Below are 115343 nucleotides of genomic sequence, written 5' to 3'. Positions count from 1 at the left end.
TCCTGAAGCAACTGGGTGAAAAATAGGTCATGAGGTGCTTGCTGACGCACGTCACTTTTAAAGAGAGGAAAATCATGAAATATCCGGTCTATCTCCATCAGGCAGAAAGCGGCACCTGGTCCGGCTTTGTCCCAGATTTATCAGGATGTTACTTTGCGGGTGAAACTATTGATGATGCGATTGCTGATGCGCATGCATCCATGACGACCTACCTGGATTATCGCAATGAACAGGGCAAAGACGTGCCTGCCGCCCGGACGATCAACAATCTTAAAGATGATGAAGATTGTCAGGGGGGCATCTGGGGGTTTGTTGATATCGATACGTCCAGATATGAAGGAAAAGCGATAAAGCTAAATATTACGCTGCCGCAGAATTTATTAATCAGAATAGACAGTTATGTCAGTCATCATGGTGATTTTTCCAGCCGTAGCGGTTTTTTTGCCGAGTTGGCCCGAAGGGAATTACTCAGGCATTCTTAATATCGCTGCCATTTATAAGACGGGGCTATACGTTGTGTTTCCGGGTGGACCGAAAAAAGGCCTGCCCCTGCCTAACCCGGCCCCTGAAAGGCGGCGTATTCAGCACCCCTTGCATCTTCCCGGCACTGGCCTAAAATTTCCCTCTCTTTAGCGCAAGGAACATCGGATGTCACAGCACTGGTGGAAGGATCTGCACGACCGCAATCAGGCCTGGCTGGGGCTGGCATTACACAGCCAGAGGCCGCTGACGTCGCCCATTCTGGAAATGCACAGCGGGCATCATGGCCGCATGGCGCTGTCGCTGCGCGGTGTGCCGCTGTTCTGGGCCTCAATGCTGAAGGATCACTCCGGCCTGTGGCTGGTGTTCAACACTGAACATCCCGATCCGCAGGCCGTCTTCCCACCCATTACCTCACCGGCGCTGGAGTCCATTCGGCGTACCGGGCCGGAGGCGTGGATCGGCGAATGGTGCCGTTACTTTGCCCGCTATCTGCTGACGGCGGATGTTCCGCTGCTGCCGGCGGGCCGCTGGCTGCTGCGCCCGATGCTGCCCGCTGTTCCCACTGCGCCTTACGCGCTGCAGCGACAGCCCGCGCTGAAGGACTGGCGTTTTCACGCGCCAGCGCAGAGCGGCAATATCGGTTTTAGCTGGTCACTGTTTGGCAACGACATTCCGGATATGACAGCCCCGGTTCGCGTTTCACAGGTGGACTGGTGGTGGAACGGTACCCCGCTGCTGGCGCGCTATGCCATTCAGCCCGACGCCGGGCGTCTGAAGTGGTGGCGCAAAAAAGTCCGGGAAGGGACGCTGCCGCCGGTGCTGGTACGCTTTTTTGCCGGGCTGGGTTCGTTCGTGATTCTGGACGGGCATTACCGCTTACAGGCTGCTATCGAAGAGGGCATTCCGCCATTGTTCCTGGTGCTCAGTGAGCTGGGGGAAAGAACCTTCCCGTCCAACCCGGAACATCAGGCGAAGATCGAAGCAGCGCTGGCAGCACAGCAGCAAAAGAACTCCGCCAGCAGTATCGACGGCATGAATCAGACGCTGATCGATCTGTATGACAATACGGAGATTTACGCCCCGGGCCAGAGCCGGGCCGTGCTGGGTGAGGGGGAACGCTGGGCGCGGGAGGTGACGGCATATCTGCGCAGGTATGGGGAAGACGCCGTGCTGGAGAAAATGCTAAAGCGCATATCGTCCGTAGCCTGACAACGGGAGAAAGTCGATCCATATGCGCTATGAGATCCCGGCGGGAGCTCTGGCATACTGTACAGATCATAACGTACTTAGTCCGATCAACGTGGAGGCATGATGACAAAGGAAAATTTAACGCTATCGCCAGCAGGCGAGTTTGTTATGTTTGCCAGCGGCGATGGAAATGTGCGTGTTGAATGTCGCTTTGAGAGCGAAACACTGTGGCTTTCTCAGGCCGCTATTTGTGATCTATATGGAAAAGCCAAAGCGACAATCAGTGAACATATAAAAAATATTTTTGAAGAGGGTGAAATGGTTGAAAATGCAGTTGTTCGGTTTTACCGAACAACTGCCAGTGATGGAAAAAATTACCGGGTTCAATACTTTAGTCTGCCGGTGATCCTCGCTGTTGGTTATCGCGTCCGTTCCCCCCGTGGTAGGCAGTTCCGTCAGTGGGCGACGCAAACACTCCAGGAATACCTGATAAAAGGTTTCGTGATGGACGACCAGCGGCTGAAAAATCCCCCTGTTGGTTCATCTGCTGTGCCTGACTATTTCGACGAGATGCTGGAACGCATCCGCGATATTCGTGCGAGCAAGCGTCGCGTCTATCTGCGGGTTAGAGAGATCTTTGTGTTAGCCGCCGATTATCAACCTTCGCTCAAAGAGACAACGCAGTTCTTTCAAACAATCCAGAATAAATTGCATTTCGCTTGTACTGGCCGCACCGCTGCTGAATTGATCCATTATCGTGCGGATGCCAGCCAGCCCCATATGGGACTGACCAGCTATAAAGGTGAGGAAGTCATCAAAAGTGATGTGACAGTGGCTAAAAATTATCTTATTCAAGATGAAGTTAGTGAACTGAACCGTGTGGTCAGCATGTGGCTGGATTTTGCGGAAGATCAGGCCCGGCGGCGTCAGCAGGTGTTCCTGCGTGACTGGCAGGAAAAGCTGGATCAGTTCCTGCAATTCAACGATCGCGATGTTCTTCAGGGCGCAGGTACGGTCAGTAAGAAAATGGCAGATGAAAAAGCACAGGCTGAATACGCTCAGTTTGCCGAACAGCAGCGACGTCTGAAAGAAACAGAAGGAGGAAAGGACATTGCCCGTTTGCTTAAGTGGGAAAAAGACGACGGGAAGTCATCCTGAGTTTTGCCTTAATCCCATCGGCATGCCGATCCGCATCAGTGAATAAGGCTCCCACAAGGGAGCCTGTTCTTTAATCAAATACCCCGTTAATCACCGCCGTCACTAAGGCGGTACTCAGCGCAATCAGCACCAGATTGTCACCGACAATCTTCCACTCATAGCCCGGATAATAGGGCAGCTGGTCGAGCATTGAGGCGGGAACGGCTTTTTTCGCAATGCCCGGCGGCAGCGGCTTGCCGCGCGCCAGGTTTTTTGCAATGCCGGGGGGCAGGGACCGGTAGCCGGTCAGGCCATAGTTCAGCGCCAGGTGGCGTGCGGCATCAAAGCTGATATCGTCACTGACCCGATCCGGCTTACCGTGATTTTTACGGTGTGAGGGGCCGCCCTCTTTTTTGCCCTGCTTGTCTTTCTGGCTGTGGCCGTGCTTGCCATTGCCTCCGCCATTTCCGTTGCCATTCCCGTTGCCGTTGCCCGGATTCGCCAGCGCTGGTGCGGCCAGCAGAGAACAAGAGATAATGGCGGCTAAAACTGCCGTTAAACTGTGGTGTCTGGACATGATCGTTTCCCCAGTGGTTTTATCCTAATAAGATTAGGATAAGCGCGCGAACATTACCCTATCCTGTCGTCTGATTTTAACGGGCAGCGGTGCCTTTCTTATCCTCTCCCCTCAGACTTTGATCATGTTGACCAGCATGGCCACCCACAGCAGAAAGCCTGACAGGAAGTAGCCATAGAGAAACTTATTGCCCGCCGGGAACTGATAAGGCCCCTCAATGCCCGCCTTTCTTGCTTTTAACAGCAGCAGAGGAGGAAGAAGCACGCTCCAGATCACCAGCGCAATCCCGGCATAGGCCAGCGCCGGGATAAAGCCATCAGGGGTAATGATGCACAACAGTGCAGGGGGCAGATAGGTCATCGCTGCGGCAGGAAAGGACGATGTTATCCCTAAAAAGGAGCCCAACAGGTCATGAAGATAGTCAAAAAGACCGAGGGAGGCGGACAGTAAAGATGAGGTCACGGCAAAAAAAGCAAAGAACAACAGAATGCCGTTAATGTAATGGCTCAGTTCATTTTGGCTCAGGGCGGTCATAAAGACATTGATATTGCCCCCCTGGTCTTTGATGGCGGCAAAGGCCCCGCGATCGAGGATGCCCATCGTCATGCCCAGCCAGTAGATATAAATGAGTGCGGAAATCCCCACGCCGAAGCACAGGGACTTAACCACGAATTTGTGTTCCTTCCCGCCATACATTTTGATTAATGAGGGGATGCTGCCATGAAATCCGAATGAAATGATACAGACAGGGAGCGTTAACAATAGTGCGGAAAAGCTGCCGAACGCCGGGCTGGTTAATACCAGCTCCGGGGAGATGCGATGCAAATGTCCTGCCGTTGCCATAAAAAAGGCGGTGAATTTAGCGGCAATAAAAAAGGAGATGATGTGGGCAGAGAACCGCCCGCCCTTGCAAACCACGGCGGAGACAAGCAGGGTGATCAGCATGACGGAAAGCACCGGATAGCGTTTCCCCGTCAGGTCAGATTGCAGGGTGGAAAAGACCGCAGAGGCCCCGGAAAGATACGCATAGGTCACCAGGTAGAGCACAAACACCAGGCTCAGTCCAACGATGAAATTGACCTTTCTGCCGAGCAGTTTTTTTGTAAACGTATGGAAGCTCGAACCCTGCGGAAATCTCATGTTCACATCGACCAGCATCAAACCCGACGCGAGCATAAATAATGCGGAGAGCAGGAGAAAAACAACGCCTTTGGTAAACCACAGTGCTTCTAACGCGATCGGCAGCGCAAACATTCCGCCTCCGACAATGGTTGCAACGACCAGGACGGTGCCGTGAAACGCGCTGTTACTGTACTTCTGCATCGCTATACACCATAAAAAATCCCGGCAGGCCCGGGTTAACATTGCCTCTCAGCGTCAGGCTTTGGAGAAACCGTAAAACCTGTCGCGCCCCTCCTGTACGGATGGGGCCGACAGGGCACGCCGTAGAATAGCATGGCTTTCTCACATAATTGAAAGGCAGCCAGTGGGGATAATGAGAAGCCCGGCATCACAGCAGGGTGCTCAACTCATCCCGCAGATCGCCCTGGCGGAGCCAGTTCAGCAGCTCTGTGTTGCGTTTAAACCCTAATTTTTTCATGGCTGACCCTTTGTGGGCGCTGATGGTTTTGACACTCAACTTGAGCTCGGTGGCAATCTGGCCCGGAGACTGGGCCCGACGTATCGCCAGCAGAACTTGCTTTTCCCGTAGCGTCAGCGTCAGAGCACAGCGCGGACACGCCAAGGGCTGGGCAGCAGGCGTGTCATGCTTCATGATACGTTCAACCTCGTTTAACAGCGTCCCGGTGCTTATCAGGCGATTAATCACACTTTTTTCGCTCAGGCAGGGGGCAAGCCGCTGGCGGTAGCCCGGCGGAACGGGCTCCTGGATGGTGATCAGAGACTGGTAGTGAGCGGGTTGTCTGTGGCAGTACTGCGCAGTCTGGTTCAGATTTTGTTGCTGGAACACGAGGTCGGCTTTCCAGTAATGCCGGGCGGGTAAAAACGTCGTCGTACAGCCCATTCTGATGAAGTAGGATGCCAGAAGGGCTTCCAGCCCCTGGGAAAAATACTGGTCGTTATCCAGAATGACGATATCAATATGTGATTTCATAGCGTGACCTGCCCATCACTGCTGGCGGGGGCAAACCGTGCGTCGCGCGGGAACAGGCGTTCTGCCTCCTGACGATAGCGCTCCGCCAGCGCAGGTTTTTCCTCGTGGCGAAAAATGAGCAGCAGGTTGGCATAGACATTTTTATCAATGCGATGGCTCAGATAGCCCTGAGCCCAGTCGGCGTACTGATGCAGTTGCTGTTCATCGCGAGTGTGATTAAACGCCAGCAGCCCGGCCAGCTGGCGATCAAAACTCAGACGGTCGCGATGTATCCAGCTTGTCCAGGCGGGCAGCGCCTCAACCGGTTGCATATCCTGCAACCCGCCGCGCTCCGCCTGGGTCAATACCTGCCCGCTGTAAAAACCGGTCACCATCACGAACAGCGCCACCAGCGACAGGGCCAGCATCGGCAGTCGCCATCGTTTTAACCCACAGCCGGTGGCAAGGCGCGGACTGACCAGCCGATCGAGCATTGCCAGCAACAACAGGAACACCAGCCAGTGCAGTGCCGACAGGTAAAACGGGTATTCAGTTTGGCTGTGCAGCGCAATCGGCAGTAGCGCCACGCATAGAGCCAGTGCCTCACCCGCCGATGATTTACCGCAGGCAACAGCACGCCTGTCGCGCCAGTGGGCGTGGGTCAGCAGTTTGATGCCCGCACTCAACAGAAGCAACATACCCAGCAGCGCGACCACGCCCCCTTCCACCCACCACAGCAGCAATTCGTTATGCGGATGACGGGCGATTTCAGTCACCACCGTGGGTGGCGTCTGGTTTATACGAAAATGCTGAAAACTGTACTCAAAACCGCCGTAACCCCAGCCAAAAAGCGGCTTTTCGGCGATCATCGCCAGCGTATCGCGCAGCATGGTGTAGCGCGCATGGTTGGAACTGGTATGGCTGGCGTAGCGCAACGCACCGCCGAGCTCACTCCCCCACCACAGTACCAGCGCCGCCGCCACGGTGCCGCCGGCAACCAGCAGCGAGGCAATGGCCACAGCCTGCGGATAACGGCGGCAAAAACACAGGATAAACAACCCCAGCACCAGAGCACCCGCCAGCCAGCCGGTGCGGGATTGCACCCACACCAACACCATCGGCAGCAGCAGCAGCACCGCGGCCAGAGCGCGGCGACGCCAGCGTTCTGCACGCGGATCCAGCCGCTGGAACCCAGGCAGCACATACGCCGCCAACGCCAGCGCCAGCCCGGTGGCGATAAAGCTCGCCAGCACGTTAGGTTGCTGGAAAATGCCGAAGGCGCGCGAGCTGCCGGATGGGATCCAGGATTGTGCCATTGCTGGCGCAAACAGCTGCAGCAGCACGAGTGACGCCTGAACCACCGCCGCCGATAAAATCAAATACAGCACCGCATGGCGCTGACGCGCGGTCATACGCACCTGCAGCCAGGTGAAATAGAACGCCGCCCCGGCAAATAAACCAGCCAGCCGCCAAACGGCGGCGCTTTGCCATTCAGGCCGGGTAAATATAGCCGGCAGCGCCATCAGCAAACAGGCGGCGATTATTGTGCGACAGGTCGGCGTTATCACCGTTCTGCACAGCGGTGATGCCCGCCAGCAAGCCCCCATGAATAGAGCCGCACCGCCGTAGACCAGCAAATTAAACGGCAGCGACAATCCAGTCCCTCCGGGGTTGGGGATATATATCGCCAGCGGAATGAACAGCAAAAATATAAATAAGAAAAGAATACGATCGAATGTCATAAAAAACCTGGAAATATTAGAAAAATGACGTTAAAAAATAACGGCATTTAGATTATGAAAACATCAGTTCGGCGTGAAACACTTAAAAATAATTAGCGTACAGCACGATACTTTTCCCGACTGTCCCCATCGTTAATACACCCTTCGTGCTAAGCTCGGTTTGATAAGTGACAGTCTGCTGATTGCCGCTTTGCACGTTATCCCAAAACTTGACCAGCGTTTCGAAGTGCACTTTTCCTTCCTTGTCCTTAATATTAAAATAAGCACCGTTACCCAGCTCCAGAGCGGTATTATTCTCCACCAATCCGCCTCCGGGCGAAGAGAAGATCATTGCAACGCCTCATTTGCTACCGGTATGGCACGCCAGGCTATTAACTGCCGTCACAATCAAGGGATTGGTGGCGATCAATCCCGGTACCGTAACCGAGGAGATAACGCCAAAATCAATTTTGCTCGGCGCATTGATCGTAACAGAACAGTCCGAGATCTTTACTCCCGCTATACCTTGCAAGATATAGCGATATTTTTTCACGTTTGCAGGATTAATACCCCCTTCGCCATCCAGTTGGAACACAGCCAGCGTATCAATGCCCCCTCTTTTATTTCTCCGGTTTTCTCCAAATAAATTTGGTATTTGACCTGCCCCTTCTCAATGACTAAGTCAAGTCGACAGTAAGAACGTACGATACTGAATAACCGCCTGCCGCCCCAAGATTGTTTTCCACGTCGACATGTAGATCGATAGGGAAGGACGATCCGCCCCTCACAGAAATTGATTCGTCGAGTTGTCCATTTAGCACAACAGATACACCTTCCGTCACTACCACAGACCGGGGGGATGTCGTACGAACGACAGCGGATGCCAGCCCTTCCCCGGTGCAGACGACTGCGGCGGCGACGGGGCGCCGCGTGTGCCCGCTTGGGGCGACGATATCGATCGCCGGGGCAGCGTCCAGACGGCACGATAGGGGTGCCGGGGGTTTCTGCGGTTTCGGTTTGACATCGAAGTGTATAAACATGCGGTTGCGCGGTTTATCGCATTCTACGATGTGCCCACCGCCACCTACGTTTACAACCCCGGGTTTGGTTGATGGGCGCGACGAGTGGGTGGCTTTACTGATGATGAACTCGATGCTGGAAGTCGGGTCAGATAACTCATAGGCATACAAGCAGCTACGGCCCTGGTAGGTCCATACGTGCTGGATCGTGCCGTTGTCGGTCCAAAAGCTAAATTCGCTATCCGTCAACGGGGCAAAGTAACCAGACCCCATCCGGGGATTTGCAGCGCTGATCGATAGCACGCTGGGCCGGGAGGTGGGATATTTATCCCACCATTCGTTTGTAGTTATGGTCACATCTACGTCGGGATACGCGTGACCACACACAACCAACACTAGAAGGGGGAGGTATCGATACATATGAGGGTTCCCAGTTGTTCAGGTTTAACGTGGTCGGAGCATGGCCGCGTTTGCGTGTCGCATAACACAATTATTCAGGCATCCAAGTGTCTCCCTCAGCGTTGCGCGCTGGTTTCAACATACTATCTGCCCATATTCTCCACCGTGCCTCGTACGTTCGCACCCGCAACTCAGTCTCTGTCGATGACAGCCCCTGTCGGCGAGCCTGCTCATAAAGCCGCGCGCGTCGTGCACGATGATTTTCCAGCGCTCTGGGCGCTATGGCGGTCCCCGTGGGGGTAAACCATACCCCCAGCCAGTCAAAACCCTGTGCAATTCTGCCCAGTTGGGTTTTGTCCTGATGGGTTTCAAACCCACCCAGGTCAAAAAATTCATGCAGCCGCTTAACGCTGCGCCGCAGTTGCCAGCGGGTGCGGGTAAGCAGCAAAAAGTCATCCCTGTCTCGCGCATACCACTGGCCCTCCTGGGCGTTAAAAAGTAACCTACGTGGTGCAACAAGCTGCCGCCAGGCAGCGGGCTCAGCGCGCAACCCCGGCAGATGCGGCTTGCCATGCCGCCGTGTGGTTATTCATATTCCAGACTAAAGGTCACCACCGCGCTGAACGGCCCGCGTTCAATGGTTTTATGCTTCAGCGCGTCCGGTTCACCCTGAATATACGCCTGAACCGTTAGTGAGCTGTCACCGCTTGCTAATACCAGGGCGTTGCCTTGCCGGTTAACGGGGATTTTTTCACCCTGCGGGGTTTCCATACCGATGGCGATACCGCTGGCCTGGCTGGCGCTGTTCAGTGCCAGCAGCCCCGGCAGCGCCGTGCTTTCATTGCCGCTGAACGTCACCTTCACCGTTTTGCCCAGGCTGAGATCGCACTGTGTCAGATGCAGTTTGAACGGCTGAGCATGGGTACGAACGTTCATATACAGGTATTTGTCGATCACCGTATTAAAGTCCAGCACGATGGTTTCATCCCCGGGTGAGATCACGCAGGGCTCGGCCACCAGCGCACCGTGCAGACGCATATTTTCTACTGCCAGACACGAATGACAGCACAGCAGCAACGCCAGCGCTGCACGCTTAATCAGCACTTTATACCCGCTCATTGGTACACCGTCAGCAGGGTGGCCGTCGCCACAAACGCCCCTTCTTTCAGGGTAGAGCCCGGCCGTTTTACCGGCACCGCTTCCAGCACCGGAAGGGCATTCAGATTGACGGGAATTGACGTATTGATAATAAATCGCTTGCCGTTTTGCAGTAGACGGATAGCCAGGTCATCCATATTGCTCTTTATCGCTGCTTCATCGTAATCCGCCGGGATGCCGATCACCGCCAGCGCCATACTTCCTTTTCCTGATCCCGGATCGCAGGTGATACGGTAAGTGACCGGCTGTAGGTATTGAGTGCCATCAACTTTGGTGACCCCCACGCGTTTGCCGAAATCGACCCCCACTTCGCCACCGTCATTGATGGTGCATGGCGGCGCTTCAATCAGTGTTCCGCGAAAAAGCATATTTTCCGCTGCTGTTACAGGGCTGCCGGGGAAGATGAACAAAAGAATGCTAAATTGCACCACTGCCGCTGTCTTTTTCACTGATATTCCACCTTCATGGTTGCCCCGGCGGAGAAGTCTCCCCCGTCCAGCGTGGCCCCGGCCTGCCTGACCAGTACGGCTTCAAGCGTCGGCAGATTGGGATAGGTAAACGCGATCCAGCTGTTGACAGGCTGTGGATTGCCGTTACGTAACAGGGCGATCCCCATCGTGTTTTTATTGGTTTTTAAAATGCTGGCGTTAAAGCCAGCAGCGGTGCCCTGAACCTGCAATTTCATCGCATTTTTCGGCATGTTTTTACACACCACCGAATACGGTACAGGCTGTTTTTTGTAACTCCCGTCGATGTGACTGATTATCACGTCATTGCCGAAGGTCACGTCGAGCGTGCTGTTGGCGTTGATGGTACAGGGGGGGGGTGAGACGATGGTCACCTTCACCGTTATCGTGGTATTCGCCTGGACCTGTGCAACAAATACGGTTAAGACTGCAAACACGCAGTAGGGCCAATAGTGGTTCAAGCTTGCTTTCATCCTGATTCTCTTCGTCATCGCTGAGCTGCACATCCATGGCTGCTGCACAGGCGGCGGGTTGCCACGGTCCACTCTGCTGTCACACGGCCCTTCAGCGCATGCCATCCCAAATTTGTGTTAGCGCTGGCGTGTCCTGCAACTGAAGGGGTCTGTAATCTGCTTCTGTCAACGTCGGGGGCAGCCACAGCAGTAGCCAGAGGCAAAGCGGGGTGATAATTAATGCGACCAGCAATAGCAAAATTTTCAGCCCGGCGTAGAGGGTGCAGCCATCGATGACACACCATGAGGTCGCTTTACGTATCATTGTGTTCGCCCTGTTATTTACTGCTCGCAACAAACTGACAGCGTGCCCCGTTACAGCTGAACGTCATCTGCGGACGGCCGCCGTAATCGTTTACGTAGGTCAGAACCGGTGTGTTGCCCAGCGATGAGGCGGACGCCTTCAGCGGGGCACTGCTTTTGGGCGCGACCATCATCGGTTCAAATCCCGCAGCGGTAGTGCCATTTTTTTTGCTGCTGGCATCGACCAGCGTGATGTAATACGGCGTTGGGTTATCGACCTGATAGCCATTGCCCTGTTGGATAAGGGTCAGTTTTTCCTGCCACGGCTTAATTGATTCAGGATTAGGGACGGTAATCGCTTTTGGCCGGTAGAACAGCTTGATACGAGTTTGGAGTGCCAACTGTAAGGTATTGGGCTTGTCGCTCTTCGGTGGGATCTCACGCAGGTTAAAGTAGAACAGCGTTTCGCGATCCTGAGCCAGCATCTGAGTCGCGGGCAGGCCCTGAACTTTTATCTGGCTTTTGGTACCCGGTTCCAGACGCTGTACGGGCGGTAAGACGGTTAATGGACTGCTGATTTTTTTGCCGTCAGCATCTTCAATCCAGCCCTGGGCCAGATAGGGTAGCTGTTTATTTTCATTACTGATGCTCATGCTGGTGGACTTCTCCCCGCCGCTGAACACAATCCGGGTGCGATCCAGCGCGATTGCGGCGGTCGCCTGTTGGGCACACATCAGGCCTGTCAGGGCGCTGGCAATAAGGGGGACGATAAAATGGATTTTCATTTCTCTCTTCTCTCAAAAGATGTTTAAGCCTTGTCGATGCCCACCGGGCTGCAAGGCAGTAACAGATAGGTGATTTGATCCGGTAACAGCGCCTGCGGCAGCGTAAACCGGCACTGCTCCACGCCCCCCCATTTCACGTTCATTCCCTCACCAGGGTTGATGCCGCTGAGGTACACTTCGCCGTTATCGTTGATGATGCCCACCTCCTGATGCTTAATGTTGTGGACAGTGGCACCAAACGGCGGGACGGAACCGTCGGCCAGGCGAATAACTGCCATCGCCTTCTCGCCGGCAATGACTTCGAAATGGCGATAACCGATGGCCCCTTCCGTCAGCGTGGCCTGAGCCACCGACTGGCTGACTTCGGCGTTGTCCGGCAGCGTATTCAGGTCGATGCTGAACTGGTTGCGATAGTAGTTGCCGATATCCACGATCACGGCTTTACCAAAGGCGTTACTCAGAGTGGGGGCCCCGTAGCTACGGATGGGGATCCCCGGAACGCCATCGGTATCCAGCAGCATGCGGGTGCCGCCAGGAATACTGTTACGGTGCAACGCTACGCCATTCAGGGTGGCTGTCCCGCCGCCCTGCAGGGAAACCCCGACTGAACTGTATTCTCCGGCCTGATAGCTGGTGCTGGCGTTTATCTGGGCCATATCCCCACGGTGGCTGTAATAGCCGCTGGCGGTAGCGCCACTGCGCGCGCTTCCTGCACTGATCTGATAGGTGTCGCGATCGTTCAGGCGGTCGTAATACCCGACCTGATTCGTCGTTTCATTTTTGCTGATGCTGCCGCTGTAACTGACCGTACCGCTGCCACCCCACGGCATTGACAGCGAGAGATACATCCCGTCGTCATTAGTGCCGTTATATTTATTGCGGTAACCGGTCAGTGACAGGCTGACATTTCTCAGGCGACCCAGGTCGAAATAGCGCGACAGGGTCAGGTTGTAGCGATCGTTTGCCGGGCGGTCCCAATAGGTCTGATGGCTGTAATTCAGATACGCACTCAGGCCTAAATCATGGAACTGCTGATTAAAGGTGATGGTGTACATCTCCTTGCTGCTGTTAGCGCGCCTGCCGTTGTTAAGAGCATCGAGATACTCGCCCATCGCCATGAAGTTACGTTCGGAGAAGCGATAGCCCGCGAAGGTTACCTGGCTGTCGTAGTCATCAAAACGCTTGGAATAGCTCAGACGGTACGATCCTCCGCTTAATGCCCCCTGTTGGGGCAGCGTTGCGCGAGACTGCGTGACATCGAACGACAGCGCGCCGAACATCATCAGATCGCGGCCCATGCCCAACGCCAGTGCGTTGTAGTTTCCACCAACTATCCCGCCGCCATACAGTGACCAGCCGTTGCTGACGCCCCAGGAAAATTCACCGGTGCTGAATAAGGGGCCGTTACTGTTGTGCTGCCAGTCAGCAGGTCGCCCTGCGGCCATTTTGTAACGCACCGATCCGGGTCGCGTCAGGTACGGGATGCTGGACGTATCTATCCGGAACGCCTGTACGCTGCCGTCCTGCTCTTCAACGCGGACGTCCAGCTGGCCGTTTACCGCATCGTTTATATCCTGAATACGGAACGGACCTGCGGCGACCTGTGTTTCATACAACACGCGACCCTGCTGGCGAATAATCACTTTTGCATTGCTGCGCGCCACCCCGGTGACTTCCGGCGCATAGCCGCGCAGATTAGGGGGCAACATGTTGTCATCGGTGACCAGGCTGGCACCGATAAAGCGGACGCTGTCGAAGATATTTGAATTTAAATAGTCTTCACCCATCGTCATCCGGGCACCCAGTGAGGTCAGGGCACGCCAGGCGTAGTAACGGCTCCATTCCCAGCGGGTCTGGCTGGACGAGTTTGCGTTCCCCTGATGTTCTACTCGCGTTTGCCAGTCCGCGCGGAATCGCCATGCTCCAAGGTTACCGCCCATCGTACCGTTGCCGCTGAGGTTGTACCCCTGTGTCCCCTGCCTTTGCTGACGCTGGCTTTGAGCGTTGAGGTTATAATCCAGCAGCAGGCCGGGGATCCCATCATCCCAGCGTGAGGGGGGATCCCAGTTTTCTGCGGTGTAATCCAGGTAAGCCTGGGGAATATTCAGGTAGAGCGCGGAAGCGCCTAAATCGGAGCGTAATTCCATCCCCTCGAGGCTACGAGGATCCAGGCACTGGTTTTGGTGCCACCAGGCCAGCTTAACGAATGCAGATTTTTTTAATCCCAGCAGTTCAACCTGCTGCGGTGTAATACAGGCCTCACTACCTTTTTCATCGTTATCCGGTGGGTAAAAGGTTACCGGTTGCTCCGGTAACGTGTTTTTATTAATGTGGAGAGTGAATATATACTCTCCAGGCATAATAAAGTTCCCACGGGAAAATTGTCCAAGATCGATGTTGGCACGGTCTGAGACATCCAGCACATCGGTATTAAATTCAATATCAGCGGCCTGGGTAAACGAGCCTGTGCCTGCCAGAAAAGAGGAGATAAATAGTGCTAAAGTTCGGGGTCGTGTTTTCCCTGTATAGTTACATGACGGAGTAATCGACATCCATAGACCCTTATTAATAATTATTAAATCTTTTTACTACGATGGATAGTTAATCATTGTTTTATAAACGTGATAGAGTGATTTTTTGGGTTCACATTCCTTGTTTTCCCATTGTTTGCCGTTCAGGATGGTTTTTTTGATCTGATTATTTGAACTGGTTAAATATTATTTTTACTACGGGATTTTTTGGTGTGGAATATTCCCTGTTTAACGTTAACAGGGAATGAATAACATGCGGGTTACCCCGCATGAAACTGTCTATATGCAACGTTCAGTCGGGCTTACTGATAAGCCAGGGTAAAGTCTGCAACAGAGTTGAACTCACCCGGGGTGATGGCAGCTGAAGCGCCGTCACCCTGAAGGTGTGCACTAAAGCGCAGCGTAGCCTGACCATCCTCGATTTTCAGCGATTTACTGGCGGTGCTCAGCGGTAACAGTTTACCGTCAAGGTCGTTAATCGCGATGCTGGCACCGCGTGCGGAACCTTTCATTGCCAGCAGGCCCGGCACTGCCTCAGATTCGGTGCCGGTAAAGGTCGTGGTGACATTTTTTGCTGTGGTGACGTCGCAGCCGATCAGTTTGATCAGGATATCTTGCGGCGTAGATTTACCGCCATTTTTCAACTGGCCGGAAGCGATATCACCCAGTTTAATGGTTTGATCTATCGTGCCTGGATCGATAGAGCATGGGGCATCAATGATTGAACCTTTAAAGGTGACGGTACCCGCTCCCTGGTTCGCTGCGTGAGCCATTGAGATAGTACTTAGCGTCATTGCCGCAGCCAGCATCATTTTATTAAGTTTCATTGAGTTAATTCCATCTATACAATAAATTTAATTAGGAAATAATTTGGTATCAAGTCCCAATTTCTTCCCTTCTCTTGTCCGCCTGAACACTGTATTGCCGGTATCAAGCGAGGTGAAATGATAGTCGCCTTGAGTTATATTCAGCAATATAAACTAAATAAAGCACTTTATACGACATTAAAAACTATTAATTACAAATTTATTACATGTAAATTCTTTTTTTTTAGGCGTATTAGTTAACTGGCAGGTGTAAATCGCTTGGCTAAAAAAGATAAATTTTTCGATATGGGATTTATTTTTCACAGAGGGAACTTTTTGCTTTGAAAATGGCACGGTTTTACATAGGATAATGCTTGCCTGCTTTACAATATTTTTATAAGAACCGACAAGAAGATCTAAGATGAAATATATTATAAATAATAAATTTGTTTTTAATGCCAATGACCTTACATTATTTATTGGTGATCATCCTGAGATAACGACAAAACTTAAAAAACCGGTCGCGCGGTTATTGCTGGAACTTTTACATAGCAGTAATGTTAATGTATCCAGAGAAGATTTGCTGGTAAAAGTGTGGACGAAGAATGGGTTTACCGCCTCTAATGCGGGGCTGAATAACTATATTAGTGAGCTTCGTAAGGCATTCAGCCTTGTTGGCTGCGATTATGATATTATTATCACGGTACCGAAATTTGGATTTCGCTTTGAAGCAGAGGTTATCTCTCGTGATGTTTCAGGCGAGTTTTCAGTCAATAGTCTTTCAGAGGAAGAACCTGTATCTGGAGGGGACGATAATAAAAAAGCGACTATAAAAAAACCTTCCATTTTTTCATTGCCAGTGAAAATCAGCGTCTTAATTCTTAGCCTGACGATCATTTTATTTAGTGCATGGGTGATGTTAAAAAAAGAAGCCAGTCATCCGCTTGAAGAGATTGCCAGCATTGAGAAATGTGATATTTACTCGATGAGTAAGCTTTATGATAATGATGAAACAGTGGCGGATGTTACTAACATATTAAAGCGAGAAGGCGTTGACTGTAGCAGCCATCCACTCGACGTTTTTTATATGGAAGACAGGATTAACCGGAAAACGGTACGTGCTGACCTGGTCTCCGTATGTAACAGAAATGACAATCACCAGTATGACATTTGTTTCAATATTAAAAGTCAGAGAGATACTTCAAAATGACAAAAAAAATTATCCTGTTCAAGGTTTTCATTATTTTATTATTATCTTTTGGCGCCCGCGCGGAACAGCCGTTTAAGTGCACATCGCAGTACAAAACCTATGTTCAGGGCGATACCGAGTCTGTCGGTTTTGAGGGGCGCATCACACTCTTTCTCAAAAGCGATACGGAAGGTTTTTTCAGTCTCTCCGGGCGCGTCAAAACCAGTGAGAATACCTATCTGCTCTCCCGGCACAGCTATTTCACGCTGGCGCCTCAGGAGATTAACCAGGTGAAGCAGGCCAGTATTACGAAAGTGGTGAAGCATCCGAGTGATACGACCCCAGACATCGTCTGGCTGGACTATATTTTACCCGAGTTGCCCGGTATTGATTTCCATATTGAAATCTGGCCACTGAAAGACAATCTGGTGCTGATCAAATCAATCAACACCGGTTATCTGGTCTGCGCCAAGATCTGATTACCACAGGCATTCTTCTTTCTTTGTTTCTTCCTTTCACTTCTCCGCTCCCTCACGGTTGATCCTGCTCTGGCATGGTGCTGAGGGGGCGGGCGTTCCTGCTGTTCTGACCGCACATACTTTCTGCCAGGACGTGATCCCCGCAACAAAAAACAGCATCAAGGTTCATATAAAATGAAATGCTGTTTCATTTTGTTGAGTTTATCCCGTTTTGCCGCTAAGCTGCTTTTATCAGTTTTGGCATCGGGCACGCTCCGCCACCTGTCAGGGTCACGGAAAGCGCCTGAATATGTGGGTTAACTCAAGGAAACACCATGATTTTGGATAATTTCTCCCTGGCGGGAAAAGTGGCGGTGGTGACCGGGTGTGATACCGGTCTGGGGCAGGGGATGGCGCTGGGTCTGGCGGAAGCGGGCTGCGATATTGTCGGCATTAATATTGTTGAGCCGGTGGAAACCATTGAGCGCATCGCGGCCACCGGGCGTCGTTTTCTCAGCCTGACCGCTGACCTTAGCGATACCCAAGTCATTCCGGGTCTGCTGGAACGTGCGGTCGCCGAGATGGGCCACCTGGATATCCTGGTCAATAACGCCGGGATCATCCGTCGGGAAGACGCCATCGACTTTAGCGAAAAGAACTGGGACGACGTGATGAACCTGAACATCAAGTCGGTGTTCTTTATGTCACAGGCGGTGGCGAAGCAGTTTATCGCGCAGGGAACGGGCGGGAAAATTATCAATATTGCGTCGATGCTCTCTTATCAGGGCGGCATCCGCGTTCCCTCGTATACCGCATCGAAAAGTGCGGTGATGGGCGTAACCCGTCTGCTGGCTAATGAATGGGCGCAGCACAAGATCAACGTTAACGCGATAGCGCCCGGTTATATGGCCACCAACAACACTCAGCAGCTGCGGGCGGATGAAGCGCGCAGTGAAGAGATCCTTGGCCGCATTCCGGCCGGGCGCTGGGGCCTGCCAGCCGACCTGATGGGGCCGGTGGTGTTTCTCTCTTCCCCGGCATCTGACTATGTTAATGGCTACACCCTTGCCGTCGACGGCGGCTGGCTGGCCCGTTAATTTCCCTGTTTACTGACCTGCGGCAGGTAAGCCTGCCGCACACAAGAGGATGACGAATATGAAAATTGCACTGATGATGGAAAACAGCCAGGCGGCAAAAAACGCGATTATCCTGAAAGAACTGAACGCGGTCGCCGGGGAGAAAGAGTACCCGGTGTATAACGTCGGCATGTCTGACGAGCAGGATCACCACCTGACCTATATCCATCTGGGGATCATGGCCAGCATTCTGCTGAACTCGAAGGCAGTGGATTTTGTGGTCGCTGGCTGCGGCACCGGTCAGGGTGCGCTGATGTCGCTCAACCTGCACCCGGGTGTGATCTGTGGTTACTGCATTGATCCGGCAGATGCGTTCCTGTTTGCCCAGATCAACAACGGCAATGCGCTGTCGCTGCCGTTCGCTAAAGGCTTTGGCTGGGGTGCCGAGCTGAACGTGCGCTTTATCTTCGAAAAGGCCTTTGCGGGTGAGAAAGGTCAGGGCTACCCGGCGGAGCGTAAAGAGCCGCAGGTACGCAATGCGGGCATTCTCAATCAGGTGAAGGCGGCGATCGTCAAAGAAAACTACCTGGATACGCTACGCGCCATTGATAAAGAGCTGGTGAAAACCGCGGTTTCGGGCGAACGCTTCCAGAAATGCTTCTTCGAAAACAGTCAGAACAAAGAGATCGAAAACTTTGTGCGTGAAATCCTCGCGTAATTTTTTCCTTTTCGCCCAATAAAAAACCGGTGCTCTGTGAGCACCGGTTTTTTTATGCCGGATAAATTACAAAAAATCCTGGCGCTGTGGGGTGAACGTATCCAGCAGCACACCTTTCTCCAGGCAGACGCAGCCGTGAATGATGTCCGGCTTTTTGTACAGCGTGTCGCCGGCGGTCACCTCGTGGGTTTCGTCACCGATGGTAAAGCGAAAGCGGCCGGACAGCACATAGGTCAGCTGTTCGTGGACGTGATGGTGCAGCGGGCCGACGGCTCCGGTCTCAAAGCTGACCTCTACCGCCATCATGCTGCCGCCGTGTGCCAGTACGCGACGGCTGACGCCGTCGCCTAAATCCTGCAGGGGTCTGTCCTGTCTGTAAATAAACACGGGTTAATCCTTCTGTAATGAGTGGCGAAGCGCGTCCGGGATCTCGGCAAGATAGAGCGCGGGCTGTCCTTCATAATCGGTGGTGAACAGCACGTGACGATCGTCTGGCGAGAAAGAGGGGTGCGGATGGGTCACCTGCCGGTCACCGTCCAGCACCTGCCAGGAACTGTTATGTGCAGCCAGCGGCGCGTATTTCCGCGTGCGCGCGTCGAACAGGTACAGCCACGGGTCATTCTCAATCGTGTGGCTGGCGGTGTCTTTCACGTCCACCGGGGTTCCGGATCCGTCACCGACCAGCAGCGTGCCGTTATCATTGCTCATCAAATGTGAGCAGGCAGGCATGGTCATCAGGCTGACGTCTTCACCTGTCTGTGGGTCAAAGCGGCGGATATGGCGGTCGTGCTGACCCTTCAGGTAGGAAACATAAATGAGCGCGGAGCCGTCCGGCACCCAGAACTCGTGGGTGCAACTTTCCCCCGGGGCGTGTTCCTTCACTTTCCGCACGTTGCTGCCGTCTTCATTCACCAGCCACATTCTGGCGTCCACCAGATCGTGCGGGCCTTCGTGGCAGAACGCCACGGTACTGTCGTCAAACGGCCGGTAGATCGGGTGGCCCAGCCATTCGTTTTTCTCGTGGATAACGTGTGACTGGCCGCTGTGCAGGTCGATGCGCAGCAGGCGGCAGCGCGGGTTACTGTGGTAGAACGTCTGGAAAATTTTCCAGTCAGAGAGCGGCGTCCAGTCCCTGCGGTCGATCTCAATCCCCACCAGGCTTGAGCATTCGCTGTTGGCGACCCAGGTACCATAGCCGACCCAGGCTTCCGGCACCTGATAAACCGTTTTTTCGCTGAAGTCGGCCAGCGTGACGCGCTGCAGCAGGCGTTCATTTTTTACGTAATACAGGTACTGGTCATCCGGGGAAAGGAAACCGCCAAAGGTGTTATCCCCAGGGCCTTCGGTAAGCTGCACGGCCTGCTGTGTGCCCAGGTCGAGCAGATAATAGTTGCGGTGACCGTCAAACTCCCCGGCAAACAGCAGCTGGCTGCCGTCGCGCGTAAAGCATTTCTGATAGAAGTAGTTGCGGTGGCACAGCACGTCAGGCGGCGTTAAGCGCGTGACACGTGCGCCGGTCTGCGCATCCTGAACGGTGTGGAAGTTGAATGAGATCTGAGAGCCTTTAGCCATGATTCACTCCATCGGTAGCAAGGGGTATTACCCCTGAAGGATAAATTTATTAAAATGAAATGCTGTTTCATAAATATGAAAACAGATTATCACTGTGATGAGTGAAACAGCGGGAGTGGCTGACAGAAATGCTATGCGGATCACAAAACAGCGCCTTATTCTTCAGGAACGCAGGCTTAACTGCCCCATAGAAAGTGTTTTTTGTCCTTTGTGCCTGTTGCTTACACTGACTTACGCTGCACGGCTTGTTGCTTTTAAGTGTCTGTATTGTGGCAAAAAATAGTACGGTATTTGCCGTTTTTTATCAGGCGATAAGGAATAAAGAGGGGGTAAAAGGGACGCTTTACTATTAAGAATGCTACACGTATCGCAAATCTGTCTGAGAAATCACCGGCTGCTGTTTTAACTGTGAGTTAATTCACATCTATTCCGCCGGGAGATCTATATAAAACACCGTATCTATAAAAATAAAACAACGGTTCATTTTTATAAAATCTCTCTGGGCGGGGCTCACATGAACGCAGAAAAACCAATTCTCTTCAGACATCAGCTGGCATACGGCGGTGGTAATTTACTCGGTAGCGGGGCGCTGGCGATAGCCGGTATCTGGTTACTCTATTTCTATACTACCTTTTGTGGGCTGACGCTGTTACAGGCTTCGGCGATCTTTTCCGTTGCCAGCATCATCGATGCCATCAGCAACCCGCTGATGGGCTATCTCTCGGATAACTTTGGCAAAACGCGGCTCGGCAAACGCTTTGGCCGCCGCCGTTTCTTTATCTTACTCGGCATCCCGCTGATGATGGTCTACCCGCTGCTGTGGGTGGAGGGCTTCGGCTTCTGGTACTACCTTTCAACCTATGTGCTGTTTGAACTGATCTACACCTCGGTGATGGTCCCTTACGAAACCCTCGCCACCGAGATGACCACCGACTTCTCAGCCCGATCGAAGCTGACCGGGTACAAGGCGATTTTCGGTAAAGTGGCGAACTTCCTCGCGGCATTTATCCCCGGCCAGTTCATCCTGATCTACGGTAAAGAGTCGGCAGAGCCGTTCTTCTTTACCGCGCTGACTTACGGGGTGATTTTATGCGTGGCGATGATCATGCTGTATATCTCCTCCTGGGAACGCCCGGTGGAAGAGACCACCCCGGTTGATGAGAAGAAAATGACGCTGGCGAAAACCATGGTGACGCTGGTGCGCGATATGAAGTCGACCTTCCATCTGCGCGTGTTCCGCAAGCACCTGGGCATGTACCTGTGCGGGTTTGGCGCGGAGTGGCTGTTTGCTTCAGTCTTCACCTACTTCATTATCTTTGTGCTGCAGTACGATCCGGCCATGGTGGCGGGATTAAGCAGTCTTAACTCCCTGTTACAGCTCTTCTCCACCGCCATCTTTATCGGTATCTGCGTGAAGCACGGCTTCAGCAAGCCGTACATTCTGGCACTGAGTATCGTGGTGTTCTCGGTGGTGTGTTACAGCCTGCTGCACTTCCTGCACCTGCCGCAGCAGTACGCGACGGCGGCGATGCTGGCCATCACCGTGGTATTCGGCATCGGTACGGGCGGCGTGTACTACATCCCGTGGACGGTCTACACCTTCCTGGCGGATATCGATGAAGCCTTTACCGGCCGTCGTCGTGAAGGCATCTACGCCGGGGCGATGACTTTCTCCGGCAAACTGATGCGCTCGGTGATTGTTTTCGCCATGGGTGCCATCCTCAGCTTCTATGGCTTCCAGTCTAAATCGCAGACGCAGCCGGAAAGCGCCGTTACGGCGATCGCTCTGGTGTTCTGCGTGGGCGTGATTGCACTGGCGCTGATGGCCATGGTCTTCAGCCATCAGATGAAGCTGAACCGCAAAACGCACCTGGTCGTGCTGGGTGAAGTCGCCAGGATCAAGGCCGGTGGCCTGATTGGCCACGTGCAGCCCGAGGTGCGTGCGGTGATGGAAGAGCTGATCGGCTACCCGTATGAAGAGTGCTGGGGTAACAGTAAAGTGTGCCGCAAAATCTTTGATACGCCCGCCGTTGAGGTGCTCCCCGTGGCAAAACCTGAATCGCTGGTGAGCCGCACGCAGCACCCGTAATCTTTCGTTTTTACCAACCCTTTACTGACTCTCCGACTGGCCGGGAAACCGGCCAGCGGCCCCCTGCGCATTGAGGATGGGAACCATGAACTGGGAACGTCAACTGTGTATCGTCACGTTAACCCTCGGGCTGAGTACGCTCGCCGCCGCTGCCCTGCCGGACAGCAGCCGGCTGGTCTGGCACAGCATCACCTTCGGTCAGTCGACCGACGTCAATTTCGCCACCAACGTGCTGGCGGAAAAAATTGGCCGCAATGAAACCCGTCTGGCTGGTGGCGATCCCGTCCCGCCGGCAGGCAGTGCGCTGAGTGTCCCCTTTACGCTGGAAAGCCGGGGTGGCAAGGTCGGCAACAGCCATGACGGGCTGACGTATTACTACACGCGCCTGCCGGCGGATGCCAACTTCCAGCTGGACGCGGACGTGACGCTTAACCAGTTTGGCCCGGAAAACGGTGCCAGACCGGCCGGACAGGAGGGCGCTGGCCTGCTGGTGCGCGATATCCTCGGGCCGGCACGCTCCCCGGAGGTTATACCCGGTAATGAAGAGCTTCCGGCCGCGTCGAATATGGTGATGAACACGGTGATGGCCGTCGGTGATAAGCCGCCAGTGGTGGCGCTGGTGGCCCGGCAGGGCGTGCAGCAGCCCTGGGGCAATACCGGCATTGGCATCGTGCGTGAGCCGTATCAGCCGCTGGCCAGCCCGCAACATTTTTCACTGCGCCTGAGCCGCACGGATGCCGGCTTTGAGGTGGCGTATGCCCCGCAGGGCAGCAGCGCATGGATCCGTAAAACGGTGGCAGGTGCAGACCGCATCACGCAGCTGGATAAAGCCGGTTACTACGTCGGCTTTTTCGCCGCGCGCAATGCCCGTCTTACGGTCAATCAGGCCTCGCTGACCCTCAGTGAAGCACACCCGCAGCCCGGCATCCCCTATGTGCCACCGGCTCTGCAGCCGCGCATTGAAGTGATGTCATCACCGGTGCTCACCCGGTCCCCCAGCCTTTTCCAGCTGCGCACCAACGGTAACGGCCAGATTGCGGTTGCACAGGGCGGTAACGCGCTGCTCAGCCAGACGGTACACGGCGGGCAGGTGGTGACGGTGCCGGTACAGGCCACGGTGGGCGGCAGCGAGCTGACGGTGACGTTCACTCCGGACAGCGGCCCGGTCCTGACGCAGATCCTGCCGGTTCGCCTGGCGAAGGTGAGCAATCCGCTGGTGCTGTACGCTTCAGCGCAGGGCGTGGCGGGCAATGACGGCTCACCGCAGCACCCGCTGGACGTTGCCAGCGCGGTGAATCTGTTAGCCCCGGGGGGCACCCTGTGGCTGGCGGACGGTGACTACCCGGCCAGCGTGATACCGGCCACCGCCAGCGGCACCGAAAAACAGCCGAAAACCCTGCGTCCACAGGGCGGCAGTGTGGTGTTTCACGGGCTGAAGCTCGACGGCAGCTACTGGCAGGTACAGGACATCACCGTGACGGAGAAAAGTTTTCATATTGCCGGCAGTTATAACCATATCGATCGCGTTCGCGCCCATCACGCCGACGATACCGGCATCTGGGTCGCCTCGCCGGAGGGGATTGGCCGTGCCCTGTGGGCCAGCCATAACCTGATTAGTCATTCGGAATCCTGGGGCAATCAGGATCCGGGGCGGAAAAATGCCGACGGCTTTGCGGTGAAAATGCGCGTGGGCGAAGGCAACCGGCTGGTGAACTGTTACGCGCACGACAACATCGACGACGGTTTCGACCTGTTCAATAAGATCGAAGACGGCCCGAACGGTAGCGTCACCATCGAAAACAGCCGCTCCGCGCATAACGGCAGCAACGGTTTCAAGCTGGGGGGCGAAGGCCTGCCGGTGGCGCATACGGTACGCAACAGCCTGGCAGAAGAAAACGGCATGGACGGCTTCAGCGATAACTTTAACCCCGGCGCGCTGGTGGTTGAGGGGAACCGCGCGCGGGATAACCGGCGCTTTAACTTCCTGTTCCGCCCGTCACCTTATGTCACGCCGGATCAGCAGGGGCACTTTCGCGGCAATATCTCGCAGCGGACGACACCGGGAAAATATCCGGATGTGGTCAGCGGCAATATCGCTGCCGGCAATGATTTTTATATGAGTAATTAACACGAAGTTCTAAAAAAATATCAATATTCTCTGGGATGACATAATGAAAAATAACAGACTGCTGCTCTGCGGTCTGCTGCTGGCCAGCGCCGGCAGTCAGGCTGTGACAATCGATCTTCGCCACGAGTGGCTGGATGACAGTAAACAACATAAAGACCGCGCCATGGTGTCGCACCGTTTTGCTAACGGCCTGGGTTTCTCGCTGGAGGCAAAGTGGAAATCAGGCGGAGATAATTCGAATAAAGCCTTTAATAATCTGGTGGATAACGGAACGGAAAGTACCGTCAGTTATCAGTACAAAGTGACGCCCGCCTGGTTTCTGCAGCCAGGGTTTACGCTGGAATCCAGCTCTGACAGCAGCATCTATAAGCCGTTTTTAACCACCGGTTACCAGTTTGATAGCGGGATTTATTTTAACGTGCGCTATCGCTATGAATATACGCGCTACACCAAAGAAAATACCGACGATAAGAAAACCAACCGGGGTGAGTTCTGGCTGGGCTATCGTCTGGCCGACTGGCGCTTTGAATATAACTATATTTATAAGCACAGCGATCAGGTGTTGTATGACAACGACAAATGGGATTACGAGCAGGATTTGAAAGTCGCCTATAACATTAACAAGCAGTGGACGCCGTATGTGCAGGTGGGCGATGTCTCCGTCAGGAAAACGGCAGATGACCGGCAGACGCGGCTGCGCGTGGGCATTCAGTATAACTTTTAAGGCGGCTTAACCTGCGCCATATACCGCCCGCCGGACGACCCTGCGGGCGGTTTTGTCATGTGCCGATCAGCGCCCGGCGCGGCAGACCGATGGGATAAGACCGGTTAGTCCGCCGGACTTGATGAGAAAGCGTCAGATTCGTGAGTGTCTGCAGTCAGTATCCGGCTGATTTCGCTGCCATATCCCCGCACCGTCAGCACCCCATCCAGCAGCTCCACCACCGCAAACGGCACGTCTTCCGCGCCGTCGAGCATCCCTTTCATGGTGATAAAGTCGGTATTCTCACGCCGCACGTAGCCGCCGCGATGGTCGTGCCCGGTAAAGCAGGCACGTACCTGATAGCGGCACAGCAGCTCGGCCAGCTCGCCGCCGTTCCACAGAATATGCCCGGTGTGCGGGGCCAGCGGATAGTGGCCGAACACCACCACCGTTTCTCCCAGCAGCCGGGCCTGTTTCAGCTGCTCTTCAATCCAGGCAAACTGGGCGCTGCCTACGGCACCATTCCACAGCTGGCCCTGCGGCTGCTGACGTGCGATCAGATCGGCCAGCATGGCCTTCGCCTGCAGACGGTCGCCGCCGTTACCCTGATTGCAGTACAGGCTGATGTCGTTACCGTCGAAAATAATAAAGCGGTAGCCCGCCAGGCGAAACTGATAATAGCTTTTGGGTAAACCGGCGGGGGGCGTGTGTGCCGACGTCAGGCGGTCGGAAATGACCTGTGCGTCATGGTTGCCGATCACCATCGCATGGGGGTGATGCAGCGTTTCATACAGCGGCAGCAGCGCCTGATAGCTTGGCCAGTGGCGATCCACCATGTCGCCCAGGGTGACGACAAAATCGAGTGGCTGTCGGTTAAGGGCGGCGATCGCCTTCGGCAGCTTGTGCAGGGCGTGGCGGTAGTAGAGATTTTTCGGCACGTCGGCATCAACGTCGGCGTACTGCGGGTCGGCCATCAGCCCAAAGCGCAGCGTGCGATCGGCCGGATGCGTGGCGCGCATCCGGGGCGGCTGGTACATCATGGCGGCTGCGCCCAGCGCCTGGCGTTGCAGGTCAGAAAGGGGGTGAGGCAGGGTGTCAAAGGACATGATGAAACTCCGTTAGCGGATACCGGCACGCATAAAAGACTGAACAAACTGACGCTGGAAGACCAGAAACAGCACCAGCAGCGGTAACGAGGTCATCAGCGTTGCTGCACCCACCAGCGCCCACTGCACGCCCTGCTCCGGCGCAGAGAAAAGCTGAAGCCCGACGGTAATCGGCCGCACGCTGACCGAGTCGGTGATCACCAGCGGCCAGAGGAAATCATTCCAGTGGAAGCTGATCGACACCAGGGCAAAGGCGATGTACACCGGCTTTGCCAGCGGCACATAAATACGACGCAAGATAGTCCAGCGGCTGGCACCTTCAACAATGGCCGCCTCTTCCAGCACCAGCGGGATGCTTTTAAAGGTCTGGCGCAGCAGAAAGATGGCAAATGCCGAGGCGAGGTAAGGCAGCGCAATTCCCCACAGGCTGTCGCGCAGGCCCAGTGCGCCCACGGTTTTGTAGTTACTGAGGATCAGGACATCGGGGCTGATCATCAGCTGCAGCAGGATCAATGCAAACAGCAGCCCGGAAAATTTCAGCCGGAACCTCACCAGCGCATAGGCCGCCATGGTGGCCAGCACCAGCTGACAGATAACAATCATCAGCACCAGCAGCGTGGTGTTGAGGAAGTAGCGGGCAAACGGGGCGGCATGCCAGGCGTCAATAAAGTTCTGCGCCGTCAGCGGTGAAAACAGGATAAAGGTGCCCTGGTCGGACGCCGGGTGAACCGCCACCCAGATAGCCACCAGAATGGGTAAAAACCACAGCAGCGCCGCCAGCCAGATCGCCAGGTTCAGGCACAGGCGGCCCACGGAAAACGGGCGTGCAGGACGTATCATCGTCAGGCTCATTGGTAGTGGGCTCGCTTATCCAGCAGGTGGAATTTGATGAGAGCCACCGCGCCGAGGATAACCAGCAATACCACGGTCATCGCGGAGGCGGCCGGTAAATCCCAAAAGCTAAAGGCGGTGCGGTAGATGTAAAACAGCAGCAGGCTGCTGCTGTTATTGGGCCCGCCGTTGGTCATGGCGATCACCTGATCGACGATGCGGAAGGCGTTCATCGAGGCATTGATCAGAATAAACAGCGTAGTCGGCATCAGCAGTGGCCACTGCACGCGGCGGAAGAAGTAGCGGCGGGACGCCCCCTCAATCTCTGCCGCCTCGCTCAGACGCGGGTCAATCTGCTGCAGCGCCGCCAGATAGAAGATCATAAAGAATCCGGCCTCACGCCAGACGGACACCGCCATCAGGCTCCAGAGTGCGCTGTCAGGATCGCCCAGCCAGTTGACGGGCGGCAGCGAAAACAGCGCCAGCAGCTGATTCAGCAGGCCGAGCTGCGGCGTGTAGAAAAACAGCCACAGATTGGCGATGGCAATCATCGGCAGCAGCGACGGAATGAAAAAGGCGGCGCGGGTCAGCGCACTGCCGCGCAGGCGGCGATTAACCGCCAGCGCCATCAGCAGCGCCAGCCCCACCGCCAGCGGAATGGTGACTGCTGCGTACAGCAGGTTATTGCGCAGTGACAGCATAAAGATGTCGTCATCCAGCAGCGCGGCATAGTTATCCAGCCCGACAAAATGGGCCGGATGACCGTTGCGTGCGGCAGAAAACAGGCTCTCCCACATCGTCGCCACGGCCGGGTAATGGGTAAACGTCAGGAGAAAACCCAGCGCCGGTAGCAGCAGCAGATAACCGTAAATCTGCAGCGACAGGCCGCGCTGACGTGCGGCAGGGGCGGCGATATGAAACGTGCTCATCTTGTGCCCGTTACTGGTAAGGTTTCAGCAGGCGGTCGGCCTGCTTCTGCGCCGATTTCAGTGCCTGCTCAGGGGTTTTCTCCTGGGTGACGGCCGCTTCGATCGCATGGTTCAGGGCTTCCTGAATCTGTACGCTGTTATAGGTCGACAGCTCGGGCTGGGAGTATTTGAGCTGCTCACGTGCTACCAGGGCCTGCGGTACCTGCTTCACGTAATCCTGCATCACGGCGGTATCCCATGCTGCCGGGGAGGTGGCTACGTAACCCGTTGCGATACTCCAGCGTGCTGCCTGTTCCGGTGCGGACACCCAGCGGATAAAGGCCATGGCGGCTTTCTGCTGTTCCGGGCTGGCGTTTTTAAACACGTAAAGGTTGCCGCCGCCGGTCGGGCTGCCGCGCTGCGTTTTCTCTGGCAGCATGGCGACGCCAAACGGGAACTTCGCATTTTCACGTACGGTGGTCAGATTACCGGTGGTGGTAACCATCATGGCCGTTTTGCCGCTGATAAAGTCCTGTGGGGTGGTGCTCCAGGCGATAGCACCTTTAGGGGATACGCCCTCTTTCTGCCCCAGGTCGGTCAGCCACTGCAGGGTTTCAATGTTAGCTGGCGTGTCGAAGGTCACGGCGGTGCCTTTGCCATTATCCAGACGGCCACCGTTGGTGGCCGCCAGTCCCTGGAAGTTCCAGTAGCCGTTCGGCGTGGACGGGATCTCAATACCCCACTGGCTCACGCCTTTCTCGTCTTTCACCACCAGTTTTTTCCCGAAGTCGACCACCTGCTGCCAGCTGGCAGGCGGCGTATTGCCGTCGAGGCCCGCTTTTTCAAATGCCTGTTTGTTCCAGTACATCACCACCGTGGAACGCTGAAAAGGGATGCCCCACACCTTACCGTCGATATGACGGAGGAAGGCCGGATAAAAGCTGTCGATCCACTTTTTACCCTCATCATCATTCGCCAGATCGCTGGCGGCACTGATGGCACCGGCGTCAATCAGAGAATAGGCTTCAATGTCACCGATCACCGCCATCTGCGGGGCGTTGCCGCCGCGAAACGCAGTCAGGGCTTTGGTTACCGTGGTGGCATAATCCCCGGTATACACCGGCTGGATGCTGACGTCCGGGTGCAGTTTTTCAAAATCGGCGACCAGGGTATCGACGGTATGGCTGACTTTGCCGCCTACGGCGATCGGGTAGTACATCTGCAGTTTCACCGGATCGGCGGCGAAGGCTGATGAAGCAGCGCACAGCAGCAGGGCAGAGGTCAGGCGTGAGACATGGCGAACTGGAGACATGATTTTCCCTTAGGCGATAAAATAATGATTAAACAGCATATTTTTGTTCTGACGGTAAAGCGGTGTGTTCCGCACCGTAGCAGCGTTTGCCGCTGGCGGTGACGAAGAAATAGTGTCGGGAGGCTGACCACTGCAGCCCGACCAGGCTGTGTTCACTGAAGCGCCTCATGCCGGCGACTTTGACGGTGATTGGCTCGCGGCAGGCGGCGATCTGACATACCAGCAGGGTGTCGGCCCCCATATATTCATAGCTGATGACCCGGGCGGTGAGCGCCGCACGGTCGGCAGCGGTCAGCTGAATATCTTCCGCGCGCAGCCCCAGGCTCAGGGCGGCTTCATGGCGGTGTTCCACCACCGGGATCGGCATCTCTCCCAGGTAATGGTGCTGGCCCTCGCGCCGCAGCGGAATGATATTCATCGGCGGTGCGCCAATAAACTGTGCGGCAAAAATGCTGGCGGGGTTGTTGTAAAGATTATCCGGGGTGTCGTGCTGTTCGATAGCGCCGTCGTTCAGCAAAATAATCTTATCGGCCATGCTCATGGCCTCGGTTTGATCGTGAGTGACGTACAGCATCGTCAGGCCGAGCTTCTTCTGTATGGCGCGAATTTCGCGGCGCATGCTCTGGCGCAGCTTGGCGTCGAGGTTAGAGAGCGGCTCATCCATCAGACACAGTTTATTATTGGCGATCACCGCACGGCCCAGCGCCACGCGCTGCTGCTGTCCGCCGGACAGCTGGGACGGCAGCCGGTCAAGCAGGGGTTCCAGCTCCATCAGGCGGCTGACTTCCTCCAGACGCGCGGGGAAATGACGCTTGTCTTCGCCACGGGCGCGCAGGCCAAACAGCAGATTTTCCCGCACGCTGAGGTGGGGGAAGAGCGCATAAGACTGGAACACCATCGACAGCTTACGCTGCGATGGCGGCAGGGCGGTGACATCGGTCTGCTGAAAGCAGATAGCGCCACTGTCGGCAGACTCCAGTCCGGCGATGGTACGCAACAGGGTCGACTTGCCACAGCCGGAAGGCCCGAGGAGTGCGATAAAATCGCCTTCTGCCACCTCGAAGCTGATGTCGTTGAGCGCGGTTTTGCTGCCCCAGGCTTTGTAAATGTGGTGAAGAGAGAGATAGCTCATACCCGCTGTGCATCTTTGCAATAATAAGTGGCCTTACGCTAGCGGGGCGGAATGACGTTTTTATTAACGACGGATGACGCTTGTAAGACAGGGGGCGTCAGGCCTGACCGGATGGCGGGTCAGACGGCGGGAAACGGCCGGATTTTCTATTTTTTATTACTGGTATGAATAAATAATCATTTTTTACCTGGTGCGGTAAAAATATAATTACCATATTTTTTTTAGTGCGTTAAATAGATCTTTAAACGTTAAGGATGCGTGGAGATTATTCCATCTCAAAAGGGGGGTTTAGGGTAAATAGCGCGTTTTATTACTTATTCTGATAATAAATATGACTGTTGTGCATATTTTTTCATGCTTTTGCCATTAGTGCTGAATAAGCCGGAAAGCTCAGGTTATACTAATGTTGAAATTAGCGGAGATAACTAAAAAAGCATATTTTTTTCGACTATTTTATCATTTTTATGTGTTTTTCGATACTTTTTCCTGCCCTTGTTAGGGTGGTTAATTTTTTTTACTTATTTTTAATCATGGACTTAGTGTGGTTTTATGCGACTGTTTCTTCTGTTAGTGAATAGTCTTATCGATTAATAAAATTTATCGATATGATAATTTATTGTTACTTTACATTAATTACCTGCAATCCACAGACTTCTTCGCACTCTATCTCATTTAAAGAGGCCATTAAGACTCAGTGTAACGATTCCCGTAAATTATATTGCGTCATTTCCTGTCACTGAAATAACAATTATTTCTGGTGTGGAAGGCTTTGCTTTAAATAAATGGATGAGCAAAAGCAGCTGCCAGTGAGGTGACTGCTTAATTGTTTTTTATAAAAAGGAATTGCAGTGATGAAAAAAAACAGTTTCAGGCTGAGTGCACTGACGGTCTCCGTTGTCGTTGGTATGAGTAGTGCTGCTTTCGCCGCCGGCGTAACGCCCGCCGTAAAAGATATCACCGCACTGAGCCATAATGGCCAGGGTCAGTACACTGGCGGAGGTTCAGTCTTTATTGGTGGCGATAACCTGACCGTGGTTAACGACACGCTTACCGGGTCCCGCTGGGTGAATATCAACCCTCGCACACCGGGATTTGAAGCCCTGCTGAACAGCAGCGGTTATAAAGGTTACATGGACGCCAGCGCGGCCAGTCTCGAGGGCGACGTACATTATCTGATCAATGAAGACTATCAGCGTGCACTGCACGGTGAGCGCCAGGCCCATGCCGTCAGCCAGAACGGCTATTCGGTGCCGGTTGGCGTTGTTAACGGTCTGAAAATGGGCACGGCCGATCAGCGATATCAGAAAACGCAGTCCGTTACGCTGTACCAGCGTGATGCGGCGGGGGTTATCCAGTATAAGAAAAATGCAGATGACACCTTTGTGCTGGATCAGAGTGGCAATAAAATCCCTCTTACCGTGACCTCCTCCCTGGTGCTTGACCGCAATGCGGATATATATCTCAAGCCGGTAACCAGCGTGGGCGGTGAGTTTGGCCTGCTGAATGCGGCGATCTATTCGAAAGTGGTTAGCCTGCAGAATGATGTTACCGCGGCCGTTGCCGTGAACGGTAATCTGCAGGAGAACACCGGCAATCAGCGTGCCCGCGATGTGCTGGTCATGAAAAATACCACCATCGACAACACGCTGGATAAAGACGCCGTGCGCGTGGGCGCTTCCGGAACTAATGGTGACCAGCACGGTGATGAGCACAATTACAGTGAGCGTCCGTTTGCCACTGGCCTGAGCATCAACAGCAGCAGCGTCGACCATCAGTTTGATAAAGACGGACAGATTGTCTCGTCCGGCGTGTTGACCCATCAGGTCGCCAGCTCGGCCAACGTGGTGCTGGATAATGCCCAGATTACGGCCAAAAACATCGCCGCCGTGCGCCATGATGATAACAACAACGGTGGTCATCATTATGATGCCTACGACCGTTATGCCGATAAGCGTTCTACGGCAGTGGCGATCACCGGTTCTGGCCTGTTTGTCTCTATTGCCAACCAGTCTACCCTCTCCGGTGGGGTAAACCACGCCGGCAATGCCCTGAGCCTGTCCGGCCATGCCAACCGTGTTGATGTGAATCAGTCAACGCTCAACGGTAACGTCCAGTTGGATCATGACGGCTATCGCCCGACCGTCACCGTGACCGTAGTGCGGGACAGCAAGACCGGCCATTACATCGCCAATGGTGCGGCCGTGGCTAACAACAGCCTGCTTAACCGTGAGCATAACGGCACCACCCTGAATATCGCCAATAACAGTGTGGTTAATGGGGATATTACGGCTTCTGGGCAGACGGGATATTACGTTCAACTGGTTGACGTGACGGCGTCGGATGCGCCGGTGACGCTGACCGATGACGTGATCATTGGTTCAAGCTCGGCGACGGCGATTTATAAAAATGCCGTCAGCAGCGCTAATCAGACGCTGCTGGCTAACGCCGGTGCCGCCTGGACGCCAGCGACCGTTAACCTCAACCACAGCACCCTGAATGGTCGCGTGGCGGGCATTACCTCTGTCTCGCAGCCTGATTTCATTGTGGGGGGGACGGATGTGCTGTCCCGTCATCCGGATTTCAACGTCACTAACGGTTCCGTATGGAATGCCGCAGCGACGGCAGATGGCGGCCTGGCAATCAGCGACGTGCACGATCTGAATCTCTCCGCTTCCACGCTGAACATGATCAACATGGAAACCGACAATGCGACACTGGGTGGCCGGGGCCGCTATGAAGATGTTGGCGCAGCGCGCGTTGTGGTACACGGTAACCTGACGCAGGATAAAGACAGTAAGGGCAACAACCTGACGTCACTGATTAACATCGGCAAGGCTGTGGCCGATCCGCTGCTGAACCTGGGCGGTGAGTACACCTACGGATCGATGCAGGTGAAAGGATCTGCGCAGGGCACCTACAAGCTGGCTATCGCTAACTCGGGTGTGGAACCCTATGTGAAACAGGGCTACATTGCCGATCGCGGTGACAAAAATGCGGCCAGCAAGTACAACCCGCACAGCTTTGTTAACTATCAGGCCAGCGGCAGCAATGCACACTTCTACGGACGCACAGAAATGGGTGTCTGGCAGTATGATGCAGTCGACCAGTTAAATGACAAAGTGCACAACGAACATAACGTGTACTTCAAAAATAACGGTCATCTGTCAAACAGCGCCGCGACGGCGTTAAGTATGGCGGCATCTCAGGTGAATGTGGCCAGCCTGGAAAATGAAGCGTTATCCCAACATATGAAAGCCTCGCGTCACGCGATGGACGATGGTGGCGTCTGGCTCTCTTACTTTGGCGGTAAGAGCAAAAATACCACCAGCGCAGGCGCAGGCTACTCTCTGGATACCAACGGCGTGATGCTGGGTGTGGATAACCTGTTTGATGCCAAAAATGGCGGCAGCTGGTTAGCAGGTCTGGCGTTCTCTTCTGCACGTTCAGATATGAGCGTAATGAACAGCAGCGGCGACCTGGACAGCTACGGTGCGCAGTTCTATCTGTCCCGTCATTTTGACAACGGTCTCTTTGTTGATACCACCGCGCAGTTTGACCACTTCAGCAACAGCGGCGACGCCCGCACGCTCGATGGCCAGCGTTCACGCTCTGATTTCTCGGGCAACGGCTACGGTCTGGGTATGACCGTGGGCTACACCTGGGCTGATAACGGTTACTTCGCAGAACCCTATATCAAAGCCACCGGTCGGACAATTGATGGCGCCCACTACACCATGAACAACGGTATGGTGGTCAACAGTGATGACTACAAATCGCTGCAGGGTGAGATTGGTGCCGACGTGGGTTACACCTTTGATATTAATCAGGGCTACATCAAGCCTTATTTCCACCTGGCGGGTCTGAACGAATTTGCTGACAGCAATGAAGTGAAGCTGAATAACGTCACCATGAACAACAGCATTGATGGTGCGGCGGTTCAGGTGGGGGCAGGTGCCGAGGTGAAACTGATGAAGGATGTCGGTGGTTTCGCCAGCTTCAATTATACCAAAGGCGATGACATTGAGCGCCCGTGGCAGGCAAACGTAGGGGTCAGTTACTCCTGGTGATTGTCTGTTAATTTCCCCCCGCCTTTGGTCTGAGGCGGGGGTTTTTCCGGCTATGGATAGCAACTATATGATGAAAAAGATCGTAGCGTCGGCACAGAAGCAGCAAGTGAAATTCGTTAAAACCGTCTCACAAAGTAACCATGATGGCGGGCTCATTCCTGAAGAGCTGAGTGAATATGCCGACAGGCCGCTTTATATCCTGATCGCGCTGTGGTGCCGCTGTCAGCATAAATGGATAGACCGCAAACAAATCTCTGCCGCGTTTGCGATCACCGAACGCCGTGCTTCCTTCCTGATGTCCTACATTATCCGTAAAAATGAGATTATTCATTGCCAGACGCGTAAAATTAAAGCGCAGGGTTCACGTCATCTGTGTCATGAGATCCTTATTGAACAGGTCTTTTTAACGCCTGAAAACGGAAAAAAGACCCCTCAAAATCAAGCCAGTGCTAAGCGCCGTCCGCGTGAAAATACCTGTCGTCACGACATGCGCTGGCTGCTCAGCCGCGCAATATCCGGTAAATCATAACGTAGTGTCAGGTGCGGTCCGTGAGCGCCTGACGTTGCGCTTTCCCTGCCACAGGTAACTGAGGGTGGCAAACAGGCACAGTGAGTACCCCAGCAGTTCACTCCCTTCTTCAGCCATGTTTTTCACCGTGCGGTTATAGCCCTCCAGCATCAGATGTTCCCAGAGTTGGTGCATACCGAACAGGCGGGAGAAAACCAGAATCGTCAGCATTCCCGCCGTCATCAGACCCCACGCCGGGTGAGTCATAAAGGCTGCCAGACCCGGGACGATGCCGCGCGCATCCCGCAGTGCCAGCGCAAGGCAGGCCAGCGCTAAGGCCAGAGCAAACCAGAACCAGCTACCGTGCGTGATCTTATCAAACAAAAAATCCAGCTCGCGGATCAACATGCAGCTGAAGAAACCGCCGACCAGCACCATCACCGGGCGCTGTAGCGGGGAACGCCAGGCACGGTGAAAGAACATCAGTGCAATAGCCGCCAGCATGGCTTCCTGAGCGATTTCCGTGAATGAGGTTTCGTGGACGGCATTGTTCATCCACACCACATCAATAAATACCAGCCCCATCATCATACTGAGGAACAGGGCAGACCCTAAAAATGCGAATGTTTTATTTTTTATTATGGTTAAGTCAGTAGACATATTGCCTCCCAGTGATCAATTGGGGGGCAATGATAGGGATGTTAACTGACAGAACTAGCCATTTTATGCGGTTGTCGTGGCCACCGCACATAATGTCATGTATCGCACGATTTTTTAATTTAACTCATTGTTATAGTTGGTATTTATTTTCCTGTTTTTCAAACCACTCGGGGGTGACATGCCAGGGTGCCTGGTGGAGCTGCGCGATCCCCTGTTCAATGACCTGGTCTGCCATCTGGTGCAGGGTTGCATTGCCATCGGTCAGCAGGCGAATTTGTATTCGTTTTTCTATCAGATACACCCGTGCAAAATGGGGATCGAAATGAATGATGGATCGCGTGTTGTCGATGATGTCTGCCAGCTTAATAGTCTGCGCATCGGCTGAGGCCTGCTGGGTGTGGCGGAAATGCGCCACCTTGCGTGCCGTACGGTTCTGCCCGGCGCTGGCACCTTTGTTGGTCAGCATTTCTACCAGCGAAGCAACCCGGTCGCCGAAGTGGGTACGGATATCCTCCAGCGTGCTGGGGGTGTCTTCCACGGTGTCGTGCAGCCACGCGGCGGCCAGCATCTCTTCATCGTCACTGACGCTGCGCACCAGTTCAGCCACGGCGGCCGGATGCACTATATAGGGTTCATCGGTATACTTTCGTCGCTGCCCGGCTTCTGCATGGGCTTTGCTGGCGTAGCGCTGTGCCTGTTCTTCCAGTGTCTGCATATTACACTCCCTGATAATAAAGTTGCTTGCAAATATATAGCGCACTATTTATATTGTTGTCATGACTAAAGATAAAGATGACAAAAAAGCAGCGGATGCGCCACTGTTGCTCGATCAGCAGATGTGCTTCGCTCTTTACTCCGCCAACCTGGCGCTGCATAAGCTCTACCGGCAGCTGCTGGCCCCGCTGGAGATCACCTATCCTCAGTACCTGGTGATGATGGTACTGTGGGAGCGCGATGACGTAACCGTATCGGAAATCGGCGAGCGGCTGTTTCTTGACTCCGCTACCCTGACTCCGCTGCTGAAGCGCCTGGAGACGGCGGGCCTGTTACACCGCCTCCGCTCGCGTAAAGATGAACGCCAGGTGGTGGTCACCCTGACCGATGCCGGGCGTGAACTGCGCATGAAGGCGCTGGATATTCCCGAGTCAGTCCGCTGTGCTTCGGCCTGTGAGCTGGAGACACTTCAGTCACTGAAGGGCGAACTGGAAATACTCCGCGATAACCTTAACCGCTGACGGCGGTGAAGGTTGCGCATAACGCTATGCTGTAACAATATATATAGTGCGCGATTTAATCGCTCGTAAAATAAACCAACAGGAAGCTCACCATGTCTTTAGAAAAAGTTGTATACCGTGCAAAAGCAAAAGCCACCGGTGGCCGTGAAGGCCGTGCGACCTCCTCCGACGGCGTGCTGGATCTCCAGCTTGGCCTGCCAAAAGAGATGGGCGGGGCGGGCGGTAACGTCACTAACCCGGAACAGCTGTTTGCTGCTGGCTACTCGGCCTGTTTCCTCGGGGCGATGAAGTTTGTCGCCGGGCGTGACAAACTGGCCATGCCAAAAGAGGCGTTCGTGGAAGGCGAAGTGGGTATCGGCCCGTTGCCGACCGGTTTTGGCATTGAGGCGACACTGAACATCCACCTGCCGGGCATGGACAGCGCTGATGCACAGAAACTGGTTGATGCTGCCCATATCGTTTGTCCTTACTCGAATGCCACCCAGGGCAATATCGACGTGACGTTGACGATCATTAACTAAGTCCCTGACCGGGGCTGAGGCCCCGGTGATGTTCCTGCCTTGTGTGCCATCCTTCCGCTGTTACCCCTTCTGCGGGTTTAAACGTAAAAATGCCAAAATTTTCGTTGTTCACAGACTAACGTCCCTGAGTGTGTTTAACTACGCCCCCTACTTTTCTTATCAGATTCCTCTGGTTATGGGCGGCCTTAAGGTTTATCGGTGTTATTACCGAACTCTGGGGCAGTGCCAGGGTCTGATTAGCGTTCAGATCGTTTTAGCACTCGTTTAGGTTACGCCAGGATTAAAGGTCCAATGAATTCTATTAAAATGTATTCCCAGCAAAAGTTGTCGCTGTTGCTGGCCTTCTACGTCGGACTGTGTTTGAACCTTCCGGTGTTTTATCGTCGGTTTAGTCCCTTTCTCGATAAATTTAACATCATGCAGTGGCTGTCCGCGCTGGCAGAAGGGACAGCAGCCGTACTGCTGACCTTCTTCCTGTTTCGTCTGCTGTCGCTGGGTGGAAAATGGTTCTGGCGGATAACCGCCACGCTGCTGGTAGTGATTTCCGTTTCGGCCAGTTACTACATGGCCTTCTTTAACGTGGTGATTGGCTACGGCATCGTCGCCTCGGTGATGACCACGGACACCGACCTGTCGAAAGAGGTAGTGGGTTACCACTTTATTCTCTGGATGGTGCTGGTCAGCCTGCCGCCGCTGGTGCTGATCTGGTGGAGCAGCCTGCGTCTGACGCTGCTGGAACAGCTTAAAACGCCGGGGCAGCGCATGATGCCGTTGCTGACGCTACTGCTGGCTCTGTTACTGACCTGGGGTCCTATCCGCTATTTCGATAAAATCCAGAGCGCTAATGAGAAAGTCACCAACATTGATCTGCCGAGCTATGGCGGCGTGGTGGCACACTCTTATCTGCCGTCTAACTGGCTGAGTGCCGTCGGGCTGTTTGCCTACACCACCTATGACGAACGAATGGACAGCGGAAACCTGCTCGATCCGGCGAAGAAGTTCACCTATAACGCGCCAGAAGGGCTGGATGATACCTACGTGGTCTTCGTGATTGGCGAAACCACGCGCTGGGATCATATGGGACTGCTGGGCTACGAGCGTGATAACACGCCGAAGCTGTCGAAAGAGAAAAACCTGGTGGCGTTCCGTGGGGAGTCCTGCGATACCTCGACCAAGCTCTCCCTGCGCTGCATGTTCGTGCGCGAGGGCGGGACCATGGATAACCCTGGCCGCACGCTGAAAGAGCAGAACGTCTTTGCCGTCCTGAAGGAACTGGGCTTCAGCTCCGATCTCTTTGCGATGCAGAGTGAGGTGTGGTTCTATAACAACACCGACGCTGACAGCTACGCCTTCCGCGAGCAGATTGGCTCAGAGAAGCGTAACCAGGGGAAATCAGTGGACGATATGCTGCTGATCCCGGAGCTGAAGGCCTCTATTGACGATCACCCTAAGGGTAAACACCTGGTGATCCTGCACACCAAAGGCTCTCATTACTTATACTCTCAGCGTTATCCGCGCGAGTTCGCCCGCTACCAGCCGGAGTGCCTGGGCGTGGACGATACCTGCAGTAAAGAGATGCTGATCAACGCCTACGACAACTCGATTCTGTATGTCGACACCATGCTGGACAGCGTCTATGACCAGCTGCGTGATAAGAAAGCGATTGTGTTCTACGCTGCCGATCACGGTGAGTCCATCAGCGAAAATATGCACCTGCACGGTACGCCACGTAATATGGCCCCGCCGGAGCAGTTCCGCGTACCCATGATTGTCTGGGCGTCGGATAAATATCTGGAAGACCCGGCAAATAAAAGTGCTTTTGAGCGGTTACAGGCAGAGCAGAAGGCAGGGAAAACCCATCGCCACGTTGAGCTGTTTGACACCATCCTGGGATGCCTGGGCTATACCTCGCCGGACGGCGGGATTAAGCAGGCTAATAACTGGTGTGCCGACCCGAAAAAACCGTAACCGTAACTGTCACGGGGACGACCGGAAAAGGGTCGTCCCCCTGGCGCGTGCTTCCCGGGGGCCTGACGTGCGGCTTATCTCAAACCGGTTCCATCCCTTCAAATATTCGAACCCGCCGTGGGTGTCAAAACCCGCCACGCTGTGACCGCCTCCTGCCGAATAATCTGCTACCGCTCAACCCTGGGGTACGTCCGTTTATCGCAAAACCCGTCCTGTAAAACTGCATAAAAGCCTTATCGCACCTGCGATGAATCACTTAATTTGCGTCGCGTTTTTCTTATGACCGATTCCGACTTGTTGCTCATTTCTTATCTCTGCGTTGCAGCATTTTTATCTATAAGTTAGCCATATAGCCCACTTTATCGGGTGATAATCGACTTTTTGTGGATTATTTTTTGGGTTTTTTCCCGACGCGATATGCTACTTCACTGGCATTAAGCCAGGGTTTAATGTGGTTAATATCACATTAAATAACGTTTAACGCTGGAAATGTTATTGATTTGTTTTTTTTATATTTGCTTGCTGTTTCTCACAGAAAGAGCAAATACCCGACACTTGTATTGACGTTCCCTGAAACTATTGACAAATTGAACCCTCAGTACAAAAGGTAAGGGGATTTGTCTGATAGTTTCATTTCGTCAGCGCCTCTCTGATCCCGCCTGTTTTACTGATGCCGCAAGGCACCACGCACAGACCACTCACAAAAATTATCGGTCGGCGTGAATACCCAGCAATACAGCGCCGGGTAACGCACACAACATCACATCACTACTGGAGCATAAGCATGAGTATTTCCCTGGCTAAATCCGGGATGCTGAAGGTCGGTCTCAGCGCTATCGCGTTGTTAATGGCTACAGGTGTTCAGGCGAAGACCCTGGTTTACTGTTCTGAAGGTTCGCCTGAAGGTTTTAACCCACAGTTATTTACCTCTGGCACCACTTATGACGCCAGTTCGCGTCAGATTTATAACCGTCTGGTGGAGTTCACCATCGGGACCACGGAATTGCACCCCGGGCTGGCCGAAAAATGGGATGTGAGTGCAGACGGAAAAACGTACACCTTCCACCTGCGCAAAGGCGTGAAGTGGCAGACCACCAAAGACTTTAAACCGACGCGCGATTTCAACGCCGACGATGTGGTGTTCACTTTTGAACGCCAGCTGGACAAAAACAACAAATATCACGGTGTTTCCGGTGGCAGCTACGAATATTTCGAAGGCATGGATATGCCGAAGCTGATCAGCAAAATCGTCAAAGTTGATGACAACACGGTGCGTTTCGAACTCTCGCGTCCAGAGTCGCCGTTCCTTGCCGACCTGGGAATGGACTTTGCGTCGATCCTGTCAGCGGAATACGCCGACAATATGCTGAAAGCGGGTACCCCGGAAAAAGTGGATCTGAACCCGGTCGGTACCGGTCCGTTCCAGCTGCTGCAGTACCAGAAAGATTCCCGCATCCTGTATAAAGCGAACGCAGAGTACTGGGGGACCAAGCCGAAGATTGACCGTCTGGTGTTCTCTATCACCCCGGATGCCTCCGTGCGCTACGCCAAAATGCAAAAAGGCGAATGCCAGGTGATGCCGTACCCGAACCCGGCAGATATCGCGCGTATGAAGCAGGACAAAAACATCAACCTGCTGGAGCAGCCGGGTCTGAACGTCGGCTATCTGTCATTTAACGTTGAGAAAAAACCGCTGGATAACCTGAAAGTTCGTCAGGCGCTGACCATGTCAGTGAACAAGAAAGCGATTATCGAGGCGGTTTACCAGGGCGCAGGCCAGGAAGCAAAAAACCTGATCCCACCAACCATGTGGGGCTATAACGACGCCGTACAGGATTACCCGTACGATCCGGTGAAAGCTAAAGCGCTGCTGAAAGAAGCCGGTATGGCAGACGGCTTCGCCATTGACCTGTGGGCTATGCCGGTACAACGTCCGTACAACCCGAACGCACGCCGTATGGCAGAGATGATCCAGAGCGACTGGGCGAAGATTGGCGTGAAAGCCAAAATCGTCACCTACGAGTGGGGCGAGTACCTGAAGCGGGCGAAAGCGGGTGAACACCAGACCGTGATGATGGGCTGGACCGGCGACAACGGGGACCCGGATAACTTCTTCGCGACCCTGTTCAGCTGCGCGGCGGCGAAAGACGGTTCGAACTATTCACGCTGGTGCGACAAGTCGTTTGAAGACCTGATCCAGCCTGCGCGTGCGACCGACGATCACAACAAGCGTATCGAACTGTACAAGCAGGCTCAGGTGGTCATGCACGATCAGGCACCTGCGCTGATTGTTGCCCACTCTACGGTGTACGAGCCGGTGAGCAAAAAAGTTTCCGGCTATGTTGTCGATCCGCTGGGTGGTCACTACTTCGCTCAGGTCGATATCAAGGAATAATGTCTCGGGCCGGGACTCCCGGCGCTGAGAACTGTCCCCAGGGCCGGGTTTCTCCGGCCCTTTTGCCAGGAAGCAAACAGGTCGTCAAGGCGCAGTTCGCTGCGTCGCGGAGGGATGTCCCCTGAAGGTATCCCCCCGCAAGATGTGAGCAATAATAATCCTGTCGGTTACGGCTGGCAGGAACTAAAAGAGAATGCGGAATATGTTGCAGTTCATACTCCGACGCTTGGGTCTTGTTATCCCAACGTTTATCGGTATCACCCTGTTAACCTTTGCGTTTGTTCATATGATCCCCGGCGATCCGGTGATGATTATGGTGGGCGAGCGCGGTATTTCCCCTGAACGTCACGCCCAGTTAATGGCCCAGCTCGGTCTGGATCAGCCTCTCTGGCAGCAGTACCTCACCTATATCAAAGGTGTCCTGCACGGCGACCTCGGTATGTCGCTGAAAAGTCGCGTACCGGTGTGGGACGAATTTGTTCCGCGCTTTAAGGCTACGCTTGAGCTGGGCATTTGCGCCATGCTGTTCGCCGTTGCCGTCGGTATCCCGGTCGGCGTGCTGGCTGCCGTTAAACGCGGTTCCATCTTTGACCATACGGCCGTTGGCATCTCCCTGACCGGTTACTCCATGCCGATTTTCTGGTGGGGAATGATGCTGATCATGCTGGTGTCGGTGCAGCTTAATCTGACCCCGGTTTCCGGGCGCATCGGAGACACGGTATTCCTGGATGACACCATGCCGCTGACCGGCTTTATGCTGATCGATACCCTGTTCTGGGGTGAACCCGGCGATTTCAAAGATGCCGTGATGCATATGATCCTGCCTGCCATCGTGCTGGGCACCATCCCGCTGGCGGTGATTGTGCGTATGACGCGCTCGGCGATGCTGGAAGTGCTGGGTGAGGACTATATCCGTACCGCACGCGCTAAGGGGCTGACCCCGATGCGGGTGATCGTGGTTCACGCGCTGCGCAACGCCATGCTGCCGGTGGTCACGGTGATTGGTCTTCAGGTTGGTACGCTGCTGGCAGGCGCCATCCTGACGGAAACCATCTTCTCCTGGCCAGGCCTGGGGCGCTGGTTAATCGACGCCCTGCAGCGCCGCGACTACCCGGTTGTACAGGGTGGGGTGCTGATGGTGGCTACGTTGATTATCGTCGTCAACCTGCTGGTCGACGTGCTTTACGGCGTGGTTAATCCGCGCATTCGTCATAAGAAATAAGGGGCCAACATGTCTGTTGTGGATCCAGGCAGCGTTAACGCTGCACCCAAGCCGATGACCCCGTTACAGGAATTCTGGCACTACTTTAAGCGTAACAAAGGCGCGGTGATCGGCCTGGTGTACGTGGTTGTAATGATTTTCATCGCGGTCTTTGCCAACGTGCTGGCACCTCATGCCCCGGCGGAACAGTTCCGCGATGCGCTGCTGAAGCCACCGGCCTGGCAGGAAGGCGGCAGCTGGCAGTATGTATTCGGCACGGATGACGTCGGCCGTGATGTGCTGTCGCGCCTGATGTACGGTGCCCGCCTGTCGCTGCTGGTCGGCTGTCTGGTGGTGGTGCTGTCGCTGATCTTTGGCGTGATTTTTGGCCTGATTGCCGGCTACGTCGGCGGGACGGTAGACGCAGCGATCATGCGTCTGGTCGATATTATGCTGGCGCTGCCAAGCCTGCTGCTGGCGCTGGTGCTGGTGGCGATCTTCGGCCCGTCGATTGTCAACGCCTCGATAGCGCTGACCTTTGTCGCCCTGCCGCACTACATTCGACTGACCCGTGCGGCGGTCCTGGTGGAAGTCACCCGCGACTACGTCACGGCCTCCCGCGTGGCCGGAGCGGGTGCCGTGCGTCAGATGTTCGTCAATATCTTACCAAACTGCCTGGCACCGCTGATCGTGCAGGCGTCTCTCGGTTTTTCCAACGCGATCCTCGATATGGCCGCGCTGGGTTTCCTGGGTATGGGTGCACAACCGCCTACGCCGGAGTGGGGCACCATGCTCTCCGACGTGTTGCAGTTTGCGCAGAGTGCCTGGTGGGTGGTCACCTTCCCGGGTGTTGCCATTCTGCTGACGGTACTGGCATTTAACCTGATGGGCGACGGTTTACGCGACGCTCTCGACCCGAAACTCAAACAGTAGGCAACGAGATGGCACTATTAACGGTAGATAAACTCTCGGTGCATTTCGGCGACGAAAAAGCACCGTTCCGCGCCGTCGACCGCATCAGCTATCAGGTTGAGCAGGGTCAGGTGGTGGGTATCGTCGGCGAGTCCGGCTCCGGTAAATCGGTCAGCTCGCTGGCAATTATGGGGCTGATTGATTACCCCGGCAAAGTGATGGCGGATAATCTGGTATTTAACCAGCGCGACCTGAAACGCATTTCGGAAAAAGAGCGCCGCCAGCTGGTGGGCTCGGACGTCGCAATGATTTTCCAGGATCCGATGACCAGCCTCAACCCCTGCTACACCGTGGGCTTCCAGATTATGGAAGCCATCAAGGTGCATCAGGGGGGGAATAAGCGTACCCGCCGTCAGCGCGCCATTGACCTGCTGAACCAGGTGGGCATTCCCGATCCGGCATCACGTCTGGATGTCTATCCGCATCAGCTGTCCGGCGGCATGAGCCAGCGCGTGATGATCGCCATGGCAATTGCCTGCCGTCCCAAGCTGCTGATCGCTGACGAACCCACTACGGCGCTCGACGTGACGATCCAGGCGCAGATCATTGAGCTCCTGCTCGATCTGCAACGCCAGGAAAATATGGCGCTGATCCTGATCACCCACGATCTGGCGCTGGTGGCGGAAGCCGCACAGCACATTATCGTGATGTACGCCGGTCAGGTGGTGGAAACGGGTAAGGCGGTGGATATCTTTAAAGCCCCGCGCCATCCTTACACCCAGGCGCTGCTGCGTGCGCTGCCGGAATTTGCCGCAGACAAAGCCCGCCTGGCGTCCCTGCCGGGCGTGGTACCGGGCAAGTACGACCGCCCGAACGGCTGCCTGCTCAACCCGCGCTGCCCGTATGCGCAGGACCGCTGCCGCAGCGAAGAGCCGCCTTTACGTGATATTGCCGGGCGTCAGTCCAAATGTCATTTCCCACTGGATGATGCCGGGAGACCTGCTTATGAAGCCTGAACACGACAAATCGACCCTGCTGATGCAGGCCATCGACCTGAAGAAGCACTACCCGGTTAAAAAAGGCCTGTTTGGTCAGGAGCGGCTGGTTAAAGCGCTGGATGGCGTGTCGTTTGACCTGGAGCGCGGTAAAACACTGGCCGTGGTGGGCGAGTCCGGCTGCGGTAAATCGACCCTGGGCCGCTTGCTGACCATGATCGAAACGCCAACCGAAGGTCAGCTGTTCTATCAGGGGCAGGATTTGCTGAAGCACGATCCGGAAGCGGAGAAGCTGCGCCGTCAGAAAATTCAGATCGTTTTCCAGAACCCGTACGGTTCCCTGAACCCGCGTAAAAAGGTCAGCCAGATCCTGGAAGAGCCGCTGCTGATTAATACCCGACTGAGCAAAGCCGAGCGCCGGGAAAAAACGCTGGAGATGATGGCTAAGGTCGGGCTGAAGACCGAGCACTACGACCGCTACCCGCATATGTTCTCCGGCGGCCAGCGTCAGCGTATTGCCATTGCTCGCGGGCTGATGCTGGATCCGGACGTGCTGATCGCCGATGAGCCGGTCTCCGCGCTTGACGTATCGGTGCGTGCGCAGGTGCTGAATCTGATGATGGATCTGCAGCAGGACCTCGGCCTCTCCTACGTGTTTATCTCCCATGACCTGTCGGTAGTGGAGCATATTGCGGACGAAGTGATGGTAATGTACCTCGGCCGCTGCGTGGAGAAGGGGAGCAAGGAGCAGATCTTCGCCAACCCGCTGCATCCTTATACTCAGGCGCTGCTGTCGGCCACGCCACGGCTTAACCCGGATGAGCGCCGCGAGCGCATCAAGCTGACCGGCGAGCTACCCAGCCCGCTGAATCCACCACCGGGCTGCGCCTTTAACGCGCGCTGCCGCCGCCAGTTTGGCACCTGCGTGCAGCTTCAGCCGCAGCTGAAGACCTGGGGCGGACAGCAGGTCGCCTGCTTCGCTGTTGATCAGGATGAAAACCCGGGCGCTTAACCCCTGAGTGTAGGCCGGAAGGAAGGGGCGACCCCGACGGCTTAGCGTATGATCCTGGCCCGCCCTCTGCCGTTCGTCGTATCGCGCAGGGGCCGGGCCTCTTTTCCGGCCCGCCTTCTGTTACACATCGCATAAAATCCTTAAGCAAAATGCACCATTCCCTAACCGCTGCTATGCTGTATAAAAAGTCTCCTTATCTGTCGTACTTAAGTCGAATCCGCGCCTGGTGAAGTAAGCGGTTGTTGTACAGGCTTTGCACAGTGGCTTATGTCAAAATTTCTTAACACGGGAGAGGATCATGGGATAACCACAACGTGCAGGTGGGTAATTCCGCGTTAAGAATGCGTAAGTTCTGGTGAGGTATTTCTATTACAGAAAATAGCCTCTCTTTAACCTGTGGAAAATAATTAACTAAGCCAAATAATCACCCTGCTGATATATAACCCGTGCAATGAATTATTTAATGAATTGCCGTTAATTAATCACTCATAACCATTTATCTGTGATATGAGAATAGTCTGAGTAAATTAAAATTTATATGTTATATTGCCGCGAAATCCTCCACCTTGCGCGATCATACTCATGAATAGCTATGATGACCTGCAGCGTTTTAAAGAAAAAACGCAAACAAACCACATTGAATTCAAAGACATGTCTGAGCAGGTGTTAAGCGCTGACACCACCAACTGGGCGGTGATTAAACAGTTGCTGAATGATGGCGCAGGGTCGGTACTGGATAAGAGTCAGCGTATTGACCGGGCAGCGCCACAGCCTGCCGATCCTGCCGCTTTTACGCCGCCCCCGGCCGTGGCTGAACCGGCTTCATCAACTCTGCGGGTGCAGTCTTTTGTCGCCACCACGCCAGCTTCCTCTGATCGGGTAGGGGCCTCGCTGCTGGACAGTATCTCCGCCTCGCTGCCGACAGACGCTGCGGCGGTGAGCGTGGCGCAGCCCGCGCCGGTTCAGGCTGGCAGCCCGGCTGACGTGGCTCCGCTGCGTGCCCTGCCGGTTGCCCGGCAAACCGCATTATCCGGCAGCACGCTGCTGGCCCAGCTGGCGGCCCGCTCTGCCCCTGAGTTACCGCCCGCTGCCGTTTCCGCATCGCCGGTCCCTCAGGCACCGACAGCCGCGCCCGTTGAAGCCCCGGCACCCCCGGCGAACGTCAGTTATAAACAGCTGTTTAGCACCGGAACCACACCGTCTTCCGCGTCGCTGCCGAAAGATATGTTGTTACATCCCCTGCTGGAGAAAATTGCCTCATGCCGTTAGTTTGTGTCTGCTCCCCTAAAGGCGGCGTGGGTAAAACCACCATGGCGGCCAACCTCGCTCATGCCCTCGCGCGCGGCGGCAGCAAGGTGTTGGCGATCGATTTTGACGTGCAGAACGCCCTGCGCCTGCACTTTGGCGTCCCGCTGGCCGACAGTCGCGGCTTTGTGGCGAAATCCGCTGAATCGTCTGACTGGAGCCAGTCTATTCTCACCACCGGTGGCAATATTTTTGTCCTGCCTTACGGGGAGGTAACCGAAGATCAGCGCGTGGCGTTTGAAGAGAATTTAACCCGGGACCCGAATTTCCTCGCGCGCGGCCTGCACTCGGTGCTCAACTATCCGGGGCTGGTGATTATCGCTGATTTTCCTCCCGGTCCCGGTCCGGCGCTGAAAGCCATGACGGCGCTGGCCGATATGCATTTAGTGGTCATGCTGGCAGACACGGCATCGCTGTCGCTGCTGCCGCAGATTGAAAATGAAAAAATGATTGGTGGTGCGCTGAATCACCGGGGGGGGCACTATTTTGTCCTCAATCAGAGCGACAGCCGCCGCAATATCAGCCGCGACGTCACCGCGTTTATGCAGCAGCGCCTGGGCGACAGGTTGATGGGCGTGGTGAATCGTGACGAGAGCGTGGCAGAAGCCAATGCGTCTCAGCAATCGATTTTCGATTTTAGCCCGGTCTCCGCGGCGGCCTTTGATATTGAGCTGATCGGTAAGCGTCTTGCGGCGTTGCTCAATATTAAAGTCGGTGATGGCGAAATGCATGCCCCGCTAAAGTCCCGTTAACGGCTTAATTGCCCCAGGCAGGGACGCCTGAAGACGCGTGGTCCGGTTATTTTGGGATTACCACGAATTATAACAATACGTATTCAGGATGACTTATGAATAAAGTCATGTTTTATCTTCTGCTGCTGATATTATCCCCCGTCGCAGCCGTCATCGTTATTACCCCGATGGATAGCTCAAAACAATATATTTTTGGCTTGATCTCGATTGCTATTCTGTTTTTATTAGGCATCAGCAAAAGTAAAAAAATCTCTCTGGTAATGGTGGTCCTCTCTGCCATGATGTCCACGCGCTATATTTACTGGCGGGCGACGGAGACACTGCATTTTAATTCTGAAGTAGAGGCGATTCTCGGTATCGGATTATTTTTGGCCGAGCTGTATGTCTGGCTGATATTAATCCTCGGCTATCTGCAAACGTCATGGCCGCTGAAGCGCACCATTGAACCGCTGCCTGACGATGTCAGCCTGTGGCCCACCGTGGATGTTTACGTGCCCAGCTATAACGAAAGCCTGGACGTGGTCCGTGATACCGTGCTCGCCGCCCAGTGCATCGACTATCCGCGCGACAAGATAAAAATCTATCTGCTGGATGACGGCAAGCGCAGCGAGTTCGCCCGTTTTGCCGCTGACGTCGGTGTGGGCTACATCACCCGCGATGACAACCGTCATGCCAAGGCCGGTAACCTCAACCACGCGATGAAAATCACCAAAGGTGAGCTGATCTGCGTGTTTGACTGCGATCACGTTGCTACCCGCACCTTCCTGCAGGCTACCGTGGGCGCGTTCCTGAAGGATGAGAAGCTGGCCCTGCTGCAGACGCCGCACTACTTCTATTCACCGGACCCGTTTGAGCGCAACCTGAAGGCCGCGCGTGAAATACCGAACGAAGGCGCCCTGTTCTACGGCCCGGTGCAGCAGGGAAATGATAACTGGAATGCCACCTTCTTCTGCGGTTCTTGTGCGGTGATCCGCCGTTCAGCCCTGGAAGAGATCGGCGGGTTTGCGGTGGAAACCGTAACCGAAGATGCCCACACCGCGCTGAAAATGCAGCGTCTGGGCTGGGGCTCTGCCTTCCTTGCTATCCCACTGGCGGCGGGCCTGGCGACGGAACGCCTGGGTCTGCATATTGTACAGCGTACCCGCTGGGCGCGCGGAATGACCCAGATTTTCCGCGTCGATAACCCGCTGTTGGGTCGTGGCCTGAAATGGCAGCAGCGCCTCTGCTACCTGAATGCCATGCTGCACTTCCAGTTTGGCCTGCCGCGCGTCGTCTTCCTGACCGCACCGCTGGCGTACCTGCTGTTTAACCTCAATATCATTCACTCGTCGGCCAGCCTGATCTTTGCCTACGTCCTGCCGCACCTGGTGATGTCCCTGTACGTCAACTCGCGAATGAATGGCCGCTTCCGCGCTACTTTCTGGGGAGAGATCTACGAAACCGTGATGGCCTTCCACCTGGTGATCCCGACCCTCCTGACGATGATTTCACCGAAGCACGGTAAATTTAACGTAACGGATAAAGGGGGCCTGCTGGACGTCGGCTTCTTTGACTTTAACATTGTGCGCCCGCACGTGATCTGCGCCCTGCTGTTACTGGTGGGGGTGGTCAGCGGGATTGTGCGGGCCACGGCACACGACTACTTCGGCGTGGATCCCTATGTGATTGCGCTGAACGTTGGCTGGGCCACCTTCAGCCTGATTATCCTGATGGCGGCCATCGCCGTGGCGCGTGAAACCAAACAGGTACGTAAAACCATTCGTATTGATGTCAATCTGCCAGTGGTGGTGCACTACGCCAGCGGGATCTCATCACGCTCCAATACCGTCAACCTGTCGATGGGCGGGGCGCAGATCCAGGCACCGGACCAGCGTCATGAAAACGATGAGATTGAAGCGATAGATCTTATCCTGCGGTCCGGGGCGATCTCCATTCCGGTGCAGATGATTGGTGCTGAAGATGGCGTTATCCGCCTGCAGTTTGATGAGATGCCACTGTCCCGCCGTCGTGAGCTGGTGCGCGTGGTACTGTCACGTGCCGATGCCTGGATCCAGCCGGAAGGGCCAAAAGATAAACCCCTGCGTTCGCTACTGAACATTATCCGTACCGTTTTTGAGCTGTTCTGGCTGACATTCCAGGATCGGCGGGCAAGAAAAAAACAGCGCGCACGCGTGGAAGAGGACAGCGCAGTATGAAGCCATTACTCCTCCGGGCATTGTGCCTGAGTACCTTGCTCACGCTGGGCAGCGTGCAGGCCGATCCGGCCAGCGTCACCCGCGACAGCAGCGCATTATCGGATATTCCGCCGCCGGCGGATACGGGTGCAGAAGTGACGTCGCCAGCGGCAGACGCCGCTGCTCCGGTGCAGACCGACGCTCCGGCCATGGCGACGGAAGCCCCGGACACTCCGGCGCAGGAGCCCGCTGTTTCCCAGCCGGCCAGTCCGGCACAGGAGCCTGCTGTCTCTCCGCCGGTGGAAACCTCTCAGCCGGCAGAAGGGCAGGCCGTAGCAAACGATCTGCCTGCCGGTGCGGTGGAAAACAGCCTGCCAGCGGGGGATGAAGCCGCGCTGCCGCCGGGCACCAACGAAGGCCTGCCTGCGGGTCTGCCGCCGCTGCCGGCCCCGGTCATGGACGAGGCCGCGCCTCAGCCTGCCGTATCGCTAAATCAGCCGCTTTCCAGCACGGTCAGCGTAGCGCAGATGGGGCAGAAGCAGGGGATCACCCTGACCGGCGGCCAGCTGCAGTCCGGCATCGTCTTCACCCTGCCAACCGATGAAGTGGTCACCAATGCCCGCCTGAACCTGTCGCTGAAAGTGTCCCAGGCGCTGGCGGCGCGGAATACGTCACTGCAGCTGATGCTGAACGGCCAGCCGCTGGGGACCCTGCCGCTGAGTGCCTCCGATCGCGCCAGCGAAGATTACCAGCTGGATATCCCGGCGGCGATGGTGGTGTCCAGCAATAACCTGAGCTTTAAAATCAACGATGCCGACCAGCTGCTGTGTGAGCGCGACAGTGCCCAGCAGTATCAGGTCACTATCCTGCCGAAGACCACGCTGGCGCTGGAGGGCCAGCAGCTGAACATGGGGACCAGCCTGCGCAACTTCCCGCGCCCGTTTATCGATCCACTGCGCATGAGTCCGGCCAGCGTAGCCATGACGTTCGGCGACAATATTACGCCGGGTGAAGTGAGCGCCGCGGCGATCCTCGCTTCCTGGATGGGGATTCAGGCAGACTATCGCGGCATCAGTTTCCCGGTATTACGTGGCGCGCTGCCCGAGAAGAACGGCGTGGTATTGGGCCATCCCGGTGAAAAAATCGGCAGCCTGACCCTGCCGGACAGCGACGGCCCCTCCCTGCAAATCGTTAATAACCCGGACAATCCGGTGTATAAGCTGCTGCTGGTGGTCGGGAAAACCGACGACGAGCTGCGTCAGGCCACCTGGCGTCTGCTGCAGCCGCTGGCGGTGGATGCGCCGTCGCTGGCCGTTGCCCCGCAGAGTATGCCGCTGCGCAAGCCGTACGATGCACCGCGCTGGATCAATACCGAGCGACCGGTGCGTCTCAGCGAGCTGCTGCGTAAGGATCAGAACCTGACTACCACGGGCCTCTGGCATGATGCGCTGCGCGTCAATTTCCGTGCGGCCCCCGACCTGTTCCTCTGGGACGGGGACAGCATTCCGGTACAGCTGAACTACCGCTTCCCATCTGAAAGCTGGATTGATGAAGATAGCTCCCTGCTTAACGTCACGCTGAACGGGACTTTCCTGCGGAACCTGACGGTGAACAAGATCGGGCTGCTGGAAAATATCTGGCACCGCCTGGGCGGCGATGCGCGTCAGGAGAAATACACCCTGAAGCTGGATCCGTATCTGATTTACGGGGACAACCAGATGCAGCTCTACTTCAACATCAAGCCGAAGGCCAGCGCACCGTGCAGCGTGCTGACCAACAACAACATCAAGAGCCGGATTGAGGAGGATTCGTTTATCGACCTCAGCCATACCCGTCACTTTACGCTGCTGCCCAACCTCTCGTACTTTGTCGGGGCTTCTTTCCCGTTCTCGCGTCTGGCTGACTATTCGCAAACCCTGCTGATGCTGCCCCCGGTCCCGAGTAACGCGGAGATCAGCACCCTGCTGGATATGGCAGGCCGGTCGGGTAACGCCACCGGCGTTGCGCTGAGTCAGAACAGCGTGGTGTTTGGCATCCCGGCCGCCGGTACGCTGCGCGGTCGCCTGGAAAACAGCGATATCCTCTCGGTGTCGACGCTGGCACAGGCCGGTTTCAACCGCGAGATGCTGTCCGATTCCCCCTATGAGCTGAACAACCATACGCTGGGCGTCAAAGTGCCGAACATGCTGGATAACCTGCGTGGCTGGCTGACCGGTGACTGGTATCGCCAGACGCTGGATGCGGACCGCTACTTCTCATCCAATGAAGACTGGCGCGGTTTTATCAGCTACCGCTCGCCGTGGAACAGCAGCCGTCTGGTGGTGATGACCGTCGCGACCGATGATAACCAGCTGGCGCGCCTGCATAACGACATGACCTCATCGCGGATTAACGCCGGTATCCGGGGCGATACGGCGATCATTACCGATGAAAACGGTATCCGCAGTTTCACCGTCGGGGCGCAGTTCCCCAGCGGCCAAATGCCGTGGTACATGATGGTCGTATGGTATGCCAATCAGCATGCGGTACTGCTGGCGCTGCTTGCCCTGTGCTGCTCCGCACTGGTCGGTCTGAGCGTTTATGTCCTGCTGAAACGTCATTCATGGCGTCGTCTGCATCCGCAGAATCACTCCCGTACCTCTGGCGAGAAGAAAGAATAATGAAAACAAAACTCACCCCTTTAACCGCCAGAATTCGTCACCGCTGGATGGCTGGCAGCGGCCTGGTGCTGTCGGTGATGGCCTTCCCGATGTGGGCAGCAGAGAACAATCCGGCCATTCAGGCGCTGTTTGATCAGGCCAACTACTGGCATCAGAAAGCCCACGATGAGCTGGCGCGTGATGCACTGAATAAAGTGCTGATGGTGGACGGGAACAACGCCCAGGCGCTGTACCTGATGGCGCTGTGGTCTCAGCAGGGCGGGGACGGTGCCGACGCGGCCAGATGGCGCGCGCGCCTGAGCCAGGTTTCTCCGCAGGACCCGCGCCTGTCGGAGCTGGACAAAGCCCGTCAGCTGCAAACCATCCCGGCGGCACAGCTGGCTCTGGCCCGTCAGCAGGCGCGCAGCGGCAATACGGCGGCCGCCCTGCAGACCTGGCGCAACACCTTCAGCGGCAATACGCCACCGGCCAGCGTGGCGGCGGAGTATTACCTGACCATGGCCGGTGACCGCACTCTGCTGCCGCAGGCGGTGGACAACCTGCGGCAGTTCGCGGCGCAGCATCCACAGGATACCGGCGCGAAGCTGGCGCTGGGCAAAGCCCTGACCTGGCAGGAAGCGACCCGACGTGAGGGGCTGCAAACGCTGGAGGGACTGGCGGGCGGTAATGCCGATGCTGACCGTTCCCTGCGTCAGGCGCTGCTGTGGCTGGGGCCGCAGCCGGGCGATGCACCGCTGTATCAGAACTATCAGCAGCGTCATCCGCAGGATACGGCGGTGATGGATCACTTCCGTAAAAACGTCGGCGGCGCGGCCAAAGGTAAGGGCTTTAACGCCCTGAACAGCGGCGATGTCAGCGGCGCACAGACCGCCTTCGATCAGGTGCTGCAAACCAACCCGGAGGATGCCGACGCGCTGGCCGGCCTGGGCTATGTGGCACAGCGCAGCGGCGACTATGCCAGAGCGGCAGACTATCTGGAGCGAGCAGCGAAGCTCGGCGGCAGCAACAGCGAACAGCGCCAGCAGCAGGCAACCGATGCCCGCTTCTACGGTCAGTTAGCCGCCGCCCAGCAGGCGATGAAATCCGGAGACAGCGCACAGGCCTTAAGCCTCAGCGCACCGTTAACCCAGGCGGCGGGCGAGAAAGGCGTGGCGGCGAAGCTGTTCCGTGCCGACGTGCTGCGCCGTAACAATCAGCTGGATCAGGCCGCGCAGACCTACCGTGACGTGCTGTCCAGCGATGCCGCTAACCGTCCGGCGAAAGAGGGGTTGTTCTACGTGCTGCGACAGCAGGGCAATACTGCCGAAGCCAATACGCTACTGGCCTCCCTGCCCTCCAGCGTGCGAGAGGCGGTGACGCCGCGTCCGGTGGCGACCAGTGAACCGGTGCGCCGTGACGCGAAGCAGGCGCTGGCGGCCGGCAACCCGCAGCGGGCCATTACGATCCTGCAGCAGGGTATGCAGCGTTTCCCGGCCGACGGCTGGCTGCGCCTTGACCTTGCCCGGATCTATCAGCAGCAGGGCAATACCGCAGCGGCGGCAGGCGTGATGCAGCCTGCTTTCCGCAACGGTGCCAGCAGTAATGAAGTGTATGCGGCCGCGCTGTTTGCCAGCGAAAGCGGGGCCTGGGGCCAGGCGCAGAGCCTGCTGTCACGCATTCCGGCCCGGAGTCAAAACGCAGAGATGCGCGCGCTGATCCAGCGTGTGAACTTCAACCAGCAGATGTCCGTGGCGCAGCAGTATCTGACCCAGGGCTCCAGTGCGGCGGCGGCCAACACGCTGAAAGCGCTGGCGGCGAACCCGCCGCAGAACCCGGCGGATGCGGGTAACCTGGCGAAAGGCCTGGCGCAGGCGGGCGATATGACCACCGCGGTGGCGGTGGTGCGCGGCAATATGCAGCGCGGGGTACAGGGTAATGCCGGTGACTACGCGGCACAGGTGGCGGTACTGAATCAGGCGGGACTGGGCGGTGAAGCGCAGGCCTTCCTCAATAACCCGGAACTGCAGTCACGCAGCACCCGCGCCCAGCTGGCGGGGATCCGTAACGGCGGGGTAATTAATGAAGTGGATGACCTGCGTGAACGCAAACAGTACGCGGCGGCTTACGATAAGCTGATCGGCGCCCTGCAGAAAGATCCGCAGAATACCGACCTGATGTTTGCCATGGCCCGCCTGTACCAGTCCGGCAAGATGAACAAAGAAGCCGCGGTGGTGTACGACTACCTGATGACGCGCGATACCGAGACTCAGGACGCGCGCGAAGGGGCAATCAACACCGCGCTGGCGCTAAACGATGTGCCCAAAGCGCGCGCACTGGCCAGCGGCCTGCGCGGGGAACCGTCGCCGGAGCGCCTGCTGTTGCTGGCGCGGGTTTCCGAAGCGGAGGGGGACCATAATCAGGCCCTGAGCTACCTGCGCACCGCCAAAGGGAAGATGATCGGGCTGGACGGCAGTAGTGTCGGCAGCACCGCCGGCATTGGTGGGCTGACGCTGTCTGATAATCCGTTTATCAACCGCACCACCATGACGGTCCGCAAATCCCCGTCGGTGTATGGCAATACCATGCCGTGGCAGCAGGCGCCGGATGCGCGTGACTACCGCGAGATCGGGGGGGCCAGCGGGGGCCTGACGGTGGTTGGCGGTGGCTCAGAGGCCGCCCTCCAGCAGAATCAGACGCTACATCAGATTGACACCATGATGGACGAGCTGGAGAAAGATACGGGCACCTGGATGCAGGGCGGTATTCAGATCCGTGGCCGCGACGGCGAGAACGGCCTGAGCAAACTGACCGAAGCCAAAGCGCCGCTGGTGTGGTCCAGCTCTCCGCTGGGCGATGCCCGCTTTGACTTCACCGTGACGCCAATGACCCTGAGCGCCGGCAGCGCCAGCGGTGATGCTTATCGCCGCCTTGGCACCGGAGCGGCCGGAGTCGCGGTCGCTAACCTCATCCAGAACATCAAAAATGAACAGACCAGCTACAGCGGACTGACCGCTGCCGAGAAAACGGTATTCGATGCGGCTAATCCGGGGGTGGGGGCTGCCCTGACCAACCTCACCGGTATTGATAGCGCCGACTACAATCCGTTCACCAACAGCGGCCTGAGCAACTTACAGAGCCTGAATAACAATGCCACGCTGGCGAAATACCTCGCAGCCTCTTCGCGTAAGGTGAATGTCGATACCGCATCGTCATCCTCGACCGACTCGCAGACGGCCTCCGGCGTGGAGCTGAACCTGGCGTTAAGCGGCGACAGCTACAAGATTGACCTCGGCAGTACGCCGCTCGGTCAGGATCTCAGTACGATGGTTGGCGGCGTGAAGTGGGCACCGAAGCTGACCGACTACCTGACGCTGATCCTCACGGGCGAACGCCGTGCGGTGACCGACAGCCTGCTTTCTTACGTCGGGGTGAAAGACAAGTACTCCGGGAAAAGCTGGGGCCGCGTCACTAAAAACGGCGGTAACGCCATGCTGAGCTACGACGACGGCGATGCCGGCTTCTATGTCGGCGCGGGAGGGTACAGCTATGTCGGGGAAAATGTGGCCAGTAACACTTCGTTAATGGGTAACGCCGGGGCCTATGTGCGTCCGTTCCACTTTACCGATCGCGAACTGAAAACCGGCATCAACATCAGCTGGATGGACTTCTCAAAGAACCTCAGCAACTTCAGCTACGGCCAGGGGGGCTACTTCAGCCCGCAGAACTATATCAGCGTGTCGTTCCCGGTAGACTTCACTCAGACCTATGACGATCTGAGCGTAAAAGTGGGCGGTTCGGCGGGCTACCAGTCTTACACTCAGGATCGCAGCGCTTACTTCCCGAACAACAGCGATTACCAGTCACTGCTGGAAGATGCCGTAACGGCAGGCTATGCCAAAGAGGCGTACTTCAGCGGCGGCAGCAAGAGCGGTATCGGCTATAACCTGCACGCGGGTGCAGACTACAAGATTAACAAAGACGTCACCATCGGCGGTCAGTTGGGTTATGACACCTTTGGTGACTATAACGAAAGTACAGCGCAGCTCTACTTCCGCTACATGCTGGGAGGCAAATAAGCATGAGTCACTTACAGGAACGCACCCTGCAGTATTATCGCCAGCAGCAGTATCAGCCGGGCTGGTTTGATCTGCTGAGCGTGATGATCAACGGCATGCTGAATAACGCCGGTGAGCGCGAAAGTCAGGCGTTTTTACGCCAGATGGGCGACAGTCTCGCCAGTCGTTACCCGCTGGGCACGATCGCCACCGTCGCGGATCTGGAAGCGCAGATCAATCAGGTGCTGGCGCGGTTTAACTGGGGATTTGTCGATCTGCAACCGACGGATACCGCGATCGTTATCGATCATCTGGCGCTGCCGCCGGGCGATGGTATTATGCCGGATCGCCAGTGGCGTCTGGCGCTCGGTGCGGTTTTACTGGGCCTGTATGCCCGTTGGCTACGCAGTCAGGGAGGCGGTGAGAACGTCTCCCTGACCTGTGAAGAGACCGGTGAAAGTTCACTGCGTTTCCACTACCAGAGTTGAGGAATACCATGATGGCAATGTTCAGGGCGGGCATCATCCTGCTAGCGCTGGTGCTGGGCCTGTCCCATGCCAGCGCCGCAGAGGGCTGGGGCACGTTTAAAACTCGTTTTCTGACCTCGGAAGGCCGTATCCAGGATACGGGCAACAACAATGTCAGCCATACTGAAGGGCAGGGGTATGCCATGCTGATGGCGGTGTATTATAACGACCGCAGCACCTTTGACCGCCTGTGGCGCTGGACGCAAAAGAACCTCAGTAACCCGACGAATGACCTGTTTTACTGGAAATATATTCCGGGGAATGCCGATCCGGTCAGCGATAAAAACAACGCCTCCGACGGCGATGTGCTGATCGCCTGGGCGCTGCAGAAGGCCGGGGAGAAATGGCAGGATCAGTCCTATTTACAGCATTCAGATCGCATCCAGCGGGCGATTATCGCCCATAATGTGACCGTCTTTGCAGGCCACACGATCATGCTGCCGGGCGCGCAGGGCTTTAATAAGACCAGCTATGTGGTACTGAACCCGTCCTATTTTATCTTCCCGGCGTGGCGTGATTTTGCCCGGCGCAGCCATCTGAAGGTGTGGAATACGCTGATCGACGACGGGGTCGCCCTGTTGTCTGAGATGCGCTTCGGTGACAGTGCTCTGCCGCTGGACTGGGTGGCGATGAACGCCGACGGGTCACTGGCCCCGGCGACCGCCTGGCCACCACGCTTCAGCTACGATGCGATCCGTATTCCGCTTTATCTGTACTGGTACGATCCCGCGTCGTTACAGCTGGTGCCGTTCCAGCGTTTCTGGATGAACTTCCAGCGTCTGCAAACGCCCGCCTGGATTGATGTCATGAGCAACGATAAAGCCCCTTACACTATGGCGGGGGGGCTGCTCGCCGTGCGCGATCTGACGCTTGGGGAAACGGGTTATCTTAATGACTCGCTGAACAGCGATGAGGACTATTTTTCAGCGAGCCTGCGGCTGCTGGCGTGGCTGGCGTTTAAAGACCACTAAACAACGGGTCAACCAGCCGTAACGGTCGAGGTAGTGTTCCGGCTGGCCTGCAATCTGGTGTGACGGGCCGGCCAGAAGAGAAGGCCGGCCCCTGCGTCGTACAGGGGGAAATGCTCCCTACTGCGGATAAGCGACCCAGTCCCCACCGTTCAGCCGAATCCAGGGTTTCCCCTGATACATCATCACCACCGCATTGTCATTCTCAGAAATCACCGGGGTTTGCGGCAGGTCGGCGGTCAGCGTGGCCATATTCACGTTGGCGGCGTTAAAGACCTGACCATCCACCACGCGGGAAATCAGCTCCGACAGGGCCAGCAGGCTGGTCGGCGTACTGACGTCCAGCGGTTTCCCGGCATGAGGGGCCTTCATACCGACAAACTTGATGCCCACGGGAACGTGAGTAATCGACGGGCTGGGGATATCGCGCAGGCCGGACATCTGCATCCGGTCACCTTCCAGCGCGGCACCGTGCTCCGGCACCACCAGCACCATTACCCGGCGGCCGGATTTTTCCAGGTTGGTCAGGAACGCATCCAGCTGGTCGAAGAGCAGTTTGGCGCGCGGCTGCCAGGCGGCGGTTTTGCTGCTGCCCAGCTCGCGCGTGCCGTCGTGCAGCGGGATCAGGTTGTAGAACGTCGCGCTGCGGGTGTCGGTGCTTTTCTGCCGGTCGTCAAGCCAGCGCTGCATCACCTGGGCGTCGTTAAACACCGGTTCGCCGTCGAAAGAAGTCAGTTCGGGCTTAATTCCGGCCTGTGACATCAGCGGGGCCTGCAAATTACCGTCGTCACGCAGCTCCTGCAGATAACCACCAAACACGCCCGGATGGTCGAGCATCAGCTGCTGCTTAAAGCCCAGTTTTGCCAGGTTATCGAACAGATAGCAGCGCTCATCGGTGGGCTTGTAAAGTTCGCTGTGCGAACTCTGACCGCAGCTGGCGCGCAGCAGGCGGATCCCCGCCGGGCCGCTGTAGCCGGTAGCCGAATTATAGTTATCCAGCACCACGTCGAAGTGCTGCCACAGCGGATGTTCGCGCAGTTTGGCAAACTCAATGTCTGACCACGCCAGCGAGCAGATATTGACCACCAGAATATCAAAGGGTGCAGAGTCAGCAGGCAGCGCGTCCGGGAACTGCGTCATACGCTGCTTTTCACTGGTGTAAAAGGCGTTGAGGTGCGCCGTCAGATTAGCGCTGCTCGGCGGCAGCGTCTCCTCCATGCCGCTCACCGTATTTTTCTTCGCTTCTGGCGCGGCGTTTGCCGCCGGCGGCGGCGTGGCTTCTCCGGCGGGCAGCAGGGTAAAGGCCGGGCCGGCCAGGTTCACCACGTTGACCCACACCAGCAGCAGCGAGACCAGGACCGTGACCCGCACCCACTGGGCAATAAACAGGTACAGCACCAGCAGCACGAAGGCACCGCCCACCATCTGCCAGTTAATAAAGCGGGTGGCCAAATCCAGCAGATAGTCGGCGGAAAAGCCCGCCAGCTGACCGCCCTGACTGAGCAGGGTTTGCAGACCGGGTAGCCAGGTGTCGTGCCAGAACAGGGCAATGCCCAGCGGAATCGAGACCGCGTTGCGCAGACGGTGCAGCTTCAGCGACGGGATCGGCATCAGCAGCCAGGCCAGAAACACCAGATTTGTCAGGGCGTGGAAATTCAGATAGCCGAACCACAGCAGCGCAAATTTCAGCAAAAAATAAAAATTCCAGCCGCCCAGCCCGCGCCAGTAGCGCCAGGCGGGTGGGGTGGCAGAGGGTGAGGCATCACGATGGTTAATCACTTTTTCGTATCCGAACCAGAGGGTTTACGCCGCCACGTGCCTTCATATTTCAGGGCGCGTGGGGGGAGAACACGATGCATAGCACCGTGCCATTTTTTGGGCAGCCAGCGGGTATAAAACGGCTTCAGCAGCAGTAAAATCAGCAGCAGCAGAATGACGATCTGCACCCCATCCATCAGTGTCATTGCGGATCCTCTTTATCTGAACGGGTGGTGAGCGTCACCTCCTGCGGCACCAGGCGAATCTCTGGCGAGGCAGGGATCGCTTGCGGCACATCGCGTCCGGCCTCAGGTGCATCACGCCAGGCGCTGGGCACCAGGCCGGTGATTTGACGGATTTCAGAGAGGATCTGCAGATCTTCGAACCACACCAGCCGGTTGGTAAAAATCTCGTCATGCGGCAGATGGAAGATATAGTGCAGCGCGGTATCCAGGTCGTTGTAGCGGCACGACGAAAGGAACAGATACACCCTGTCCTCAATGCGGGTCACCAGGTCACCGTAGCGCCGGGGTTTACACAGCGTCAGCGCCTGCTCCGGGCTGAGTTCGGGCACCGGCCGCAGTGCAATTAGCAGGCCTTTACCGTTTTCCGGCAGCATGGTGTTATCGATCAGTCTTTTGACTGAGCGGCAGAAATGCTCCAGCGGAAGATAGCCTTTTTCCTGCAGCGGCTGCATCGAGCGCAGCAGGATGCCGAGATCGGCAGGCACATGGCGGTTATAAAGCTGTCCCTGCAGGCCTTCAACGGCGGTCAGGAAGCGTGACAGGGTGGCGTTAAACGGCACGATGGTGTTGACGCCACAGGCCAGCAGCAGGCGTTCATCGCTGTAGCGCAGGGCCGTCTGCATCTCACGCACCACAATTTTCAGCCCGCTGCCGCGCGTACGGCGCAGGCCGTGAATATCCCCCGCCAGCGTTGCCACCTGATCGTTATGGCTCAGAGTAAAGATAATGGTCGCGGCGCTGGCCTGCTGCGCCCGACTGGCCAGCTGGCTGTTATCATCAAACAGCGTCCATGCACTGGAAAGCGGGGGGGCACCTTCCAGCACGCTTTTTTCTGCCAGATAAAGGTTTTCATCGTTCAGCGTTAATGGCGTATTGTGATCGAGTTCATTAATTTGAACGAATACATCATTAATTAAAGTGAGACGCAGTGCACGATCTGCCAGCATGCCGCTTTTATTACACCACCAGTTAATCTGATAATTCCAGCTGTCCTGCTGCCATTCAAGATGAGCCAGCCCTTCTAAATGACGATAACGTGTTTGTAAATCATTGCGCAAAAGATTTACGCCAGAACCGGAGGTGATAATCAGCAGGGTTGATTTTCGCGCACTTAACCAATTTTGCATCCCCTTTAACCAGCTATTTAATTCAGCGGAAGATAACTTTTCCCAGGCGCTGAATGCGGTGTAAAATATCAGAAGTCGGGGTTTGCTGACTAACGTCCGGGACAGATCTTCCGCCAGATCCTTCAGTGCTTCCGGCGTTTCAGGCAGGGAAAAGAGCGGGATTTTATTCGGGCCGCCCTGCGGCGCAGGGGTCAGCAGGCTCTGGGGTTTCTCCGCCGTACTGATCAGCGTGAGTGCGCGCTGCGCGGCAATGGTCTGACGAATCAGCAGGCGTGCATCTTCCTGCCGACTGACGGTAACCCAGTAACAGCCCGGCGGTTGCATCAACACTAATTCATTTTGAACCTGTCCGAGACCTAAGGTATATGAAATCGTCATAAGATTCTGTGCACCAGGGGTAATTCAGTGTGGTGATAGCCTGGAAAAAAAAGCGTACCATTTGTTATACTGTAAATATACATTACTACTTAATACGTTCCAGTGAATCATTAATATCGCGTTCATCTTTTATGCGGCGGACAGGCCGGAATCGCGTCTGCCACTGATTTTTATGAAGCGGTGGTGGTTTTTTCCGCACGATGCTTACCCTGAGGTAAACCTGGTGCCTTTTAAAGCGTGACTCCAATGAACCGATATTTAAAACGGCAGACCTCTGCATAATGGCAGGAAAAGATGAATAATAATCAGCGCCCTGCTTACTCCTCCGACCACGAACAACCCGATGATATTAGCGCACTAGGTAAGGCGTTTTCGCTCGGTGCATTTCGTTATATCGATATTGCCCGTCAGGAACGGCTGGCTGAAATCTATACCCGCTGGCCGTTACTGAGCGAACTGGGTGTACGACAGGAAAAGGAGGGCTAATGCCGATCGTCGCTTTGTCGGGATTACGCGGGGGAGTGGGAACCACGTCGGTCACGGCCGCGCTGGCCTGGGCGCTTCATCGGCTGGGTGAGCGGACCATTGCTATTGATTTCTCCCCGCACAATCAGCTGGGTACCCACTTTAATACCCCGGTGATGCAGACCCGTGGCTGGGCGCACAGCCTGCGCCAGCAGCAGCCGTGGCAGCAGAGCGCACTGCGCTATACCGACCAGCTCGACTTTATTCCCTTTGGCCAGATGCCGGAAGATGAACGTCTGGCCTGCATGCGCCAGCCCGAGACATTACTGGCCGGCTGGCCTGCACGGCTGGCCGCCCTGCGCCGTGAATATCGCTGGGTGCTGCTGGATATCCCGGCGGAGATGCCGGCGGTCAGCCAGGCGCTGCTACCGCAGGCCGATCACCGCCTGGTGCTGCTCAATGCGGACGGTAACTGCCACCTGCGTTTGCATCAGACCACGTTCCCGGCGCAGACCCTGTTTTTGCTTAACCAGTTTAACGCCATCAGTAAGGCGCAGCAGGATCTGCACCAGCTGTGGTTAAGCACGCTGAAGGCGATGGTGCCGCTGCTGATCCACCGCGATGAGGCGGTGGCCGAAGCGCTGCTGTGCAAACAACCGCTGGGCGAATACCGGCCCCTCAGTCTGGGCGCAGAGGAGATCGCCACGCTGGCAAGCTGGTGTCTGATCAATCTGAAAGGGAACGCCGCATGAACCCGCTGCGCTGGCTGCTGATCCCGCCTGTCTGGCAGACATTACACCGGCGCTATCGGGACTATCGTCACCAGCGCACTCCGGCGCTGACCGCTGCGCTTCAGTGCCTGCTGGTGATGCTGGGCTGGGCGCTGCTGCGTTTTGAATCCCCGGAATGGCAGTCAGTGCGCGCCCGCCGCCGCGACCTTTATCCGCAGATCTCCCCGGAGCGCCCGCGCCCGGCGGATCTGCTGCGTTATCTGGTACAGAGCCTGTGGCTGCTGCTGTTTATACCGCTTGACGCGTCACGGCGCAGCGAACGTCAGCGCCTCAATGCCTTCCGTCCGCTGGCGCGCTGGCGTAAGCGCTTTTATCGCGGCCTGGAGCATTTGCCGCAGCGGGCGCAGCGTAGCAGGCTGGAAAGCCGGGGTGAGCGCTGGTTAACCCAGCTCCATCCGCTGCTGCGTAAGCTGCTGTTCAGCATGGCGGTACTGGTGGCCACGGGGCTGGCCCTGCTGTGTATTTCACAGCCGTTCGACATCTGGACGCAGTTTATTTTCGTGATGGTGCTGTGGAGCGTGGCGATGGTGGTGCGACGTATTCCGGGCAGGCTGTCGACCATGATGATGATCGTGCTGTCGCTGACCATCTCCTGCCGCTATCTGTGGTGGCGTTACACGTCGACCCTCAACTGGGATGACCCGCTCAGTCTGACCTTTGGTCTGCTGCTGGTCGCGGCGGAAACCTACGCCTGGGTGGTGCTACTGCTGGGCTACTTCCAGAGCCTGTGGCCGCTGAACCGTCAGCCGGTGTCCATGCCGGAAGACGTCAGCCGCTGGCCGACCGTTGACCTGCTGGTGCCGACCTACAACGAGCCGTTAAGCGTGGTAAAACCGTCCATCTATGCGGCGCTGGGCCTCGACTGGCCGAAGGACAAGCTGACGATCTACCTGCTGGATGACGGGCAGCGCCCTGAGTTTCGTGAGTTCGCTGAAAGCGTGGGTATCCGTTACGTTGCGCGTGAAGTTCGCGATCACGCCAAAGCCGGTAATATTAACCATGCCCTGCGCACCGTCTGCTGCAGCGAATACGTGGCGATTTTTGACTGTGACCACGTGCCGACGCGCTCATTCCTGCAGATGACGCTTGGCTGGTTTATAAAAGATCCCCAGCTGGCCATGTTGCAGACGCCGCACCATTTCTTCTCGCCGGATCCCTTCGAGCGCAATCTTGGGCGTTTCCGCCGTACCCCTAATGAAGGCACCCTGTTCTACGGACTGGTTCAGGACGGCAACGACGTCTGGGATGCCACCTTCTTCTGCGGCTCCTGCGCGGTGTTACGGCGCACCGCACTGGATGAGATTGGTGGTATCGCGGTAGAAACGGTCACGGAAGATGCCCACACTTCCCTGCGCCTGCACCGCAAAGGTTACACATCGGCCTACATTCGCATTCCTCAGGCCGCCGGGCTGGCGACGGAGAGCCTGTCGGCGCATATCGGCCAGCGCATCCGCTGGGCGCGGGGCATGGTGCAGATCTTCCGCCTGGACAACCCGCTGTTCGGTAAAGGGCTGAAGCTGGTGCAGCGCCTGTGCTACGCCAATGCCATGCTGCATTTCCTGGCGGGGATCCCCCGGCTGATTTTCCTGCTGGCCCCGCTGGCTTTCCTGCTGTTCCACTCGTTTATTATTTATGCCCCGGCACTGGCGATCGCGATCTATGTCCTGCCGCATATGCTGCATACCAGCCTGACCAACTCGCGAATTCAGGGACGCTGGCGTCACTCGTTCTGGAGTGAGGTCTATGAAACCGTGCTGGCCTGGTATATCGCCCGGCCGACCACTGTGGCGCTGCTCAACCCGCATAAGGGGAAATTCAACGTTACTGCCAAAGGGGGGCTGGTTGAAGAGCAGCACCTCGACTGGGTGATCACCCGCCCCTATATGTGCCTGGTGTTGATCAATGTTGCCGGGGTGATCGCGGGTATCTGGCGTATTTACACCGGCCCGACCAGCGAGGTACTGACGGTACTGGTCAGCCTGGTCTGGGTATTATACAACCTGATTATCCTCGGGGGCGCGGTGGCGGTCTCGGTGGAAGCGCGTCAGATCCGCGAGGCCCATCGCGTGGAGATGGCGATGCCTGCCGCGATTGCCCGCGCCGACGGCCACCTGCTGCCCTGTACCCTGCGCGACTATTCCGACGGCGGGGTCGGGGTGGAACTGCGTGAGGCGGACGCCCTGAACAGCGATGAGGCGGTATTTTTACTGCTCAAGCGCGGTCAGCAGGAGTTCAGCTTCCCCTGCGTGGTGCAGCGAACCTTTGGCCGCCGGGCGGGGATCCGCCTGAATAATCTCACCACACAGCAGCACGTCGAATTTATTCAGTGCACCTTTGCCCGGGCCGATACCTGGGCGCTGTGGCAGGACAGCTTCCCGGAAGATAAACCGGTACAGAGCCTGGCCGATATCGTGGTACTGGGTTTTAAAGGCTATCTGCGGCTGGCGGAGTACGGGCCCCCGCGCCTGCGCCAGCTGTTTATTGGATTAACCTCGCTGGTGGCGTGGGTGACCTCCTTCCTTCCTCATAGTGTGGGGCGCGTGCGCCGCCCCGTGACGCAACAGTGAAGATAAGACGATGATGATAAAAAAGAGCTGGTTTACCGCGCTGTTGATCGGGGTGATGCCTCTGGGCCAGGCGGAAGACATCCCGGCCCCCCCGGTGTCAGAGACTGCCCCGCCGCTGCCGGCCGCCCCGGTGCGCCAGTCGGTGCTGAATTTTGAGAAAATAGCGCCGCCGCCCGGGGCATTTTCGTTGCGGGGCACGCGGCCTGACGGGCAGATCGAATTCGGCGTACGCAGCGATGAGGTAGCCACTCAGGCGCTGCTGACGCTAAACTTCCGCCCGTCGCCTGCGCTGCTTCCCACCCTGTCGCATCTGAAAATCTACCTGAATGATGAGATGGTCGGGCTGGTCACGCTGACGGCAGAGCAGCTGGGGAAAGAGAACCAGGTGCAGGTGCCGATTGACCCGCGCTTTATCTCCGACTTTAACCGCATCCGTTTTGAACTGGTGGGCCATTACACCAACGTCTGTGAAAACCCCGCCTACAGTTCGATCTGGCTGGATATTGGTAAAGAGAGTCGTCTGGATCTGACGCTGCAAAAGCTCCCCCTGACCAATGACCTGTCGCACTTCCCGGAGCCGTTCTTTGACAGCCGCGATAACCGTCCGATGTCGCTGCCGGTGGTGTTTGCCGGCACGCCGGATCTGACGGCGCAGCGTGCTGCGGGGATCCTCGCCTCCTGGTTTGGTACCAAAGCGCAGTGGCGCGGACAGCATTTCCCGGTGCTGTACAATCAGCTGCCGCAGGATCAGCATGCGGTGGTCTTTGCCACCAACGACAGGCGGCCGGATTTCCTGAAAACCTGGCCTGCGGTAAACAAGCCGACGGTGACCATCATCAGCCAGCCTGATAACCCTTATCAGAAGATGCTGGTGGTGATGGGGCGTGATGATAACGATCTGGTCATGGCAGCACAGGGCATTGCACAGGGCGAGCTGCTGCTGCGCGGCCAGTCCTCAATTATTGAGTCGCTGAAACCGCTGGCCGACCGCCAGCCGTACGATGCCCCGAACTGGGTGCGGACGGATCGCGCCACCACCTTCGCCGAGCTGCAGCAGTATCAGGGCCAGCTGCAGTCTGACGGGATGCAGCCGTCGCCGATCAATTTCACGCTTAATCTGCCGCCGGATCTGTTCCTGATCCGCGCACGCGGCATTGATATGAATCTGCAGTATCGCTACACCTCCCCGATCCTGAATGACAGTTCGCGGCTGGCGGTTCACCTGAATAACCAGTTTGTGCAGGACTATCCGCTGGTGGTGAAAAAAGACCGCAGTAAACAGCTGCTGCGTATTCCCCTCATCCAGGGGCTGCAGGATGACTCGACCAGTCTGACCATCCCGGCCCTGCGCCTCGACGTGGTGAATCAGCTGCGCTTCAGCTTTGACTACGGGCTGACCTTTATCGGCGGGACCGCCGACGGCCGCTGTGAAACCGTGGTGCCCGTGGACAACCATGTGGTGATAGATGGCAGCTCCACCGTCGATTTCTCCGGCTATCGTCACTTTATTGAAATGCCGTCCCTGCGGGCCTTTGCTTCCGCCGGCTTCCCGTTCAGCCGTCAGGCCGACCTGGCCAGCACCCTGGTGCTGGTGAACGCCAGGCCGCAGCCGGAGCAGGTCTCTGCCATGCTGGATGCGCTGGGCACCCTGGGGGCGCAAAGCGGCTATCCGGCGCTGAAGGTGCGCCTCACCGATGACTGGTCACAGGCCAAAAATCAGGATGCTGACCTGCTGATGATCGGCAGCCTGCCCGCGGGTCTAAAAGACGACAGCAGTATCAACCTGCTGGTGGATGCCGCGAAAAGCTGGATTAACAAGCCTGTGCGCCAGCCTGCGCTGAACACGGCAGAGAGCCCGGTGGCCGATCGCCAGCCGGAAAGCCAGACCACCATCGTGTCTGCCGGACCGATGGCGGCGGTGGTGGGCTTTCAGTCGCCGTTCTTTGAGCAGCGCAGCGTAGTCGCGCTGCTGGCCGACAGTCCGCGTGCCTGGACGCTGCTGACCAACGCCATGAACGACAGCGGCAAGCGGGCGGCCATGTTTGGCTCGGTGTCGGTGATCCGTGAGTCCGGCGTGAACAGCCTGCGCGTGGGAGAGACCTATTACGTTGGGCATCTGCCGTGGTGGGAGCGTCTGTGGAACAGCCTTGCCACCCATCCGGTCTGGCTGGCGGCGCTGGCTGGGGTCGTAGTGATCCTGTTTGCGGTGCTGATATGGCGGGTAATGCGCGCCGTCAGCCGTCGTCGCCTGCACGATGAGGATGATGAAGAGTGATGCGCCGACTGCCCGGGCTGCTGCTGCCCGTTATGCTGCTGCCGTTCAGCCCGGGCAGCCAGGCAGAGGACGTTGCGCCGGTGGCGTGGCTGCTGCAGCAGGTACGCACCGGCGAGGCGACCAATAAGTACGAACTGGTCACCCAGTCGCTCTACCGGCTGGATAAGATCGCCCCGGAAAACCCGGACGTGCTGGCGGCAAAGCTGCGACTGGCGCTGCATCAGGGCGACCAGGCACAGGCCGCGCAGCTGATGGCCAGGTTGAAAAAGAACGCTCCCGACGCGGAGGCGACGCGACAGGCGGCGGCCAGTATGCTGCTGATCACCCCGGAAGGACGGCAGCAGCTGCAGCAGGCCCGCCTGCTCGCCGCTTCAGGGCGGCTGGATGAGGCGCTGAAAGCCTGGGATGCGCTGTTCAACGGCGTATTTCCATCAAACGATATCGCGCTGGAGTACTGGCGGCTGGTGGCCAGACTCCCCGGCCAGCAGAGGCATGCACTGGCGCAGATGCAGGCCCTGGATCGCCAGGCGCCGGGCAATGTCAGCCTGCGCATGGCGATTGCCCAGATGCAGTTGAGTAACGATAACGTGCCGGCCGCCGTTAAGCAGCTGCAGTCCGTCGCGGAGAATCCGGCGGGCCGGACGCAGGCGGCAGAGCTGTGGCTGAGTCACATTCAGTCCCGCCCGGTCAGTGAGCAGAGCGTGGCGGAGTTAAAAAACTATCTGAAGACATTTACCCGCGATAAGCCGCATGAGGACGGTCAGGCCGAGCTGGCACGGCAGGAGAAGATGATGGCCGACCCGGCTTTCCGGCAGCGGCTGCGCGGGCTGGCCCTGATCGACAGCGGGGCCGGTGCCACGGCGATCCCCGCCCTGACGGCCGCCCTGCGCGGCGCGCCTGACGATCCGGCGCTGCTGGGGGCGCTGGGTCAGGCCTACTCGCGGGCCGGCAACCGTGCCTCCGCCGATCTCTGGTTACGCCGGGCGGTGCAGGCGGATGCCGGGGGAGCCGATATCGATAAGTGGCGGAGCCTGCTGCGCTCGAACCAGTACTGGCTGATGATTGAGCAGGGCGATAAGGCGCTGGAGACGGGGGATATCGCCACGGCGGAGCGTCTGTATCAGCGTGCCCGTCCCCTCGATCCGAAGGACGGCTATGCCCGTATTGGCCTGGGCGACGTGGCGCTGGCGCGGAAAGATAACGGCCAGGCAGAACAGCTTTTCCGCGACGCCCTGCGTGCAGATCCCGGCAATACCACAGCGGTGCGCCGCCTGGCGGGCGTTTATCAGCAGCAGTCCCCGCAGCGGGCGCTGGACTTTCTGAATACGCTGCCCGCCGCACAGCAGCGGGCGCTGGGCGACACGCTCAACCGTCTGCGCAGCAATGCCCTGAGCGATGAGGGCGACAGGCTGGGGCAGCAGGGCAGATGGGCGCAGGCGGTGGAGAAATACCGCCTGGCGCAGCCGGGTGCGCCGGATGACGTCTGGCTGAACTATCGCTACGCCGGGGCGCTGCGTGAAAATGGCCAGACCGCTGCCGGAGAGGCGCTGATGGTGGCGATGGCCCGCCAGCAGCCGCAGGATCCGGCGCAGGTTTACGCTTACGGTCTGTGGCTGTCCGGCAGCGATCGCGACGACGACGCGCTGAAGCAGTTGAACACGCTGCCGCAGGCGCAGTGGACGCCGGATATTCAGGCCCTGTCAGACCGTCTGCAAAGCCAGCGTCTGCTTGACAACATCGACACACAGATTGCACAGCATCAGCCTGCCGCCGCCCGTCGCCTGTTGCAGGCGCTGCCGCCTGCGGTGATCGCGTCCAGCGTCAGTAACGGACGCCGGGTGGCGAATGCGTGGCTCAGTGTGGGGGAAACCGACCGCGCAGCGGCGCTGTACGCCGGGTTAAAACCTGCGGCCGAAAAAGAGATGCCGTCGGAACTGAGCGCACTGGTATTCCGCGATGCGGCAAGGCTGGAAGCCGTGCAGGGCCAGCCCGATACGGCGCTGGCTGACTACCGCCAGGCGATGGTCGCCAGCGGTATTGCCGCGCAGCGGCCTGCCAGCAATGAGGATTTTACCCGGCTGACGCGGACTGACGCGCGCGACGACTGGCTGAAGCGCAGTATCCGCAGCGACAGCGCTGACCTCTATCGCCAGCAGGACACGGTGTTGACGCTGGAGGAAGACTATTCACGGAATAAGGGCACCGGGGGGATCTCCGACTTCACGGCGCATACCACCATGTTGCAGGCGGAAACGCCGTGGCACGACGGCCGCAGCTGGCTGCGGCTGGACAACGTCGACGTTTCGGCGGGCACGTTTTCCCGCAGCGGTAGCGGCAATATCACCGAGAATTTCGGTACCTGTGCCAATGATGACGCCCGGTGTGACCGGGATTTCAGGCAGCATCAGAATGGCACCAGCGTGGGTGCCGGCTGGCGCAGTGACCGCTGGTCGGCCGATATCGGTACCACGCCTCTTGGTTTCGAGGTGACCAACTGGGTGGGCGGCCTGACCTGGAACACTGACGTAGGCGATGTCGGCGTGTCGCTGACTGCTTCGCGGCGTCCTGTTTCCAGTTCGCTGCTGGCTTTTGCCGGCGCGCGCGATCCCAATCAGGCCAGCGGTAAAACCTGGGGTGGGGTGGTCGCCACCGGCGGGGCGATTGGCCTGAGTTACGACCGGGGGGAGGCACACGGGATCTGGGCCGATATCAGCGCCCACCAGATCAGCGGAACCCACGTGGCGGATAACTCACGTGAGCGGCTGATGAGTGGTTACTACTATAAGCTGATCAACGAAAATAACCGCCGTGCGACCATTGGCCTGAACGGGATGCTGTGGCACTACGCGAAAGATCTCAGCGATTACTCCCTTGGCCAGGGCGGTTACTACAGTCCGCAGAGCTATGCCTCACTGTCGGTGCCGGTCACCTGGCGTCAGCGTACTGAAAACTGGTCCTATGAACTGGGGGGATCGGTGTCCCTTTCCCATTCGAAAACCGACGCGCAGTCGCGTTATCCGTTGAGCTTCGGCGCACTGACCCGTGATAATCCGCCGGGTAGCAATGGCGGCGGCAGTGGCGTGGGCTACACGCTGCAGGCGCTGGTGGAGCGGCGGTTATCCTCACACTGGACGCTGGGGCTGGGCGTGGACATTCAGCAGGCAAAGGATTACACCCCCAGCCACGGGCTGATGTACCTGCGCTATTCCGCAGCGGGCTGGCAGGGCGATCTGGATATGCCGCCGCAGCCGCTGACACCGTATGCAGACTTTAAGTAGGCCAAATCCGGATAAAAACACCAGGAAAACGCCTAAACGAACGATTGCGGTGCGTGATAGCTTAAAAAGCGTTGCCCATAGGATATACTCAGGGCTGTTTTTTTTGCCCTATATGCGCTGAACAGTAAATTCTGCGCTTCGGAGAGCAGGCTTGCGCGTCAGTCGTTCGTTAACGATTAAGCAAATGGCGACGATTTCCAGCGTTGCTGTGGTCACCATTTGCATTTTTATCGTCATACAGCTTTTTCATTTTGTGCAGCAGCGCAGGATTGACTACGCCCAGCAGATGGAGAACGTGGCGCATACCGTGCGTCAGCCCCTTTCCCAGGCGGTACTGAAAGCCGATATTCCTCAGGCCGAATTTATACTGAATTCGCTGCGCCCGGCAGGTATTCTCGCCCGCGCGGAAGTGGTGCTTCCTAACGGCTTACAGGCGCTGCATACGGATTTTGAACCAGAAAAACCCATCCCGCGTTTTATCATGGATCTGTTTGAGCTGCCGGTGCAGATCACCGTTCCGCTCTATTCGGTGCAGCCCGCCAACCCTAAGCCGCTGGCTTTTCTGGTATTGCAGGCTGATTCCTGGCGTGTTTATCAGTTTATCCTCAGTGCCGTTTCTACCATGGTCACCGCCTATCTGCTGCTGGCGCTGATCCTCTCGGTGTCGATCAGCTGGTGTATTAACCGGCTGATGGTGCGTCCGATGCGTAATATTGCCCGCGAACTGCAGGATCTCACGCCGCAGCAAGCGCTGACTCACCAGCTGGCGCTGCCGCGCTATCACCGCAATGATGAAATTGGTCTGCTGATCCGTAACTACAACCGTAATCAGCAGATGCTGGCCTCCGTGCATGATGAGATGAGCCACCTGAGCACCCGCTTTGTGGTCACCGACCTGCCCAATAAGACCCTGTTCCTGGCACTGCTGGAGCAGCATCTGCTCGCTGTGAACACCCCCGGCGCGTTTACCGTGATGGTGGTGCGCATTGAAACGCTACAGGATACTAACGGCCTGGTGACTGACGACCAACGTGATGCGCTGCTGCTCACGCTGGTGGACAAGATCCGTGGCTGTATTGATGAGCGCACAGTGCTGGCGCAGCTGTCGATCAGTGACTTTGCGCTGCTGGTGGAGCGGGCCAACAACCCGTTCCGCGGGCTGCGGCTGGCGCGTAACCTGATGCTGCGTCTGAACCAGCCGGTAACGTTACAGCATATGCAACTGCGGCCCAGCGTCAGCATTGGTATGGTGCAGCATGAAGGGGATAAGCTGAATGCCCACGACCTGTTGGGCCGGGCCACCTCGGCGATGATGTCAGCCCGCCATGAAGGGAAGAACCAGGTTCGTTTCTTCGACCCGGCACTGACCGAACGCGCGCAGAAACGGCTGACGCAGGAGCATGACATTCTGCAGGGCATCAGGGAGCAGCAGTTTGCGCTGTGGCTGCAGCCGCAAATCGATATGAACAACGGCGCGCTGGTGGGGGCTGAAGCGCTGCTGCGCCAGCGTCAACCGGATGGCAGCTGGAGCCTGCCGGAAGATCTGATTGCCAGCGCGGAAGAGATTGGCGTGATCACTGCCCTCGGGCGCTGGGTATTTGAAGAGGCCTGCCGCATTCTGGCAGCGTGGCAGCAGCAGGGCATTATGCTAACGATGAGTGTCAACCTGTCGGCCATTCAGCTGCGTGAGCCTTCCATGGTCACGCACCTGCAGGAGCTGATTGAACGTCACCGCATCTGTCCCGGCAGCCTGATGCTGGAGATCACCGAAACCGCCGACGTGGGGAAACCCGAGCAGGCGCTGCAGCTGTTGCAGGCCCTGCAAAAAACCGGGGTCGCCGTGGCGCTGGACGACTTCGGCATGGGGTACGCCAATCTGAACTGGCTGAATCAGTTTAAATCCCTGCCTATCGCCAAGCTGAAGATGGATCGCAGCTTTGTTGCGGTACTGCCGCAGGATGACACCATGGTGCGGATTGTCTCCTCTATTGCCGAAATTATGCAGCTGGACGTGATTGCCGAAGGAGTGGAAACCGCTGAGCAGCGCGACTGGCTGCTGGCTCGCGGCATTCACATTGGTCAGGGATATCTCTACTCTGAAGCGCTTTCGCTGCCGGAGTTTATGCAGCGGTATCTGCACTGATCTGGCCTGCCGGATATCGGCAGGCCGGGGGATCAGCTTTCCGGCTGATGCTCCGCTATCTTCGTCCCTTCCGGGTAGACTTCTGCGATACGTAACTTATAGACCATAGTGGCATCAGGTGGGACCGTGTGGCCTTTAAGCCAGACTTTACTCTTCTTCAGACCGAAAAAACGCCTCTCAAGGTCAGGAAAACATAAACTAAATACCTTCACTGCTTAAACTTTAAACGCCGTCTGTACAAAGGCCGGTGTAAAGTCCCTGTCCTCATCTTGACGTTATATCAAAGCAACGCATTGAATTTAATGATTAATAAATTTTATATTTCGTTTTGAATCATTACGCAATATTTATCACTGCCATCCAATGCTGTGCAAGCGATTTTATTCTGATGGGATTATTTTTTTCAGACAAAGATAAATGAAGTATTCGAATGCCAGGCATTATTACATTTCCTCTTTATCATTTTTAAAATGATTGTAATAATAAAATGAACATAAGAGATTAAACCAAGTGCAAATCAAAAAGATCTCATTGAATACTATTTACAGACACTTATCCCGTTTTGGTTAGGGGCTGAATTTTCCTTTCCGGTTATCAAATGCCCATTCTTTGATGAAAAGAGAATAAGTGTCTTTAATAATTAAAGTGACGCCTTAAAATTAATTGGCTTGCTGTGGGTTAGCTATGCTTTTTTAAAGTGAAAAAATTATATGTGAACATGATTCACAGGCGGTAGCCTGCCTTAAAGAGTAAGGAATAGAAACAGTGTTTATTAATGTCATCATCGTCGTGATAAGCTGCTTCTGTTTTTTAATATTGCTGCGGATGTTAAGTATCAAGTTAGCGTTAGTTGACAACCCCGACCATCGGAAAACGCACAGGCACCCTGTTCCTCTGGTCGGTGGGATCGCCATCTATTGCTCTATTCTTGTCATGCATCTCATTTCTGCTGAACGCATCCCACATTTTAATGCGTATTTAGTCAGCGGTGGTCTTTTGCTCGTCGTCGGTGTACTGGACGATCGTTTTCAGTTACCCGTGTTACCAAGACTCGTTGTCCAGGGGATCGCCGCAGTCCTCATTATGTACGATGGCATATATCTTCATTCTCTGGGTTTTTTATGGTTTAACGAGGAACTGACGCTGGGTTCCCTCGGGTATCTCTTTACCCTCTTCGCCGTCGGCGCTGCCATCAATATATTTAATATGATGGATGGCATAGACGGACTTCTCGCCGGGATGTGTACGGTCTCTTTCGCCGGGCTGGCGGTGTGTTTCTCACTGGCGGGTCAGCAAAGTATGATGGTTTATTGCCTCCTCCTGATTGCAGCAATAATCCCGTTTATGCTGTGCAATCTTGGCATCGCTTTTGGGGGGCGTCAGAAAGTATTTATGGGTGATGCTGGCAGCACATTGCTGGGTTTCACTGTCATTTGGCTGGTTATCATCTGCAGTCAGGGGCAGCAGATTGCTCTTGCGCCGGCTAACGCACTGTGGCTGATCGCTTTACCTTTGATGGATATGGTGTGCGTCACATCAGGCCGTATAAAAAATAATAAAAGTGCTTTTCATCCTGACAGAACTCATTTTCATCATTTGCTTATGAATTATGGCTTATCTGATCATAAAACATTATCGCTCATGGTTGCTCTTGGCATCATTTATTGTGTAGCAGGGGTCAGTTTGCAGATAAATCACGTAAATCAGCGACTCTCTCTCTGTATGTTTTTATGCCTTTTTGTTCTGCATTATTTTATTCGAAAAAAACTGATTTATACTGCAGTTAAAAAAGACAGGGCGGAATAAACCGCTTTAGCGATAAATATTTCCTGTTGTATTCATAAATCATATTCCACGCCTTGTTGAACTGAAAAAACCATGATGTTACGCAAAAAAATACTGTTCTTTTCTATTTTTCCTCTGGTGCTAATGCTTTCTGCCTGTCATGTTTTTCCGGGAAGTCATTTGTCCGTGGAGGGTAAGAATATTATCCCGTCCTCCCTCTCAGATTCAGCTATTAATAAATTGGTGGATGTCTACACGATTACACCTGACCTGATCGAAACGTTACGTATTAACCCTACGGTATCACGGTCTAATCTGGCCCTGGAACGTGCACTCAGCCACTATCAGTATCTGATTGGCATTGGTGATGTCCTTAATATTACCGTCTGGGATCATCCCGAACTCACCACGCCGGCCGGGCAATACCGTAGTGCAGGAGACAGCGGCAATCGCGTTCATGCGGATGGCACCATATTTTATCCCTATGTTGGACGTGTCAGCGTGTTAAATAAAACGGTGACCCAGGTCAGGGAATTTATTACCCAAAAACTGAGCAAGTACGTTGCAACGCCACAGGTTGATATCAGCGTCGCAGCTTTTCGTTCCCAGAAAGTCTATATCACGGGGGAGGTCACACACAGCGGCGAGCAGCCGATTACGGATGTGCCGCTGACCATCATTGGTGCGCTCAATCAGGCGGGAGGGATTAGCGAAAATGCTGACTGGAATAACGCGGTGCTAACCCGGAAAGGGAAAGAACGGCGCATCTCAATTGCCGGACTGCTGCAGAACGGCGACCTGACGCAAAACCTGCTGCTTGAACCTGGTGACATTCTTTATATCCCGCGCAATGACACTTTAAAGGTGTTCGTTATGGGAGAGGTAAGAAAGCAGACCACGCTGAAGATGGACCGCACGGGCATGACGCTGACCGAAGCCCTGGGCAATGCAGAGGGTATCGATCAGATGACCAGCGATGCCAGCGGTATTTTTGTTATTCGCTCTCAGCGCCGGGCCGGTGATAACAGTGGCAAGCTGGCAAGCGTTTACCAGCTCAACGCGCGGGATGCCACGGCGCTCATTTTAGGGACAGAGTTTATGTTGCAGCCCTACGATATCGTTTATGTCACCACTGCACCCGTTGCCACCTGGAACCGCGTGATCAGCCAGCTGGTCCCGACGATCTCAAGCGTACACAGCATGACGGAAATGACGCGCTGGTCTCAACATTGGCACAACTAACGTTCCGGCACATTCTGGTGGTTTGCATGGGCAACCTGTGCCGCTCGCCTGTCGGTGAGCGGATGTTACAACAAAAACTGCCCGACCATATCGTCCGTTCTGCCGGCCTGAGCGCTGTGACAGGGCAAGGTATTGACCCTGATTTTGGTCGCCTTGCTTCTGAATATGGTGTGTGCGTTGATGATCACTCCGCTCGCCAGCTGACGCCGGAGATGTGCCGAAAACAGGATCTGATTCTGGCCATGGAACGGCGACACATTGCCATGATGGCCAGTATTGCTCCTTATGTGCAGGGCAAAACGTTACTGTTCGGTCACTGGCAAAACCATCTCGACATCCGCGATCCCTTCAGGCGTAGCCCTGAAGCACATCAGCTTTGCATTCAGCAGTTACTGATATCTGCGACCGGCTGGATTAGTGCGTTAAGTCATACAAAAAAATGGAATGAACAGGAATTGTCATGCATAAAGACCCCGCACGCAGTGCCAGAGAAGCACAAGAAGAGTGTCTGATAGACATCCATTATCTCTGGGGTGTGATTATTGACAGCAAAGCCCTTATTTTCAGTCTCACATTGCTCGGTACCCTGCTGGCGATGGCTTACAGCCTGGTAACCACACCTGTTTATCAGGCTGAGGCGTTAATTCAGATTGAGAGAAACAGCGGTAGCGATCTTTTCAATGAGTTAAACAGCTTTCTACCCGAGGGCAATTCCAGCGCCAGTTCGGAACTGGTTTTGATCAAATCGCGCTCGGTGCTGGGAAAAACGGCGGCCGATTCAGGACTTGATATTGAGGTCAGTCAACAGCATTTTCCGTTACTGGGCAAAGCATTCTCACGGCTTTCAGGACAGGGTGATTATTCCCTGGATATCGGACAGTTTGAGCTTCCCCCGGGCTTGTTGGGGGTGACTTTTATACTGACCTTAACGGAAGATGGCGCATTCATTCTTGAAGGCGGCGGTCTGGCCGTTAGCGGAAAAAAGGGTGTTGTTCTGCACCACGGAGATGTCACGTTTTTACTTAACAACACCAATGCGTTGCCCGGTACGCGGTTCAGTTTAAAAAAGCTGAGCAGTTTCAGGGCGAGCGAACGTATTGATAAGCATTTCAGCGTACGGGAGTCGTCAAAGGACAGCGGCATGTTACTGCTTTCCTTACAGGGCGATAATCCTGAAAAGATCCGCCAGATACTGAATGCAATCGGGGAGAATTACATTGAACAGAATATCGCCAGAAAGTCGGCATCAGCGCAAAATAGTCTGGGTTTCTTAGAAAAGCAGATCCCACTCGTTAAGTCTCAGCTGGAGACGGCGGAAAACAGATTAAGTGACTTCCGCCGCGTTCACAGTTCAGTTGACCTGACGCTTGAGGCGCGGAGTATGCTGGAAACCGGCGCAGCGGTGAATGTGCAACTGAATACGCTTGAATTTGATGAGGCTGATCTTGCCAGGCTTTACACTAAAGCCCACCCTATGTACCTGGCGCTGGAGGCAAAAAAACGTGATTTATTGAAAACTAAAGCCTCGCTGGAAAACCGGATTAACAGCATGCCTACAACCCAGCAGGATGTTCTGCGGTTAACGCGAGATGTTGAGTCTGCCCAGGCTATTTACATGCAGCTTTTGAACAAGCAGCAGGAGTTGAATATCAATAAGGCCAGTACGGTGGGGAATGTCCGGGTGATTGATCCCGCAGAGGTCTTACCTGACCCTGTCCATCCTCGTCTGGTGTTAATTGTACTGGCCGGAACGGTCCTGGGAGCGTTATCTGGCATTGTTTTGACCCTGGTTCGCAGATTTTTCAAACGCACCATCGTCAGCTCCGAGCAAATTCAGGCTCTGGGGTTACATATATACAGCAGTATTCCTTTCTCTCAGCCAGAGAAACGGCAAAAGGAAAAAGTGCGAAATCAAAACCGTGCTGATAGCGGAGGGGTGCTGGTGATGCGATGTCCCGACGATCTGGCCACTGAGGCGATACGGAGCTTAAGAACCAGCTTATATTTCCAGCTCAAAGTAGCCAGAAACAATATCCTCATGGTCACCGGCCCGACCAGCCAGATGGGAAAAAGTTTTGTGAGCAGCAATCTGAGCGTTGTTTTTGCACAGTCTGGCCTGCGGGTATTGCTGGTCGATGCCGATATGCGCCGGGGTCATTTGCACACGCTCTTCAATCTCGCCGAATCGGGAGGGTTGACAGAAATACTCACCGGAGAAGCACAGCCTGCGGAGTGTGTCAGCCGGACAGACATTCCCGGACTGGATATCATTTCAAGGGGGGGTACGCCGAAGAACCCATCAGAGTTACTGCTCGGCAACCGGTTTGGGGAACTCTGTTCATGGGCTGGGCAATACTACGATCTGGTGGTGATGGATACGCCTCCTATTCTGGCCGTTTCAGATGCGGCGATTATGGCGGCTTATGCAGGCATGAATCTGATGGTGGCGCGGTTTGATATCACTACGTCTGCCGAACTGACCTATTCCATCAAACGTTTTGAGCAGGAAGGACACCCGGTCAATGGTGTAGTTCTCAACGCGACTTTACGGCGTAACTCGCAGTATTTCCAACAGGGCTATTACGAGTATTATCAATATGACCGCGAACATCAAAAATAATAAATTATCTTATGCAGGCAGTATTACGTGATTGGGATATAAAATGTATTTATCACGGAATCAGTTAGTGGTAACAGGAGCAATTAAGATCGCTTACGCCTTCTTTGCAGTACTGGTCTTTGCTAAATTTACCTCCCTGGGAGATACGCAGGATTATCTGAGCGGAGAATACCTGGAGCGTAATAATATTGCCAGTACTGCGTATCTTATGTCGGTCATTGGCAGCGTACTGGGAAAATGGGGTGGGTCTGTCCTGTCGGTCGGACTATCAGTGACGGGAATGGTATACCTTTTGGAAAAAGCGAAACTTTCTCCACGGCATACCTCACTGGCATTGCTGCTGATGGCCCTGCCGTCCTTCGGTGTCTGGACATCTATTCTGTCGAAAGAAGTCTTTGTACTGTTCTCATTCTGCTTGTGCACGGGTGGGCTGATAGATGTCTTAACGCGACGCCGACGATTTTTCTCATTGGTGCAAATAGTCGGCCTGGCGCTATTAACTTTTATAAAGCCGCATTACTCCGTGAGTATTTACCTGTCACTGCTGGGCATTCTGGTTTACTACGCCGGTTTCAAAAAAGAATTAATGCTGTCGCTGATCGTCATCATGCTGGCGATCTGCATCGGATTATGTATTCATTATGTACATGAAATTTACTATTACACCCAGATCATGCCACTGCATTTTTCTCAAAGTGGCGGATCGACCCGGGAAAATACATTTTGGCTGAGTGAATGGGATTTCTTCACGTATCTCCCCATCGGGGCGCTGATGGCCTTTATTGGTCCAACAATTGAGGAAGCTGTGCGTTCGCCCAAACTGTTGCCATCCTTATTAGAAGGATACTTTCTCTTTGGTTTCATTGTCGCGAATGTCTGGCGATCTGTTTTTTACCGTAATCATCTTAACGTCATGGGTTTTTTATTGATGATAACGTTTGTAGTGGTTTTATTCCTTACCCACTACCCATTTGGTTTGTTCAATCCGGGCTCTGCTGTGCGCTACCGTTCCGGATTTATCTTCCCTCTGTGCATCTTCATGCTTTTCCTTGCCGCCCGCAACCGTCCTGCTAGGGACGGTTAAGCCGACGGTAAGCCAGAACATAGCAGAAGACAAACAATATCCTTGCAAACACGAACATGGCAATGGCCCCCGTAACTGAACAGGCATAAATCATCCCGTAACCTGCAACAGCAGAGACCAGCGACACGAATACTGAAATGTTACGGAACACCCGATCGTGACGGTTTGGCAGGAAATAGCCGTAGGCAAAGGCGGTCAATATACCGTTAAAGAAGATGCCGGGGCTCAGGTATCTCATGTAGTCAGCTACGTCTGGATAGGTGTTTCCCAGAAATAACGCCATCACCTGATCACCATATAACCAGATAATCAGCACAGGAATGAGCGATAACAAAATATTGAGGTACATCAGGTGGATAAATTGGCCTTTACCTTTAGCAATGACAGGATAGGCGGCTTTGGACAGCATGAGCTGAACGGCACCGGCGATGGCCACCAGACGCATCGCCATGCTATACGCCGCAAAAACCGGTGGGCTAACCAGAGAGCCAATCACCAGCAGCGGAATATTACTATACAGATTGGGGGAAAAATCGCCGACGAAGCTGTTCCATCCCTGTCGGATGGTGCGCAGGAGTTGATTAAAATTGAGATGTTCCTTGATGGATAAGCAGGTCACGCGGTACCACAACGCACAAATACCGGTCACGGCGTAGGAAAAGGCATTAATAAATACTGCAGTTAACATGTCTCCGGGGCTTTTAACCAGTAACAGCAAGGCGGCGATTTGCAACAGGCGCGATACCAGTGTTGAGACAGCCAGTGCGCTCAGTTTTGAAATCCCCTGGTGAAACCAGGCGGCAGTCAGGTAGTGGCCACCCAGAGTCAGAACGAAGTAACTGAGTGCTGTGATGATTGATACGGGCGGGACGGTATAACGCGTATATGTCGTGAAAATCAGACACGAGCACAGCCCAAACAGCATTCTGACAGCCTGATACTCAGTGTAGAGGGGCTGGAGTTGTGTCGGATTTTGATGTTGTGCGATCTGTCGTACACCTGTTATCTGCGTACTGTAATCTGTCAAAATCCCCGCAAAAAGTGACGCGGAAATGAAGATAAAATAGTACCCGCAATTCTCTGGTCCTAATACGCGTGATAAATACGGCATGGTGACTAACATCATCACAAGATTCAGCACATTAATTAAAGAAAGGCTTAAGACATTAAAAGCAGTTTCGCTGAATCGGTTTTTTATACTCATCCTGAAATCCTGCGTAGAGAAATTTGCCAGGTAAATAATTACTGAGAATTAATTTTATCAAATATAGAAAAGATTGAATAGTAAAATGTAGATCAAATGAGGCAGGCTATGATACTGAAGATAAGCATTTGCTCACTACTGGCTGGTGACTCTTTACAGGCGTTGGGATTGCAAGTCGAGGATGGTGTGATATTTAACACTGATATAAAAAATCGATTTTATATTTTTTTTACAGGAAAGTATGCTGTTGTTTCAAATAGTCTCATAAAGATGAGAGAAGAAAAACGGTTAACAGTCAATGAGCACGCAAAAGAGTTTTACCTGCGTTACGGATTTATCAATCCACCGTTTACCTTATACGATAACGTCTATCTGCTCGCGCCTTATATTGGCATTTGTCTAAATAAACCTTACTCATGCGTGACGCGCTATCCTGAAGTGATTAAATATGAAGACAGCACGTTGGAATTACAACAGGAAATCCAGAATGATATTAAAGGTTATTTAAGAGAAGAAAATGGTAAATATCAGATTTTGTTCAGCGGCGGATTGGATTCGTCCTTGCTGTTGGGGATTGCTCATGAACTGGATATGACAGACAGTGCGGTTAACTGTTTTATGTCTTCTATGCCGGATGAGAGCATCAGAGCGCAAAAAATGTGTGAATCAAAAAATATTCCTTTCAGGAAAGTGAGAGTCAATGATGACCTCACCATCATGGCAGGAAAATTTATTGATTACACGGCAGAACCCATCGCCGATAAAATTGCATTGGTGATGCCTGCCATTTTTTCTGCGCAAGAGGCAGAAAGAAAAGAAACGATTTTAGATGGACAGGGCGCTGATTCACTTTTTTCCGGGCTCCCCCACGACAGGCTTTATGATTTTTACACAAAAAAAGGGTATCACCTTCTTGGACAATGTTTAGGGTGGCTCCCGGTGTGGAGAAATAAAAAAAATCCGCTGGGAAGGTGTCTCTATCGTATGACAAAATCATTGAATTGCCTGGGGGCTGCAAATCCAGTTGCAATGATCATTCGCTCATTAGTTGAAAATGAGGCCGAATTACTCTCACCCGATAATCATGTACAGAAATGGCTCAACAAGGAATTGAACTCTCTTTATGATCATTTGGGTGATTTTCATCTGGTCATACGCTACTTCTTTATGTTCCGTATGCTACCTGCGAGGGAAATGCAAAAATATATACTCGCAGAATCATTTGGTTATCGATTTAATTTACCGTTTCTCGACCAGAGCTTCGTTACAAAATACTTTTATTTTCCACCTTCAAATAGTATCAAGTCGGGAGTTTATAAATATCCTGTTGTTACTGCTGCCAAAAAATACTGGTCTGATTTTTTTCACAACAGCCGCACCAGCCCCTTTCAGGTTGATTTTAACACCGGCGGGGAAACAATAAATAATTTCTCAATTTCATATATTTTAAAAAGTTAATTAACTTTTAGGTCAAGGATGAAGATAAATTTATGCTTAAAAGTAAAAGCAAGCGTATCGCCATTACCGCAAATACCAGTTGGTATCTTTATAATTTCAGAAGAAATACGATAAGGCGATTATTGATTGAGGGGTATGAGGTTGTAGCAATTGCCCCTCAAGATGCGTATTCAGAAAGGTTGATACAGCTTGGGTGTAATTATATTACGTTGAAAATGGATCAGGGGGGGATGAATCCTTTTAAGGATTTTAAAACGTTGCTTTCTATTTTTAGGGTGATTTTTATTCAGCGGTTTGATGCTATTTTAAATTTCACGCCAAAAAACAACATTTATTTTTCACTGATTGCAAGGATGTTTTCTATCCCCGTTATTAACAATATTGCTGGGCTGGGGAATGTTTTTGTAAACGGTGGCATCAAACGGACTTTTTGCCGCCTGCTGTATAAGGTAAGCCAGGGTAGCGCTGCGACTCTTTTCTTTCAGAACGAAGAAGATCGCAGCATGTTCATCAACGATATTATCCCTGGTTATTCTCGCTCAGAGCGTATACCTGGTTCGGGTGTTGATTTGCTACGTTTTGCCCGAACAGATGCGCCAGATGATGGCGTGGTACGGTTTATTCTCGTTGCCCGTATGCTTTATTCAAAGGGGATTGAGCAGTACGTAGACTGTGCCAGGATGCTAAAAAAAATCTATGGGGACGGCTGTCAGTTTGGCTTGTTAGGGTTTCTTGATGTCAATAACCCCTCGGCAATAACCGCACAGACAATGGCAGCATGGTCCGCAGAAGGGATCATTGAATACCTGGGTGTATCGGATAACGTCGAGCTCGAACTGGCAAAGTCAGACTGCGTTGTTCTGCCGTCTTACTATCGCGAGGGCGTGCCCAAATCTTTGCTGGAGGCGGGAGCAATGGGTAAACCGATAGTGACAACGGATAATGTAGGCTGCCGTGAAACTGTCGATCACGGTATCAATGGTTTTCTCTGTCAGCGACAGGATACTGACAGCCTCTTACTGGCTCTCGACAAGATGATAAACCTGTCGCACGCTGAACGTTGCGAAATGGGTAAAAGGAGTCGTATTAAAATGGAGCAAGAATTTGATGAAGGGGCTGTTATCAAAAGCTATATGTCTGCCCTGGATAATATCTTCAGCCCGCAAATAATCACAGCGCCGAAGCCTTCAGGAAGACCGAAACTAAATTAATTGTATCTTATATCTGGGTTGAACCGGCCTGCCGGATATCGGCAGGCCGGGGGATCAGCTTTCCGGCTGATGCTCCGCTATCTTCGTCCCTTCCGGGTAGACTTCTGCGATACGTAACTGATAGACCATAGTGGCATCAGGTGGGACTCGGGGGGGATAACCCTTCTCGCCGTAAGCCAGCGCCGGGGGGATCACCATCGTCATGGAACCGTGGTTCTTCAGCAGTGATAGCGCTTCTTTGAACAGCGGGGGAAAATCAGCTATCTTTTGCGACAGCGTGGCGCCAGAGGTTTCCATATCCTGAATGACGGTACCATCAGTCAGCATTTCTTTGACCACCACATCTACGATGGCATCTGCCGGAATGGCACTGTCCCCTTCATAATCTACCTGATACCAGAAACCACTTTCCGTGTGTTTAACCGCTTTGCGGTTTTTAAAGGTATTGAGGAAATTATCATCTGTTTTGTGTTGATGAAGGAGAGTCTCCTCCCGTGCCTTACTTAGCTCTTTTTCTGCCGCGAGCAGTGCCGCATTTAATACCTCATCATCTAAGCGTCGTCTGCCGTTAAAGGTATCCACGATGCCAGCCAGAATAAGCTGTTTATCGGTATCAATACCCCAATGATAACGCTCTTCCTGCATCTGCAGGATCTCTTCACCAAGGGAAATGCCGGCTGCATAATCCTGGCGCGTTTTCTCCGTATTGAGTTTGTCCGGCCCCAGGGCAGGGAGCAGCACTTCTTTTTTTGCTACCGTTAGTGCCGTCTTCAGTTCATCTATCTCTTTGCTGCTCTTTTCCTGTAACTGTTTCAGTGCCTCTGCCTGAGCCACCGCATGCTGCTGTGACTCCCCCTTCATGACTTCCAGACGTGCCGCCATTGTGCTGTTTTGTTCCTTTACATGGGCAAGCTCATCGCGCAGTGTCTCTTCCTTTTTCAGTGCGGCAGCGACTTCCTGGTTCGCCAGTTCAAGCTTCCTCGCGGCCTGTAATTCATCGGGTGTGATGGCTAGCGCATGCCGGAATTCCCTGCCCATCGCACGGACACCTTTCAGGTCAGGCGGCACAAAGGGTTTTACCTCGTTAGACTGGCGAAGCTGTTTTTTTAAAGCGCCGACTTCCTGAGTGAGCTGTGTGATGGTGGCGCGCAATGTTGCCACTTCTTTAGCATTAATACTCCAGTTTCCCGGTCGGGGAGATGTCCGCACGGGGGGGGCAGTGCGACGTGTGGGATCGGGGCTGCTGACAGGTGGCTTCGACGGCTCTTCCTGCGGTAAACTGCCTGCCTTTTCCTGATACTTTTCAGCAAACTGTAACAACGCAGGAATATGATTTTGCTGCGGTGCTTCGGCCCGTGAAAATGAGGCCAGAAGGCCAGCTGTCATCACGGTCAGCCATATCCATGTTCTTGCCGGGAGGGTCATTTTACCGATTCTCCCTGTTCGACCAGGCCGAGCAGGATGGCCTGATCAATTTGGGCACAAAGTTTGTTCACACGATAGCGGTAAAGGGAATCAATCGTATCCTGGGTCTCGTTGTTGATACGTGTGCGCAGGCTGGCATAGCGCGCAGCGCCTTTCATCAGATGCTCAAAAGCCTGATGATAAGTACTGAATTGCCGGGCATTAACGCTGTGTAACGCTTCCAGAGTCGTATTGCACTGCTGAAGGCGAAGTGTATCTTCATCAACCTCGGTTTGTGCCTCAGCACCCGTGATGGCATCCACAGGTGCGATCTCATCATGCGACTTTTCAGCTTCTGTAGCCGTACTTTGGCAACCCGCCAGCAGGCAGGCCACTAACAACAACTTCAGCTGAGATATTTTTAAAAAAAGGGACATAACTTTCCTTGTCATTTCGAATCTGTCACGTAGGGGGGAAGAACATATGCGGGCGTATGCCTGTGCTGAACCGGTGGCCTTTCAGGACGAGGGTGATCCTTCGGCAATTTTTGCCATAGAGTTGCCAATCAGCCACCGATACAAATCGGTGGTTCGGGAAAGATTCAACCTGGCCATCGCTTTACGCTTGTGGCAACTCACCGTTTTTTCGTCAATTTTGAGGACAGAAGAGATCTCTTTGATACACATGCCCCGTGACAGCAAGTACAGCACCTGCTGCTGACGGGAGGTCAGTTGCAGATCGCCGTAGGTTCGATGGGGTTGAATATGCGGGTCATTTGCACCCTTAACGATGGTATCGATCAGTTTACATAATACCCCCCTGCCCTGGTGTCGGTAAAAGATCGACGATATGTTGTATCTGCTCACGTACTGGTCTCCCTTTGACGCTACCAGCACCAGTTTTTTCATATAAGACGCATGGCGTATCAGGCCGAACGGGAGTGAGTTTTTGGGGCAATGGGAGTTGGGTGTGGCCCATAATATCATGTCGGCCATTGGATAAGCATGAGGCACGGACATGAAAAAAACGGGCATATTCTTCTGGGAGAAATACTCTTCAATATAGGTTTGTAACCCCGTTGAGAAAATTCTATTTTCATCAACAATTAACACTTTAAAAACACGTTTCATTTCGTAACCTCCTGTTTCTTTTTAATTTCTTCCATGTCAAATCGCTTGTCGTCAGGAAACATAATCGAAGCTTCCCGTTTAATCTGCTGATACCGGTCATCCTTAAGTAAAGCTAAAACTCCGACCAGATTGCCATACACATTTCTGTCTATGCGGGATAACAAATATTGCTCAGCCCAGAGTTGATACAGGTATAAGTTTTTTATATTTCGCGTGTTATTAAAAACCAGGAGATCGTGAAGGTTTTTATCGTACTGCCAGCGTTCACGGTTGATCCACAGGTCATATTTCATAACTGCATGCGTATGTTCGAAATCCCTGAACTGATGGCGTTCAGCCTTATTCAGCACCAGATTGGCGTACAGTCCATATGAAAATAGCCCCAGCGCCGCCAGTGACAGAACGATAACCGGCACCTTTATCCAGCTTATCCGGCAGGGAGCTATGCAGACCTGAGGAGTGATATTCAACTGACCGGCTAGCAGTGCCGCCAGCATCAGAAACACCGCCCAGTGAGGTGCTGACGAGGTAAACGGGAACTCTGTCTGAGTATGCAGCAGCATCGGGAGCAGTATGCCGATCAGAGCCAGGGGCAGCGGGCTGCTTTTATGCCCGTATTTTGTCAAAAATATGCGGCAGGCTCGCCACAGGACATGGGCTCCGGCTGCTATCAGCACCAACATGCCACACAGTGCCACCATTCCACCCTCGACCCACCAGAGTAAAATTTCATTGTGCGGGTGGCGCACGACCCCTAATCCCAGGGTCGAGAGGTGTTGTGCAGCACGAAAGTGCTGGAAACTGAACTCAAAGCTACCGTAACCCCAGCCGAGAAATGGCCTGGCGGCAATCATCTTCAGCGTGTCCTGCAAGATAATCAGTCGGGCATAGTTCGAATCTGCATGTGTAACAGACGGCAGAGCACCGTGAGACTTCACTATCAAAGCCAGAACGATGCCAGCGCCTGTGAGTCCTGCTGCGAGCGCCGCTTTTTTTGGCGCAACTCTGAATCCCACCGCCAGCAGCAGCAGGGACGCCATGCATCCACCCAGCCAGCCAATGCGTGACTGTAGCCAGACCAGTAAGGCCGTAAATAACACCAGCAACGCTGCCAGAAGCAGGTTGGTGATCATTTTCACGCGGCCAGGGGCAGGGGTCATACCGGGTATGCAAAACATCCCCAGTACCAGTGCAAGGCCGGTGGCGATGAAGCTGGCCAGCAGATTAACCTGCTGGAAAACGCCGTAAGGGCGGCCATTCAACATAGGATAGGCGAAATAATCCGGGATGCGGTGCACCGTAAAAAGTTGTCCTGTTGCTATTACCGCCTGGAGCGTGATGGCAAAAAGTAACGCGGTTAATACCCAGCGAAACCGTTCCTGAAACAGGCTGTACTGCCGCAGCGACAGCGTAAAGAGAGCCCCTGCCATCAGTGCAGCCCAGCGCGAACCGGCAGTGTCGTACCACTGACTTTGGGTAAAGAGCAAAGGCAGAAAAAGTACCATGATCGCCAGTAAAATAATTCGGGTGGTTGAGCCAAAATAAACAGGTTTATTATGAGAGATGCTTATCCATATCCCCACAGTAATGGCAGCAATCATTCCCCATGTCAGGATGTTCATCGGAAGCTTTAACCCAGACCCACCCATATTCGGTAAATAAAGTGGTATCAGTAGCACAAGCCAAATCATTAGCAGTATGAGCGGCATTCTCTGCATGACACAGTAAAATTGAGAGCCAGCCTTTTCTTTCATTAAATACATGCGATTACCTGCTAATTTAAGATTTTTCGACTCTGTAAAGCTCACTACCGTTAGCTAAAAAAGGGTTTAAATAAGAATTCTTATCCAGTTACACGTATCCGGCCAAAAGCGGCGTCGGACTATTATATCGTAAAAAAACTAAAATACAGAACAAAAACCACACTGAACAAATAATGAGATTGATTATGTTGTGTTAAGTAATTTTATTAGATTTTATCTCTGTTATTATTATTTTATTGTTTCCCTTTCATTCTATTATTGCGAAGTTAACTCGATGTTATTCATTCCCTTTTAAATGAAGAGCTCTTTTGTAATAATTTTTTCAGACGAAATGTAAGGGTGAGATATTTCATTGGTTATTTTATGTGACCTTTCATCGAATACTCATCTGGCCGTCGTCTGTTACCGGTTGTTTACGATTAGGATGGGGATCTTTGTTTCCCTTCCTCTGGAAAAGCTTTCCAAAATTCATTTAAAGGAATGTAAGATGAAAATGAACAAAATTGTTCTGGGTTTAGCTCTGGCCATGAGTGTCTCTACCTTTGCTCACGCAGCAGCTGTCGTGGATCAAGGGCACGGTACTGTAACCTTTACTGGTTCAATTATTGATTCACCTTGTTCAATCGATCCAGACAGTATTGATCAGACCGTAAACCTCGGTCAGGTCTCTACTGTTGCGTTGTCTGAAAACAGCAATAAAGGCATTTCTACGCCAAGGAATTTCTACATCAAGCTAGAAAAATGCAACCTGGAAGGGGCCAGTAAAGCGGTGACTGCGACCTTTACAGGTGCTGCAGGCACGACTAAAGGCATGCTGGGCATGACCGGTACGGCAAAAGGCGCAAGTATTGCGATGACTGACGGTAGCGGCAAAGTACTGGAGCTGGGTAAACCAACCTCTGCTCAGGCGCTGCAGGACGGCAACAATACTCTGGCATTTTCTGCTTACCTGCAGGGTGACGGTGCTTCTGAAGGCATTACCCCGGGTGATTTCAATAGCGTAACTAACTTTACCTTAGCTTATCAGTAACATAGCATGAGCTGCAGCATGTGGGACCTCCCACATGCTTTTTTATCCGCTATTTTTGTCAGGTCGCTTATGTACGCAAAAATTAGCATCAGCGCATTTATGTTACTCGTCTTTTTTAGCGGTTTACATCCGGTTTCTGCCACTCAGTTTCATAGCTGGGGCAGGGTAAAGATGCTGGGATCAATTATTGAAACAGCTTGTGCGATTGATACGGAGAGCCGCGATCAGACGATTGATATGGGCTTTATACCGATGGTTCAAATCATCCGCAGCGGACAGAGTATCGATCATCCCTTAGAGATAAAATTAGTCAACTGTAGGCAGGCAAACCATACAAAAAATCTGGATGACGAACAGCATTATCAGATCACTTTTGATGGCATAAACGATGCGGGTTTATTTGGTTTAAGTGGCGATGCTCAGGGAATTGCTCTGCAAATTGTTGACGGCCATGGCAACGTGGCACGTCCTGGATTACCGTTACCAAAAATCAATGTCGATAAAACTGAGATGCCATTGCAATACTCATTGAGATTAGTGAGCAATAATAAATTATTACGAGCCGGAGAGTACTTCTCTACGGTGAAGTTCAAAATGGATTATTACTAGAGAAAAATTGTAGAGTTAAAAGCCCGAATGATTAGTGTCTGATTATATCAACAGGGCAGATTTCATAAAAATGGAAGTAGCGCCTGATGGAACATAATAAAATGCCTGCAAAAATGGCGTTGTCACATTTAAAGTTATTTCCTTCGCGCCCGCGAATTATGGCGCTTATTCTTAGCTATATGATTAGTGGCGGAGTTTTTACTGCTGGGGCAGAAGAATTCTCATTCAACACGGATGTCCTTGATGTCAGTGACCGGAGTAATTTCGATTTAGATCAGTTCTCGCGCAGTGGCTATATTATGCCGGGCGATTACGTCATGTCTGTTCATATTAATAAGCAAGAGCTGCCTGAGCAGCCCGTTACCTATTTTGTGCCGGAGAGCGACCCAAAAGGGAGTGAGCCCTGTATTACCCACGATATGGTTAAACAGTTTGGCCTGAAGCCTGGCATGGATGACAGGCTGACCTGGTGGCATCAGGACCAGTGTCTGTTAATCAGTAGCCTGGATGGGATGACCAGCAAGGGGGATCTGGGAACCGCTGTGCTTTATCTGGGGATCCCGCAGTCCTGGCTCGAGTACACCGCCGAGGACTGGGACCCGCCGTCCCGCTGGGACAACGGTATTCCAGGTATTTTGCTGGATTACAACATCAACACCCAGACCCAGCGGCAGTTAAAAACGGGTACGCAAAGTAGCAGCGTCAGCGGTAACGGTACTGTGGGTGCGAACTACGGTGCCTGGCGACTTCGTGCCGACTGGCAAACTCGCTATGACCGTTTAGGGGGGGAGAATTCCTCGACACAAAATAGCTGGGACTGGAGTCGTTATTACGCCTACCGTGCGCTCCCCCGCTTAGGCGCATCGCTGATTATCGGTGAGAACTATCTTAACTCCGACATTTTTGACAGCTTCCGCTTTGCCGGCGTAAGCCTGATGAGCGATGACACGATGTTACCGCCTAACCTGCGAGGTTATGCCCCTGAGGTAACCGGTGTGGCAAAGACGAATGCCAAAGTCATCGTCAGCCAGCAGGGACGTGTGATCCATGAAACCCAAGTGGCCTCAGGGCCGTTTCGTATTCAGGATATCAATGATGCCGTCACGGGACAGCTGGACGTGCGGGTCGAAGAGCAGGACGGCAGCGTACAGGAATTTACGCTTAATACCGCCAGTATTCCTTATCTGACCCGTCCCGGGACCGTGCGCTATAAGGTGGCGATCGGGCGGCCCAATAACTGGCAGCATCAGACCAGCGGACCGTTGTTCACCACCAGCGAGTTTTCCTGGGGGATCAGTAACGGCTGGTCTGTTTACGGCGGTGGTGTAACCGGGGGGGATTACAACGCGGTTGCCTTAGGAATGGGCCGCGACCTGCTGATGTTCGGCGCATTGTCGCTGGATGCAACGCAGTCTCGCGCCAGCCTGCCGGGTGAAGAGGCAACGTTTTCCGGAGGCTCATACCGGCTGAGTTATTCAAAATCCTTCGACGACTATGACAGCCAGGTGACCTTCGCTGGCTATCGTTTCTCGGAAAAGAACTATATGAGCATGAGCGAGTATCTGGAGGCGCGTACGAATGGCTTACGTTCACAGAACAGCAAGGAGATGTACACCATCACCTTCAATAAGCAGTTTCGTGAACTGGGCATGAGCGCCTATCTGAACTACAGCCATCAGACCTACTGGGATCGTCCGGCTAATGACCGTTATAACCTGACCCTGTCGCGTTATTTTGATCTTGGCAGTTTTAAAAATATCAGTCTGTCAATGACCGGCTATCGCAATAAATATAACGATATCACAGACGATGGCATGTACCTGTCACTGTCGCTGCCATGGGGGAATCGGGGGTCAGTGGGCTACAGCAATTCATTCAGCCGGGATAACACCTCTCACCAGCTGAACTATTACGACCGGCTTAATAATGATGACAGCTACCAGATCAGCAGCGGAATGTCTCGCAGTGGTACCACGGCCAGCGGCAGCTACAACCATCAGGGAGACCTCGCCGAGGTTAATGCCAATGTCAGTTATCAGGAGGGGAAATACTCTTCTGCGGGATTGACTTTACAGGGAGGGGGAACCGCGACACTGCAAGGTGCTGCACTGCATCGTGGCGGCTCTCAGGGGGGGACGCGTATGTTGCTGGATACCGATGGCATTGCCGACATTCCACTCAGTGGTTACGGCGCGAATACGCGCTCCAACTATTTTGGCAAAGCTGTGGTGACCGACGTTGGTAGCTATTATCGCAATCGGGTGAGTATCGACCTCAACAATATGCCAGAAAATGCCGAAGCCGTGCGTTCAGTGGTGCAGGCCACCCTGACTGAGGGGGCCATCGGCTATCGAAAGTTTGAGGTTATAGCCGGAGAGAAGGCAATGGCGGTGATCCGCCTGGCAGACGGCTCCGTGCCGCCGTTTGGTGCAACGGTACTGAATGCCAAAAAACAGAATGTCGGCATCGTAAGTGATGATGGCAGCGTCTATCTCAGCGGCATCAGAGCCAATGAACATATGAAGGTGAACTGGGGGGGGAAAGCGCAGTGTGAGTTGTCGCTGCCGGAGATTCTTTCTAACAGTAACCATACCGATTTACTGCTGCCGTGCCGACGGCTGGTGGCAGAAGATGACTGATATCTGAGCCGGATCGCGTTAATTGAAAAGGATCCGATATTATAACTTTGAATGAGATCGTTACCATGACATTAACAATCAACACCACTGCAGTGACCGTTAGTCTGCTGGTGACACTGGCTGCTCCCTCGGCCTTCGGCGCGATCGCGCTGGATCGCACGCGCGTGATCTACGACGGTAGTCAGAAGTCGATCAGTCTGAACGTCAGTAATGAGAACAGGCAGCTACCCTATCTGGCCCAGGGCTGGATTGAAGATGCACAGGGTAACAAAGTCAGCAGCCCGCTGACGGTTTTGCCCCCGGTACAGCGTATTGAGCCCGGTGCAAAGAGCCAGGTAAAAATACAGGGCCTCCCCGCAGTAAACAGCCTGCCACAGGATCGCGAATCGCTGTTTTATTTCAACCTTCGTGAGATCCCGCCGCGCACGGATAAACCAAATACTCTACAGATTGCCCTGCAGACGCGCATCAAGCTTTTCTATCGCCCGGCTGCGCTGATGAATACTACCGGGTCAATGAGTGTGCCGTGGCAGGAAAAAGTCACGCTCGCCAGGCAGGGCGATCGTTACGTAGCGAGCAATCCCACTCCTTATTACGTCACCCTGGTGGATGGCAGCCGTGCGGTCAAAGGGGAGTCGGTGAAAGGTTTTGAACCCGTAATGCTGGATCCGCAAGGCAAGGCCACCCTGTCAGTCGGCATCGGTGATCTCGGCAACAGTCCGGTTCTGACCTACATCAATGATTACGGTGGGCGTCCGCAGCTTAAATTCAACTGCAGCGACAGTCACTGTAAAGCTGAGGCCGTCAAGGTTCACTGACCCAGTGTTAATTTATGACGCAAGGAGGGGGGTATGTGGAAGAAAACATGGAGTGTGAGCACAGTTAAAGGGTCACTTATCGGCCAGCGTTTCAGGAAAAATCTGTCTGTGCTGCTAAGTTCAGTTCCGATCATGACGGGGTTTACCGTTCTGTTCCCGGCGCATGCGGTCAATAACGTGCAGACAGATGACGTTAATGGGGTCATGCAGGTGCATGGTGTGCTGAGCGAAAGTGCATGCCGGCTAGATATGGCCTCTGCCTGGCAGGATATTAACCTGGGTTATATTGCCACGGGTCGACTGCGTCACGCAGGCGATCGAGGCTCGCCGGTACAGGTTCAGCTGAAGCTTGAGGACTGCATTGCAGGTCCTGCACGTTCGCTGGACGAACGCAGCGGTAATCTGCGCTGGAGTCCGGGGCAGCCCGCTGCCACGATCAGTTTTTTCGCTCCGGCCGATGCCGATAACCCACAGCTGATACAGGTTTGGGGAGCCAGTGGCATTGCGCTGCGCATCACGGATAAGCTGGGTCGCGATATTCGTCTTGGCAGTAAGGGGGCCAATCTGCTGTTGACGCCGGGTAACAACCAACTGGTTTACACCCTCATTCCGGTACGTACCACTGCGCCACTTAAGGCAGGGGCATTCCAGGCCAAAATCAATGTGGGGCTGAGTTATGACTGACAGAATAATGGGAAGGGGCCGCTATATTCTCATTTGCCTCAGCATAATGGGCGGTCTTCTTACCAGCCCGCTTGCTGTCGCCGTGACGAATGTCACGGTGAAAGTCACCGTCGTTGCTGCACTTGCCTGCGTGATCAATGGTAATCAGCCAGTCCAGGTTGACTTCGGTCAGATGGTTCGCATTGACAAAATTGACGGCAGTTATGCACTCACTGAAATAAACGACGGAATTACCTGTCAGAACAATGCAAACAATGCACTTAAACTTAAGATTAGTGCCCTGACCACCAGTTTTGATGCTAAGGCGATAAAAACGGATCAGGCCGCTCTGGGTATCGCTCTTTATAATGGAAACACCAGAATTAGCCCCAATGAGTGGATAAATTTTACCTGGCCAGATAAGCCATTGTTAAAAGTCGCCCCGGTTAAGCAAAGTAATGCCTCGCTGAAAGCGGGGGCTTTTTCAGGTTCGGCGACCTTGACGCTGGACTATCAATGAAAATGCTAAAGAAAATACGATCATGAAAAAAATCATCGCCTCTGTGATAATGAGTATTATGAATATTTCTTCGGCCTGGGCAGTATCTGCCGATGTAAAATTTTCAGGAACACTCATTAATCCTGTTTCATGTGTGGTTGAAAATAAAGAAAGCGGTGTTTTTATTAACTTTGGTGATGATATTATTCCAAGGAAAATTGATGGTGTAAATTACACCCGCGAGATAGACTTAAATATAGTATGCCAGGCTCCGGTAACGAATGCGCTAAAAATAAGATTTTATGGTGGTGCCCCACTCTCAGGCTTTGATAAAAATGTCGTTGGTTTGACTAATCCTTATTTGGGTATTGCGTTGACAATGGATGGCAGGAAAGTTGCAGTTAATGAGTGGGTTAATTTTACATATCCTAAGAAATTTATTTTGAAGATGACACTGGTAAAAAAGCCCGATATGAAAATTCCATCTGGTTCATTTAGCGGTTATGTGGTTACTTATATTGAATATCAATAATGATGAATAAAAAAGTCTTTGTTATTTTCTTCTTTCTTCAAACTGTGACCACGCTGCCTTTTTCTGCACTGGCAGAGGCCAGATTGACGTTTCAGGGAACGGTTCTGGATGATCCTCCCTGTATCTTTAATAGTGGAAATGTGATCAATATTGATTTTGGTGCGACGATCATCACCACACGCGTTGATGGGATCAATTACAGCCAGGAGGTGAAATATAACCTGGTGTGTACTACTCCGCCGCTCAATACGCTACGTATGCAGATAATCGGCGTTGGGGCAGCTTTTGACGCGAAAAATTTATCCACAGACAAAAGCAATCTTAGCATTTCATTCTTTGCCGACGGTAAAGCGTTGCCAGTGAATCAGTGGCTTAACTTTACGCTTCCGCAACAACCCCAGTTAAAGGCGGTGCCCGTTAAAAAAACAGGCTCTACTCTAACCGGTGGCAGTTTCATCGCAACTGCAACCATGATGATTGAGTATCAGTAAATGCAAAAAAAAATTCATAGCGTTACAGGTATAAAGTTTTTGTTGATGCTCAGCGTGATATGCGGCCCGTCAGGTCATGCAGCGGATAATCTCATACTGAAAGGCACTTTGCTGGAGCCCCCCCCTTGTGAATTTAATATGGGTGAAACATCTCAGGTGAATTTTGGCGATCGGGTTGGCGTAAGAAAAGTTGACGGTAAAAACTACAAACAGAGAGTGAATTATAAATTTGTTTGTGATGCTGATTTAAAACCGTTTTTGGTCACCCTTCTTCTTACGGGAGAAACCACCAGTTACGATAATGCAGCAATACAAAGTGACCGGGATAATTTGGGTATTCGTATGCTTATCGATGGCCAGCCTTTTACGGCAAATATGCAGATAGTGATGGTTCACGGACGTCTCCCGGTCATAGAGGCTGTACCGGTAAAAAAACCCGGCAGCACACTCACTGCCGGGGCGTTTAGTGCAGCGGCAACGATAAGGGTTAATTACCTATGACCTACTGCCGACACAGGAAGTGCCTTTTACAAACGGTTTATCACTGCGGCATCGGCGCTTTTCTATTAACAGAGCTTTGTAGTAATGCTTATGCGATAGATAATGTGAAAATGACGGGTGCGCTGATCGAACAGCCTTGCCTGATTGCCCCGGGTGATGAAAGTATACAGTTGGATTTTGGGACAATCATTGACAAGTACCTTTATCTGAATAAGCGCACCCGGGGCCAGGAATTCCAGTTGCATCTTTCGGAATGTGACTTGAGTCTTGGCACTACGGTGAGCGTTGCGTTCCGTGGTACAGAAAACCGACAATTGCCTGGGCTGCTGGCCATTGATTCTGCCAGCAAGGCGAAAGGTTTTGCGATTGGGCTGGAAACATCTGAGGCTCAGCCTTTACCCGTAAATAAAGCAAGCAGTAAATACCCATTACGTGCCGGACATAATATCATCTCACTGAAGGCGTACGTCCAGGGTGAGCCGCAGGCATTAACAAACCAGAAAATAGAACTCGGCCCATTTAGTGCAACAGCGACATTTTCACTGGAGTATGAGTAGTAACTTTAAAAAGATATTGTTTTATTGATCATTCTTAATGAAATAGTTGCCACTTCAGTATTTAATGGTCTGGAGTAAAGTTAAAAATAAAGTTATGAGTGAGCAGTTAATTGCACATGTTGATATGGTTATTAACTTTCAGTGATCCTACTGATTAATGCAGGTAGGAGTGATCATTATATGGACTCACGAAGGTTTTCGGGAGGGTGTCCGGTCTGTGCAGTCTCTATTATTAAGGTGGGAAAGATATTTTTGACCATGAAGCTATCAATGAGATTAAACTGAAGCAGTTTAAGGTGGAAAGTAGCTTTACCGTAAGTTGTACCCTTACTGCAACAGTAAAATTATCACTGGCCGGTGGCATTAATACATTGGTGATTCATGATGGAGTTTAAATAAAAAATATTTACAACAAACCCTTGAAGAGTCATGTCGATGCGAGTTCTGGTACGAACAATTTATGATTAAGATCAACACTCAGTCATGTTAAACCGGGTATTTGACAGTCGAGTGCAGTACTGATTATAGAATCACTCCGGGTTTATACACCTCTCTTTTCTGTTACTGTTATTCAAAATACTAGGGATGAGAAAACCCTCACCCTGGTCTTATTTAACAAAGACAGGAGTGATCATCATACAGTCGGGTCGAAAACCCGGAGTTGGTTGATACACGGCTGATATAATTCTTATTGATGCACAGGCCATAGCACGGGATAGTCAGAATAAAATCGTCTGGCAGACCATTTTCGTTCAGCAGCATACGGGTACGAAAAACAAGCTGATTAAAGCTGTTTTCTTTAGGTTTACTTAAGGTGTTATTCCATACCATAGCCATAATATCATTTTTTTCATTGATGCCTTTAATCAGTGCATCGATTAAACGCGTTTGATGTTTGCTTAAGACAATTTTTTTATTATGACGTTTCAGTATTAATTTTTTGACGTCAAGAACCAGTATGTCGTTTTCAAAATAGGTGACATTTTTCATGGAGAGTTACTTTTTTATCTCATTAATAATGACTCACGAAATAAAAGGGATACCCTGAATATATCGTAAGAGGTGAGGTAAGCTCAGCAGCATGGTGAAGTTGTTCCGTATTACAGGGGCCTGATTTCACCGATGATGGGTGCCTACCGATGCAAATAACTTTACCACCTCGCCATTTTAAATGGTCATATATATCGCTATGTCTATTTGATTTAGTTTTTTATTCTGATAAATATTGGTATGTAGATTTATGCTCCGGTGTTGTTATATTTGTGAAAGTTGCTATAGACTCAAAGCAGGATTTTTCATCCTGATTTTCGCTGTGCCAGCGCGGACTTTGCACCAGAAAGGGCTCGTCGGGCGGAAGAAACTAATAAAGTACAGTGTAGATAATAAAAAAAGTGTGATGATCAGTTCTGAGGGCCAGGTATGCACTATTTAATTAATGGGGTGGTGACGTTTAACCCAGTGGATTACACCCTGATAAGTTCAGATAAAAGTGTAGACATGCTGACCCTGAGTAGAATAAGCAGTGAATTGTTACAGCTTTTTATAGCCAGTAATGAAGTTCCCTTGACCCGGGAAAGTATCCTCAGCGAATTGTGGGAAAAGCGCGGCCTGAATGCTTCAAGTAATAATCTTAATAATTATGTATCTATGCTGCGTAAGGCGCTAACACACTGCGGCTGTGAGAGTGTGATTACGACTATTCCTAAGCACGGATTTATTTTTAGTGCAGAGATTACGCTCTTACCGCAAACGCAAAAAAAATCCACTATTCCAGCCACTGCGGCGATTGACTTAACAGAGGTGCCGATCTTTTTTCAGCACAATGCGCCCGCTTCCAGGCGATTAATACCGACCTGGTTCGCATTACTCTCTATTGTTGCTCTGCTGCTGACGGGAGCTATATCTTATAAGGTTTACGATAATTACCGGTTGGATTCCTTAAGAACGGAAATTTATCGCAGCGATCAGTGTCGTTTCTGGTTAATTGATGACCTGACGCGTAGAAAATCCTCCGGCTGGATCATATCCAGAATAAAAGAAATCATGAAAGCCGAGAGGGTTAACTGCAGACTGCCGGCAAATATCTATTTCTCTTCAGATAAGCTGTTGGACTCTCGGGGCGTCGCCATTCTTCACGAGGTGTTCAGTTACTGTGCGTATAACAGTAAAGCACCTTGTGAAAATTATACCTATGCGCGTTACGAAGGCGATAATGAATAAGAAATCCTATGCTCTTATGATTGGCGTCACGCTACTGGCTCTGTGGATGGCTACCGTTTGGTTGTTCAGGGAGGACATGCCGGATGAAAATGACTTTGAGTGCTGGGGGCGGTTGCATACCCGTCTTCAGATAGATGAGTGCCAGCGAACCAGCGCTGCGGATATATTTTTATCGATGCATAGCAACGGTAAAGGGTATTTGCTGGTAAATGGCAGCTGGTCATGCCAGCACGCGGCGCAAAATGTGGTGGATGGGATGGTGAACTTCAATTTTGAAAAAGAGGGGGATTACTATTCTATTACGGCCAGAGATAAGGTTCCTGCGTTGGATAAAATTATCGGTGTTCTGCGGTATTCTTCGTTGAAAGTGAAAATTACGCGCCTGAACTCTGGCGATTATATTCTGGCATTACCTAATGAGTCGTTGATGATCTGCACTGCAGATTAGCGTTTTATACTCCCTGCCTCAGCGTAGCTTCTTGCTGAGGCTCATTGTTCCCCGCCAGACGTGCGTTTGATGGCTGAAAATGACGGCCCGGACACGTTAGCCGGGGCAGGTTTTCACTTTTTTTAGTTATACAAGTTTCGGCTGACGTGATTCAGCTCTTAAAAATGGCGCTATGGGGCCCCAGGGCCCGGTCAGTCGATACCAATCCTGTTAACCGAATGTTACTTTCGCGCTGTCGTTTGATGATAACAACAGCAATTAACGCGGTTAACGGATACCTTCTTTATGAAAACTTCTCTGTTCAAAAGTCTTTATTTCCAGGTACTGACAGCCATCGCCGTCGGTGTGTTGCTGGGCCATTTCTACCCTGAACTGGGTGCCCAGATGAAGCCGCTGGGCGACGGGTTCGTCAAGCTGATTAAAATGATTATCGCCCCGGTGATCTTCTGCACCGTGGTGACCGGTATCGCCGGTATGGAAAGTATGAAAGCGGTAGGGCGCACCGGTGCGGTGGCGCTGCTCTATTTTGAAATTGTCAGCACGATCGCTTTGATTATCGGTCTGGTAGTGGTGAACGTGTTGCAGCCCGGCGCCGGAATGAACGTTGACCCGGCGACGCTGGATGCTAAAGCGGTGGCGATGTATGCCCAGCAGGCGGAACAGCAGGGCATTGTGGCCTTCCTGCTGGATGTGATCCCGGGTAGTGTGGTCGGTGCCTTTGCCAGCGGTAATATTCTCCAGGTTCTGCTTTTTGCCATTTTGTTTGGTTTTGCCCTGCACCGCATGGGCGATAAAGGCACCCTGGTGTTCAACTTTATCGACAGCTTCTCTAAGGTGATTTTCGGCATCATCAACATGATCATGCGCCTGGCCCCGATTGGGGCATTTGGGGCCATGGCCTTCACCATCGGTAAATATGGCGTCGGTTCACTGGTGCAACTCGGCCAGCTGATTATCTGCTTCTATATTACCTGCGTGCTGTTTGTAGTGATCGTGCTGGGGCTGATTGCCCGGGTGGTTGGCTTTAATATTTTCAAATTTATCGCCTATATCAAAGAAGAGCTGCTGATCGTTCTTGGTACCTCATCCTCTGAATCTGCCCTGCCGCGTATGCTCGACAAAATGGAGAAGCTGGGTTGTAAAAAATCGGTGGTGGGTCTGGTGATCCCGACGGGTTACTCCTTCAACCTTGACGGCACCTCGATTTACCTGACCATGGCGGCGGTGTTTATCGCTCAGGCGACCAACAGCCATATGGATATCTGGCATCAGATCACCCTACTGGTCGTGCTGCTGCTCTCTTCCAAAGGGGCTGCTGGGGTCACCGGCAGCGGGTTTATTGTGCTGGCTGCGACGTTGTCCGCCGTCGGGCACCTGCCGGTGGCCGGACTGGCGCTGATCCTCGGTATTGACCGCTTTATGTCCGAAGCCCGCGCCCTGACCAACCTGATTGGTAATGGCGTGGCCACCGTGGTGGTAGCGAAGTGGGTGGGCCAGCTGGATGAAACACAGTTAAAAGAGACGCTGGATGCAGGGAAAAAGCGTCAAAAAACCGCCTGAAAGGTCGTCTTAAGTACTTAATTCACAAAAAATCACTGCAAATGCCCGTCGTGACTTGCCCCTCACCACGGGCATTTGCATAATAACCCTCATATTTCCATCCGTCATGCTTCAGGCGGCTTCTGCGTCGGCTTCACTCTGCATCCGAATCACTGACCAGAGTCAGCTTACGGGCAGGGTGAGCGCTGTTCGAACCGGCTGATGGCCGGTGAGTTTTTTCCCTGCCACCCTGAAGCCGCCGGAACGATTGACGGTATACTTTTTTATTTTTCATTCCGCTGTGCGACATCCTCATCGATGTGTGGTCTAAGAAGCTGTTCCTTTATAAACAGCGGCTTTCCGGAGTTATCTGTCAACCAGACAGAAGCTGGCCGTAGACCGCCAGTGAAAAATTTTTGGTTTGTGATTGAGTAGGGGTTCACATGCAGGGCACCAGAATTCGTCTATTAATTGGTGGAATATTACTGGCCGTAGCCAGTAGCACTGTACAGGCTGAAACACTCCAACCCGATCCTGCCTGGCAGCAGGGAAAACTGGAGAACGGTTTTAGCTGGCAGTTGCTCACCACCCCTCAGCGGCCAAGCGACCGCATTGAGATCCGCCTGATGGTCAATACCGGCGCGCTGGTTGAAAGCGCCCAGCAGGCAGGCTACAGCCACCTGATACCTCGTCTGGCGCTGGTACATAATGCCGCGCTTGACCCGGCACAGCAGCGGTCACTGTGGCAGCAAAGCATTGATCCGCAACATCCGCAGCCGCCCGCCATCACCTCATACGACTACACGCTGTATAACCTCAGCCTGCCCAACAACCGCCCGGAACTGCTGAAAGAAGCCCTCAACTGGCTGGCAGCCACCGCAGGCAAAATGACCATTAATGAGCAGGTTATCAACACCGCGATCAACGCTGCCGATCCGATTGCCACCTGGCCTGGCAACCCGCAGGATGTGTGGTGGCGTTACCGCCTGAAAGGCTCCGCGATGCTGGCGCATGACCCGGGGGCACCGGTCAAAGTGCCGGTGGATCTGACGCAGCTTTACGCATTCTACAAGCAGTGGTACACCCCTGACGCGATGACGCTGTTTGTGGTCGGCAATGTCGACAGCCGCAGCCTGTCCGAGCAGATTAACAAAGTCTTTTCTCCGCTGGAGGGCAAGCGTGACCAGCCTTCCGCACTGCCCACGCTCTCCCCGCTGCCGCAGCAGCCGGTGAATCTGATGAATAATGCCATCAGTCAGGATCGCCTGGCCCTGGTGTGGGATACGCCGTGGCAGCCGATCCGTGAGTCACAGCATCTGCTGCGTTACTGGCAGAGCGACCTGGCGCGTGAAGCCCTGTTCTGGCATGTGCAGAAGGTGCTGAGTGATAAGAAAACTCAGGGCATGCAGGTCGGTTTCGACTGTCGCGTGCTGTACCAGCGTGCCCAGTGTGCAATCAATATGGATGCCGACAACGCGGCGCTGAACAGCAACCTGGACATGATTGCCAGAGAGATGGTCAACGTGCGCGATAAGGGGCTGTCGCAGCAGGAGTTTGATGCGCTAATGGCGCAGAAAACCAGCGAACTGAACAAGCTGTTTGCCACCTATGCGCGGACCGATACCGATGTGCTGATGAGCCAGCGTCTGCGTTCGCAGCAGAATGCGGTGGTGGACATTGCCCCGGAGCAGTATCAGAAACTGCGGCAGGCGTTTTTGTCAGGAATGACGCTGGATATACTCAACCAGGAACTTCGCCAGCAGTTAACTCAGGATATGACGATGGTACTGATGCAACCGCAGGGTGAACCGGAAACGAAAGTGAAAATGCTGCTGGAGAACTGGCAGAAGATCATGACGCCGGTCGCCCCTGCAACAGCGCCTGCTGATGCTGCACCCACCGACGGCAGTCCGCCAGCACAGTAGGGGCGGCCTGTTTTTCGGTCAGTCTGTGATAACAGTATGACAGGCAGTGGCGGACCTTCGTTTTTGGTCCGCCCGTCGTCAACCTGGCTTCACCACTGACGCGCGCGTAGCCATTCGTTAACCAGCATGGGCCAGCTGGCTAAGGGCAGATCGGCCACGTTGCGAATGCCAAAGCCGTGACCGCCTTTCTCGTAGAAATGCAGCTCACAGGGTACCCCGTTTTCCCGCAGGGCGCTGAACATCACCATGCTGTTATTGACAGGAACGGACGCGTCGTCCACGGCGTGGATCAGCAGGGTTTGCGGTGTTTTCCCGCTGACGCGTGTCTCCATTGACCAGGCATCAATCTCCTTCTGATCCGGGTGCTCACCCAGCAGTTGCAAACGCGACCCGGCATGAGCCAGTCCGTCACGCATGCTGATCACCGGATAGATCAGCACCTGAGCATCAGGACGCGGCGAGAGGGCATCGGCAGCATCCTGCACCGGATAGAGCTTCTCACCGAAGCGATTGCCCAGGCTGGCGGCCACATGGCCCCCGGCAGAGAAGCCCATCATCACGATGCGTTCACCGTTACGGCCCCGCTGGGCACGTTCCCGCAGTACCCTGACCGCCCGCTGTGCATCGGCCAGCGGCGCATCGGCACCTTCATGATGGCCGTCGGCGGGCAGGCGATAGGTCATCACCGCCAGCGTATAGCCCATGGAGGTAAAGAACATCGCCAGCGCGCTGCCCTCTTTGTCGATCATGATACGCTGATAACCGCCGCCGGGAGCCACCAGCAACGTCACCCCATTGGAATGTTCCGGGTACCAGACAGCCAGTTCCGGACAGCGCACGCCGCTGGCGGCCCGATCAAAGGGTTCAAATGGTTTGGCTAAATCAATAATCTGCGGCTGCGCCCGGGAGTCGCTGGCACCCGGCGCATCACCGTGAGGCCAGAGATTAAATATTTCAGCATTCATGGGCGCTCCTGAATTATTGTTATGGTGTTGAATAAAATTATAGAAGCCGCAGAAAAAAGGAAGCGGGATATTTGTCACGGCGTATTGCAGAGAAACAGTGCCGTTTTCCTCCCCCGGCGTCTACTATTTCGCACCGCTGGTAGCCAGTTTCGGAATATACTCAAATTTAACGGTTAACCGTGTGGAAGACGCGCCCTGTCTGCCTTTGTGAATAATTACATTAGCAATATTAAAACATTTCCCTAAACACAAACGAATTACACAATCGCTGTTTTTATTCAGGAATAATCATTTTATTGAAAGGGGATCTTGCAGGAAATAATTTGATGCAAGATTTTTGATTAATGCTGTCGGCGTATTATTCCGCCCGGGCTATGCTGTTTGATGAAACCGGAACGGGGAGCCCCGATGAGATTCAGTTTACGTTCTGTCATCGTCTTACTGCTGGGAGTGGCGTTCTGCCTGCCAGTGTCGGCACAGCAATATGCCTTTTTGAACGCGGATGCGCTGGCGTTGAATAAAACCCGCCTGCAACAGCATCAGGCACCGGCGCAGACGCAGCAGGCATGGCAGGCGCTGCAGCGCGAGGCTGACAAGGCGCTGAAGGCACCGCTCATGAGTGTGACCGATAAAGGACTTATGCCGCCAGGCGGCTCAAAGCATGATTACCTCAGCCTCAGCGCTTACTGGTGGCCGGACGCTGCTGCTCCCGGCGGCCTGCCATGGGTGCGGCGTGACGGTCAGATCAATCCGGCCAGCAAAAACAATGACAGCGACGGCGTACGGCTGGCAGCCTTTACCGCGCGGGTGCAGACCCTGACGCTGGCCTGGTATTTTTCCGGCGACGATCGTTACGCCAGCCGGGCGATAGCGCTGATCCGCCGCTGGTTTACTGACCCCGCCACCCGCATGAACCCCAACCTGAACTATGCCCAGGGCGTGCCGGGCAGGGCGGACGGGCGGCGCTCTGGCGTGCTTGACGGGCGCTATCTGGCGACACGCATCGTCGATTCCCTGCTGATACTGCGCCGTGCGCCCGGCTGGCGGCAGGAGGATGAGCAACAGATGCAGCAGTGGATGAGTGATTATCTGCACTGGCTGCAGACCAGCAGGCTGGGGAAAAGTGAAGCACGGGCGGAGAACAATCACGGCAGCTGGTACAACGTGCAGGTGGCGGGCATCGCCTGGTATCTGGGGCGTCCTGAGGTCATTAGCCTTATGCTGGAGCAGGCCCAAAAGCGCATGAATGACCAGTTTGCCGCCGACGGCAGCCAGCCGAAAGAACTGGCCCGCACCCGCTCCTTCCACTACAGCTGGTTTAATTTGCAGGCCCTGACCGCGCTGGCGACCGTCGCCCGACACAGCGGTGCCGGCGATTTATGGCATTACCGCACGCCGCAGCAGGCCAGCCTGCTCACTGCGCTGGATTTTATGGCCCCGTACAGCGACAGTGGGAAAACCTGGCCCTATCCCAGCCTCGATCACCTCGGCGTGAGGCTGATCCCGCTGCTCTCGCAGGCCGATAACCAGCGCAATAGCGATCGCTATCAGGCGACGATCCGTAAGGTCCGATGGGATCGGCCTGCCGATCCAAAAGCCCGTGGGGCGACGGCCGATGCACTGCGCGATACCTGGCTGCTCGCCGTGCCCCGCTTCAGCGTCAGTCCGGCATTGCCGCCAAAGGAATAATCGCGCCGCGATGCTGGATCACCGTACTGGCGGTCAGGTGCCCGCGCCGTGCGGCATCAGCAGGGCTGCCGCCAGTCAGACGCACGGCCAGATAGCCCGCGCTGAACGAATCCCCGGCGGCGGTGGTATCCACCACGGCTGACGGTGGCAGGCGAACGGCGGGGATCTCCAGCAGTGCATCCTGGCCGCTGGCCACCAGGCAGGCGTCGGCCCCGCGTTTGATCACTATTTCACTGGCTCCCGCCTGCTGCGTGCGGGCGATCACCTCTGCCACCGGCGCGTCCCCCCACAGCAGGATCTCATCATCCAGCGTCAAAAAGGCGATATCGGTCAGGGTGAGCATCGCCTGGTAGGCCGTACGGGCTTCCTCCTGGCTCTGCCACAGGCGCGGGCGGTAGTTATTATCGAAGATAATTTTTCCGCCGTTGGCGCGACAGGCGGCGAGCAGCGCATACAGCTTTTCGCGCGCCGGGGCAGAGAGGATGGCCAGGCTGATGCCGCTCAGATAGAGATAGTCGTAGTGGGCCAGCTGACGGCAGATCGCTTCGGCGCGTTCACCCTCCAGCCAGTAGCGTGCGGCGGCGTCGTTGCGCCAGTAGTAAAAAGTACGCTCACCCTGCGGATCGGTTTCGATCACATACAGTCCCGGCAGCTTATCCTCCATCCGCTGGATCAGGTCGGTGTGCAGCCCTTCGCTCTGCCAGGCGGCGACCATCTCGCGGCTGAAGCTGTCGCTGCCCAGCGCGGTCACATAATCCACCCGCAGCGCCTGCTCCGGGACCTGGCGTGCGACATAGACGGCCGTGTTCAGGGTGTCTCCGCCAAATCCCCGGTTCATCTCGCGGCCCTGCTGGGAGAGTTCAATCATACATTCGCCGATCACGGCCAGTTTCTGTTGCGTCATGGTCATTCGCTCAATAAGAAATCTGCCTCTAGTCTCGCCCTGCAGAAGACAACAGTCAACGATTTAAAACGACGTTTTAAATTTATTGTGAAGAGAGTTTATTCTCGGCCAACTGCTGATAAAACGCCCTAAGTTGTGCCTGTTTTAACGATTGAATTCACGCACTTTTGTTACCATGGGTGACATTTACGTGGCGGCGGTATGGCTAACGTTCTCAGAGACGATGCCGATACTTGCAGCACGGGATGCCATATGAAGGCGGTCTCACAAAAAAAGGGTCACAATAATGGTGCTGAATAGCCTCAGTCACCGGTTACCGAACGCAATTGTCGAACAAGAGCAGCTTAAAGAACCTGCCTGGTGGCAGCAGTGCCAGCGTTCCTATAACTTTCAGCCCATTTACCGGGTTAACGGTAGCCTGATGGCAATTGAGTTGCTTACGGCGGTTTTCCACCCGACCGCCCCAGGCAAAAGAGTATCGCCGGAGCTTTATTTTGCAACGCTTGAGATCCCTCAACGCCTGCATATTGTGGCCGAGCAGCTTACGCTGTTGGCCAGATGGGAAAGGAAATTTGTCAGTACCAATATGGTGGCGTCGGTCAATATCGACGGGCCAACGCTGCTGGCTATCCAGCACGACAGTACCGTTCGTCAGCTGATTGCGCGCTGCCCCTGGGTGCGTTTTGAACTGGTTGAGCACCATGTATTACCGCAGGAAGTGATCGTCGCACAGATGCCTGAACTGGGCCCCCTGTGGCTGGACGATTTTGGCTCCGGCATGGCGAACTTCTCCGCGCTGACCGAACTGAAATATGACTACATCAAACTCGCTCGTGAGCTGTTTATCCTGCTGCGTGAAAGTGAAGAGGGTCGCAACCTGTTTGGCATGTTACTGGCGCTGATCAATCGCTACTGCAAAGGCGTGATTGTGGAAGGGGTGGAAACTGAAGAGGAGTGGGAGCAGGTTCGCAATTCCCCCGCCTGTGCCGCTCAGGGCTATTATTTCGCCCGCCCGATGCCGTTTGAACAGCTGGAAACCCTGCCGCTGACCTTCGTCTGATGCCATGTGCTGCCGTCTCGACTATCTTTAGCAGAGACGGATAGCCATCAAGGAGACGACGAATGTCGCGTACGGGGAAAGTCATTAGCTGGATTGCGGGGATAATAGTCGTACTGGTAGGGGGGGCGATCCTGTTTATGGCCACCTTTGACTGGAATCGCCTGAAGCCCACCATTAATCAGAAAGTCTCAGCGGAAATTAACCGCCCTTTTGCCATACGTGGCGATCTGGGCGTGTCCTGGGAACGTCATCGTGACGAACCTGGCTGGCGGCGCTGGGTGCCCTGGCCACATGTTCATGCTCAGGATATTATGCTGGGCAATCCGCCTGAAATCCCCGATGTCACGATGCTGCATCTGGCGCGTATTGACGCCACACTCTCACCGCTGGCCCTGCTGGGTAAGCAGGTCTACCTGCCGTGGATCAAGCTGCAACAGCCGGTGGCGAAGCTGGTGCAGACTGCCGACCACAAGAATAACTGGACGTTTACCCTCGCTGACAGCGGGGAGCCGGGTGAGCGTGAGACGCCATCCGCCTGGTCTTTCCGCCTGGATAACGTTGTTTTTGACCAGGGGCACATCAGCTACCGCGATGCGGTGAATAAGGCCGATGTTCAGGTGGCCGTTGACCCACTGGGCAAACCGGTGGCCTATGCCCAGCTGGCCGGAGGGGAGGACGGACAAAAAGGGGCGGCTGACTTTGTCTTCGGCTGGCGAGCCAGCGGCACCTATAACAACGAAAAACTCAGCGGTGAAGGCAAGACGGGTGGCATGCTGTCGCTGCGCAGTGAGAATACCCCGTTCCCGGTGCAGGCCGATGTGCGCAGCGGCACCACCCGCGTGCGGTTGGCGGGTACCGTGCAGGACCCGATGAATCCCGGCGGGGTAGATCTCCGCCTGCGTTTCTCCGGTGATACGCTGGCCAACCTCTACGGCCTGACCGGCGTCCTGCTGCCGGACACCCCTCCCTATGAAACCGACGGTCATCTGACCGCGAGCTTCCGGCAGAAGGGCGGTGCGGTGTTCCGCTATAAAAACTTTAACGGTCATATTGGTGACAGTGATATCCACGGCACCCTGACCTACCGGCAGGGCAAACCCCGGCCTACGCTGGAAGGGGCGCTGGAGTCCCGCCAGTTGCGTATGGCCGATCTCGGGCCGCTGATCGGTGTTGATTCAGGCAAAGGCAGTGAAAAGACCGCCAAAGCGAAGGCCGGGCGCGGTGAGGCGTCCAGCCAGCCAGCGGATCGTGTGCTCCCGCATGACACTTTTGATACCAAAAGCTGGGATGTGATGGATGCGGATGTGACGTTCAAAGGCCGTCGCATTGAACACAGCAGCTCCCTGCCGATTAGCGACCTTTCCACTCATCTGATCATGAAAAACGGCACGCTACGTCTCGATCCGCTCAGCTTTGGCATGGCCGGAGGCAGCCTGAACGCCAGCGTTCGCCTGGAGGGCAAGACAACCCCCATGCAGGGGCGTATTGACCTTCATGCACGCAAGCTCAAACTGCGCCAGCTGTTCCCGGGCGTTGAGGCGATGCAGAGCGCGCTGGGCCAGCTGAACGGTGATGCTACCCTGAGCGGGCGCGGAAATTCGGTGGCTGATCTGCTGGCGACCAGCAATGGCGATCTGAAACTGCTGATGAATAATGGGCTGATCAGCCGCAATCTGATGGAAATCGTCGGCCTGAATGTGGGCAATTATGTGGTGGGTAAACTGTTTGGTGATGATGAGGTGAGAATAAACTGCGCGGCGGCGAACCTGGACATGAAAAACGGTCTGGCCACGTCGCGGTTGTTTGTGTTTGACACGGAAAACGCGATTATCAACATCACCGGCACGGCCAATTTTGCTAACGAGCGTCTGGATCTGTCGATTAACCCTGACAGTAAGGGCATCAGGATTGTCACCCTGCGTTCACCGCTGTACGTGCGCGGCACCTTTAAAAATCCGGATGCCGGGGTCAAAGCGGGTCCGCTGATCGCACGCGGTGCGGCAGCGGTCGCGCTGGGTGCGGTCGTCGGGCCCGCTGCGGCGCTGCTGGCATTGGTCTCGCCGAGTGATAACGACGATAACCAGTGTACGCGCGTGTTGCAGCAGATGAAAAACGGGAAATAGCGCGGGGGACGATCCGTTACGCCTGCAGGGCCGACCTTTTTTGGGTCGGCCCGCAGCGGCTCAGTTAAACAGCGATTCGTCGCGTGTCTCTTTGCACAGGATCAGCGCAATCAGCGTCAGACAGGCCATCGAGGCCAGATAAACGCCTACGTAGAACAGGCCGTAGTTATGGGCCAGCCAGGTAGCGATGTAGGGCGCAACGGAGGCCCCCAGAATCGACGACAGATTGTAGGAGAACGATGCGCCGGTATAACGGACTTCGGTCGGGAACAGCTCCGGCAGCAATGCCCCCATCGGGCCGAATGTCAGCCCCATCACGCTCAGGCCACAGATCAGGAAGGCCATAATCAGCATCGGGTCACCAGAGCCCAGCATCGACGGGAACACCATCGCAAAACCGATAATCAGCAGGGTGATGACGATCATCGTCTTACGACGCCCGAAGCGGTCAGCCAGCAGCCCGGCAATCGGTACCATGATACCAAAACCAATCACCGCCACCATCAGCATCCACAGGAAGGTATTGCGGGGAATGCCCAGCCCGTTCGGCGCCGGCGTGGTGCCGTAGGTCATGGAATAGACGGTCATAATGTAGAACAGCGTATAGGTCGCCAGCATAATGAACGTACCGATAATGGTGGTACCCAGATGCTTCGTCAGCAGGGTGCCAATCGGCACTTTGACCTGTTTTTTCTCTTTCTGTACCTTAGCGAACACGGGTGACTCGTGCAGGGATACGCGGACATACAGCCCGATCAGCACCAGCACGGCAGACAGGATAAAGGGAACGCGCCAGCCCCAGCTCATAAACTGCTCGTCGGTCAGCAGCCAGGAGAGCAGCAGGAAGGTACCGTTAGCAAAGAAGAAACCGATGGGCGCACCCAGCTGCGGGAACGAACCGTACAGCGCCCGCTTTTTCGCCGGGGCGTTTTCCGTTGCCAGCAGGGCCGCACCGCCCCATTCGCCGCCGAGGCCCAGCCCCTGACCAAAGCGCGCCAGCGCCAGCAGCAGCGGCGCAAAGACGCCAATGGTGTCGTAGCCCGGCAGCAGGCCGATAGCCACGGTCGAAATTCCCATGGTCAGCAGAGAAGCCACCAGCGTGACTTTACGCCCGGCGCGGTCGCCGAAGTGACCAAACAGGGCAGACCCGATCGGCCGCGCGATAAAGGCGATGGCGAAGGTGGCCAGCGACTGCAGGGTGGCGACGGTCGGATCGCCCTGCGGGAAGAAGATATGCGGAAAGACGATCACGGCCGCCGTCGCGTAAATATAGAAATCGAAAAATTCGATAGCAGTTCCGACCAGCGAGGCGATCACCACTTTGCCGCGTGAGTTTACGGGCGTGGCGTCCGGATCGGTGTCGGTGGATGGCGCGATGGAAGCTTGCATAAATGTTTCTTATTTCTTATGTGATTGTAAACGGTGTAACAAGAATCTTACGCACAGCCAAAGCCGCATTCAATGGTGAAAAAGCGCCGGGGAGGGGCATTCAGCGACCGAAAAGAGGATAATTTTCGATACGCGATATTTGCGGGCAGATGGCAGGGTGAAATCGACGAACCGTGGCGTGAATCACTACAAAACCGCATAATTACAGTGTTCTGTCAGCGATAAATACTGTTTGTTGGCTAAATAATCGCCAGGATTCGCGATTTTCAACTGCTTCTGGCTTATTTATGACAACTTATGCTTAAAAAGTATCGCCAGGTTGTTGATAAAAGGTTTAGGAAGGAAACTATCAGCATGGTTTACAACGTCTCCCTCCCGGCATAAAATTCCCGCACTTTCACTTCAGGAGCACACAATTGGACAGTCACCCTGTAACTCACACGTTATAAAGGCAGACCCACTCCGTTGTGAGCCTGCCGAAAACCGGCGGGCTATGTTTCACCTCCTTAATCCGAGCTGTTTCATCCCCCCTTTATTTGCACTCTTCCTGCGTCGCTTGTCTCTGCGCCTGGCTTCCCGTGCATAAAATATTTTTTGCCATAAGGAACACCCGATGAAAGAACCTCCGTCCCGAGAGAGGCTGCGGTGTGACCACAGGGGGATAAACCTGAACTGATCCCTGCCTGCTGTCGTCCTGTCCGCCTGCCTCCCACTGAATAACCGAAAAATATCCTCGTCTGCAGGCGTGCTGTGCCTGCGCGTAAAACACCTTTATTCAAGGAGCTGGCATGATGAAAATGCACCAGACCCACCTGAAAATGGCACGTGACCTGGCTATCGCCAGCGCGGCCACCCAGAGCCAGGATCACACCCTCGCTCATCTGAATACTCAACGTCAGGGGCTGACCCGTGAAGAGGCGGCCGCACGCCTGGAACAATACGGCCCGAATCAGGTCGCCAGTGATCGTGCACCGGCCGCGTTAATTCAACTGTTCCAGGCTTTCAACAACCCGTTTATCTGGATCCTGATGGTGCTGGCAGCCATCAGCGTGTTTACCGACTATGTGATGCCGCTACGGCGCGGCGAAGAGACCGACCTGACCGGGGCTACCATTATGCTGGTGATGATTAGCCTCAGCGGTCTGTTGCGTTTCTGGCAGGAGTACCGCACCAATAAGGCGACGGAAGCGCTGAAGTCGCTGGTCAGCACCACGGCAACGGTAATGCGCCGCAGTCATACAGACAGTGAGGCGGTCAGCAGGGAAGTACCGCTGCAGGAGGTCGTGCCGGGGGATATCGTGCAGCTGTCGGCAGGGGATATGATCCCCGCCGACGTGCGGCTGCTCTCCTCACGCGATCTGTTCGTCAGCCAGGCCGCGCTGAGTGGAGAAGCCCTGCCCGTGGAGAAGTATGACAGCCACAGCCCGCTGCATCGCAACCCTGTTGCCGTTGATGATCAGGACCTGCTAAGTCAGCCGGGTATCTGCCTGATGGGCACCAGCGTGGCCAGCGGCAGCGCCACGGCCGTGGTGGTCGCCACCGGCGGCCAGACCTGCTTCGGGTCACTGGCAAAATCATTAGTCGGTGAGCGCCCACAAACCTCCTTTGACCGTGGCGTCAACAGTGTGAGCTGGCTGCTCATTCGTTTTATGCTGGTGATGGTACCGGTAGTGCTGCTGATTAATGGCTACACCAAAGGTGACTGGAGCGATGCACTACTGTTTGCGCTGGCGGTGGCCGTCGGCCTGACGCCAGAAATGCTGCCAATGATTGTCAGTTCCAACCTGGCGAAAGGGGCGATTGCCCTGTCGAAACGCAAAGTGGTGGTTAAACGCCTGAATGCTATCCAGAATCTGGGTGCAATGGATGTCCTGTGCAGCGATAAAACCGGCACGTTAACGCAGGACAAAATCCTGCTTGCCGGGCATCTCAACCTGCAGGGCCACAGTGATGACCGCGTTCTGCAGCTTGCCTGGCTGAACAGTCGCCATCAGACCGGGGTCAGAAACCTGATGGATCGCGCCGTTTTAGGTTACTGCCAGGGGAATGCGGCGGTCAGCGGACTGTGGCGCTACCGCAAGCTTGATGAACTGCCCTTTGATTTTGAGCGCCGTCGCCTGTCAGTGCTGGTGGCCGATGAAGGCCGGCAAACCCTGATCTGTAAAGGGGCGGTCGAGGAGATGCTGGCGGTTTCTGCCTACCGGATGGAGGGGGGAGAAGTCCGTCCGCTTGATGAGGCCGGTCGCGCTGAATTACGCCAGCTGACCGGGCGCTATAACCAGCAGGGCTTCCGTGTGCTGATGGTGGCAACGCGTCAGGTGAGTGAGCACACGCTTACTTCTCAGCTCAGTGCAGCCGACGAACGTGAACTGGTCATTACTGGCCTGCTGACGTTCCTCGACCCACCGAAAGAGAGCGCGGCTGCCGCCATTGCCGCGCTGCATGAACAGGGCGTGACGGTGAAGATCCTGACCGGCGATAACGCCATTGTCACCGCTAAGATTTGTCGTGATGTGGGGCTGGAGGCGGGTGAGCCGCTGTGCGGCAGTGAGATCGCGCGTATGGACGACGCTGAACTGGCACTGAGGGTGGAAGAGAGAACGCTGTTCTGCCGCCTCAGCCCGCAGCAGAAAACCCGCGTGCTGCAGATGCTGCAACACAATGGTCACACCGTCGGTTTCCTTGGCGATGGCATCAATGATGCGCCGGCGCTGCGCGCGGCGGATGTCGGTATTTCCGTCGACAGCGCGACCGACATCGCCAAAGAGTCAGCGGATATCATTCTGCTGGAAAAAAGCCTGCTGGTGCTGGAGCAGGGCGTGATAAAAGGACGCGAGACGTTTGGCAACATCATCAAGTACCTGAACATGACTGCCAGCTCCAACTTTGGCAACGTCTTTTCCGTACTGGTGGCCAGCGCCTTCATTCCGTTTCTGCCGATGATGGCGATCCATCTGCTGTTGCAGAACCTGATGTATGACCTGTCCCAGCTGGCGCTGCCGTGGGATAAAATGGACAAAGAGTTTCTGCGCAAGCCGCGCAAGTGGGACGCCAAAAACATTGGCCGCTTTATGCTGTGGATGGGGCCGACGTCGTCGATTTTTGATATCACTACCTTCTGGCTGATGTGGCATGTCTTTGCGGCGAACAGCGTAGAAACGCAGGCGCTGTTCCAGTCTGGCTGGTTTGTTGAAGGGCTGCTGTCACAGACGCTGGTGGTGCATATGCTGCGCACGCAGAAAATTCCATTTATTCAGAGCCGTGCCGCCCTGCCGGTGATGCTGATGACCGGGCTGGTGATGGCGCTGGGGATCCTGATCCCGTTTTCACCGCTGGGCCATGCCGTCGGGCTGGTGCCGCTACCGTGGAACTACTTCCCGTGGCTGCTGGCGACGCTGCTGGGCTACTGCCTGGTGACTCAGGGCATGAAACGCCTTTATATGCGCCGTTTTGGCCAGTGGTTCTGAGGGGAGCGTAACGATGAAAAATAATAATGCCGTGACCGCTATTATCCTGTTCTTTATTGGATTGCTGATTTTTTCCAGCAGTATTGCGATGATATTTAGCGGGTAACCTGGTGGGCTGACCGAAAAAAGTCAGCCCCGGGGCACTTTTCCGGTTGGGGCGGCCTTTTATCGGGCCGACCCCGGCCATTATCAGGGCCGGATAAACCGCACATAGATAAAACGAATGACGTAGAACTCAATCACCCCCAGCAGTAGAAACCACAGGCAGAACACCAGCGTATATAGCTGGCCGATATCTGCCAGGTGGAACATCTCAACCAGCCTGCGCGCCAGCGCCAGACCGAACGAGGGCGCAGGCAGCAGCAGCGCCGAGAGAAAGCCGAGCAGCAGGGCGCTCATGGGCATCAGGAAAGTCTCAAACGGGTTTTTCATCACGATTCCGTGTTAGTCAGTTGCGGCTATTTTCTGTTAATCCCAGGCCATCTTCAATCATTAACCACCAGAGCGGCGGGCACCTGCTCACGCATCCAGCGAACGAAGCTACGGCGTTTTTCCGAGGGGCTAAGATCCTGACGCCAGAGGAGATTAATCGGGCGACTGGCGGGTTGCCACTGTTGCAGCAATGGCACCAGTCGGCCATCGGCAATATCCTGCGCCAGCAGAATACGCGGCTGCAGTATCAGCCCGGCCCCGGCCAGCGCCGCCTGGCGCAGGGCCTGACCATCATTACAGGTAAAACTGTTGTCAAAGGGCCAGGTGACGTTGCCCCACTGCCAGGCATTATTTTTATTCCACGCCCGGTTGGCCAGACAACGATGACGTTGCAGATCCTCCGGGGTTTGCGGTGAACCGAACTGCGCCAGATAGTCCGGTGCGGCACACACCACCATCTGATACTCCCCCAGAAACTGGGCGACCAGCGGTTCGCTGTGCTTCAGGCCACCGATGCGGATGGCAAAATCAAACCCTTCCGCAATCAGATCCACAAAGCGGTCGTTCAAATCCAGTTCGATTTTCACCTGCGGATAGCGCAGCTGATAGCGTGTCACCACCGCAGCAATGGCGCTGGCACCCAGATTCAGCGGGGCACTGATGCGCAGCAGACCGGACGGG

General features: G+C 54.5%; 95 protein-coding genes (2 of these 95 cut by a window edge). 59 read left to right on the top strand and 36 right to left on the bottom strand.

Features of this window, described 5'->3' with window-relative positions:
* The 4 genes from ACZ3HG_RS12260 to ACZ3HG_RS12245 form a co-directional block, all read left to right on the top strand.
* On the top strand, positions 1 to 26 hold the 3' end of the coding sequence (locus tag ACZ3HG_RS12260; protein WP_465332945.1) for a type II toxin-antitoxin system HicA family toxin. The gene continues 403 nt to the left of window position 1, outside the view; the window shows 26 of its 429 coding nt (coding positions 404-429); its start codon lies beyond the left edge, outside the window; the stop codon is at positions 24 to 26.
* Positions 27 to 74: 48 nt separating this feature from the next.
* The gene (locus ACZ3HG_RS12255) at positions 75 to 482 is read left to right on the top strand and encodes a type II toxin-antitoxin system HicB family antitoxin (protein ID WP_191937143.1); all 408 of its coding nucleotides are present in this window, start codon (positions 75 to 77) and stop codon (positions 480 to 482) included.
* Between the two features lie 166 nt (positions 483 to 648).
* On the top strand, positions 649 to 1692 hold the full coding sequence (locus ACZ3HG_RS12250) for a hypothetical protein (protein WP_465332944.1): 1044 nt from the start codon (positions 649 to 651) through the stop codon (positions 1690 to 1692).
* 102 nt (positions 1693 to 1794) lie between these two features.
* On the top strand, positions 1795 to 2829 hold the full coding sequence (locus ACZ3HG_RS12245; RefSeq protein ID WP_465332943.1) for a virulence RhuM family protein: 1035 nt from the start codon (positions 1795 to 1797) through the stop codon (positions 2827 to 2829).
* A gap of 70 nt (positions 2830 to 2899) precedes the next feature.
* Here the strand turns inward: ACZ3HG_RS12245 and ACZ3HG_RS12240 are convergent, their stop codons facing one another.
* The 13 genes from ACZ3HG_RS12240 to ACZ3HG_RS12180 form a co-directional block, all read right to left on the bottom strand.
* A complete protein-coding gene (locus tag ACZ3HG_RS12240; RefSeq protein ID WP_465332942.1) occupies positions 2900 to 3385 on the bottom strand; it encodes an anti-virulence regulator CigR family protein in 486 nt (161 codons plus the stop codon).
* 111 nt (positions 3386 to 3496) lie between these two features.
* Entirely contained in the window at positions 3497 to 4708 is a 1212-nt protein-coding gene (locus tag ACZ3HG_RS12235; protein WP_465332941.1) for an aromatic amino acid transport family protein, read from the bottom strand.
* A 187-nt stretch (positions 4709 to 4895) separates the two neighbouring features.
* Positions 4896 to 5498, bottom strand: a complete 603-nt coding sequence (locus ACZ3HG_RS12230) for a helix-turn-helix transcriptional regulator (protein ID WP_465332940.1) — start codon at positions 5496 to 5498, stop codon at positions 4896 to 4898.
* A complete protein-coding gene (locus ACZ3HG_RS12225; RefSeq protein WP_465332939.1) occupies positions 5495 to 7219 on the bottom strand; it encodes a PglL family O-oligosaccharyltransferase in 1725 nt (574 codons plus the stop codon). The genes ACZ3HG_RS12230 and ACZ3HG_RS12225 overlap by 4 nt, the downstream gene beginning before the upstream one ends.
* Positions 7220 to 7301: 82 nt before the next feature.
* Positions 7302 to 7550: a hypothetical protein gene (locus ACZ3HG_RS12220; RefSeq protein WP_465332938.1), complete on the bottom strand. Its 249-nt coding sequence runs from the start codon at positions 7548 to 7550 to the stop codon at positions 7302 to 7304.
* A 9-nt stretch (positions 7551 to 7559) separates the two neighbouring features.
* A complete protein-coding gene (locus ACZ3HG_RS12215; protein ID WP_465332937.1) occupies positions 7560 to 7793 on the bottom strand; it encodes a hypothetical protein in 234 nt (77 codons plus the stop codon).
* A gap of 1408 nt (positions 7794 to 9201) precedes the next feature.
* Positions 9202 to 9654 carry a fimbrial protein gene (locus tag ACZ3HG_RS12210; protein ID WP_465332985.1) on the bottom strand — a complete coding sequence of 151 codons (453 nt, stop codon included), beginning with the start codon at positions 9652 to 9654 and terminating at the stop codon, positions 9202 to 9204.
* Between the two features lie 77 nt (positions 9655 to 9731).
* The gene (locus ACZ3HG_RS12205; RefSeq protein ID WP_465332936.1) at positions 9732 to 10142 is read right to left on the bottom strand and encodes a fimbrial protein; all 411 of its coding nucleotides are present in this window, start codon (positions 10140 to 10142) and stop codon (positions 9732 to 9734) included.
* A 77-nt stretch (positions 10143 to 10219) separates the two neighbouring features.
* On the bottom strand, positions 10220 to 10714 hold the full coding sequence (locus ACZ3HG_RS12200; RefSeq protein ID WP_465332935.1) for a fimbrial protein: 495 nt from the start codon (positions 10712 to 10714) through the stop codon (positions 10220 to 10222).
* Between the two features lie 91 nt (positions 10715 to 10805).
* On the bottom strand, positions 10806 to 11018 hold the full coding sequence (locus tag ACZ3HG_RS12195; RefSeq protein WP_465332934.1) for a hypothetical protein: 213 nt from the start codon (positions 11016 to 11018) through the stop codon (positions 10806 to 10808).
* Between the two features lie 13 nt (positions 11019 to 11031).
* Positions 11032 to 11781, bottom strand: coding sequence for a fimbria/pilus periplasmic chaperone (locus ACZ3HG_RS12190; protein WP_465332933.1), 750 nt, complete (start codon positions 11779 to 11781; stop codon positions 11032 to 11034).
* A gap of 23 nt (positions 11782 to 11804) precedes the next feature.
* Positions 11805 to 14333 carry an outer membrane usher protein gene (locus tag ACZ3HG_RS12185; protein ID WP_465332932.1) on the bottom strand — a complete coding sequence of 843 codons (2529 nt, stop codon included), beginning with the start codon at positions 14331 to 14333 and terminating at the stop codon, positions 11805 to 11807.
* 281 nt (positions 14334 to 14614) lie between these two features.
* Positions 14615 to 15139 carry a fimbrial protein gene (locus ACZ3HG_RS12180; protein ID WP_465332931.1) on the bottom strand — a complete coding sequence of 175 codons (525 nt, stop codon included), beginning with the start codon at positions 15137 to 15139 and terminating at the stop codon, positions 14615 to 14617.
* 400 nt (positions 15140 to 15539) lie between these two features.
* Between ACZ3HG_RS12180 and ACZ3HG_RS12175 the strand changes: the two genes are divergently transcribed.
* The 4 genes from ACZ3HG_RS12175 to ACZ3HG_RS12160 all read left to right on the top strand — a co-directional run bounded on the left by ACZ3HG_RS12175 (position 15540) and on the right by ACZ3HG_RS12160 (position 18559).
* Positions 15540 to 16328, top strand: a complete 789-nt coding sequence (locus ACZ3HG_RS12175) for a winged helix-turn-helix domain-containing protein (RefSeq protein ID WP_465332930.1) — start codon at positions 15540 to 15542, stop codon at positions 16326 to 16328.
* Complete coding sequence (locus tag ACZ3HG_RS12170) at positions 16325 to 16786, top strand: hypothetical protein (protein WP_465332929.1); 462 nt, start codon at positions 16325 to 16327, stop codon at positions 16784 to 16786. Before ACZ3HG_RS12175 ends, ACZ3HG_RS12170 begins: the two co-directional genes overlap by 4 nt.
* Before the next feature lie 314 nt (positions 16787 to 17100).
* Complete coding sequence (gene kduD / locus ACZ3HG_RS12165) at positions 17101 to 17862, top strand: 2-dehydro-3-deoxy-D-gluconate 5-dehydrogenase KduD (RefSeq protein WP_062743996.1); 762 nt, start codon at positions 17101 to 17103, stop codon at positions 17860 to 17862.
* Positions 17863 to 17920: 58 nt separating this feature from the next.
* On the top strand, positions 17921 to 18559 hold the full coding sequence (locus ACZ3HG_RS12160; protein WP_062743994.1) for an RpiB/LacA/LacB family sugar-phosphate isomerase: 639 nt from the start codon (positions 17921 to 17923) through the stop codon (positions 18557 to 18559).
* Positions 18560 to 18625: 66 nt separating this feature from the next.
* On the opposite strand, the gene ACZ3HG_RS12155 is transcribed toward ACZ3HG_RS12160, so the two are convergent.
* Both ACZ3HG_RS12155 and ACZ3HG_RS12150 read right to left on the bottom strand, forming a co-directional pair.
* The gene (locus tag ACZ3HG_RS12155) at positions 18626 to 18946 is read right to left on the bottom strand and encodes a cupin domain-containing protein (protein WP_191934386.1); all 321 of its coding nucleotides are present in this window, start codon (positions 18944 to 18946) and stop codon (positions 18626 to 18628) included.
* 3 nt (positions 18947 to 18949) lie between these two features.
* A complete protein-coding gene (locus ACZ3HG_RS12150; protein WP_191934387.1) occupies positions 18950 to 20131 on the bottom strand; it encodes an oligogalacturonate lyase family protein in 1182 nt (393 codons plus the stop codon).
* 514 nt (positions 20132 to 20645) lie between these two features.
* Here ACZ3HG_RS12150 and ACZ3HG_RS12145 point away from each other — a divergent pair.
* The 3 genes from ACZ3HG_RS12145 to ACZ3HG_RS12135 all read left to right on the top strand — a co-directional run bounded on the left by ACZ3HG_RS12145 (position 20646) and on the right by ACZ3HG_RS12135 (position 25072).
* Complete coding sequence (locus tag ACZ3HG_RS12145) at positions 20646 to 22220, top strand: MFS transporter (RefSeq protein ID WP_062743988.1); 1575 nt, start codon at positions 20646 to 20648, stop codon at positions 22218 to 22220.
* Positions 22221 to 22305: 85 nt separating this feature from the next.
* A complete protein-coding gene (locus tag ACZ3HG_RS12140) occupies positions 22306 to 24348 on the top strand; it encodes a right-handed parallel beta-helix repeat-containing protein (RefSeq protein WP_465332928.1) in 2043 nt (680 codons plus the stop codon).
* 43 nt (positions 24349 to 24391) lie between these two features.
* Positions 24392 to 25072, top strand: a complete 681-nt coding sequence (locus ACZ3HG_RS12135) for an oligogalacturonate-specific porin KdgM family protein (RefSeq protein ID WP_062743984.1) — start codon at positions 24392 to 24394, stop codon at positions 25070 to 25072.
* A gap of 104 nt (positions 25073 to 25176) precedes the next feature.
* Here the strand turns inward: ACZ3HG_RS12135 and ACZ3HG_RS12130 are convergent, their stop codons facing one another.
* Genes ACZ3HG_RS12130 through ACZ3HG_RS12110 form a run of 5 tightly spaced genes read right to left on the bottom strand, consistent with a single transcriptional unit; the run spans position 25177 to position 30340 of the window.
* Positions 25177 to 26157 (bottom strand): metallophosphoesterase, encoded by a 981-nt coding sequence (locus tag ACZ3HG_RS12130; RefSeq protein WP_465332927.1) that lies wholly within the window; start codon positions 26155 to 26157, stop codon positions 25177 to 25179.
* Between the two features lie 12 nt (positions 26158 to 26169).
* Positions 26170 to 26997, bottom strand: a complete 828-nt coding sequence (locus ACZ3HG_RS12125; protein WP_162901001.1) for a carbohydrate ABC transporter permease — start codon at positions 26995 to 26997, stop codon at positions 26170 to 26172.
* Positions 26998 to 27005: 8 nt separating this feature from the next.
* On the bottom strand, positions 27006 to 27917 hold the full coding sequence (locus ACZ3HG_RS12120; RefSeq protein ID WP_191934391.1) for a carbohydrate ABC transporter permease: 912 nt from the start codon (positions 27915 to 27917) through the stop codon (positions 27006 to 27008).
* 10 nt (positions 27918 to 27927) lie between these two features.
* A complete protein-coding gene (locus tag ACZ3HG_RS12115; protein WP_191934392.1) occupies positions 27928 to 29208 on the bottom strand; it encodes an ABC transporter substrate-binding protein in 1281 nt (426 codons plus the stop codon).
* Positions 29209 to 29236: 28 nt separating this feature from the next.
* Positions 29237 to 30340 carry an ABC transporter ATP-binding protein gene (locus ACZ3HG_RS12110; protein ID WP_465332926.1) on the bottom strand — a complete coding sequence of 368 codons (1104 nt, stop codon included), beginning with the start codon at positions 30338 to 30340 and terminating at the stop codon, positions 29237 to 29239.
* 851 nt (positions 30341 to 31191) lie between these two features.
* Here ACZ3HG_RS12110 and ACZ3HG_RS12105 point away from each other — a divergent pair.
* Positions 31192 to 34407, top strand: a complete 3216-nt coding sequence (locus ACZ3HG_RS12105; protein ID WP_465332925.1) for an autotransporter outer membrane beta-barrel domain-containing protein — start codon at positions 31192 to 31194, stop codon at positions 34405 to 34407.
* A 67-nt stretch (positions 34408 to 34474) separates the two neighbouring features.
* A complete protein-coding gene (locus ACZ3HG_RS12100) occupies positions 34475 to 34936 on the top strand; it encodes a CaiF/GrlA family transcriptional regulator (RefSeq protein WP_465332924.1) in 462 nt (153 codons plus the stop codon).
* Here the strand turns inward: ACZ3HG_RS12100 and ACZ3HG_RS12095 are convergent.
* Together ACZ3HG_RS12095 and ACZ3HG_RS12090 are read right to left on the bottom strand one after the other, a co-directional pair.
* Entirely contained in the window at positions 34931 to 35575 is a 645-nt protein-coding gene (locus ACZ3HG_RS12095; RefSeq protein WP_465332923.1) for a hypothetical protein, read from the bottom strand. The two genes, ACZ3HG_RS12100 and ACZ3HG_RS12095, sit on opposite strands and share 6 nt — an antisense overlap.
* Before the next feature lie 130 nt (positions 35576 to 35705).
* On the bottom strand, positions 35706 to 36290 hold the full coding sequence (locus tag ACZ3HG_RS12090; protein WP_465332922.1) for an HD domain-containing protein: 585 nt from the start codon (positions 36288 to 36290) through the stop codon (positions 35706 to 35708).
* A 61-nt stretch (positions 36291 to 36351) separates the two neighbouring features.
* Here ACZ3HG_RS12090 and ACZ3HG_RS12085 point away from each other — a divergent pair, with 61 nt between their 5' ends.
* From ACZ3HG_RS12085 to ACZ3HG_RS12015, 15 genes are all read left to right on the top strand, one after another.
* The gene (locus ACZ3HG_RS12085) at positions 36352 to 36810 is read left to right on the top strand and encodes a MarR family winged helix-turn-helix transcriptional regulator (RefSeq protein WP_191934398.1); all 459 of its coding nucleotides are present in this window, start codon (positions 36352 to 36354) and stop codon (positions 36808 to 36810) included.
* A gap of 92 nt (positions 36811 to 36902) precedes the next feature.
* Positions 36903 to 37331: an organic hydroperoxide resistance protein gene (locus ACZ3HG_RS12080; RefSeq protein WP_191934399.1), complete on the top strand. Its 429-nt coding sequence runs from the start codon at positions 36903 to 36905 to the stop codon at positions 37329 to 37331.
* A gap of 291 nt (positions 37332 to 37622) precedes the next feature.
* Complete coding sequence (gene eptB / locus ACZ3HG_RS12075) at positions 37623 to 39299, top strand: kdo(2)-lipid A phosphoethanolamine 7''-transferase (protein WP_191934400.1); 1677 nt, start codon at positions 37623 to 37625, stop codon at positions 39297 to 39299.
* A 784-nt stretch (positions 39300 to 40083) separates the two neighbouring features.
* Positions 40084 to 41694: a dipeptide ABC transporter periplasmic-binding protein DppA gene (gene dppA / locus ACZ3HG_RS12070; protein WP_191934401.1), complete on the top strand. Its 1611-nt coding sequence runs from the start codon at positions 40084 to 40086 to the stop codon at positions 41692 to 41694.
* A gap of 202 nt (positions 41695 to 41896) precedes the next feature.
* Entirely contained in the window at positions 41897 to 42916 is a 1020-nt protein-coding gene (dppB, locus tag ACZ3HG_RS12065; protein ID WP_191934402.1) for a dipeptide ABC transporter permease DppB, read from the top strand.
* 9 nt (positions 42917 to 42925) lie between these two features.
* A complete protein-coding gene (dppC, locus tag ACZ3HG_RS12060) occupies positions 42926 to 43828 on the top strand; it encodes a dipeptide ABC transporter permease DppC (RefSeq protein WP_465332921.1) in 903 nt (300 codons plus the stop codon).
* Positions 43829 to 43836: 8 nt separating this feature from the next.
* Entirely contained in the window at positions 43837 to 44823 is a 987-nt protein-coding gene (gene dppD / locus ACZ3HG_RS12055) for a dipeptide ABC transporter ATP-binding protein (protein WP_191934404.1), read from the top strand.
* Positions 44813 to 45814: a dipeptide ABC transporter ATP-binding subunit DppF gene (gene dppF / locus ACZ3HG_RS12050; RefSeq protein ID WP_191936773.1), complete on the top strand. Its 1002-nt coding sequence runs from the start codon at positions 44813 to 44815 to the stop codon at positions 45812 to 45814. Before dppD ends, dppF begins: the two co-directional genes overlap by 11 nt.
* Positions 45815 to 46396: 582 nt before the next feature.
* Positions 46397 to 47083 (top strand): cellulose biosynthesis protein BcsO, encoded by a 687-nt coding sequence (gene bcsO, locus ACZ3HG_RS12045; protein WP_465332920.1) that lies wholly within the window; start codon positions 46397 to 46399, stop codon positions 47081 to 47083.
* The gene (gene bcsQ / locus ACZ3HG_RS12040; protein ID WP_191934407.1) at positions 47074 to 47871 is read left to right on the top strand and encodes a cellulose biosynthesis protein BcsQ; all 798 of its coding nucleotides are present in this window, start codon (positions 47074 to 47076) and stop codon (positions 47869 to 47871) included. Before bcsO ends, bcsQ (ACZ3HG_RS12040) begins: the two co-directional genes overlap by 10 nt.
* A 95-nt stretch (positions 47872 to 47966) precedes the next feature.
* Complete coding sequence (gene bcsA / locus ACZ3HG_RS12035) at positions 47967 to 50066, top strand: UDP-forming cellulose synthase catalytic subunit (RefSeq protein WP_191934408.1); 2100 nt, start codon at positions 47967 to 47969, stop codon at positions 50064 to 50066.
* Positions 50063 to 52705 carry a cellulose biosynthesis cyclic di-GMP-binding regulatory protein BcsB gene (bcsB, locus tag ACZ3HG_RS12030; protein WP_465332919.1) on the top strand — a complete coding sequence of 881 codons (2643 nt, stop codon included), beginning with the start codon at positions 50063 to 50065 and terminating at the stop codon, positions 52703 to 52705. The genes bcsA (ACZ3HG_RS12035) and bcsB (ACZ3HG_RS12030) overlap by 4 nt, the downstream gene beginning before the upstream one ends.
* Positions 52705 to 56760, top strand: coding sequence for a cellulose biosynthesis protein BcsC (locus ACZ3HG_RS12025; RefSeq protein WP_465332918.1), 4056 nt, complete (start codon positions 52705 to 52707; stop codon positions 56758 to 56760). The genes bcsB (ACZ3HG_RS12030) and ACZ3HG_RS12025 overlap by 1 nt, the downstream gene beginning before the upstream one ends.
* A 2-nt stretch (positions 56761 to 56762) precedes the next feature.
* Positions 56763 to 57227: a cellulose biosynthesis protein BcsD gene (gene bcsD / locus ACZ3HG_RS12020; protein WP_191936770.1), complete on the top strand. Its 465-nt coding sequence runs from the start codon at positions 56763 to 56765 to the stop codon at positions 57225 to 57227.
* An 11-nt stretch (positions 57228 to 57238) separates the two neighbouring features.
* Positions 57239 to 58237 carry a glycosyl hydrolase family 8 gene (locus tag ACZ3HG_RS12015; protein ID WP_191936790.1) on the top strand — a complete coding sequence of 333 codons (999 nt, stop codon included), beginning with the start codon at positions 57239 to 57241 and terminating at the stop codon, positions 58235 to 58237.
* 117 nt (positions 58238 to 58354) lie between these two features.
* Here ACZ3HG_RS12015 and bcsG read toward each other — a convergent pair whose 3' ends face one another.
* The 3 genes from bcsG to bcsE are packed head-to-tail and all read right to left on the bottom strand — an operon-like array spanning position 58355 to position 61742.
* Positions 58355 to 60010, bottom strand: coding sequence for a cellulose biosynthesis protein BcsG (bcsG, locus tag ACZ3HG_RS12010; protein ID WP_465332984.1), 1656 nt, complete (start codon positions 60008 to 60010; stop codon positions 58355 to 58357).
* Complete coding sequence (gene bcsF, locus ACZ3HG_RS12005) at positions 60010 to 60198, bottom strand: cellulose biosynthesis protein BcsF (RefSeq protein ID WP_191934412.1); 189 nt, start codon at positions 60196 to 60198, stop codon at positions 60010 to 60012. Before bcsF ends, bcsG begins: the two co-directional genes overlap by 1 nt.
* Positions 60195 to 61742, bottom strand: coding sequence for a cellulose biosynthesis protein BcsE (bcsE, locus tag ACZ3HG_RS12000; RefSeq protein WP_191936769.1), 1548 nt, complete (start codon positions 61740 to 61742; stop codon positions 60195 to 60197). Before bcsE ends, bcsF begins: the two co-directional genes overlap by 4 nt.
* A 294-nt stretch (positions 61743 to 62036) precedes the next feature.
* On the opposite strand from bcsE, the gene bcsR reads away from it, so the two are divergent.
* The 11 genes from bcsR to ACZ3HG_RS11945 all read left to right on the top strand — a co-directional run bounded on the left by bcsR (position 62037) and on the right by ACZ3HG_RS11945 (position 79992).
* A complete protein-coding gene (bcsR, locus tag ACZ3HG_RS11995; protein ID WP_465332917.1) occupies positions 62037 to 62228 on the top strand; it encodes a cellulose biosynthesis protein BcsR in 192 nt (63 codons plus the stop codon).
* The gene (gene bcsQ, locus ACZ3HG_RS11990) at positions 62228 to 62959 is read left to right on the top strand and encodes a cellulose biosynthesis protein BcsQ (protein ID WP_191934415.1); all 732 of its coding nucleotides are present in this window, start codon (positions 62228 to 62230) and stop codon (positions 62957 to 62959) included. Before bcsR ends, bcsQ (ACZ3HG_RS11990) begins: the two co-directional genes overlap by 1 nt.
* Positions 62956 to 65565, top strand: a complete 2610-nt coding sequence (gene bcsA, locus ACZ3HG_RS11985) for a UDP-forming cellulose synthase catalytic subunit (RefSeq protein WP_465332983.1) — start codon at positions 62956 to 62958, stop codon at positions 65563 to 65565. Before bcsQ (ACZ3HG_RS11990) ends, bcsA (ACZ3HG_RS11985) begins: the two co-directional genes overlap by 4 nt.
* Before the next feature lie 10 nt (positions 65566 to 65575).
* Positions 65576 to 67840, top strand: a complete 2265-nt coding sequence (gene bcsB, locus ACZ3HG_RS11980; RefSeq protein ID WP_191934416.1) for a cellulose biosynthesis cyclic di-GMP-binding regulatory protein BcsB — start codon at positions 65576 to 65578, stop codon at positions 67838 to 67840.
* The gene (locus ACZ3HG_RS11975) at positions 67840 to 71118 is read left to right on the top strand and encodes a cellulose biosynthesis protein BcsC (RefSeq protein WP_191934417.1); all 3279 of its coding nucleotides are present in this window, start codon (positions 67840 to 67842) and stop codon (positions 71116 to 71118) included. The genes bcsB (ACZ3HG_RS11980) and ACZ3HG_RS11975 overlap by 1 nt, the downstream gene beginning before the upstream one ends.
* A 151-nt stretch (positions 71119 to 71269) precedes the next feature.
* Positions 71270 to 73261, top strand: coding sequence for a biofilm formation regulator HmsP (gene hmsP, locus ACZ3HG_RS11970; protein WP_465332916.1), 1992 nt, complete (start codon positions 71270 to 71272; stop codon positions 73259 to 73261).
* 765 nt (positions 73262 to 74026) lie between these two features.
* Positions 74027 to 75067, top strand: coding sequence for a UDP-N-acetylglucosamine--undecaprenyl-phosphate N-acetylglucosaminephosphotransferase (gene wecA / locus ACZ3HG_RS11965; RefSeq protein ID WP_465332915.1), 1041 nt, complete (start codon positions 74027 to 74029; stop codon positions 75065 to 75067).
* Positions 75068 to 75142: 75 nt separating this feature from the next.
* The gene (locus ACZ3HG_RS11960; RefSeq protein ID WP_465332982.1) at positions 75143 to 76288 is read left to right on the top strand and encodes a polysaccharide export protein; all 1146 of its coding nucleotides are present in this window, start codon (positions 75143 to 75145) and stop codon (positions 76286 to 76288) included.
* 17 nt (positions 76289 to 76305) lie between these two features.
* Positions 76306 to 76800, top strand: coding sequence for an arsenate reductase/protein-tyrosine-phosphatase family protein (locus tag ACZ3HG_RS11955; RefSeq protein ID WP_465332981.1), 495 nt, complete (start codon positions 76306 to 76308; stop codon positions 76798 to 76800).
* Complete coding sequence (locus tag ACZ3HG_RS11950; RefSeq protein WP_465332914.1) at positions 76749 to 78908, top strand: polysaccharide biosynthesis tyrosine autokinase; 2160 nt, start codon at positions 76749 to 76751, stop codon at positions 78906 to 78908. Before ACZ3HG_RS11955 ends, ACZ3HG_RS11950 begins: the two co-directional genes overlap by 52 nt.
* Before the next feature lie 67 nt (positions 78909 to 78975).
* Complete coding sequence (locus ACZ3HG_RS11945) at positions 78976 to 79992, top strand: hypothetical protein (protein ID WP_465332913.1); 1017 nt, start codon at positions 78976 to 78978, stop codon at positions 79990 to 79992.
* On the opposite strand, the gene ACZ3HG_RS11940 is transcribed toward ACZ3HG_RS11945, so the two are convergent.
* Positions 79979 to 81196: an oligosaccharide flippase family protein gene (locus tag ACZ3HG_RS11940; RefSeq protein WP_465332912.1), complete on the bottom strand. Its 1218-nt coding sequence runs from the start codon at positions 81194 to 81196 to the stop codon at positions 79979 to 79981. The genes ACZ3HG_RS11945 and ACZ3HG_RS11940 overlap by 14 nt on opposite strands.
* A 108-nt stretch (positions 81197 to 81304) precedes the next feature.
* Here ACZ3HG_RS11940 and ACZ3HG_RS11935 point away from each other — a divergent pair, with 108 nt between their 5' ends.
* Together ACZ3HG_RS11935 and ACZ3HG_RS11930 are read left to right on the top strand one after the other, a co-directional pair.
* Complete coding sequence (locus tag ACZ3HG_RS11935; protein ID WP_465332911.1) at positions 81305 to 82654, top strand: asparagine synthase-related protein; 1350 nt, start codon at positions 81305 to 81307, stop codon at positions 82652 to 82654.
* Positions 82655 to 82686: 32 nt separating this feature from the next.
* Positions 82687 to 83865, top strand: a complete 1179-nt coding sequence (locus ACZ3HG_RS11930) for a glycosyltransferase family 4 protein (protein ID WP_465332910.1) — start codon at positions 82687 to 82689, stop codon at positions 83863 to 83865.
* Between the two features lie 54 nt (positions 83866 to 83919).
* Here the strand turns inward: ACZ3HG_RS11930 and ACZ3HG_RS11925 are convergent, their stop codons facing one another.
* The 4 genes from ACZ3HG_RS11925 to ACZ3HG_RS11910 all read right to left on the bottom strand — a co-directional run bounded on the left by ACZ3HG_RS11925 (position 83920) and on the right by ACZ3HG_RS11910 (position 88162).
* On the bottom strand, positions 83920 to 85251 hold the full coding sequence (locus ACZ3HG_RS11925) for an FKBP-type peptidyl-prolyl cis-trans isomerase N-terminal domain-containing protein (RefSeq protein WP_465332909.1): 1332 nt from the start codon (positions 85249 to 85251) through the stop codon (positions 83920 to 83922).
* Between the two features lie 35 nt (positions 85252 to 85286).
* On the bottom strand, positions 85287 to 85706 hold the full coding sequence (locus tag ACZ3HG_RS11920) for a hypothetical protein (protein WP_465332908.1): 420 nt from the start codon (positions 85704 to 85706) through the stop codon (positions 85287 to 85289).
* Between the two features lie 81 nt (positions 85707 to 85787).
* Positions 85788 to 86399, bottom strand: coding sequence for a helix-turn-helix domain-containing protein (locus tag ACZ3HG_RS11915; RefSeq protein WP_465332907.1), 612 nt, complete (start codon positions 86397 to 86399; stop codon positions 85788 to 85790).
* Positions 86396 to 88162: a PglL family O-oligosaccharyltransferase gene (locus tag ACZ3HG_RS11910; protein WP_465332906.1), complete on the bottom strand. Its 1767-nt coding sequence runs from the start codon at positions 88160 to 88162 to the stop codon at positions 86396 to 86398. Before ACZ3HG_RS11910 ends, ACZ3HG_RS11915 begins: the two co-directional genes overlap by 4 nt.
* A 487-nt stretch (positions 88163 to 88649) precedes the next feature.
* Between ACZ3HG_RS11910 and ACZ3HG_RS11905 the strand changes: the two genes are divergently transcribed.
* The 10 genes from ACZ3HG_RS11905 (at position 88650) to ACZ3HG_RS11860 (ending at position 96501) form a co-directional block, all read left to right on the top strand.
* The gene (locus ACZ3HG_RS11905) at positions 88650 to 89192 is read left to right on the top strand and encodes a fimbrial protein (protein ID WP_465332905.1); all 543 of its coding nucleotides are present in this window, start codon (positions 88650 to 88652) and stop codon (positions 89190 to 89192) included.
* Positions 89193 to 89261: 69 nt separating this feature from the next.
* A complete protein-coding gene (locus ACZ3HG_RS11900; RefSeq protein WP_465332904.1) occupies positions 89262 to 89801 on the top strand; it encodes a fimbrial protein in 540 nt (179 codons plus the stop codon).
* A gap of 113 nt (positions 89802 to 89914) precedes the next feature.
* Positions 89915 to 92440, top strand: a complete 2526-nt coding sequence (locus ACZ3HG_RS11895) for an outer membrane usher protein (protein WP_465332980.1) — start codon at positions 89915 to 89917, stop codon at positions 92438 to 92440.
* A gap of 65 nt (positions 92441 to 92505) precedes the next feature.
* A complete protein-coding gene (locus ACZ3HG_RS11890; protein ID WP_465332903.1) occupies positions 92506 to 93258 on the top strand; it encodes a fimbria/pilus periplasmic chaperone in 753 nt (250 codons plus the stop codon).
* 108 nt (positions 93259 to 93366) lie between these two features.
* The gene (locus tag ACZ3HG_RS11885) at positions 93367 to 93942 is read left to right on the top strand and encodes a fimbrial protein (protein ID WP_465332902.1); all 576 of its coding nucleotides are present in this window, start codon (positions 93367 to 93369) and stop codon (positions 93940 to 93942) included.
* On the top strand, positions 93935 to 94441 hold the full coding sequence (locus ACZ3HG_RS11880; protein WP_465332901.1) for a fimbrial protein: 507 nt from the start codon (positions 93935 to 93937) through the stop codon (positions 94439 to 94441). The genes ACZ3HG_RS11885 and ACZ3HG_RS11880 overlap by 8 nt, the downstream gene beginning before the upstream one ends.
* A gap of 22 nt (positions 94442 to 94463) precedes the next feature.
* Positions 94464 to 94952: a fimbrial protein gene (locus ACZ3HG_RS11875; protein ID WP_465332900.1), complete on the top strand. Its 489-nt coding sequence runs from the start codon at positions 94464 to 94466 to the stop codon at positions 94950 to 94952.
* Positions 94952 to 95443 (top strand): fimbrial protein, encoded by a 492-nt coding sequence (locus ACZ3HG_RS11870; protein WP_465332899.1) that lies wholly within the window; start codon positions 94952 to 94954, stop codon positions 95441 to 95443. The genes ACZ3HG_RS11875 and ACZ3HG_RS11870 overlap by 1 nt, the downstream gene beginning before the upstream one ends.
* Positions 95444 to 95944 carry a fimbrial protein gene (locus ACZ3HG_RS11865; RefSeq protein ID WP_465332898.1) on the top strand — a complete coding sequence of 167 codons (501 nt, stop codon included), beginning with the start codon at positions 95444 to 95446 and terminating at the stop codon, positions 95942 to 95944.
* Positions 95941 to 96501: a fimbrial protein gene (locus ACZ3HG_RS11860; RefSeq protein WP_465332897.1), complete on the top strand. Its 561-nt coding sequence runs from the start codon at positions 95941 to 95943 to the stop codon at positions 96499 to 96501. The genes ACZ3HG_RS11865 and ACZ3HG_RS11860 overlap by 4 nt, the downstream gene beginning before the upstream one ends.
* A 612-nt stretch (positions 96502 to 97113) precedes the next feature.
* Here ACZ3HG_RS11860 and ACZ3HG_RS11855 read toward each other — a convergent pair.
* Positions 97114 to 97491: a winged helix-turn-helix domain-containing protein gene (locus ACZ3HG_RS11855; protein ID WP_465332896.1), complete on the bottom strand. Its 378-nt coding sequence runs from the start codon at positions 97489 to 97491 to the stop codon at positions 97114 to 97116.
* 429 nt (positions 97492 to 97920) lie between these two features.
* On the opposite strand from ACZ3HG_RS11855, the gene ACZ3HG_RS11850 reads away from it, so the two are divergent.
* From ACZ3HG_RS11850 to ACZ3HG_RS11835, 4 genes are all read left to right on the top strand, one after another.
* The gene (locus ACZ3HG_RS11850; protein ID WP_465332895.1) at positions 97921 to 98721 is read left to right on the top strand and encodes a winged helix-turn-helix domain-containing protein; all 801 of its coding nucleotides are present in this window, start codon (positions 97921 to 97923) and stop codon (positions 98719 to 98721) included.
* Positions 98714 to 99169, top strand: a complete 456-nt coding sequence (locus tag ACZ3HG_RS11845; protein WP_465332894.1) for a hypothetical protein — start codon at positions 98714 to 98716, stop codon at positions 99167 to 99169. Before ACZ3HG_RS11850 ends, ACZ3HG_RS11845 begins: the two co-directional genes overlap by 8 nt.
* 285 nt (positions 99170 to 99454) lie before the next feature.
* On the top strand, positions 99455 to 100729 hold the full coding sequence (locus tag ACZ3HG_RS11840; RefSeq protein ID WP_191934419.1) for a dicarboxylate/amino acid:cation symporter: 1275 nt from the start codon (positions 99455 to 99457) through the stop codon (positions 100727 to 100729).
* 422 nt (positions 100730 to 101151) lie between these two features.
* Positions 101152 to 102633, top strand: coding sequence for a M16 family metallopeptidase (locus ACZ3HG_RS11835; RefSeq protein WP_191934420.1), 1482 nt, complete (start codon positions 101152 to 101154; stop codon positions 102631 to 102633).
* 89 nt (positions 102634 to 102722) lie between these two features.
* Here the strand turns inward: ACZ3HG_RS11835 and ACZ3HG_RS11830 are convergent, their stop codons facing one another.
* On the bottom strand, positions 102723 to 103598 hold the full coding sequence (locus ACZ3HG_RS11830; protein WP_191934421.1) for an alpha/beta hydrolase: 876 nt from the start codon (positions 103596 to 103598) through the stop codon (positions 102723 to 102725).
* A 408-nt stretch (positions 103599 to 104006) separates the two neighbouring features.
* Here ACZ3HG_RS11830 and ACZ3HG_RS11825 point away from each other — a divergent pair, with 408 nt between their 5' ends.
* Entirely contained in the window at positions 104007 to 105287 is a 1281-nt protein-coding gene (locus ACZ3HG_RS11825; RefSeq protein ID WP_465332893.1) for an alginate lyase family protein, read from the top strand.
* Here the strand turns inward: ACZ3HG_RS11825 and kdgK are convergent.
* Positions 105259 to 106191 (bottom strand): 2-dehydro-3-deoxygluconokinase, encoded by a 933-nt coding sequence (kdgK, locus tag ACZ3HG_RS11820; protein WP_465332892.1) that lies wholly within the window; start codon positions 106189 to 106191, stop codon positions 105259 to 105261. The genes ACZ3HG_RS11825 and kdgK overlap by 29 nt on opposite strands.
* 286 nt (positions 106192 to 106477) lie before the next feature.
* On the opposite strand from kdgK, the gene pdeH reads away from it, so the two are divergent.
* Positions 106478 to 107251, top strand: coding sequence for a cyclic-guanylate-specific phosphodiesterase (pdeH, locus tag ACZ3HG_RS11815; protein WP_465332891.1), 774 nt, complete (start codon positions 106478 to 106480; stop codon positions 107249 to 107251).
* A gap of 62 nt (positions 107252 to 107313) precedes the next feature.
* Positions 107314 to 109374 carry an AsmA family protein gene (locus ACZ3HG_RS11810; RefSeq protein WP_465332890.1) on the top strand — a complete coding sequence of 687 codons (2061 nt, stop codon included), beginning with the start codon at positions 107314 to 107316 and terminating at the stop codon, positions 109372 to 109374.
* 60 nt (positions 109375 to 109434) lie between these two features.
* Here the strand turns inward: ACZ3HG_RS11810 and ACZ3HG_RS11805 are convergent, their stop codons facing one another.
* Positions 109435 to 110763 (bottom strand): MFS transporter, encoded by a 1329-nt coding sequence (locus ACZ3HG_RS11805; RefSeq protein WP_191936764.1) that lies wholly within the window; start codon positions 110761 to 110763, stop codon positions 109435 to 109437.
* Positions 110764 to 111554: 791 nt separating this feature from the next.
* On the opposite strand from ACZ3HG_RS11805, the gene mgtA reads away from it, so the two are divergent.
* A complete protein-coding gene (gene mgtA / locus ACZ3HG_RS11800; protein ID WP_465332979.1) occupies positions 111555 to 114230 on the top strand; it encodes a magnesium-translocating P-type ATPase in 2676 nt (891 codons plus the stop codon).
* Between the two features lie 189 nt (positions 114231 to 114419).
* On the opposite strand, the gene ACZ3HG_RS11795 is transcribed toward mgtA, so the two are convergent.
* Both ACZ3HG_RS11795 and ACZ3HG_RS11790 read right to left on the bottom strand, forming a co-directional pair.
* Positions 114420 to 114662, bottom strand: a complete 243-nt coding sequence (locus ACZ3HG_RS11795; protein ID WP_118665219.1) for a DUF1158 family protein — start codon at positions 114660 to 114662, stop codon at positions 114420 to 114422.
* A 53-nt stretch (positions 114663 to 114715) separates the two neighbouring features.
* Positions 114716 to 115343 carry the 3' portion of a LysR family transcriptional regulator gene (locus ACZ3HG_RS11790; protein WP_465332889.1) on the bottom strand. It continues 266 nt past the right edge of the window, so only the last 628 of its 894 coding nucleotides appear in the window; the start codon falls outside the window, past its right edge; the stop codon is at positions 114716 to 114718.

Source organism: Erwinia sp. PME.40.26/001, from assembly GCF_055556675.1.
This window is presented reverse-complemented; position numbering and strand designations above follow the sequence as displayed.

Excerpts from the sequence above, each read along its gene's own strand:
- ACZ3HG_RS12255 (WP_191937143.1), top strand. The coding sequence starts at position 75 with ATGAAATATCCGGTCTATCTCCATCAGGCAGAAAGCGGCACCTGGTCC.
- ACZ3HG_RS12250 (WP_465332944.1), top strand. The coding sequence starts at position 649 with ATGTCACAGCACTGGTGGAAGGATCTGCACGACCGCAATCAGGCCTGG.
- ACZ3HG_RS12245 (WP_465332943.1), top strand. The coding sequence starts at position 1,795 with ATGACAAAGGAAAATTTAACGCTATCGCCAGCAGGCGAGTTTGTTATG.
- ACZ3HG_RS12240 (WP_465332942.1), bottom strand. The coding sequence starts at position 3,385 with ATGTCCAGACACCACAGTTTAACGGCAGTTTTAGCCGCCATTATCTCT.
- ACZ3HG_RS12235 (WP_465332941.1), bottom strand. The coding sequence starts at position 4,708 with ATGCAGAAGTACAGTAACAGCGCGTTTCACGGCACCGTCCTGGTCGTT.
- ACZ3HG_RS12230 (WP_465332940.1), bottom strand. The coding sequence starts at position 5,498 with ATGAAATCACATATTGATATCGTCATTCTGGATAACGACCAGTATTTT.
- ACZ3HG_RS12225 (WP_465332939.1), bottom strand. The coding sequence starts at position 7,219 with ATGACATTCGATCGTATTCTTTTCTTATTTATATTTTTGCTGTTCATT.
- ACZ3HG_RS12220 (WP_465332938.1), bottom strand. The coding sequence starts at position 7,550 with ATGATCTTCTCTTCGCCCGGAGGCGGATTGGTGGAGAATAATACCGCT.
- ACZ3HG_RS12210 (WP_465332985.1), bottom strand. The coding sequence starts at position 9,654 with ATGCGTCTGCACGGTGCGCTGGTGGCCGAGCCCTGCGTGATCTCACCC.
- ACZ3HG_RS12205 (WP_465332936.1), bottom strand. The coding sequence starts at position 10,142 with ATGCTTTTTCGCGGAACACTGATTGAAGCGCCGCCATGCACCATCAAT.
- ACZ3HG_RS12200 (WP_465332935.1), bottom strand. The coding sequence starts at position 10,714 with ATGAAAGCAAGCTTGAACCACTATTGGCCCTACTGCGTGTTTGCAGTC.
- ACZ3HG_RS12195 (WP_465332934.1), bottom strand. The coding sequence starts at position 11,018 with ATGATACGTAAAGCGACCTCATGGTGTGTCATCGATGGCTGCACCCTC.
- ACZ3HG_RS12190 (WP_465332933.1), bottom strand. The coding sequence starts at position 11,781 with ATGAAAATCCATTTTATCGTCCCCCTTATTGCCAGCGCCCTGACAGGC.
- ACZ3HG_RS12185 (WP_465332932.1), bottom strand. The coding sequence starts at position 14,333 with ATGTCGATTACTCCGTCATGTAACTATACAGGGAAAACACGACCCCGA.
- ACZ3HG_RS12180 (WP_465332931.1), bottom strand. The coding sequence starts at position 15,139 with ATGAAACTTAATAAAATGATGCTGGCTGCGGCAATGACGCTAAGTACT.
- ACZ3HG_RS12175 (WP_465332930.1), top strand. The coding sequence starts at position 15,540 with ATGAAATATATTATAAATAATAAATTTGTTTTTAATGCCAATGACCTT.
- ACZ3HG_RS12170 (WP_465332929.1), top strand. The coding sequence starts at position 16,325 with ATGACAAAAAAAATTATCCTGTTCAAGGTTTTCATTATTTTATTATTA.
- kduD (WP_062743996.1), top strand. The coding sequence starts at position 17,101 with ATGATTTTGGATAATTTCTCCCTGGCGGGAAAAGTGGCGGTGGTGACC.
- ACZ3HG_RS12160 (WP_062743994.1), top strand. The coding sequence starts at position 17,921 with ATGAAAATTGCACTGATGATGGAAAACAGCCAGGCGGCAAAAAACGCG.
- ACZ3HG_RS12150 (WP_191934387.1), bottom strand. The coding sequence starts at position 20,131 with ATGGCTAAAGGCTCTCAGATCTCATTCAACTTCCACACCGTTCAGGAT.
- ACZ3HG_RS12145 (WP_062743988.1), top strand. The coding sequence starts at position 20,646 with ATGAACGCAGAAAAACCAATTCTCTTCAGACATCAGCTGGCATACGGC.
- ACZ3HG_RS12140 (WP_465332928.1), top strand. The coding sequence starts at position 22,306 with ATGAACTGGGAACGTCAACTGTGTATCGTCACGTTAACCCTCGGGCTG.
- ACZ3HG_RS12135 (WP_062743984.1), top strand. The coding sequence starts at position 24,392 with ATGAAAAATAACAGACTGCTGCTCTGCGGTCTGCTGCTGGCCAGCGCC.
- ACZ3HG_RS12130 (WP_465332927.1), bottom strand. The coding sequence starts at position 26,157 with ATGTCCTTTGACACCCTGCCTCACCCCCTTTCTGACCTGCAACGCCAG.
- ACZ3HG_RS12125 (WP_162901001.1), bottom strand. The coding sequence starts at position 26,997 with ATGATACGTCCTGCACGCCCGTTTTCCGTGGGCCGCCTGTGCCTGAAC.
- ACZ3HG_RS12120 (WP_191934391.1), bottom strand. The coding sequence starts at position 27,917 with ATGAGCACGTTTCATATCGCCGCCCCTGCCGCACGTCAGCGCGGCCTG.
- ACZ3HG_RS12115 (WP_191934392.1), bottom strand. The coding sequence starts at position 29,208 with ATGTCTCCAGTTCGCCATGTCTCACGCCTGACCTCTGCCCTGCTGCTG.
- ACZ3HG_RS12110 (WP_465332926.1), bottom strand. The coding sequence starts at position 30,340 with ATGAGCTATCTCTCTCTTCACCACATTTACAAAGCCTGGGGCAGCAAA.
- ACZ3HG_RS12105 (WP_465332925.1), top strand. The coding sequence starts at position 31,192 with ATGAAAAAAAACAGTTTCAGGCTGAGTGCACTGACGGTCTCCGTTGTC.
- ACZ3HG_RS12100 (WP_465332924.1), top strand. The coding sequence starts at position 34,475 with ATGATGAAAAAGATCGTAGCGTCGGCACAGAAGCAGCAAGTGAAATTC.
- ACZ3HG_RS12095 (WP_465332923.1), bottom strand. The coding sequence starts at position 35,575 with ATGTCTACTGACTTAACCATAATAAAAAATAAAACATTCGCATTTTTA.
- ACZ3HG_RS12090 (WP_465332922.1), bottom strand. The coding sequence starts at position 36,290 with ATGCAGACACTGGAAGAACAGGCACAGCGCTACGCCAGCAAAGCCCAT.
- ACZ3HG_RS12085 (WP_191934398.1), top strand. The coding sequence starts at position 36,352 with ATGACTAAAGATAAAGATGACAAAAAAGCAGCGGATGCGCCACTGTTG.
- ACZ3HG_RS12080 (WP_191934399.1), top strand. The coding sequence starts at position 36,903 with ATGTCTTTAGAAAAAGTTGTATACCGTGCAAAAGCAAAAGCCACCGGT.
- eptB (WP_191934400.1), top strand. The coding sequence starts at position 37,623 with ATGAATTCTATTAAAATGTATTCCCAGCAAAAGTTGTCGCTGTTGCTG.
- dppA (WP_191934401.1), top strand. The coding sequence starts at position 40,084 with ATGAGTATTTCCCTGGCTAAATCCGGGATGCTGAAGGTCGGTCTCAGC.
- dppB (WP_191934402.1), top strand. The coding sequence starts at position 41,897 with ATGTTGCAGTTCATACTCCGACGCTTGGGTCTTGTTATCCCAACGTTT.
- dppC (WP_465332921.1), top strand. The coding sequence starts at position 42,926 with ATGTCTGTTGTGGATCCAGGCAGCGTTAACGCTGCACCCAAGCCGATG.
- dppD (WP_191934404.1), top strand. The coding sequence starts at position 43,837 with ATGGCACTATTAACGGTAGATAAACTCTCGGTGCATTTCGGCGACGAA.
- dppF (WP_191936773.1), top strand. The coding sequence starts at position 44,813 with ATGAAGCCTGAACACGACAAATCGACCCTGCTGATGCAGGCCATCGAC.
- bcsO (WP_465332920.1), top strand. The coding sequence starts at position 46,397 with ATGAATAGCTATGATGACCTGCAGCGTTTTAAAGAAAAAACGCAAACA.
- bcsQ (WP_191934407.1), top strand. The coding sequence starts at position 47,074 with ATGCCGTTAGTTTGTGTCTGCTCCCCTAAAGGCGGCGTGGGTAAAACC.
- bcsA (WP_191934408.1), top strand. The coding sequence starts at position 47,967 with ATGAATAAAGTCATGTTTTATCTTCTGCTGCTGATATTATCCCCCGTC.
- bcsB (WP_465332919.1), top strand. The coding sequence starts at position 50,063 with ATGAAGCCATTACTCCTCCGGGCATTGTGCCTGAGTACCTTGCTCACG.
- ACZ3HG_RS12025 (WP_465332918.1), top strand. The coding sequence starts at position 52,705 with ATGAAAACAAAACTCACCCCTTTAACCGCCAGAATTCGTCACCGCTGG.
- bcsD (WP_191936770.1), top strand. The coding sequence starts at position 56,763 with ATGAGTCACTTACAGGAACGCACCCTGCAGTATTATCGCCAGCAGCAG.
- ACZ3HG_RS12015 (WP_191936790.1), top strand. The coding sequence starts at position 57,239 with ATGGCAATGTTCAGGGCGGGCATCATCCTGCTAGCGCTGGTGCTGGGC.
- bcsF (WP_191934412.1), bottom strand. The coding sequence starts at position 60,198 with ATGACACTGATGGATGGGGTGCAGATCGTCATTCTGCTGCTGCTGATT.
- bcsE (WP_191936769.1), bottom strand. The coding sequence starts at position 61,742 with ATGACGATTTCATATACCTTAGGTCTCGGACAGGTTCAAAATGAATTA.
- bcsR (WP_465332917.1), top strand. The coding sequence starts at position 62,037 with ATGAATAATAATCAGCGCCCTGCTTACTCCTCCGACCACGAACAACCC.
- bcsQ (WP_191934415.1), top strand. The coding sequence starts at position 62,228 with ATGCCGATCGTCGCTTTGTCGGGATTACGCGGGGGAGTGGGAACCACG.
- bcsA (WP_465332983.1), top strand. The coding sequence starts at position 62,956 with ATGAACCCGCTGCGCTGGCTGCTGATCCCGCCTGTCTGGCAGACATTA.
- bcsB (WP_191934416.1), top strand. The coding sequence starts at position 65,576 with ATGATGATAAAAAAGAGCTGGTTTACCGCGCTGTTGATCGGGGTGATG.
- ACZ3HG_RS11975 (WP_191934417.1), top strand. The coding sequence starts at position 67,840 with ATGCGCCGACTGCCCGGGCTGCTGCTGCCCGTTATGCTGCTGCCGTTC.
- ACZ3HG_RS11960 (WP_465332982.1), top strand. The coding sequence starts at position 75,143 with ATGTTACGCAAAAAAATACTGTTCTTTTCTATTTTTCCTCTGGTGCTA.
- ACZ3HG_RS11950 (WP_465332914.1), top strand. The coding sequence starts at position 76,749 with ATGCATAAAGACCCCGCACGCAGTGCCAGAGAAGCACAAGAAGAGTGT.
- ACZ3HG_RS11940 (WP_465332912.1), bottom strand. The coding sequence starts at position 81,196 with ATGAGTATAAAAAACCGATTCAGCGAAACTGCTTTTAATGTCTTAAGC.
- ACZ3HG_RS11935 (WP_465332911.1), top strand. The coding sequence starts at position 81,305 with ATGATACTGAAGATAAGCATTTGCTCACTACTGGCTGGTGACTCTTTA.
- ACZ3HG_RS11930 (WP_465332910.1), top strand. The coding sequence starts at position 82,687 with ATGCTTAAAAGTAAAAGCAAGCGTATCGCCATTACCGCAAATACCAGT.
- ACZ3HG_RS11925 (WP_465332909.1), bottom strand. The coding sequence starts at position 85,251 with ATGACAGCTGGCCTTCTGGCCTCATTTTCACGGGCCGAAGCACCGCAG.
- ACZ3HG_RS11920 (WP_465332908.1), bottom strand. The coding sequence starts at position 85,706 with ATGTCCCTTTTTTTAAAAATATCTCAGCTGAAGTTGTTGTTAGTGGCC.
- ACZ3HG_RS11915 (WP_465332907.1), bottom strand. The coding sequence starts at position 86,399 with ATGAAACGTGTTTTTAAAGTGTTAATTGTTGATGAAAATAGAATTTTC.
- ACZ3HG_RS11910 (WP_465332906.1), bottom strand. The coding sequence starts at position 88,162 with ATGTATTTAATGAAAGAAAAGGCTGGCTCTCAATTTTACTGTGTCATG.
- ACZ3HG_RS11905 (WP_465332905.1), top strand. The coding sequence starts at position 88,650 with ATGAAAATGAACAAAATTGTTCTGGGTTTAGCTCTGGCCATGAGTGTC.
- ACZ3HG_RS11900 (WP_465332904.1), top strand. The coding sequence starts at position 89,262 with ATGTACGCAAAAATTAGCATCAGCGCATTTATGTTACTCGTCTTTTTT.
- ACZ3HG_RS11895 (WP_465332980.1), top strand. The coding sequence starts at position 89,915 with ATGGCGTTGTCACATTTAAAGTTATTTCCTTCGCGCCCGCGAATTATG.
- ACZ3HG_RS11890 (WP_465332903.1), top strand. The coding sequence starts at position 92,506 with ATGACATTAACAATCAACACCACTGCAGTGACCGTTAGTCTGCTGGTG.
- ACZ3HG_RS11880 (WP_465332901.1), top strand. The coding sequence starts at position 93,935 with ATGACTGACAGAATAATGGGAAGGGGCCGCTATATTCTCATTTGCCTC.
- ACZ3HG_RS11875 (WP_465332900.1), top strand. The coding sequence starts at position 94,464 with ATGAAAAAAATCATCGCCTCTGTGATAATGAGTATTATGAATATTTCT.
- ACZ3HG_RS11870 (WP_465332899.1), top strand. The coding sequence starts at position 94,952 with ATGATGAATAAAAAAGTCTTTGTTATTTTCTTCTTTCTTCAAACTGTG.
- ACZ3HG_RS11865 (WP_465332898.1), top strand. The coding sequence starts at position 95,444 with ATGCAAAAAAAAATTCATAGCGTTACAGGTATAAAGTTTTTGTTGATG.
- ACZ3HG_RS11860 (WP_465332897.1), top strand. The coding sequence starts at position 95,941 with ATGACCTACTGCCGACACAGGAAGTGCCTTTTACAAACGGTTTATCAC.
- ACZ3HG_RS11855 (WP_465332896.1), bottom strand. The coding sequence starts at position 97,491 with ATGAAAAATGTCACCTATTTTGAAAACGACATACTGGTTCTTGACGTC.
- ACZ3HG_RS11850 (WP_465332895.1), top strand. The coding sequence starts at position 97,921 with ATGCACTATTTAATTAATGGGGTGGTGACGTTTAACCCAGTGGATTAC.
- ACZ3HG_RS11845 (WP_465332894.1), top strand. The coding sequence starts at position 98,714 with ATGAATAAGAAATCCTATGCTCTTATGATTGGCGTCACGCTACTGGCT.
- ACZ3HG_RS11840 (WP_191934419.1), top strand. The coding sequence starts at position 99,455 with ATGAAAACTTCTCTGTTCAAAAGTCTTTATTTCCAGGTACTGACAGCC.
- ACZ3HG_RS11835 (WP_191934420.1), top strand. The coding sequence starts at position 101,152 with ATGCAGGGCACCAGAATTCGTCTATTAATTGGTGGAATATTACTGGCC.
- ACZ3HG_RS11830 (WP_191934421.1), bottom strand. The coding sequence starts at position 103,598 with ATGAATGCTGAAATATTTAATCTCTGGCCTCACGGTGATGCGCCGGGT.
- ACZ3HG_RS11825 (WP_465332893.1), top strand. The coding sequence starts at position 104,007 with ATGAGATTCAGTTTACGTTCTGTCATCGTCTTACTGCTGGGAGTGGCG.
- kdgK (WP_465332892.1), bottom strand. The coding sequence starts at position 106,191 with ATGACGCAACAGAAACTGGCCGTGATCGGCGAATGTATGATTGAACTC.
- pdeH (WP_465332891.1), top strand. The coding sequence starts at position 106,478 with ATGGTGCTGAATAGCCTCAGTCACCGGTTACCGAACGCAATTGTCGAA.
- ACZ3HG_RS11810 (WP_465332890.1), top strand. The coding sequence starts at position 107,314 with ATGTCGCGTACGGGGAAAGTCATTAGCTGGATTGCGGGGATAATAGTC.
- ACZ3HG_RS11805 (WP_191936764.1), bottom strand. The coding sequence starts at position 110,763 with ATGCAAGCTTCCATCGCGCCATCCACCGACACCGATCCGGACGCCACG.
- mgtA (WP_465332979.1), top strand. The coding sequence starts at position 111,555 with ATGAAAATGCACCAGACCCACCTGAAAATGGCACGTGACCTGGCTATC.
- ACZ3HG_RS11795 (WP_118665219.1), bottom strand. The coding sequence starts at position 114,662 with ATGAAAAACCCGTTTGAGACTTTCCTGATGCCCATGAGCGCCCTGCTG.